Here is a 113,276-nt window from a genome sequence, read left to right as displayed (position 1 = left end):
TTCTCCTGGTGGTGGGCTGTCCGACAGCCCGCGTTGACATTGGGCAAACTGTAAAAGCGCCCGCCCCGGGGATAAACGGTCAACTGCAGCCATCACTATTTGTAGAATCCAAACAATCCCAATTCTCTTCGAGCAGCCATGGACAGATTCGACGCAATGACCGCGTTTGCGCGCGTGGTGGAAACCGGCAGCTTCACCAAGGCCGCCGAAACCCTGCACATGAGCAAGACGAGCGTGACGCAGCTGGTCCAGCAGCTTGAGGCACGCCTGCGGGTGCGCCTGTTGAACCGCACCACGCGCAAGGTCAATGTCACGGCCGATGGCGCGGCGTACTACGAGCGCGTGATCAAACTGCTGGCCGACATGGACGATGCCGAAACCAGCCTGTCCAGCGCCGCGGAAGCGCCGCGCGGCCGGCTGCGCGTGGACGTGCCCAGTCCGCTGGCGCGCATGGTGCTCGTGCCCGCCTTGCCGGACTTTCACGCGCGCTATCCCGACATCCAGCTCGACATGGGCGTCAGCGATCGCATCGTCGACCTGATCGGCGAAAACATCGATTGTGTCGTGCGGGGCGGCGAGCTGACCGACCAGTCCCTGATGGCCCGCCGCATTGGCGACCTGCAACTGGGTGTCTACGCCGCGCCCTCGTACCTGAAGCTGGCCGGCAAGCCCGCGCACCCGCGCGAGCTCGAAGACACACACCACCGCATCGTGGGTTTTCTATGGCAACGCACCGGGCGCGCGCTGCCTTATGCCATGCGGCGCGGCAAGGAGGTCGTCAATGTGCACGGCCGCTACGTTCTGGCGGTGGACGATGGCAATGCCTACCTGGCGGCGGGACTTGCCGGCATGGGCGTGATGTGGCTGCCGGACTACATGTCCGCGCCGCACCTGGCCAAAGGCGAGCTGGTCCCGGTCTTCGAGGACTGGCGCCTGGACCCGATGCCGATGTACGTGGCGTTCCCGCCCAACCGCCACGTCAGCGCCAAGCTGCGCGCCTTCATCGACTGGATCGTCGAGGTGGTGGGCGCGTATTCGCCCGCGGGCCGCACTTAGCGCGACGCCACTACCGCGCGGCCGCGCCTATTTCCTGGCAAGCTCGCCCGCCAGTTCCAGCGCCCGCGCCAGAAACGCCGACGCATCGTCCTTGCGATAGCTGACGATCACGGGCGACACGAAGGCATCGGCCTCGATGCGCACGTGGGCCACATCCTGGCGCTGCAGGCGCTGCACGGAGGCGGGCACCACAGTCACCCCCAAGCCCGCCGCGACCAGTCCGATCGCGGTCTGCAGTTCGTTGGCCTCTTGCACCACCTGCAGCGAGTAGCCGGCCGCGCGAAACAGGCCCAGCACATGATCCGCGTAGTTCGGGCGCGGACGCGCCGGATACAGCACGAAAGGCTCGCGCGCCAGGCGGCTGACCGCCACGCTGCCCTGGCCTGCCAGCGGATGATGCAAGGGCACCGCGGCCATCAGGGGCTCGGTCATCAGCACGCGCCGCTCGATCGCGGGGTCGTCGAGCAGGATGCGGCCAATGCCCAGATCGATTCGCCCTGCCTTCAGCGCCTCGAGCTGCGGCAACGTGTTCATTTCCATCAGGCCCACTTCGACCCGCTCATCCGCGCCGCGCAGCAGCCGGATCAATTCCGGCACGAAACCGTAAAGCGTCGACGGCACGAAGCCGATACCGAACCAGCGCCGCTCGGTCTGGCCCAACCGGCGCGTGCCTTCCAGCACTTCGTCCAGCCGGGCGGTCAGCAGGCGCGATTGCTCCAGCAGGAAACGGCCCGCCTCGGTCAGGCGCAGCGCCCGCGTCGTGCGCTCGAACAGCTGCACGCCCAGCTCTTCCTCCAGCTGCTTGATCTGGCGGCTGAGCGGCGGCTGCGCAATGTGCAGCCGCGAGGCTGCCAGCGTGAAACTGCCTGCGTCGGCCACCGCCTGGAAGTACCGCAAATGCCTGAGTTCCATGGCGATTAAGACCCTGGAGGTATGAATTGAAACCCATATAGTCTTGGACACTTGAAAAAAAGGCAAGCGATACTGCGCCCATCGGGCAGGCACCGTCGATCAGAGTATTAATCGCGCGCGGACCTCGCCACCAATAAATCAAGAGTCACGGAGACAACCATGCGCATGCGCCATGTATTCAGACCCTTTGCCCGCGCATTGCTGGCCGCCTCGCTGCTGGCCGGCGCAACCGCCGCGCACGCCGATGCCTATCCGGATCACCCGGTGAAGTGGATCGTGCCTTTCCCGCCCGGCGGCGCGATGGACAGCATCGCACGCACGCTGGGCGAATCGATGGGCAAGCAGCTGAACACGTCCTTCATTGTCGAGAACCGCGCCGGCGCGGGCGGCAACATTGGCGCGGCGGCCGTGGCGCGCGCCAAGCCCGACGGCTACACCATCCTGATCGTCGCCAACGGCATGGCCGTCAATCCGGCGCTGTACCAGGACCTGAACTACGACCCCATCAAGGACTTCGCGCCCATCTCGCTGCTGGCGGTCGTGCCCAATGTGCTGGTGACCAATCCAGCGCGTACCGGCGCGACCAGTGTCGCGGACGTGATCGCTAAGGCCAAGGCGCAGCCCAAGCACTACACATACGCCTCCGCGGGCGTTGGCACCTCCATTCACCTGGCCGGAGAGATGTTCGTGTCGATGACCGGGGTGGACATGCTGCACGTGCCTTACAAGGGCAGCGGCCCCGCCGTCGCCGACCTGCTGGGCGGCCAGGTGGATTACATGTTCGACAGCATCACGTCCGCCAAGCCCCACATCGCGAGCGGCAAGCTGCGCGCGCTGGGCGTCACCACCACCAAGCGGTCGGCTGCCCTGCCCGACGTGCCGACGATGCAGGAGGCCGGCGTGCCCGGTTATGAGCTGATGCCCTGGTTCGCTGCCTTTGCGCCCGCCGGCACGCCGCCGGAAGCGGTAGCCAAGCTGAATGACGCCATGCGCGCCGCGCTGGCCGATCCCAAGGTGAAGGCGACGCTGGATTCAATTGGCGCCGAGTCGATCGGCAGCACGCCGGACGCGCTGCGCGACCACCTGGCAAAGGAAACGGCGCAGTGGAAGGATCTGGTCAAGGAACGCGGCATCAAGATCAATTGACCGCAGGCCGCGGCGCCGCCGTAGGGATGGGGTATCGTTGACAGCTCCCCTCCCTGCGAAGGATGCATCATGGCCCTCAAACATGCGGATCCCGGGCAAGTCATCGATCTCAAGCCCTATGGCGCCGCGCTAGCGCAAAAGCAGTCGATCGCGCTTTTCAAATCCGAAGACCTAGAGGTCATGCGCCTGGTACTGCTCGCCGGCAAGACCATGCCCTCGCATGACGTCGCCGGCGAGATCACGCTGCAGTGCCTGGAAGGCAGCATCGAGGTCACCGCCGAAGGCGCCACGCACGTCCTCTACCCCGGCCACCTGATGTACTTGCCGGGCCGCGCGCTGCACGCGCTGTTCGCGCTGGAAAACGCGTCGGTGCTGGTGACCGTGGCGCTCAAGCGCGCGTAGCGCATGCGGCCGGGGTGAGGCGCTGACCGGCTTTGCTCGATGCGCCCGGCCCTACTTCGCCGCGCGCCCCTTGACCGCCTTGCCCAGCACCTGAACGAAGGCGTCATTGAACGCGGGAATATCGTCCGGCTTGCGGCTGGACACCAGCACGCCGTCCACGACCACTTCCTCATCCACCCACTGCACGCCCGCATTGCGCAGGTCATCCTGCAGCGACGGCCAGCTGGTCATCTTGCGCCCCTTGACCACCCCGGCCGAGATCAGCAGCCAGGCGCCGTGGCAGATGACGGCCACGGGTTTGCCCGCTTTCATGCAGGCGCGCACCAGTTCCTGGGCCTTGGGCTGCATCCGGATCTCGTCGGCATTGACCACACCGCCGGGCAGCAGCAACGCGTCGAAGACGTCCGGCTCGGACGCAGCCTGCAGGAACGTGAGGTCCACGGGGAACTTGTCGCCGGGCTTGTCGTGGTGCATGCCCTGGATCGGGTCAGTGCGTGCCGACACCACCACGGTCCGGGCGCCTTCTTCGTGCAGACGGTCGCGCGGCCCCGTAAGTTCGACCTGCTCGAATCCGTCGACGGCCAGAATCGCGATGTTGATGTCTTGAAGTGTTGCCATGTTTGCTCCTGTGCGGGGCCTGCGAATACTGCGGCGCAGCGCAACGCGCACGCTCGGCAGGCCCAATAAATAAGATTTAAGGCCGCGCCGCTGCGACCGGCTTGGGCGCCTGCCCGGGCGTGATGCGCCAGATCGTGTTCGACAAGTCGTCGGCCACGATGAGCGCGCCCTTCGGATCGACCGTCACGCCCACCGGACGGCCGCGTGTCGTGCCGTCGTCGTCGCGAAAGCCCGCGACGAAATCAACGGGCGGCCCGGACGGGCGACCGTCCGTGAACGGCACGAAGACCACCTTGTAGCCCACCGGATCGGCGCGGTTCCAGCTGCCGTGCTCGCCGACGAACACACCGTTGGCAAACCGGTCGCCCATCGTCGCGGTCGAGAAGTCCACGCCCAGCGCCGCCACATGCGAACCCAGGCTGTAATCCGGCGCAATGGCCGATGCAACCTTGGCGGGATCCTGCGGCCGCACGCGTTCGTCCACGTTCTTGCCCCAATAGCTGTAAGGCCAGCCGTAGAACGCGCCTTCCTTGACGGTCGTGAGGTAGTCGGGCACCAGGTCCGGGCCCAACTCATCGCGTTCGTTGACGACGGCCCACAACTGGCCCGTGTCCGGCTGAATCGTGAGCGCGGTCGGATTGCGCAGGCCCGTGGCATAGGTCTTGTATTCGCCCGTGCTGGCGTTGATGCGCCAGATACGCGCCCGATCCACTTCGGCCGTCATGCCGCGTTCGGTGATATTGCTGTTCGAACCGATGCCCACGTACAGATACTGCCCGTCGGCGCTTGCCGTCAGCGCCTTGGTCCAGTGGTGGTTGATCTCGGCGGGCAGCGGCGTGACCGTTTCCGGCGGTCCGCTTGCCTTGGTCTGCCCCGGTTCGTATGCGAACCGCACCAGCGCGTCCTGATTGGCCACATACAGCTGGTTGCCGATGAGGGCCAGGCCGTAAGGCGCGTTAAGGTTTTCCGCAAAGACGGAGGCCTCGTAGGTGCCATCGCCCTTGGTGTCGCGCAGCAGCGTCAGCCGGTTGCCGCCCTTGACGGGACTGGTGCCCCGGGCCTTGATGATGCCCGCGATCACGTCCTTGGGTTTGAGGTCGGGGGCACTGCCGCCACGCCCCTCGGCGACCAGAATGTCGCCATTGGGCAGCACAAGAGTCTGACGCGGAATCTTCAGGTCCGTGGCGATGGCCGAGATCTTGTAGCCCTCGGGCACCGTCGGCACTTTGTCGCCCCATTTGGCGGGCTTGGCGATCACCATGTCCGGCAGCAGCCCCCGTTCGGGCTTGGGCAGATCGGGCGACGGTCCATACTGGCCTGCGGTCTGCGCGCCGCACACGCCCGCCACCACCAGCATCGCAACGCCGGCAAGCAATCTCGTCTTCTTCATAGCGGCCCCCGGATGTGCGGCGTGCGAAAGCCCAGCCAGAGGGCAACGAGGGCCAGCACCGCGCCCACGACAGACAGGATCAAACCGTTGGGCATGCTGGCCCACGCGTCGCGCGCATGAACGAACGCATTGAACAGCCCCACCAGCCAGGCTGCCAGCAGCACCACGGCATAGGGAACCACTCCGCGCGCCCGCTGCGTGGCCCTGAACAGGTCGACGATGGCAAACAGCAGCGCAACCGCCCCAAATATCAGCCCGCCAACGAGCAGCCAGGACGCGAAATTATTCCATTGGATGTGAAAAGTCTGCGCATACGCAGCGTCCGCGAGCGCCGCGCCAAGAAACAACGGGAACATCCCGGCAAGGAACACCGCGGGGAAGCGGCGCACGGTAAGGGCATACCGGTTTTCAATGAGTGTGGTCACGGGAATCGCCTCGTGGGTTGCGGGCACAGCCTGCTGCCCGTGGTGGGCGGCGCAGCAAGTGGCATGCCTGTACCTGAAACGGCGCGATCCTCGCCGGGGCTACCGCTTCGCGATCTGCGCCGGCGCATCCGGGCGCCAGCCGCCGCCAAGCGCCTTGTATGCCGCCACGGCTGCCCGCGCCGCTTCGGCTTGTGCCTGGGCCCGAGCGTCCGAAGCCTGCAGGAGCGAGGCATCCGCATACAGCACGTCGATCAGGCTGGCGGCGCCGCGCTTGTAGGCGGCGAACGACGACGCCCGCGCATGGGTCAGCGCGTCCTCGCCTCGGGTCAGCACCGTCGACTGCTCGGTGCGGTGGACCAGCGCGGAAAATGCATTCTCGACATCTTCCGTCGCCCGCAGGACCGCCAGGCGATATGCCGCCAGCGCCTCGGCCTCCTGACCCTTTGCCCCTTCGATCTGCGCATTGATGCGGCCAAAGTCGAAGAGCCGCCAGCGCAGTCCCAGCACGCCCGCAGACTGGCTTGCTCCAGCGGAAAACAGATTGCCGCTCGATACGGTCGTAGCGCTGCCCAGCAAGCCACCCAACGAGAACTTCGGGTAGAACTCGGAGATGGCTTCACCGATCCGCGCATTGGAGGCCGCCAGACGGCGTTCCGCCGCGATCAGATCCGGCCGGCGTTGCAGCAGATCCGCGGGGGAACCCATGCCCTCAATGCGGGGCGCAGGGGGTATCGGCGCGTGCGCCGCCAGTTCCTCGCGGTGGGTTCCGGGAACCGCTCCCAGCATGACGTCCAGCGCGTTCATGGCCGCATCGAGCCCCGTCTGCAGGACCGGAATGGTGGCCTGCACTTGCGACAGCGCGCCATCCGCCTGGCGCACCTGATATTCGGCCGCCAGCCCTCGTTCATGCAGCAGCCCAACCTTGGCGACAAGATCCTGCTGCGTCTTGACCTGCCGCTGCGCGATGTCCAGCCGCGCCTGCAGGCTGCGAATGGCGATGTAGGTGTCCGCGGTTTGCGCCGCCACGGCAAGCCGCGTGGCGATCGCCGCCGCATCCGTGGCCTGCAGTTCAGCGATGGCCGCCTCACGGCCACGCCGCAGGCCGCCGAACAGGTCGATTTCCCAGCTTGCCTCCAGGTTGGCTTCGTATTGGTTCCCCCACCGGTCGTACCCCGGCATGGCGCTGGCAACTTGTCCCAGCGGGGCCTCCACCGACTGGTGCAACCGCGCAGCCGTGCCGCGCACCGAGGCGGACGGCAACAAGGCCGCGTTGGCCGCACCCAGCCCCGCGCGGGCTTGCGTGACGCGCGCCGCGGCCTGCGCCAGGTCCAGGTTCTGCGCGATGGCCAACGACACGTAACGCGCAAGCAGCGGGTCGTCGAACTGGCGCCACCACGCATCCAGGCCTTGCACGGGCCCCGGTCCGGCCTGCCTGTCCGGCGCCTGCGTGTAGTGGCCGGGAAGCGGCGCTTCGGGGCGTTGGTAATCAGGACCTGCCGCGCACCCGGCCAGCAAGCTGGCGCAGAGCAGGACAAGAGAATGGCGGGCATGCATGGGAGTCCTCGGAGCTGTCAATTTCGGGTGACTATAATACGATTTAGTCACTCGTTGTCAACAAAATTGCCTCGGGTTAAGCTCCTCGCATGACGAAAGCAACATCCCCCGCCCTTCAGCCGCGCGGCCCCTCGGATCACGACGTCCGCGATCAGATCGTCCAAGCCGCCACCGAATATTTCGGCCTTTACGGTTTCGACAAGACGACCGTGTCGGATCTGGCCAAGGCCATTGGCTTCTCCAAGGCCTACATCTACAAGTTCTTCGACTCCAAACAGGCGATCGGCGAGGTCATTTGCGCCAACCGCCTGAACGCGATCATGGTCGCCGTGGACACCGCTGTCGCCGACGCGCGTTCCGCGCCGGACCGGCTGCGGCGCATGTTCACGGCGTTGGTGGAAGCCGGCAGCCAGCTCTTCTTCCAGGACAGCAAGCTCTACGACATTGCGCGAACGTCGGCCAGCGAGTCGTGGCCTTCGGCACAGGCCTACGAAGCGCATATCAAGGGCCTCATCCTGCAAGTAATCCGCGAAGGTCGCGAGACGGGTGACTTCGAGCGCAAGACGCCCCTGGATGAAACGGCCGATGCGATCTATCTCGTCATGCGGCCGTACATCAACCCCCTGCTCCTTCAGCACAACCTGGCGAACGGGGCGCAGGCCACGGTGCAATTGTCGAACCTGATCCTGCGAAGTCTGGCGCCATAAATTATATTTGTGACCATTGACCTTTTTGGTCACTTGTTTAGAATGGGGACCTTCTTTGTGAGGATGGTCTTCCATGGTTCGGCGTCAGCTTGTCCCGTTTGCCTTCTGCCTAGTGCCTCTCGCTCTTGCGGCATGCGTCGATACTTCCCCGCCAGATCCCCGCGTCGGTCCCCCGCTCGTCAGAGTGGGCGTGGCGCAAAACGCCTCCGCGTCAGCGCGCTCTTTTTCGGGCGTCGTGGCGGCGCGCATTCAAAGCGACCTGGGGTTCCGCGTGTCGGGCAAGGTCCTGGAGCGATTGGTCGACACGGGTCAGCCCGTCACCCGCGGCCAGGCGCTCATGCGGTTGGATCCTGAGGATCTTGGCCTGCAAGCCCGGGCGCAGCGTGAAGCCGTGGCGGCTGCGCGGGCCCGCGCCAGACAGGCCACCGACGACGAGGCCCGCTATCGCGGCCTGGTGGCGGAAGGCGCCGTGTCGGCGTCCGCGTATGCGCAGATCAAAGCCGCAGCCGATACCGCTCGTGCGGAGTTGAAGGCGGCCGAGGCCCGTGCCGACGTTGCAAAGAACGCGTCGAGCTACGCCGTGCTGCTGGCCGATGCCGACGGGGTTGTCGTGGACACCCTGGCCGAACCCGGACAGGTGGTGGCCGCCGGGCAGTCCGTCGTGCGGCTGGCGCGCGCCGGCCAGCGGGAGGCCGTTGTGCAACTGCCCGAGACATTACGGCCAGCCGTGGGTTCTGCGGCCCAGGCGGTGTTGTACGGCGACCGTCAGTCTCCTGCCCCGGCCACACTGCGGCAATTGTCCGATGCCGCGGACCGCGTCACACGCACGTTCGAGGCCAGGTATAGGTTGGAAGGCGCGCTGGCCCACGCGCCACTGGGCGCCACCGTCACAATCGACATCCCGCAATCGCAGGATGACGCGCCGATGTTGCAGGTGCCGATCGGCGCCGTGTTCGATGACGGTGGCGGTCCGGGCGTCTGGCTCGTGGACGGCGCGCCCGCCCAGGTGGCGCGCCGTCCCGTTCAGGTGCACAGCCTGAGTGACGATGTGGCGCGTGTCGCCGGCGACCTCAAGGCCGGGGATCGCGTCGTGTCGCTGGGCGCGCATCTGCTGCATGAAGGCGAGCAGGTCAGGCTCGGCGATCCGGACGCCACCGGCGTCGTGGGAGCGCGTTGATGAGCGATGGCCGCTTCAACCTCTCCGCGATCGCCGTGCGCGAGCGCTCGATCACGCTGTTTCTGATTCTTCTCGTCTCCGTCGCCGGGATCCTGGCGTTTTTCCAGTTGGGCCGTGCCGAAGATCCGCCTTTCACCATCAAGCAGATGACCGTCGTCACCGCGTGGCCGGGCGCGACCGCGCAGGAAATGCAGGATCAGGTTGCCGAACCGCTGGAAAAGCGGCTGCAGGAACTGCGGTGGTATGACCGGACCGAGACCTTCACGCGGCCGGGCCTGGCGTTCACCATGGTGTCGCTGCTGGACAGCACGCCCCCCAAAGCCGTGCAGGAAGAGTTCTATCAGGCGCGCAAGAAGCTCGCCGACGAAGCCAAGCGCCTGCCGCCCGGCGTCATCGGCCCCATCGTCAACGACGAGTATGCCGACGTCACGTTCGCGCTTTATGCCCTCAAGGCAAAGGGCGAGCCCCAGCGCCTGCTGGTGCGCGACGCCGAGGCGCTACGCCAGCAGTTGCTTCACGTGCCGGGCGTCAAGAAGGTGAACATCATCGGCGAACAGCCCGAGCGCATCTTCGTGTCGTTCTCCCACGACCGCCTGGCCACGCTCGGCGTCGATCCGCAAGCCATTTTTGCCGCGCTCAACGCACAGAACGTGCTTACGCCTGCCGGGTCCATCGAAACCAAGGGGCCTCAGGTGTTCCTGCGCGTGGACGGCGCATTCGACAGCCTGGACAAGATCCGCCAGACGCCCATCGTTGCCCAGGGACGCACGCTGAAGCTGGCCGACGTGGCGACCGTGGAACGCGGCTATGAAGACCCGGCAACCTTTCTGGTGCGCAACAACGGCGAACCGGCGCTGATCTTGGGCGTCGTCATGCGTGACGAATGGAATGGGCTGGACCTGGGCAGCGCACTCGAAAAGGAAGTCGGCAAGATCAATGCCGCATTGCCACTAGGCATGAGCCTGACCAAAGTCACCGACCAGGCGGTCAACATCGGCGCGGCCGTGGATGAGTTCATGGTCAAGTTCTTTGTCGCGCTGCTGGTCGTGATGCTGGTGTGCTTTATCAGCATGGGGTGGCGCGTGGGCGTCGTGGTGGCGGCCGCCGTGCCCCTGACCCTGGCGGCGGTATTCGTCATCATGGCGGCCTCCGGCAAGAACTTCGACCGCATCACGCTCGGCTCATTGATCCTGGCCTTGGGCCTGCTGGTGGATGACGCCATCATCGCCATCGAAATGATGGTGGTCAAGATGGAGGAAGGCTACAGCCGTATCGCGGCGTCGGCCTATGCGTGGAGCCACACCGCCGCCCCCATGCTGTCGGGCACGCTGGTCACGGCGGTCGGTTTCATGCCGAACGGCTTCGCGCGCTCGACCGCGGGCGAGTACACCAGCAACATGTTCTGGATCGTGGGCATTGCGCTGATTGCGTCGTGGGTGGTGGCGGTGGTCTTCACGCCTTACCTGGGCGTGAAGATGCTGCCGGACATCAAGAAGATCGAAGGCGGCCACCACGCCATCTACGACACCCGCCATTACAACCGGTTCCGGCGTCTGCTCCGGCGCGTCATTGGCCGCAAATGGCTGGTGGCGGGCACGGTGGTCGCGGTCTTTGCGCTGGCCGTGGTTGGCATGGGACTGGTCAACAAGCAGTTCTTTCCCACTTCAGACCGTCCCGAGGTGCTCGTCGAAGTGCAAATGCCTTACGGCACGTCCATCGAACAGACAAGCCAGGCCACCGCAGCAGTCGAAGCGTGGCTTGCCACGCAGCCGGAGGCCCGGATTGTCACCGCGTACATCGGCCAAGGCGCCCCGCGCTTCTTTCTCGCCATGTCGCCCGAGCTGCCCGACCCATCATTCGCCAAGATCGTCATCCTGACGGGAAACGACAAGGAACGTGAATCCCTCAAGTTCCGGCTTCGCCAGGCCATCGCGGACGGCCTGGCGCCGCAGGCGCAGGTTCGTGTCACGCAGATCGTGTTCGGCCCGCCCTCTCCGTTCCCGGTCGCCTATCGCGTCATGGGTCCCGACGCCGACACCTTGCGCGCGATCGCCGCACGCGTCCAGTCCATCATGCGAGCCGATCCCATGATGCGCACCGTGAACACCGATTGGGGCGCACGCGTTCCCGCACTGCATTTCACGCTGGATCAGGACCGGCTTCAAGCGGTGGGGCTGAGCTCCAGTTCGGTGGCGCTGCAGCTGCAATTTCTGCTCAGTGGCGTGCCCCTGACGAATGTTCGCGAAGACATCCGCTCGGTGGAAGTGGTGGGGCGAGCGGCAGGCGATGTCCGTCTGGACCCCGCCAAGATCGCCGGCCTGACACTCGCCGGGGCCGACGGCCAACGCGTGCCGCTGTCGCAGGTTGGCACGGTACAAGTCCGCATGGAGGATCCCATCATGCGGCGCCGCGACCGCACGCCCACCATTACGGTGCGCGGCGACATCGCGGAAGGGCTTCAGCCGCCTGACGTTTCAAACGCGATCCTCAAACAGCTGCAACCGGTCATCAACGAATTGCCCGCGGGCTATCGCATCGAACAGGCCGGTTCCATCGAGGAATCCGCCAAGGCAAACGCTGCCCTGCTGCCGCTGTTTCCCCTGATGATTGCCGCGACCTTGCTCATCATCATCCTGCAGGTGAGATCCATCGCCGCCATGGTGATGGTGTTTGCGACAAGCCCGCTTGGCCTGATCGGTGTCGTGCCGACCTTGCTTCTGTTCCAGCAGCCCTTCGGCATCAATGCGCTGGTCGGGCTGATCGCACTGTCCGGCATTCTGATGCGCAACACGCTGATACTGATCGGCCAGATCCACCAGAATGAACAGGAAGGCCTTGCGCCCTTCGACGCGGTGGTCGAGGCAACGGTGCAGCGAGCGCGGCCGGTCATCCTGACCGCGCTGGCCGCGATACTGGCTTTCATCCCGTTGACGCACTCGGTGTTCTGGGGAACGCTGGCCTACACGCTGATCGGTGGCACGTTCGCAGGCACGATCATCACGCTGGTGTTCCTGCCGGCCATGTATGCAATCTGGTTCAAGATCCGTCCGGCCGGCGAGCAGGCTACCCCTGAACCCATGGCTTCCCGGGTAATGACCGGTTGATTCACGCCGCATCCGGCGTGGCAACCGCCCGCCGGGGGCTTCACCACGAGGGGTTTCGCATGTACAGGAATCAACAGACGGGCTGGGCGGCCCAGCACAAGGCTGCACTCGATCGGCTTGTCGCAGGCGGAGGCAAGCCGGATATCGCCCGTCCGGATCAGATCGCCGGCATGAACGGATTGCAGATCCTGCATGCCATGATGGCCGGGGAGCTGCCCTACCCGCCCATGAACGACACGATGAACATGACGCTGGCGGAGGCGGACTCGGGCTGGGCCGTGTTTATCGGCCTGCCCGAGCTGCGGCATTGCAACCCGTTCGGCACCATCCATGGCGGCTGGTTTTCGGCCCTGCTGGATTCCGCGCTGGGTTGTGCGATCCAGAGCGCGCTTGCGCAGGGCCGCACTTACACGACGGTCGAACTCAGCGTCAACATCGTGCGCGCGGCATCGCCATCCACCGGTCCGCTTCGCGCCGCGGCCACACTGGTGCACAACGGCAAACAGATCGCGACGGCGCAGGCTCGCGTGGAGGACGAAAACGGCAAGCTGTACGCGCACGCCACCACCACGTGCGTGGTGTTCGACCGGCGCGAATAGCTTGCGGGAGTGTCTGCCCGGCTGCCACCTGGCAAGCATTGACGGCGCGGCGACGCGTCCCTGCGACAGAACGCCGCACACGATTCCATTCGGTCAGAATGCGTGAAGTTCTGTAATAGAATCCCGCCCATGCCTACTCACCGGGACTCTGCGCAAAAGCCCCGCGGCCTGCCTTGGCGGTTTCTCGTCTGCCTGGCAATGGCCGCTTTCGTGCTGCGCGCCCTGATCCCGAGCGGCTTCATGGCGGCGCCGTCCACGACGTCGCTGATGCTCTCGTTGTGCGAAGCCGGTGGCGCGATCAGCGTGACCTTCGACCTGCCGGCAGAGCCGAAGTCCAAGCATGCGGCAAGCGATGCCTGCGCCTTTGGCGCGCTGGCGGCGCATGCGATTCTGCCGGAGACGGGTCTTGCGCCCGTGCTGACGGCGCAAGCCGCCTACGCAGCCCCAGAAACTCCCGTCCACCGCGCGGCGCCGCCCCTGCCCGCGCTGGGGCCGCCCCTCGGTTCACGCGCCCCGCCTTCCCTGTCTTCCTGATCCGCCGCGCCCGCGCCTAGCGCCGGGCCCGGCCGCGCCTTGCCGACCGGCTTTTCCGCGGTCGGCAGATCTTGTCGAAGACATCGAAGAAGAGGGATCCTCTTGACCATCGCTCGTTCGCACGCGTGCCTCGGCACGTCCCTGCTCCTGGCCGCCTTCAACGCCGCCGCCCAAACCTCCCCCGCTACCCTCGCCCCCATCACCGTGGTGGGCGGCGCCGAAACCGCCCTGACGACCGAAGCCTCCACGGGCTCCAATCTGGGCCTGACGCCCATGCAGACGCCGGCCAGCGTCGATATCATTTCGCGGGAACAGATCGAGTCCCGCGGCGATGCCAGCGTGATCGAGGCCATCACCCGCGCGCCGGGCTTTTCGGCCGCGCCTCATCCGGGCAACGGCAACAGCGCCTTGTCGGTGCGCGGCTTCACCGACAGCACGTCGGTCATGCGCCTGTACGACGGGCTGCGCCAGTACGGCGGCGTCGGCCTGACGTTTCCGTTCGATACGTGGTCGGTCGAGCGCATCGAGGTGCTGCGCGGGCCCGCGTCCGTAATCTATGGCGACGGCGCGATTGGCGGCGTCGTCAACGTGATCCCCAAGCGTCCGACGCGCGGGCCCATCCAGAACGAAGTGCAGGCCACGATCGGCACCCAGGACACGGCGCGGCTGGGCCTGGGCAGCGGCGGCGCGCTCAGCGATACGTTGTCGTATCGCCTGGACGTCAGCGGCAACTACACGGACGGTTATGTGGACCGGGGCCAGGCGAGCGATGCCACGTTCTCCGGCGCGCTGCGGTGGGACGCGACGCCGGACCTGAACATGACGCTCAGCTACGCCTACGGCTACCAGCGCCCGATGCGGTATTTCGGCACGCCGCTCATCAACGGCGAGCAGGACGACGCGGTGCGCAAGCAGAACTACAACGTGTCCGACAGCTTCATGCGCTTTCGCGATCAGTGGACGCAACTGGACACCGTCTGGACGCCCAACGACGCGACCACGGTGCGAGCTCGCCTGTACCACGTGCAAAGCGACCGCGACTGGCGCAATGCCGAGCGGTACGTGTACAACCCCGCAACGCGCCTCATCGACCGCTCGGACAACACGCAGATCACGCACGACCAGAGCCAGACCGGCCTGACGACCAGCGCCGTGTTCAAGGGCCAACTGGCCGGCCTGGACAACACGGTGTCCGTGGGCTTTGACGTCAACCACGCCACGTTCAAGCACATCAACAACACGTACACCGGCAGTTCGGGCCCCGTGGATCCCTATGATCCGGCACATGGCCACTACCAGAGCAACGTGCCGTTCATTCCGCGCTATCGCAACGAGGCCGACCAGTTTGCGCTCTTCGTGGAAGACCGCCTCGCGCTGACGAGCAAGTGGTCTCTCATCGGCGGGCTGCGCTACGACCATGCGAAAGTGACGCGCGACGATCTGGTCACCGGCCAACGCACCCTGTCCAGTACGTATGCCGACGTGGGTTGGCGCGTGGGCACCGTGTACGACCTGACGCCGGATCTGGCTGTCTACGCACAGTACGCGGAAGCGGCCGATCCGGTCAGCGGCCTGTTGATGCTAAGCCCGGCCAACGCGGGGTTCGACATGTCGCGCGGCAAGCAGATCGAAATCGGCTTGAAACAGAATTTCCTGGACGGCCGCGGCGAGTGGACGCTGGCGGCCTACGAGATCCGCAAGACGAACCTGTTGTCGCGTGACGCCGACGATCCCAGCCTGCGCGTGCAGGTGGGCGAGCAGTCGTCGCGGGGCGTGGAAGCGTCCCTGTCGCTGGCGCTGGCGCCCGGCTGGACGATCGATGCCAATGCCACCGCGCTGCGCGCCAAGTACGACGACTTCTCCGAGTCGGTCGGCGGCGCGGCCGTGTCGCGCGCGGGCAATGTGCCGCCCAACGTGCCGCAACGCCTGGCAAACCTGTGGCTGAGCTGGAACTTCCAGCCGGGCTGGACGGCAATGGGCGGGCTGCGGTATGTCGGCAAACGTTATGCGGACAGCGCCAACACCATTGAGTTGCCGTCCTATACGACCACCGACCTCGCGCTGCGCTGGGACGTCAACAAGGACACTGCCATCACGGCCCGGGGTTTCAACGTCTTTGACCGCGCGTACTTCACCACCGCGTACTACACCAATACGCAGTGGTTCTACGGGCCCAGCCGCCGGTTCGAGCTGACGTTGAACCACCGGTTCTGAAGGGCGCGACCATGGATGCCAAGGCGCGTCTGCGCAGGCTGACCTACCTGGCCCACCGCTGGCTGGGCGTGGCCGGCTGCCTGCTGATGTTTGGGTGGTTTCTCAGCGGGATTGTCATGCTGTATGTCGCCTACCCCAAGTTGACGCCTGAAGAGCGTTTCGCCCGCCTGCCCGTGCTGGCATTGGACGCTTACCGTATGCCCGACGCGGCGCATGCCGCGCCCGGCCCCGCCGTGCTGACGTCGGTGCGCGGCGAGGCGACGTTCATCCTGCCGACCCCGGATGGTCCGCGCGCATGGTCCGCGTCGACAGGCAATTTTGACGGGACGGTGACGGCGGACATGGCGGTGGCCGCCGCCCGCGCATTCTGGCCGGCGGGCGCCGCGCGCCATGCGGGCCTGGTCGACGAGGACCGCTGGACGCATTCGCGCGGGCTGGACCGCCATCGCCCGCTGCATAAGGTAAGCATGTCGGGGAAAGTGGACGGCACGCTGTATGTCTCTTCGGCGACGGGCGAAGTCGTCCTGGACGCGCCCCTTGCGCAGCAGCGCTGGAACTACGTGGGCGCGTGGCTGCATTGGCTGTACATGGCGCGCGACCGCTCCGTCGATCCGGTCTGGAGCTGGACGGTGATTGTGCTGTCCGCCCTGTGCACCGTGCTGGCGATCAGCGGCGTGGTGGTCGGCGTGTGGCGCTGGCGCTTTCGCGGCCGCTACAAGTCCGGCGCACGCACGCCGTACCGCGAGGTCTGGATGCGCTGGCACCACATCACGGGCCTCGTCTTCAGCGCGTTCGTGTGCACATGGATCTTCAGCGGACTCATGTCGATGAATCCCGGCGGGATTTTCTCCGCGCCCCACGCAGGGCCCGACAGGCAAGCCATGACGGGCGTGCAGGCAGGCACGGCGGTAGGCACGGCGGTAGGCACGGCGGTAGGCACCGCAAACATGGCGCCGTTGCCGGTGCTGCAAGCGCTGCATGACGCGGGCTTTCAAGCTGTCCAGCTCGAATGGCGGTGGATGGCCGGGCACCCCTACGTGCTGGCGCGCGACGCATCGGCTGACAGCCGAATCATCCGCCGGCAGGACAACGCGCTCATCGTGCAGGCAGCCTGGCAGCCGCAAGCCGTCATCGATGCCGCCCGCGCGCTGTTTCCCGGCGTGCCAATGCAGGCGCAGGTGCTTGCCCACTACGATGCGTACTACTACGCCCGCCACGCCGAAGCCATGAACGGCGGCGCGCCGCGTGGCCTGCCCGTGCTGCAATTGGACTTCGATAACGTAGCGGGGGATCGCGTTTACGTAGACTTGCGCACCGGCGAACCCGCGCTCAGCCTGTCGCGCGCGCAGCGCGCCGGACGGTGGCTCTTTTACTTCCTGCACAGCTGGGACACGCCCGCCTTGTTGAATGCCGGCGTGGGCCGCGACCTGGCAATCATTCTATTGAGCCTGGGCGGCCTGGTTATATCCGTCACCGGCATCGTGGTGGGCGTGCGGCGGCTAAGAAACACGGTCCGTGGGAGCGGCGCGCGCTGACCTCACGGCCCGACCCAGCAGGCCATGTGCAAGCGATGCGGGCAGACGGGCCATATTGGCGCACCGTGCGTCAATCCGAATGCGGCTGCGGCGGGGTGTCCATCGTCGCGTCGACCTCGGAGATCGTCTCGCCCGGATATGCGGCACGCGCCGCGGCCGCGGCGGCATCGCGCGTCGGATAAGCGCCCGCATCCTCCTGGACGCCCAGCAACGCAATGCCCCGGAAGCCCCAATGACCATCCGCGCGTTGAAAGACTTCCACGATCATTGCGCTTCCTCTTCGCCGCCGGGCGCGGGACGATTGCCGCTCCCGCCGGTCGGCGCCCCGCTGCGCGCCTCGGCTTCCTCCTGGGCAACAGCCTGATCGAAGCCCGGCTGGTCATGGCTGCGCGCACGCGGCGGATGGTCGATATCGGGCACGCGTTCCGGCGTGGTGGCGGGACCGGACGGGCGCAGCGCGCCCGCGTTGACATCGGGCTGGCCCGGAATGGAATCACGAGCGCTGCCGGATTTGGATTGAGTCATGGACGGCTCCTGTGCATCAAGGGTAGTGAACGGGCGAGCAAGTGCTGTTCCTGACCGGCATGCGGCGGTGGCTGCGTGAACAGCCGGCCCCAGCGGGCCGCTCAAGGCCCGCCGGGCAACGTGCGTAGAAACGCGGCAATGTCTCGGGCGTCCTGTTCGCTGACCCCGAGGTCGGGCATCGCCGTGCCGGGCTTGACGGCGGCAGGGTCGCGCAACCAGCGCTCCATGTTCTCCGGCGTGTTGGGCAGGACACCCGCGATATACGCCCGCTCGCCCATCTGGTCCAGCGCCGGTCCTACATAGTTCCATGCCCCCGGCACGCCCGGAATCGCGTGGCACGTGACGCAAAGATACTGCTGAAGCGCGATGCGGCCCGCCATGACGTTTGCCTCCCGGACCGGAGGCTGCGCCGATGCACGCGGCGCGGCGGCCGATTGTGCGGCCCCGTCCCGCTGGTAGTCCTGGGCAGACATCGCGGGCAAGACGCGCAAAAATGCCACCACGTCCCAGATCTCGTCGTCGGTCAGCCGGTACTGCCACGCCGGCATGCCGGTCATCTTGATGCCTTGGCGGGTCAGCCAGAAGATCTCTGCCGCGGTACGGGTGCGTGCAGACCCCACAAGCGCGGCGGGCGCCGGATTCAAGCCCAGCGCGTACGGTTGCGGCGCGATGCCGGGCCCGCCGTGGCACTGGGCGCAATTGGCGCGATAAAGGCGCGAGCCATTCTGGATGCGCGCGGGCACGTCCAGATCGGGCGCCGTGATGTCCGCCGATCGCATCTTCACGGCCCGCGTCAGCGCGACGTCCAGTAGATGGTGCACCGGCGTGGTGTGCGGCGACGTGGCGGTCACGTCGTACGCGCCGAAATACACCACCGCGCCACCCAGCACGCCCGCAACGGCGGCAGCGCCCGCAAGCGTCAGTGAGACGGTTCGCTTCCAACGCTTCATGGCGCCCTCGCGTTGCCGCGGCCGGCATCTCGCAGCAGATAGGCCGCGATCGCTTCAGCGTCCGCCTGGCGCAGGCCCGTGTCGGGCATGGCCGTCCTGGGATTGACGGCGGGCGGGTCCATCAGCCAGCGCACCATGTTCTGTGGGGTGTTGGGCAACAGCCCGGCAATGTAAGCTTGCCGCGCCATGTCGCCCAGCGGCGGGCCAACGCGAGACGCCGGGCCGCTGACGCCCGGTACCGTATGACAGGCCGTGCAGCCGCGTTCGGCGATCAGCCGCCGCCCCCGGTCGGCGTCGGCCCCGCCCAGCAGCCCGTCCGCCGCACCCGGGGAAAAGAGCGGTGCCTGCCCATCCTGACAGGCGACCAGCGCAAGACTCGCCAGCAACGCGGGCAAGATGCGGTTGGGTCGGGCAATCCGGCGCAAGGCGGTCTCCTGATTCGCGCGGAACCACGCTAAACGCGCACCCGCCAGCAAACCGCGTGCCCAGTGCCCGCATGCGCACCCGGGAATGGAAAGTGCTGACCCCGCCCATCGCGGGGCCGGCGGTATCCACCCACCGGGCCACCGCCGCGACGGTCTGCCGGCTCCCGGCGGGGATCATCCACTACAAGCGCATGGCGAAACTCCTTCTCATCCTGATCGCCGGATTGCCGACCGCCGCATGGGCGCAGCCCAGCGGCGAAGACGCCGCGCGGATCGCCGACATCGGCTGGGTGCTCTACGTGGGCGCGACGGCGATCTTCGTGGGGGTGGCCGCACTGATCGCGCTGTCGATGTTTGGCCCGGCGCCGCTGCGCCACAGGATTTCGCGTCCTGCCCTTATCGTGGGCGCGGGCATCGTGTTTCCGGTCGTGGCGCTGACCGCGTTGCTGGTCTACGTGTTGACGCCATCACCGACCGCGGCACGCGAGGCCGCGTACGCGGCGCGCATCGAGGTGACGGGTGAGCTGTGGTGGTGGCGCGTGCGCTATCTGGACGCGCAAGGCGGGCTGCTCTTCGAGACGGCTAACGAGATCCGCATTCCGGCCGGCAAGCCGGTGCAATTCCTGCTCAAGTCGGGCAATGTGATCCACAGCTTCTGGATCCCTGAGCTGGGCGGGAAGCTCGACATGATCCCTGGACGCGTGAACACGATGCGCGCGCTGGCGCGCACGCCCGGCACGTTTCGCGGCCATTGCGCCGAGTATTGCGGCGCACAACACGCCCAGATGCGGTTCGACGTGCAGGCGGTGGACGCCGCGGCGTTCGACGCGTGGGTGCGGGCGCAACGCCAGCCTGCCCGGGCCGCCGAACCGGCGCTGCGGCAAGGCGAGCGGCTATTCATCCAGGCCTGCGCGCAATGCCACACCGTGCGCGGCACGGCGGCTGGCGGAATGCTGGGACCGGACCTCACCCATGTAGGCAGCCGCCCTACCCTGGCGGCCGGCATCCTGCCCAACAACGCGGGCGCGATGGGCGGCTGGATCGCCGGCAGCCAGCAGATCAAGCCCGGCAATGCCATGCCGTCCTTTGACCGATGGCCGGGCGAGGACCTGCGCGCCGTGGCCAGCTACCTGGAAAGCCTGAAGTGACGCCCCCAACCACCCCGCCTCCGCTTCCCAACGCGCTGCCGCGGCCAGCGGACGAATTCGCGCAGCTCGAGCACGCCTGGAAGCGGCCAACGGGATGGCGGTCGCTGACGGTCGTCAACAACACGTCCATCGGCCTGCTGTACATCGGCACCGCGTTGCTTTTTTTCATCCTGGCCGGCGTGCTGGGGCTGATGATGCGCACGCAACTGGCCGCGCCCGACAGCAACCTGATCGGTCACGCGCTATACAACCAGCTTTTCACCATGCACGGCACGGTGATGATGTTTCTCTTCGCGGTGCCCGCGGTGGAAGCCGTTGCGGTGCTGCTGCTGCCCAACATGCTGGGCGCGCGCGACCTGCCGTTTCCCAGGTTGTCAGCCTACGCCTACTGGGCCTATGCCATTGGCGGACTGGTTTTCTTCTGCAGCATCTTCGTGGGGCTGGCGCCCGATGGCGGCTGGTTCATGTACCCGCCGCTGACCAGCGCGCAATACTCGCCCGCCGTAAACGCCGACCTGTGGCTGCTGGGCATTGGCTTCATCGAGATCTCCGCCATCGCCGGCGCGATCGAGCTTGCCGTGGGCATCCTGCGCACGCGCGCCCCGGGCATGACGCTGGACAAGATTCCTGTGTTCGCCTGGGTCATGCTGGTGTTCTGCGGCATGGTGATCGTCGCCTTTCCGGCCGTGATCGTCGCCACCACGCTGCTCGAACTGGAACGCGCCTTCGACATGCCGTTCTTCATCACCGGACGCGGCGGCGATCCGCTGCTCTGGCAGCATCTGTTCTGGTTCTTTGGCCATCCCGAGGTCTACATCATCTTCCTGCCCGCCGCCGGCATGGTGTCGATGATGATTCCCGCGATGACGGGCACGCCGCTGGTGGGCTACCGGCTGGTGGTGCTGGCGGTCATCTCGACGGGGTTTCTGAGCTTTGGCCTGTGGGTGCATCATATGTTCGCCACCGGGATCCCGCAGTTGTCGCTCAGCTTCGCGTCGGCCGCGAGCATGGCGGTGTCGGTGCCGACCGCGATACAGATATTTGCCTGGATCGCGACCCTTGCCGCGGCGGTGCGGTTAAGGCCGCTCAAGACGCCGATGCTGTACATCCTGGGGTTCTTCTTCGTGTTCGTCATCGGCGGCCTGACCGGCGTCATGGTCGCCGTGATCCCGTTCGACCTGCAGGCGCACGACACCTACTTCGTCGTGGCGCATCTGCATTACGTGCTGTTCGGCGGCATGGTGTTTCCGCTGTTCGCGGCCTTCTATTACTGGACACCGTTCATCAGCAAGCGGCCCCTGTCCGAGCGGCTGGGCCGCTGGGGTTTCTGGCTGATGTTCGTGGGCTTTAACGTGGCCTTCTTCCCGATGCACTTCACCGGCCTGGCCGGCATGCCGCGCCGGGTGTACACCTATGCCGAAAGCCAGGGGCTTGGCCCGCTCAACCTGCTCTCGACCGCGGGCGCGTACCTGATCGCCGCAGGCGTGCTGGTGTTCCTGATCGACCTGGCGCGCAATTTCCGGCCGACCATCGACAACAACGCGGGGAACGTCTGGCGCGCGGGCACCTTGGAATGGCTGCCCAGCGGCAGCTACGGGCTGCGCAGCGTGCCTGCCGTAACCAGCCGCGAGCCGCTGTGGGACCAACCGGGCCTGGCGCAGCAGGTGGACGACGGCCAGCATTATCTGCCCAACGCACCCGCCGGCCTGCGAACCACGCTCGTGACCAGCGCCCTGGAGGCCCGGCCCGACTATGTGCTGCCGCTGCCCGGCCCCGCGTGGTCGCCCCTGCTGGCGGCCGTGGGCACGGCCGGCTTCTTCCTGCTGCTGACCTTCAAGCTGCTGCCGCTGGCGGCGGCGTTTGGCGTGCTGGCCGTTGTCTCGCTATGGCGCTGGCTGTGGGACGCGGACACCGGCCCCGACCACCCGCCGGTGGACATTGGCGGCGGCCTGCGGCTGCCCATGATGTGCTCGGGCAGCGCGTCGCATGCGTCGTGGGCGATGGTGCTGCTGCTGATCGTGTGCGCCAGCATCTTCGGTTCGTTGATGTTCAGCTACCTGTTCCTGTGGACCACGAACCCGCAGGCCTGGCCCGATCCCGGCGACTTGCCCTCTCCGGTCCGGCCAATGCTGTCGGCCATGATGCTGCTTGCGGCCGCCGCCCTTGCCCTGGCCGCCGGGCGGATGATGACGCAGAACCGCCAAACGGCGCTGCGCGGCTGCGTGGCCGGGGCCGCGCTGTTGCTGGCCGCCGCGCCGGCGCTTGATCTGGTCACGCATTGGCAGGCCGGCCTTCGGCCGCAGGCCAGCGCCTACACCGCAGCCACCTACGCAGTCGCGGGCCTGCAGGCGTTTTTTGGCGGCCTGGCTGTGGTGATGGCCGCCTTTACCGTGGCGCGGTCGATCGCGGGGCGGCTGCGCCCCACGCGCCGCGCCGCGCTCGACGCCACGCGGGCGATGTTGCTATACGCCGCGGCGCAAGGGCTCATCGCATTGGCGCTGCTGCACGCCTTTACGCGGCTGACGGGATGACCATGAAAACGCGCTTTTCGGTCGAACTGCTGTACCTCATCGCCGGCCCGCTGATATGGCTGGCGCACTTCCTCTCCATCTACATCGTGAACGCGCTGGCCTGCGCCCGGTCGGTATTGACCGGGTTGTGGCTGGGCCTGCCCATGTCGTCATGGATCATCATTGCGGGCAGCGCCGCGGCGTTGACGGCGATGGCGGTGGCTGCCTGGCGCCAGCGGGCGCGGGTGCGGGCCCGGAACGCGCCGCCGTTTCACGCCTGGCTTGCCGCCACGCTATGTGGCCTGTCCGCGGTGGCGGTCGTGTGGGAAACGCTGCCGGTTTTCCTGCTGCCGGCATGTCAGTAGCAAGGCACGCCGGTCGCCCCTGCGGCAACGCTATTCCGCCCATTCCGGGTCGCCGGTAAACACCACCGTCAACCAGCGATCCGGGCTGTCGGCGCCCAGCGCGTTGCCGATCTCGTCGCGCAGACTGTCCCATGCCGCGACGGTGCGCGCGGGCATATCGGGCGGTACGATGAAATACAGTTCGATTTCCTGCGAGCGCCCCACCTTGGCGACATACGCGCGATAGGACGCGAAGCGATAGCGTTCCACGAACGCCTGCGCCACCGAGTCCACGTGCTGTTTCAGGTCAGCGGGCGTGACCAGCAGCATCTCGGACAACGCCTGGCGGATGACCGACAGCGGCAAGGGGATGATCACCGCGCACACGACCGCCAGCACGGCCGGGTCGATATAGGGCGAAATCCACTCGTACCGGGTGCCCTGCACGCCGTATCCAATGCAAAAGGCCACCAGCAGCGCGGCCGTGATGCTGGCCGACATGATCCAGCCCTTCAGGTCCATGTGCAGGAATGCCGAGCGGATCCGGCGATTGGCGCGCGCCTCGGCCAGCGCAATCGCCACACAGGCGGTCAGGGTCAGCACGGCATAGATCAGCGCCAGGCCGAACTCCAGCTCGCGGCCTCCCTTGAGCAGACTGCTCACCGCGTTGATGAGGGCGTAGACGGCCACCCCGCTTAGCAGTATCCCGTTCAGCGCCAGCACCATGGGCTCCAGATGCCAGAAGCCCATCGTGAAGCGCTCGCGAAGCTTGCGCGGCAGCCCGCGGGCCGTGGCGTACGACGTGATCAGCCGCACCACCACCAACGACAGCGCGCTCATGCTGGCGTCCACCAGCGAATAAACGCCGTCGAACACGATGGAGAACGAACCGGAAGCCACCCCGAAACCGATGCCGATGACGGCGATGCAAAGCGTGACCGCAATCGAGATCCGCAACACGCCCTGCTCCGTGCGCAGGTCGAACAATGCCGTGCCTGAGGTCATGGTTCCTCCGAGGGGACTGCCGTGGCGCTCACGATAACCGTATTGCCCCCGATTAGGGGGACAACGACGCCATGATGGGATACCCCTGGGCCACGAAGGCCTTTTGCCACAACCTACTTAACGTAGGTTACGATTAGTAGGTTAATCCCTTGCGAACAGGACTTTCACCATGCACGCCCTCATCGTCGTTGCCCATCCCGACCCCGCGTCCCTCACGCACGCCATTGCCGATCATGTCGCCCAAGGCGTTGCGGATGCAGGTCCCCAACATTCCTACGAGCGCGCGGATCTAGCAGCGGAAGGCTTCGATCCCCGGTTCTCCCAAGCCGACGCCGCCCTGCACCTGACCCAATCCAACCCGCCCGCTGACGTAGCCGCCGAACACGCGCGCATCGATCGCGCCGACGCGCTGGTGCTGGTGTATCCCGTGCATTGGTGGTCGTTTCCCGCGCTGCTCAAGGGATGGATCGACCGCGTGTTCACTAACGGCTGGGCCTACGATGCCAATCCCGACGGCAAGGTCATCAAGCGGCTGCAACGCCTGCAGGTGCACCTGATCGCGAGCGGCGGCGCGGATATGCGCACCTATGCCCGTCACGGCTACTTCGGCGCGATGAAGACCCAGATCGATCACGGAATCTTCGGCTATTGCGGCGCGCGCGTGGCAACATCCGACTTGCTGGTGGCGTCCGACGCCGGCTATCCCGAAGCGCACCTGGCCACCGCCCGGGCCATCGGCCAACGCATCTTTGCCCCGCAACCCTGAAACCGACCTCGATAGCCGCCCTGATGACGTCCCACCCTGCCCCTCCTCCCCGCCGCCGGCTGTCCAAGGACGCGCGGCAACGCCAGCTCCTAGAGGTGTCCTGGGCGCTGATCCGCGATGAAGGCACGGACGCCCTGACCCTGGGCCGGCTTGCCGAGAAAGCGGGCATTTCAAAGCCCGTCGTCTACGACCACTTCGGCACCCGCAACGGGTTGCTGGCGGCGCTTTACCAGGATTTCGACCTGCGCCAGACCGCGATCATCGACAGCGCCATCGCCGCCAGCAAGCCGACCCTCGCCGGCAAGGCAGACGCCATCGCCACGCAGTATGTGGAATGCGTGTCGGTGCAGGGGCGCGAGATTCCCGGGGTGCTCGCGGCGCTGAACGGCTCGCCGGAACTGGCCGCCGTCAAACGGCAGTATCAGCACGCCTTCATCACGAAATGCCAGGCCATCCTCGCCCCGTTCGCCGGCCGGCAAGGCGTGTCCCTGGCCGGCATGTGGGGCATGCTCGGCGCGGCCGACGCGCTCTCGCAAGCTGCCGTTGCGGGCGAAATCACCCAGCAAGCCGCGCGAGCCGAGTTGTTCCGGATCATCGTGGACCTGGTCAAACGCGCTCCCGCCAGCTAGCGTCCCGATCCGGCCTTACTTTGTTGCGACGATCACGTGCGCCTGGATCCGGCCCGTGATCGGGCCCGCGCCGTAGCGGTCGGCCAACGCCTCAGCCGCCCGTTCCGTGGCCAGCTGCATGAGGCCCGCGTCGCGCGCTTCGATCTCGTTGCGCAGCGGCGTGCCCTGGCAGTAGGCGGTGGCCGCCTCCAATGGCCCCGCCGCGTGGCTGACGTCCGCACGGGTGTCCACCCGAATATCGTCAAAGCCTGCGCGGCGAAGGTCGTCGCGGATCTTTTCCACGTCGTGGTAGCCGTGCGGCGTGCGCGCCAGAAAGCGTGGCGGGTCCTGCGGAAACACGGCCGCCATCGCGCGCGTCACGTCGTCGGCGAAGTCATTTTCCTCGATGCGGTCCCACACGCTGAAGACGAAGCGCCCCCCAGACTTCAGCACCCGGCGCGCTTCGGCAAAGCCTGCGGCCCGGTCCGAGAAGAACATGACGCCGAACTGGCAGCACACCACGTCAAACGACGCGCAGTCGAACGGCAGATCCAGCGCATCCGCCCAGCGCCATTGCACCGCGCAACCGGCACCCTGCCGGGCGGCCGCGTAATCGAGCATCGGTTGATTCAGGTCGGTCGCCACATAACGCGCCCCGGGGTCCAGCAGAGGCGCAAGCGCCCGCGTCACCGCCCCGGTGCCTGCCGCGGTCTCCAGCACGGCCTGAGGCGCAAACCCCGCGACCAGCGCCGCCATGTGGCCGGCGTAACCCTGGAAGATCAGCGGCACCATGAGCGTGTCGTAAAGCGCCGGAATCGATCCCGCAAACACCTTGTCGAAGTCGGCCATGATGCGGCTCCTTTAACACGTTGCCGTTGCCCGGCATCCGCTCAACGAGAGTCGAGCAAGGATGCACAGACGCCCACCAAGTCGTCGAAGCGATGCAGGAGAACGTCCGGCGCGAGTTCGGCTGCGGGAATTTCGGAGTAACCGAAGTCGACCAGCACCAGCGGCGTTCCTGCCCCTCGAGCTGCGCCCGCGTCGGTGTCGGCATCCCCGACCATAACCGTGCGCGCCAGATCGCCCGACACCGCCTGCACGGCCTCGATCAAATGCGCTGGATTGGGTTTGGCGGCTGACACCGCGTCAATGCCCACGACCCCGTCGAACAGCCCGGCCATTCCCAACTTGGTCAGCAAGTTGCGTGACAGCCCTGTGGGTTTGTTGGTGCACACGACCAGAATCGCACCCGCCGTGCGAAGCCGTTTCAAGGCATCTATGGCGCCTGGAAATGGTTGGGTTTCATCGGCGATATGGTCGCTGTAATAGGCGATAAAGCCGCCAAACAGCGCGGCCGCGCGCGCCGCTGGTTCCGGTTCGCCCGCGGCCTCTAGGCCAAATTGCAACAGCCACCGCGCGCCGCGGCTGACGTGGGGACGCCCGCTTTCATAAGGCAAGGGCGGATAGCCATGCGCGATCAGCACGGCGTTCACCGCCCCGATCAGGTCGGGCGCCGACTCGACCAAGGTTCCGTCAAGGTCGAAGGCAATAGTGGCCCCTGCCAGGGCGCTGAGGTCGGTCATGGTGAAACCCTCTGATTGGGGTCTGGCGGCACGCCAGACCCCACAAACTCTAGCTTAGCGCCGACCCGCCTCGCCTACACTAGCCGCGCGCCCTCACTCCACCGACGCGCCCGACTTCTTCACGACTTCCGCCCAGCGCGGAATCTCGGTCGCCATCAGGTCGCGCAGCTGATCGGGCGTGCTGCCCACCAGCTCCATGCCCATGGTCTTGCCCAGCTTTTCCTGCACGTCGGGCTCTTTCAGGATCAGGGCGATCTCGGCGGCGAGCTTGTCCAGGATGGGCTTGGGCGTGCCCTTGGGCGCGTAAACCGCCTGCCAGGACGCCATCTGGAAGCCGGGCACGCCCGCTTCCTGCATGGTCGGCACTTCGGGCGCGAGCGCAATGCGGTCCTTGGTGGTGACGGCCAGCAGCTTGAGCTTGCCGGTCTGCAGGAGCGGCAGCGCCGCCGTCATCTGGTCGAACATGAAGGTCACCGCACCGGACGATACGTCCACCATCGCGGGCGGCGTGCCCTTGTAGGGCACGTGCGTGAGGGGCACGCCGATCATGCCGGAAAAGAGCTCGCCGGCCAGGTGCGTCGAGGTGCCCGCCCCCGAGGACGCGAACGTGCGTTTGGTGGGGTCGCGCTTGAGCAGCGCGATCAGCTCGGCCACCGAATTGACGCCCAGGTTCGGATCCACCAGCAACACGTTGGGCAGGAACGCGATCAGCGACACCGGCTCGAAGTCCTTGACTGGGTCGTACTTCAAGTTCTTGTAGAGGCTGGCGTTGATGGCGTGCGTGCTGATCGTGCCGCCAAACAAGGTGTAGCCGTCGGGCGGCGCCTTGGCCACGTAGGTGGCGCCGATGCCGCCCGCGGCGCCCGGTTTGTTCTCGACGATGACGTTCTGATGCAGGCGGTCGCCCAGCTTCTGCGCCAGTACCCGGCCGACCACGTCGGTCGAGCCGCCCACGGTAAACGGGACGACGTAGGAAATCGGCTTTTGCGTGGGCCAGTCGGCGGCGCTGGCGGGCAAGGCCAGCGTGCCAAGGACGGCGCCGGCCAGTAGCGCGGCAAGCGCGCCGCGTCGTTGCGTATTCATCATGTGTCTCCTGCCTTGTTTTATAGGTATGCGTATGGGGGTGCCGGCAGCGCCGGCGGCAAGGCTCAGCGGCCTTGTTCTTTGCGCCAGGCGGCGAACTTGTCCTTGGTGCCCGGGTCGGTCGGGGGATACAGGCCAAGAATGGAGGCGCCGCTTTGCACCTGACTGGTCACGAAGTCCTCGAAGGCCGTCATTTCCACGGCTTCGATGGCGATCTCGTCGGCCAGGTGCGCAGGAATGACCACCACGCCCTCTCGATCGCCCACGACGATGTCGCCCGGCCACACCGCCACGTCGCCGCAGCCGATGGGCGCGTTGATGTCCAGCGCCTGGTGCAAGGTCAGATTGGTGGGCGCGGACGGACGCTGGTGATAGGCGGGAAAGCCCATCTCGGCGATTTCGGGCGAGTCGCGAAAGCCCCCGTCCGTCACCACGCCCGCCACGCCGCGCTTCATCAGCCGGGTGACCAGGATGGAGCCCGCGGACGCGGCGCGCGCGTCCTTGCGGCTGTCGATGACGAAGACGGCGCCTTCCGGGCAGGTCTCGACCGCGGCGCGCTGCGGATGCGCGCGATCCTCGAAGACCTTGATGGTGTTCAGGTCTTCGCGGGCCGGGATGTAGCGCAGCGTGAAAGCCGGGCCCACCATGTTGGGCAGATTGGCGTTCAGCGGCCGCACGTCCTGGATGAACTGATTGCGCAGGCCGCGCTTGAAGAGCGCCGTGCACAGCGTGGCGGTACTGACGCCGGCCAGCCTGGCGCGGGTTTCGGGATTCATTTGGGACACGATGGCTCCGGGAGTTTGGGGCGGATGTTGGGTGATGAAGGGAATCAGAAGATCGCGGGCTCGGGCACGGGCGCGCCGAATTCCGTTTCCAGGAAATCGAAGTCGCAGCCGTCGTTGGCCTGCAGGATGTGCCGGGAGTACATCCAGCCGTAGCCACGCTCGTAGCGCTTGGGCGGCGGCGTCCAGGCGGCGCGGCGCGCAGCCAGCTCCTCGTCGCTGATGTTCAGGTTGATGCTGCGCGCGGGCACGTCCACGGTGATCGTGTCGCCCGTCTTCACCAGCGCCAAGGGCCCGCCGATGTAGCTTTCCGGCGCGACGTGCAGGATGCAGGCGCCGTAGCTGGTGCCGCTCATGCGCGCATCGGACAGGCGCAGCATGTCGCGCACGCCCTGCTTGACCAGCTTGGTCGGGATGGGCAGCATGCCCCATTCAGGCATGCCCGGACCGCCCTGCGGGCCGGCATTGCGCAGGATCATGATGTGGTCCGCGGTCACGTCCAGGTTTTCGTCCTCCACGGCGGCCTTCATGCTGGGATAGTCGTCAAACACCAGCGCCGGGCCCGTGTGACGCAGGTATTGCGGCGCGCACGCGCTGGGCTTGATGACGCAGCCGTCCGGCGCGATGTTGCCGCGCAGCACGGCCAGCGCACCCTCGTCGTAGATCGCCTCGTCCAGCTTGCGGATCACGTCGTCGTTGTAGACCTCGGCGCCCGCGATGTTTTCGCCCAGCGTCTTGCCCGTGACCGTCATGGCCGACAGGTCCAGGTGATCATCCTGCAGCCGGGTCATCAGCGCGGGCAGCCCGCCCGCGTAATAGAAATCTTCCATCAGGTAGGTGTCGCCGCTGGGCCGGATGTTGGCGATGACCGGCACCTTGCGGCTGGCCGCATCGAAGTCGTCCAGTCCCACCGCGCAGCCCGCACGGCGCGACATGGCGACCAGGTGAACGATGGCATTGGTGGAACAGCCCATCGCCATGGCGACATTGATGGCGTTCTTGAACGAGGCCACGCTCAGGATGCGTTGCGGCGTCAGGTCGTCCCAGACCATCTCGACCACGCGCCGGCCGCATTCGGCCGACATGCGCATGTGGTTCACGTCCGCCGCCGGGATCGACGAGGCGCCAGGCAGCGTCATGCCGATGGCTTCGGCGATGGCGGTCATGGTGCTGGCCGTGCCCATCGTCATGCAGGTGCCGTAGCTGCGCGCAATGCCGCCTTCCACTTCCGTCCATTGTTCCTGCGTGATCTTGCCGGCGCGGCGTTCGTCCCAGAGTTTCCAGGCATCCGATCCGGATCCCAGGATCTTGCCCTTCCAATTGCCGCGCAGCATGGGGCCCGCAGGCACGTAGACGCATGGCAGGCCGGCGCTGATGGCGCCCATGATGAGGCCCGGCGTCGTCTTGTCGCAGCCGCCCATCAGCACCGCGCCGTCCACTGGGTGGCTGCGCAGCAATTCCTCGGTCTCCATCGCCAGGAAGTTGCGATACAGCATGGTGGTGGGCTTGACGAAGGATTCGGACACCGAAATGGCGGGCAACTCCACCGGAAAGCCGCCGGCCTGGAACACGCCGCGTTTGACGTCTTCGACGCGCTGCTTGAAATGGCTGTGACAGGGATTCAGGTCGGACCAGGTGTTGATGATGGCGATGACCGGGCGTCCGGCCCAATCGTCCGGGCCGTAGCCCATCTGCATCATGCGGGAGCGGTGGCCGAATGAACGCAGGTCGTCCTTGGCCATCCAGGCGGCGCTGCGCAAGCTTTCGTAGGTGCGTTTCATGGGAGATACGAGGGATGCGGAAGTCGGAGTGAAGGCATTTAAACACTAATACATTAGTGCGTCAGCTAGGTGAAAACCCGCTACACTGCGACATTCGTTATCAGCCTTTCCCCACGCGGGACACGGACACGCTTACCTGATGCAAAGCCAAAAGCTCAGACTGGATCGCTCCCGCCATGCGGCCCCCCAGGTTTTCGACCATCTGCGGCGCCAGATCATCTCGCTGGAGCTCGCGCCCGGCGCGCCGCTGTCGCGAGTCACGCTGGCGGACTGCTACGGACTGAGCCAGACGCCCATCCGCGACGCGCTCATGCGCCTAGCCGAGGAAGCGCTGGTCGAAATCTATCCGCAGCACACCACGGTGGTCAGCCGGATCGACATCGCCGCCGCGCGCCAGGCGCATTTCCTGCGCCGCTCGCTGGAGCTGGAAATCGTCCACCTGCTGGCCCAGCGGGCCGACCCGCTGCTGCTCCAGCGCCTGCAGTCCTCCATCGACCTGCAGCGCGCCGCCCATGCCAGCGGGCAATACCAGCAGTTCATCAACGCGGACCAGGTATTTCACCGCGACATGCACGAAGCCGCCGGCGTGGCCAGCCTGTGGGAGATGGCGCAGCGCTACAGCGGCCATCTGGACCGGTTGCGCCGGCTGCATCTGCCCGAAACCGGCAAGGCCGAACGCATCCTGGACGATCATCAGCGCCTGCTGGATGCGATCGCCGCGCAGGACCCGGCGCGGGCGCAGCAGGTGCTGCGCGAGCACCTGTCCGGCACGCTCAGCCAGGTCGCGGAAATCTGCAAGCGCTATCCCGAGTACGTGGTGGCCGACTAACCGCCGGCGCGGGACCCGCGTTTCGACTCAGTCCAGCGGATAGCGCTGGATGACGGTCTTGCCGCCGCGCTCGGCAAGCGTCAACAGCGCGTCGCCCGTCTGGTCCAGGCCCAGCAGCCCGCGTTCCTGCGCATGCGACAACTGGAACGGCCGCCAGGAGCGGCCCTTGTCGCGGCTGTAGAAGTAGGTCTTGGTGTAGTCGGCGCCCGAGAACAGATGCTCGGCATAGGTCTTGATGACCCACGCATTGCGGCCGAACCACGCCTGCCCGATCCAGGACGAGGCGCCGCGCACATTGGGCGACCGCGACCGCTTCACCCAGGCCATCCCCGACTTGTCCAACTGGTAGATGCTGTCGCCCTCGGTCTCGAACACGGGCTGGTCACGCGTCAAAAGCGCATGGGCATCCTGCGACGGAACCCGAGGCACCTCCGGGGTAATGCGGAACGCCGGCGAGGCGCCCTCTTGGAATTGCACCTCGAAGCGCCGCGTTTCGATCAGTTGGGGCGCCTCCTGGCCTTCGGGACGCACCCGCGTGCGCCAGCTCCAGCCCACCGCGCGCGTCTCGTCCAGCGGATACAACGACCAGCCATAGCCAAGCTGCTCGACGCCGTAGGCCTTGCGGTCCCGCTCCGCCGTCTCGGCAAACTTGCGTTCGAAGGCGGCCGAATCCGGCCAAACCTGTTCCTTGAGCCGGGTCGCCGCCCACCGCTTGGCGCCGTCGCAGCTATAGAGCAGGCGCACGCCCGTCTCATGGTGCTCCAGCGCAATCGCCAGCTGGTCGGTCAGAAAGGCGGTGTGCTGCTGCGGCACGCCCAGCGTCACGTCGGGATCATAGGTCCAGGTCGCGCCCAGGTCGTCCGAACGCAGGGTGTCCCAGGCGGGCGGCTGATCGCCTTCGCCCGAACTGCGCAGCGTGCTGGTGATGAGGTAGAGAGGCTGGCCGCCCGGCGCGCCGATCAGGGTCACGCCGGTATCGCCGCTGATGGAGCCCAGCAGCTCGAACACACCCGTGCCGTGGCCCCCATAAATGAGGTTGCGGGCGTCGGTGGTGGTGCGGCCGGTCTGCAGCATGGTCAGGGCCAGATCGCCCTGGCCGTGGGCCAGCGTGGTGATCGCGCCGGCCTGCGCCAGCCGGATCCGCTGCTTCTGAAGGCGTTCCTTCAGGGCCGGAACCTGCGTATCCAGCACGGGCGCCTGCGCCAGGCCCTCGATGTCCTTGGCCGTGACCAGAAGTTGGCCGGTCAGCAATTGGCGCTCGCCGAAACGCTGGATGGCAACCCGCGAGTATGACGCCAGCGCGGGCCCGTTCAGCTCTCCCACGAACTCGCTGCGCGGCAGCGGATCGCCCATTGGGATGATCTGATAGATGCCCCGGGCCAGCACGGCGGCGGAGATGACCGCAAGGCCGGCGGCCACGAGTCTGATGGTCTTGGGTCCAGGCATGCTGGGCATAATGCCAGCCCCCCCGCGCCGCCAGCCATTTATCGAACGGACGAAACTATAGCGCGTTGCGCCCGGTTCTCTATACTGGCGTAACGCATGCTCACGTCTTGCCGGACGCGCGCCCCTGCCCCGACACCACGGAACCGCCCATGACCGCAAGGCCTCCCTCTGCCCTATTCGCCCTGGCCCTGTTTGTCGCGGCTAGCGGCAGCCCGATCGCGCACGGCGCCGCCGCCAACGATCCGGCATGGGTGCCGGTCGACCCGCAGGCGATGCCGGGGGTGTTCTACGACAGCCATTCGATCCGCGCCGTGTCGGAGAATCCGGCTGTCCGGGCAGTGACCGTGGGCTGGTTCTACGCCCAGCCCCGGATTTCCGAGGCCAACGGGCAGCCCTACGGCTCGGTCACCCAGCCGGTGACGATGAACTGCAGCGCCAACACGTATACGGTCACCGAGGTCTTGCACCACGCGGGCAACGACGCCACCGGGGCGATCGTCGAATCGATTCCGGTGGCGGGCATTCGCAATGCCCCCGTCACGCGCGACCCGGTGCAGCGCCGGCTGCGCGACCTGGTCTGCGCGGCCAACGGAAAAAGCGCGCGGAAATAGCGCGCTTTTCCTGTCGAAACCGCCCGGGGTCAGACCTGCGCCAGCGCCTGGTCCAGGTCGGCGATCAGGTCGTCGATGTGCTCGATCCCGATGGACAGGCGCACGGTTTCCTCGCGCACGCCGGCCTTTTTCAGTTCCTCGGCATTGAGCTGGCGGTGCGTGGTGGACGCCGGATGCGTCGCCAGCGACTTGGAATCGCCAATGTTGACCAGTCGCGTGAACAGCTGCAACGCATCCTGGAAGCGCGCGCCGGCCTCGCGGCCGCCCTTCACGCCAAACGTGAAAAGCCCCGGCACCTTGCCGCCCAGGTACTTCTTGGCGAGCGCATGGTCGGGATGGTCCGGCAGGCCCGCGTAGTTCACCCATTCCACCTTTGAATGCTCGCGCAGGTAGCTGGCGACCTTGACCGCGTTCTCCACGATGCGGTCCACGCGCAGGGCCAGGGTCTCGATCCCCTGCAGGATCTGGAACGAGTTGAACGGCGAGATCGCGGCGCCGGTGTTGCGCAGCGGCACCACCCGGGCGCGGCCGATGTACGCGGCCGGGCCGAAGGCCTCGGTGTACACCACCCCGTGGTAGCTCACATCCGGCTCGTTCAGACGCTTGAAACGCGCCTTGTGCTCGGCCCACGGAAACTTGCCCGAGTCGATGATGGCGCCGCCCAAGCTGGTGCCGTGTCCGCCCAGATACTTGGTCAGCGACTGCACCACGATGTCGGCGCCATGCTCGATGGGACGCAGCAGGTACGGCGACGGCACGGTGTTGTCGACAATCAGCGGCAGGCCGTGGCGATGCGCCAGCTCGGCCAGCGCGGCGATGTCGGTGATGTTGCCCAGGGGGTTGCCAACCGATTCCGCGAAGATGGCCTTCGTGCGGTCGTCGATCTGCGCCTCGAAGGCGGCCAGGTCGGACGGATCGGCAAAGCGCGTGATGATGCCGTACTGCGGCAGCGTGTGCGCAAACAGGTTGTAGGTGCCGCCATACAGCGTGCTGGACGACACGATGTTGTCGCCGGCTTCGGCAATGGTCAGGATCGCGTAGGTGACGGCGGCCTGGCCCGAGGCCAGCGCCAGCGCGGCGATGCCGCCTTCCAGGGCCGCCACGCGCTGCTCCAGCACGTCGGTGGTCGGATTCATGATGCGGGTGTAGATGTTGCCCGCGACCTTCAGGTCGAAGAGGTCCGCGCCGTGCTGCGTGTCGTCGAACGCGTAGGCTACCGTCTGGTAGATGGGCACGGCCACCGCGCGCGTGGTCGGATCGGGCCGGTAGCCGCCGTGGACAGCCACGGTTTCCAGGCGCCAGTTGGGCTTCTTCGCTTCAGTCATCAGTCTCTCCGGTAAATGCGTGATTGAAAATTCAGATCAGGCCGCAAATGCGCGCGCGGCGCGCAGAATGCGTTCGATGTCTTCATGGTTGTTGTAAGCGCCGACAGACAGGCGCACGTAACCATACTCCACGACGCTTGCCACGACACCCGCCCGCGTCAAGTGCGCTAGCGCGGCCGCGGGATCGGCCACGCGCAGCGCCGTCGTCGTGCTGCGCGCGTCATCGCCCGGTGGCGACACGACCTGCGCCCCAAGGCTTCGCAGTCCATCGCTCAGCGCCTGCGACAGCTCGAGCACCCACGGCTCGATGCGCTCGGGCCGGGCCAGTTCGATCAGATCCAGCGCTCCCGCCCAGCCCGCAAGGCCGGGATAGTTCAGGTTTCCGGTTTCCAGCCGGCGCGCATCCGTCGCGTCAGATACCGCCACCTGCCATTGCAGGCCGGACTTGTCCAGCGTGGTCACGCCGGACGGGCCGACGTAGCGCGGATCCAGTGCCGCCAGCAGCCGCGGCGACACGTGCAGCAGCCCTACCCCCAGCGGTCCCAACATGCCCTTGTGCGCGCCGCACGCAAACGCATCGACGTGCCAGTCGTCAACCTGGGCGCGCAGCAGGCCCGCACCCTGGATGCCGTCGACCACCAGCCAGATGCCGCGTTCGGCGCAGCGGCGTCCCAGCTCCCGGATGTCCGTTCGTAGTCCGGTGCCGTACTGCACCCAGGACACCGCAATCAAACGCGTGCGGGCGTCGACGTGCTGCCACAGGTCATCCACGGTGAAACGATGCGCGCGCGCCTGCGCCACACGCACCTGCACGCCGCACCGGCGCAGATTCAGCCATGGCAAGGCGTTCGACGGATGCTCCTGGTCGTCGACGATGAGGTTGTCGCCTTCCTGCCAGGCCAGTCCTTGCGCGACCGTGTTCAACCCCTCGGTGGTGTTCTTGGTAAAAGCCAGACGACGCGCGTCGCCGCCGATCAGCCGCGCCAGCCGCACACGCAACGCGTCGGCATCGCGCAGCCATCGCGGCTTGTCGCTGCGGGCGTGCGTGATGCTGTCGAAGAAGCCAGCCACCGCGTCCGACACCCGCGGCGACAACGGGCTGGTATACGCAATGTTGGCGTATGCCTTGTCGCGCGTGATGGGAAACCACTGTCTGAATTCGTCCTGCCAAGCCATGCGCAACCTTCGTCGCCGGACCACCCGGCATGCGGGCATTCTAGGTATCTGGCGCGCATTCGGATAAGGCTTAGTTTTCATATTGATATGCGTATTAAGTCGCTCGGCAAGCCACGCCCCGCCCATAGAATTCGTGCCTCTCTTGCACACAACAACCTTGGGAACAGCATGCGTTTGATTCATCTATTCAAGGCCGCGGGCGTGGCCGCCGCGATGACGCTTGCGGGCACATCGCAAGCCGGCACGGTGGACACCATCAAGAAGCGCGGTGAATTGGTCTGCGGCGTCAGCCAGGGCTCGGCAGGCTTGTCGATCGCGGACAAGCAAGGCCGCTGGACCGGCCTTGACGCGGACCTGTGCCGCGCGCTGGCGGCCGCCGTGCTGGGCGATCCGGAAAAGACCCGCTTCGTGCCGCTGAGTTCGCAGCAGCGCTTTCCGGCCCTGCAGTCCGGCGAGATCGACGTGCTGAACCGCAACACCACAATCACCTCGGGCCGCGACGCCGGGCTGGGCATCGTGTCCGCCGGCATCGTGTTCTACGACGGACAGGGCTTTTTGGTGCCGCGCAAATTGGGCGTCAAGAGCGCCACCGAACTGGAAGGCGCGCAGGTTTGCGTGCAGCCCGGCACGGTGAACGAACAAAACCTGGTCGACTACTTCAAGAAGAACAAACTCACCTATCGGCCCGTCGTTATCGAGAATCTGGTCGAGCTTGAACAGGCCTTCTATGCAGGACGCTGCGACGTCTACCTGTCGGATGCGTCCACGCTGGCCGCCAGCCGCGCGGCGCGCGCCAGCCAGCCGGACGACTTCATCATCCTGCCCGAGCGCATCAACAAATCACCGCTCGGCCCCTTCGTACGCCAGGACGACCCGAACTGGGCCGCCATCGTGCGCTGGACGGTCAACGCGCTGGTCGCCGCCGAGGAGTTGGGCATCACCGCCCAGAACGCCGACAGCCAGGCACAAAGCAGCGACGCGCAGGTGCGGCGCCTGCTGGGCGCGGATCCCGGCATTGGCAAGAGCTTCGGCCTGGACGAAACCTGGGCACGAAACGCCATCAAAGCCGTGGGCAATTATGGCCAGGTGTGGGACCGCAACCTGGGCGCAGCCACGCCGCTCAAACTAGAGCGTGGCCTGAATGCGCAGTGGAACAAGGGCGGCCTGCTGTATTCGCCACCGTTCCAGTGACGCTTGTCGCTTGATGCCTATCGCGCGATGCATATCGCGTGACGCAAATCGTTTGATGCGCGTTGCTTGATGCACATCGCTTGATGCGCACTTCATGATGATTCGCGGGCGGGCCGCCGGGTCCGCCCTTCTTGTTATTTCTTCTGCCGCACGACCCGCCATGACCGCCACCACGTTCCCCTTCCCGTTGACTGCGCCGTGGCGCCGCTGGCTGCCTGCGTTGGCGTGGGTTTTGGGACTGGGCGCAATGGCCGCCATGCTGGTGCTGCACATCGAATCGGTGCAGGCCGCGCGCGGTATCCAGGGCGGGTTCGGCTTCCTGCTTCAGCCGGCGGGATTCCGCATCTCGGAAAGCCTGCTCAATGTCAGGCCCGAAGATCCTTACTGGATGTCGCTTGCGGCGGGACTGGTCAATACGCTGACCGTCGCCTTCGTGGCAATACCGCTGGCGACCGTCCTGGGCGCGGGCCTGGGATTCATGGGGTTGTCGTCCAACCCGCTGGCGGCGCGCGTCGCCGCCCTTGTCATTGCCCCCTTGCGAAATACGCCCGTGCTGTTGCAGCTCTTCGTCTGGTATGGGTTGCTGCTGCGCCTGCCTGACTTGCGGCAAGCATGGTCGCCGCTGCCTTCCGTGCTGCTGTCCAATCGCGGCTTGGCCTTGCCCGCGCTGCATGGCTGGCTGTCTTATGCGGGCGTGGCATTGGCCGCGCTGGCGCTGGGGTGGCGAGCTCGCCGCCGGTGGACCCATGCTGCGTTCACCGCCGCGTTGACTGCAATATTGACCGCCGCCGGAATCGCGTGGGCACTATTGCCGCCCATGCAGGTCGACCTTCCCGTCAAACGCGGACTCGGCTTGCAGGGCGGCTGGCAACCCAGCATCGAGTTCGCCGCCTTGACCATCGGCCTCGTGGTCTTTCACGCCGCCTACATCGCCGACATCGTGCGCGGCGCGGTACGCGCAGTTCCCATTGGCCTGGTCGAAGCCGGCCAGGCCATGGGCCTCACGCCCTACAAGGTGCTCCGGCTGGTGATCGCGCCCTACGCCACGCGCGTCGCGCTGCCGCCGTATGCCAACCAATGCCTGGCGCTCGTCAAGAACAGCACGCTCGCCATCGCAATCGGCTACCAGGAGCTGATGGCCGTCATCAACACGGCCATCACGCAAACCGGACTGGCGCTGGAAGGCATTGCGCTCGCCATGGCCATTTACCTGACGTTGGCGGTCTGCCTGGGCGGCGGGCTCTCCGCCTGGAATGCGCGCAATACCCGACACGGCCCGGGCGACACGCACGGGGTGCGCCTGGGTGACCGGGCATTCTGGGATGGCGCTGGGGGCAAGGCCAGGACGCTTCGACGCAAAGCGATGTCGGCCGTTCTGACATTGCTGCTGGCCACCGTGGCCTGGTTACTGATCGACTGGGCAGTGCTACGCGCCGTGTGGTGGGGCGATCCGGCGACCTGCGCAAAGGCGGCAGGCGCCTGCTGGGCCGCCGTGGGCGAAAACCTGCCGCTGTTGTTCTACGGCACCATGTCCGAAGCGCACCGGGGGCCGGCGCTGACCGCGTGCCTGGCGCTTTTGGCCGCCATTGCCGTCTTCCTGGGCGCACGTCGCGTGCCGGCGGGCCTACGCATTGCCCTATTGACTGCACTATCAAACATTACCGTGGCAGCCCTGACGGGCTGGCCGTGGGGCGGCGACCTCATTGGCCCGCAACGCTGGGGCGGACTGCTCGTCACGTTGATCCTGGCGATAGCAGCGCTGGTTACGGCCGTGCCGCTCGCCTTCGCGCTCGCCCTGCTTCGCCGGTCGGGCAGCCCGGCCGGTTCACTGGCCGCCTCCGTTCTGATCGAAGCGGTACGCGGTGTGCCGCTGGTGACCCAGCTGCTGTTCGCGTCCTTTGTGTTGCCCATGCTGCTGGGTGGTGGCGTGTCGAAGTTCAGCATGGCGCTGGCCGCGCTGACCCTGCATACCGCTTGTGTGCTGGCCGAAGTGCTGCGCGGCGCGCTGCAGGCAATTCCGCCCGGCCAGATGATGGCTGCGCGCGCCTTGGGCATGCGGCCCGCGCTGGCCTATGCGTGCGTGATCTGGCCACAGGCCCGCCGCATCGCCTCGCCCGCCGCGCTGGGCGTGTTTGTGGGCGCGGTCAAGGACACGTCGCTGGTCAGCATTATTGGGGTGTTTGACGTGTTGGGCGCGGCCAAGGCAGTCGTGGCGGGCACCGACTGGCGCCCATATCACGTCGAGGTTTATCTGGCCGTGGCGCTGCTGTATCTGGCCGCCAGCCTGGCGCTATCGCGCGTGGCACGCCGCATGGAAGGCCGGCGTGCTTGAACAGCGGGGAGATCAGCCGCCTGCCCCACCCGCCATGCCGCTGTTTGCGGCAGTCATGCGTTGCAGCCACGCTGGCCGGGGCGCCGCGTCCAGCCAGTTCTTGACGATCAACCCCAGTTCGGTGTCGCCGGAGATACGCAGGCGGCGCTGGAAGAACAAGGTGTCGGCATCGGTTTCCTCGCGCATGAGCGCCAGGAAGTCCGCCAGCTTCGCGCCCAGTTCAAGCTCCGCGGCGCCGGTGGACCCGCGGTTCCAGAGGGGCCGGAATGCACCATCGCGCACGACAAAGCTGCTGCGCAGACCCAGGTCTTCGACGGTGATGGCAAAGCTGCGGCCGTTCAGTTCCGCGGGTGGCTCAAGCCACTTGAGCCGGCGCGCCAGCTCAAGCCCCGCCACGAAATGCAGCGACACAAACGGGCCTGGCACGCGGCGGCCCAGCTTGGCGAACACAGGCGGCAAATTCAGGGCGGCGCTCATGCGACGGCCTCCTCGAGGCCGATGCCGGCCTTGCCGTAGTAGTAACCGTTGCAGCGGCCGATGCCCGCGGGTGGCGACACCGGCTCGGGCTTGGCGCCTTGCCGCATCGCGTCCAGCGCGGCGATGGCCTCAAGCGTGCCCGCCGATTGCGGGCTGACGCGCAGCACATCGACGCCCATTCCCGCCAGTTCCGGCGCTTCGGCCAACAGGTCCAGGCAGGCGGCCGATTGAACCTGGATGCCGTTGATGCCCAGGAACTCGCGCGATTCGCGCGTGCGCATGTCCAGGCCATCGGGATGCTCGATGCAGCGAAAGCCGCAATCGTCCTTTTTCAGGCGGAAGTGGCGGGCCGTGAAGCAGCGCGCGGAGAACGCCAGCGCCATCCTGCCCCACACCATCACTTCGGCCTGCATACCAGCGGGACGCTCTTGCAGCAGGCGCTCGAGCGTGGTGCCGTCCATTTCAAGCGGCGCGACGAAGCGCACAGCGCCGCGATTGGCCAGCCAGGCCAGCGTGCCCCCGTGGTAGGCGTTGATGTGCGGACCGGCGACAAAGCCACGGCCGCTCAGGTGGCGCACCGCGCCCAACTCGCCTGCCTCGACCATGAAATCCTGCTGGTCGCAAAGCTTCTTCAAGGCGCTGGCCTCGGCGCCCGTCTCGATCAAGGTGCGGCCAGACAGCACCACCGTCTTGCCCACTGCGCGCAAGTCGCGCGCCAGTTCAAGCCAATCGTCGGCGCGCAGTTCGTGACGCCGGCTACAGACGGTCTCGCCCACGTAGATGATGTCCGCAGGACTTTCGGCCAGCGCGGCGTAGAAATCCATGGTGCGTTGGCGCGGCCAGTAGTACAGCAAGGGGCCGACAGAAATCTGAAATGGGATGGGGGTCATTTCCATGGACGTTCGAAAGCGCCTTGTGTGACTTGGGAACCCTCGGCATGGCGCGCCAGCATGGCGTTCCACTCGGGGCGCGGAGAAAAGCGCGATGCGTCCGCATGCACGCTGTCCAGCGCGGCGCGCAGCGTGGACACCACCTGCGTGACATAGGCCGGGCTGCGCTGGCGCCCTTCGATCTTGATGGCCGATACGCCCATCTCCGCCAGCTTGGGCAACAGGCCGATGGCGTTCAGGCTGGTGGGTTCTTCGAGGGCGTGGTCGGCTTGTCCGTCCACTTCGAAGCGCCCCTTGCACAACGTGGGATACGCGGCGGGCTCGCCCGGTTCGTAGCGGTCGATGAGGATGCCCGACAGGCGCGCGTCCATGCGGCCGTCTTCTTCGACCCAGCGCACCGCGTGCGCGGGCGAACAGACACCCTTGTTGTTGGGGGAATCGCCGGTGGCGTACGACGACAAGAGGCAGCGGCCCTCGGCCATGACGCACAGGCTGCCGAAGCCGAAGACCTCGACTTCGACGCTGACGTTGGCGCAGATGCGGGCAATCTCCGTCAGCGTCAGGACGCGCGGCAGGACCACACGGCGGATGCCGAACTGCTCTTTCATGAGTTCAATGGCGTCCGCGTGGGTGGCCGAGCCCTGCACCGACAGATGCAGCCGCAGGTCCGGATAGCGGTCGCTAGCATAGGCCAGCAGTCCCGGGTCGGCCATGATGACGGCGTCGGCGCCCAGGTCGTGGGCGGCATCGACGGCGGCCTGCCATTCGGCCATGCGGCCTGCCTGCACAAAGGTGTTGATGGCAAAGAGCACATGCCGGTTGTGGCGATGCGCCAGTTCGACGCCGGCGCGGATGTCGGCTTCGGTGAAATTGAGCCCGGCGAAATTGCGGGCGTTCGTGGCGTTCTTGAGCCCGAGATAGACGGTGTCGGCGCCCGCTTCGATCGCCGCTTTCAAGGCGGCCAGACTGCCTGCCGGGGCCACGAGCTCTATGGGAGAGGTTCGAGTTTGCATGACGGCCAGTCTATGGGCCGCCCGTCCCCCGGGCCTTGTCGAAAATCAAACGGCGTGGCGCGCGCGGCGCCTTTTTGTGCGGCCTATTCCTCGGTGTACAGGCCGCGCTCCACGGCATAGACAGCGACCTGCACACGGCTCGTCAGGTTGAGCTTCTTCAGCACGTTCTGCACATGGATCTTCACGGTGCTTTCGCTCACGTCCAGTTCGCGCGCGATGACCTTGTTGCTGGCCCCGCGCGCCAGCCATTGCACGATCTGGGTTTCACGCGCGGTAAGACGATGGCGCTCGGCCGAGCCGGGCGGCGGCGGCGTCTGGCTGGCCTGGCCGCGGAACTGTTCGACGAGCTTGGCCGTCATGCTGTCGGCAATGACGGCTTCGCCGTTGGCGGCGCGGCGGATGGCGGACACCAGCGCGTCCGCGTCGATGTTCTTGACGAGATAGCCGCGAGCGCCGTCGCGCAGCGCCTGGCCCAGCTCGTCGGCCTCTTCCGAGACGGTCAGGATGATGACCGCGCAATTGGGCAGGTCCTGCGTCAGCAGCTGCAGTGTTTCCAGACCCGACAGGCCGGGCAGGTTCAGGTCAAGCAGCACGACGTCGGGCTTGAGCTCCTTGGCGCGTTTTATGCCTTCGACGCCGTCGCCCGCCTCGGCCACGACCTCGAAGTCGGGTTGGCGCTGCAACAGCAGGCGGACACCGGAGCGGAACAGGGTGTGGTCGTCGATGAGCAGGATGCGGATGGTCATGATGGGCAAGGATGTCAGGCTGCCTGGCGTTCGGCGCCAGGCAAGGTGAGCGCCACGCGCGTGCCGGCGCCGGGCTGCGATTCGAGTTTTATCACGGCGCGCATGCGGGCGGCGCGCTCGCGCATGATGTGCAGGCCGACATGGGATTCGCCCCGTTCGGCGACGTCGGCCGGGTCGTAGCCCTGGCCGTCGTCCGAAATCAGCAAGGTGAAATCCCGGCCGTTCTCAACGGCGATCCGCACGCGGCTGGCTTCCGAGTGCTTGCGCACATTGGACAGCGCTTCCTGCAGGATGAACAGCACCTGCAACTGCTGCTCCGGCTGCAGCGGCGCGCCCTCGCCCTGGGTAAACGTCAGGTCGGTCTCGATGGCGGTCTGGCGGCGAAAACGCGAAACCGTGTCCTCGATGGCGGCTTGCAGGTCGCCCTGCGACAACTTGCTGCGGAAGTTGGTCAACAGTTCGCGCACGTCCTGGTAGCTTTCGTCCACGCCGGTGCGCAAGAGCGGCAGGATCTCGCTGACTTCTTCTTCGTCGCCGCGCTTGATGGCGGCATCGAGCATCTGCAATTGCAGGTTCAGGAAATTCAGGCCTTGGGCAAGGCTGTCGTGCAGGCCCTGCGCCACCAGCCCGCGCTCCTGCACGACTGCCAATTGGCGCGCCTGCGCGCTAAGGCGCCGGTTGTCCAGCGCAACGCCCAGGTGCTGGCCCAGCGTTTCCAGCAGTTGCGACTCGGACGCGGCCAGCCGGCGGTGGGTGCGGAAATGCAGCGAATACGAACCCAGCACTTCGTCGCGCGTCACGATACGGAACACCGCCACGCTGGCAAAGCCCTCGCGCTGGCAGTTCAGATCCAGCTCGGGTGGCGACTGGCGGAAGTCCTGGATGACGATCACGCCCGCCTTGCGCGTGGCGACACCGCAATAGCAGTCGTCGACCTTCATGCAGTGTTCGGACTCGACCAATTCTTCGGACAGGCCCACGGACACCACGAGGTTGAGTTTTTCGTTGTTGGGATCCAGCGCCCGGATGCTGCCTGCTTCGGCATCGAACTGCAGCATCACGCGGCGCAGGAAGCCATCGCACATGGCTTCGATTTCATTGGGCTGGTTCAGGAACGCCGCCATGTCGTACAGCGCCCCGATGTCGCGGTTCTGCGCGGCCAGCTGCGCCGTCTTCTGTTCCACCCGCTGCTCCAGGCTGGTGTACAGGTCCTGCAGTTCGTCCGCCATGCGGTTGTAGCCGCGGGCCAGCACGCCGAACTCGTCCTGGCTTTCGACCGGCAGTCGCGTGCTGAACTCGCGGTCGGCCATGCGCTGCAGGCCGTCGCGCAGGCGCAGCACCGGCGAAATGATCCACAGATACAGCAGGTAGATCATGGCAAGCGTGCCCGCGCTGGCAATTGCCGCCAACACGCCCTGCGACAGCCGCAGCGACGTGGTCTTGCCGGCGTTGTCCTGTTCGATCATCCGGACCAGCGTATCGGCGCGCGCCACGAATTCGGGCAGCGTTTCCAGGTAGCTTGATGCGTCCGGCTGGCCAATGGCGCGCAGCGCCGCAGGCTTCATGATGTCGCGCCAATACGCGGCCACGTCGTGCCATTGGGCGCGTATCGCGTTGTCGTTGGGAATGAACAGCGGCCGCGCGGGATTGCCCCGCGCCAGGCGCGCAATGGTGTCGTCCAGAATCGCAACTTGTTCGGTAGTGCGCACTTCGCGCCCGGCCTGCGGCCGCATCAGTTCGACGGCGACGCGATTGGCCCGCATCCGCAGGCTGCCGGTATCGTTGATGGCAGCGCCCGCGCCTTCCAGTTGCCAGGACAGCCACAGCGTCCAGCTCACCATGGACAGCACCACGACCAACGCCAGCAGCGAGCTTGCCACGATGCGCGTGGACAGCCGGTGCCGGGGCGACGGCAGCACGTCGGAGGGAGTGGCGGTATTCGAGGACTTCATGGGTGTCGGGGCGAAAAGCGCGGATCGGGTATCAGTGTAGTCGCTTCCCGCCCGCCTTCCGGCGCGATTGCGCGCGTTTTAGCCCCATGCGATCAGGCCAAACCGAGGGTGCGGCACAGAAAATCGGCAACTTGGGCGGGGTCGTTCAGGGGCAGGCAGGGCAAGGCGATCTCAAGCGGCGCATCCGTCACGACGGCCAGGAATGAAGGATCTTCGGTGTGCAGCGGCGGCTTGCCCAGCGCGGGGCGGTAGACCTCGATGCGCGGAATCGCGGCCTGCTTGAAGCCCTCGACCAGCACCAGATCGGCGGGCGACAAGCGCGCCAGTTGCGCCTCAAGCGTGGGTTCCGGCGTGTCGCGCAGTTCATGCACGATGGCATACCGGTATGGCGAGGCAATCATGACTTCCTGCGCGCCCGCAGTCCGAAAGCGCGCGCTGTCCTTGCCGGGGGGCTCCATCTGAAAATCATGATGGCTGTGCTTGATGACGTTCACCCGCAGGCCGCGCGCGCCAAGCAGCGGCAGCATGGCCTCGATCAGGGTGGTCTTGCCGCTGCCGGAGCGGCCGGCGATACCGAATACGGGAGTCATACGAGTGCGGGTTCCGTCAGCAAGGGACATACGATGGGCAAAAACGTGTCCGCCCGCGGGGAGTATGCCAGCAAAGCGCCCGCCACCAGGTCGAAATACCACCCATGCAGGGACAGGCTTCCCGCGTCGACCGCCCGCCGCACGAACGGCAGGTCCTCCAGGTTGCGCAGCGAGATCAGGATGGAAGCCTGTTCGCACGCGCGCCGGCGCTCTTCCTTGGTGGCGTCCGGCATCTGCCGCAGCACCTGCTCGCGCGCGGGTTCGGCGATGTCCATCCAGCGCCCAAGATAGTCGGTCTCGCCGTCGCGGCGGATGCCGCGCTCCATCAGTGCGCGGATTCCGCCGCACTGGGCGTGTCCCAGCACGATGATGCGGCTGACCTGCAATTGTTCGACGGCAAACTGGATTGCCGCCAGGACGCCTTGAAGGCCGCGGTCCTTGCTGCACGGGGGCACCAGATTGGCCACATTGCGCACGGTAAAGATGTCGCCGGGATCACAACCGAGCAGCATGGCCGGGTCCACGCGGGAATCGCAACAGCCGATCAGCAATGTGCTGGGATGCTGGCCGTCGCGCAGGTTGCGATACAGCGACGGCGCGTCTTCGTAGTACTGCTGCTGAAAGCGCTGGAAGCCGCCAACCAGTCGTTCAAGATCCTGCATGTCAGCCTCCCGTTTGCGACATGAAGCGCACGATGCGTTCGGGCCGGGCATTGAATTCGTGGCGCTCCGGCTTGGCGGCGATGCCCGCCCGGATGGCCTGAACAAGGTCAGCGTCGCTGGCGCCCGCGCGCAGCAACCGTCCGAGCGGCACCTGGTCTTCCTGACCCAGACAAAGATACAAGGTGCCGTCCACGCCCAACCGCACGCGATTGCAGGTGGCGCAGAAATGACGCGACATGGGGGTGATGACGCCCAGCACGGGCGCGCCCTGCCCGCTGGTCCAGTAGCGCGCCGGGCCGTTGCGCGATTCGGCCAGCGACGGCACCAGCCCGGCATCGGCGGCCAGGCGCGCGCCCATTGCGTTCAGGTCGGTGTGCGTAAAGCCGCGGCCGCACTCGCCCATCGGCATCGGCTCGATCAGCCTCAGCACGAAGCCCTGCTCCACCGCATAGGACAGCAGGCGGCGCACTTCGGATTCCGGCGTGGCCGCATGCACCACGCTGTTGAGCTTGATGGGGGAAAAGCCCGCCTGCCGCGCGGCCGACAATCCGGCCAGCACGGCGCCCAGGCAATCGCGCCCGGTGATCTGCGAGAACGCTGCCGCGTCCAGCGTGTCCAGGCTGATGTTCAGACGGTCCACCCCCGCTGCCCGCAGCGACTGCGCATGGCGCGATAGCTGCGTGGCGTTGGTGGACACGGACAGGTCGCGCAGCCCGGGCATGGCGGCGATGGTGGCGGCCAGCCCGGCAACACCCTTGCGCAGCAGCGGCTCGCCGCCCGTAAGCCTGACCTTGGCCACGCCCAGGCTCACGAACAGTCCGACCAGCCGGGCCATTTCGTCGTGGGTCATCCAGTTGGCCGGCGTTTCGAAACCCTTGAAATCCTTGGGCAGGCAATAGCTGCACCGCAGGTCGCAACGATCGGTGACCGAAACGCGCAGATAGTCGATGCGGCGGCCGAAGCCGTCCGCCAGGGCAGCGGGGGCTGGCTCGTCCATCATGCGGCGCTCCCGGCGAAGACCCGCTCGGGTTCGCCGTCGTCCAGATCGATGCCCGAGATCTTGGCACGATCGACCAGCAGCTTGGTGTATTGCCGCCAGGCGGTATCGCGGCTCATGGACGTGAGCGCCGTGGCAATCTGCTTGGCCACGTGTTCGTAGGGCAAGAGCCGCCCTTCGACACGTCGAACCACGCGCACGATGTGCAGGCCGTGCCGCGTCTGCAGCAACTGCGGCAGCAACCCGCCCGAAGGCAGCGCGAACACCGCGCGTTCGAATTCCGGCACGGTGTCGCCGCGCCCCAGTTGACCCAGGTTGCCGCCGACGGCCGCGGACGGGCAATTGGATTGTTCGCGGGCCACCTCGGCGAACCGCGACGGGTCGGCCAGCAGCTCGGCCAGCACCACGTTGGCATGCGCCTTCAGCATGTCCAGGTTCACGTCGGGCGTGACCTGGAACAGGATGTGGTCGGCCTCGACCAGTTCGCCCACCATGAAGCGTTCGGTGTGCATCTGGTAGAAGCGCCGGCAAGCGGCGTCGTCGGCTTCGGGCGCCGGGGCCTGACTGGCGAGCAAGGCGCCGATGGCGCTTTCCTCGTCGGACACATCCAGGCCCTGCCGGCCGGCCTCGTCCAGCAGGACGCGCCGCAGCACCAGGGCCGTGACGGCCTCGCGCATGGGATTGCCGGCTTCTGCGTGCAAGGGCAGTTCACGTTCCAGATCCGCGTCGTTCAATTCGACGCCGTTGACGATGACAGGCATGTTCGGCTCCTAAGACGGGAATCAGCGCGGACGGACCAGTTGCCAGGCGCGGCCCAGGTAGCCCACCGACGCGAAACCGCTCCAGACGTGCACCAGACGGGTGAACGGGAAGATCACGAAAAGCGTGAGGCCCATGAAGAGGTGCGCCTTGAACAGCAGCGGCACGCCGGCGAGGTAGCTGGCGGCGTCGCCCTGGAACGTGACGATGTGCTGCGCCCAGGTCATCAGGTGCACCATCATTTCGCCGTCCATGTGGCCAGCCGACAGCACGATCGTGGACAGCCCCAGCAGCAGCGTCACCAGGATCCACAGCAGCAGGATCTTGTCGCCCGGCCGCGTGGCGTGGGCGATGCGGGGGTCGGTCAGGCGGCGGTGGATCAGGATCAAGAGGCCGATCAGGCACAGCCCGCCCATCACGCCGCCCGCCACCATCGCAACCATCTGCTTGAGCGAGTGCGAAACGCCCAGCGTGTCCCACACGATGACGGGGGTAAGCAGGCCGACCAGATGCCCGAAGAACAGGCCCAGGATGCCGATGTGGAACAGGATGTTCCCCAGCCGCAACTGGCCGCGATGCAGCAGTTGCGAGCTGTCGGATTTCCAGGTGTATTGCTCGCGCTCAAAACGCGCCAGGCTGCCGAGCAGAAAGATCGTCAGTGCGATGTACGGATAGATGCCGAAAAGAAACTGATTCAGGGAGTTCATGATGCGTCGTCCTGGGCATTAATGAGTCGCGGCGGAACGGGGATGGAAGTGCACGGTCTGCACCCCGCCTCCCGCAAACGGCCGCAGCAGCGGTTCCACGCCGTCGGGGCCGGCCCCGAAGGCCTCCATCGCCTCGTCCATGTCGCGCACCGGCGCCTCGGTCTGCACGCGCGGAATCACGCGGGACTGGGCGCGCAGCACGGCAAAGACGCAGGCGTAGGAGCTTTCGCTTTTGGCCAGGCGCGCGCCGATGGCCGCCAGCACGTGGATGGCTTCGTCCAGCAGCTCCTGGGCCGTGTCGGGATCGATGACTCCCAGGAATTCCAGGAACAGCGGCACGTGGTCCGGCAGTTCCGACACCATCGGCTCGAAGCCGTGCGCGCGGTAGGTTTCCAGCAGGTCCACCATCGCCTGGCCACGGTCGCGGCTTTCTCCGTGGACGTGCTCGAACAGGTGCAGCGAGTGCGAGCGGTTGCGGTCAAAGGTGGCGACGTAGTTCTCTTGCAGGGGAATCAGGTCGTTCGAGGCCAGGTAGCTGACCAGGGGTTGCAGGGTTTCCTCGGCGTCCGGATAGGCCGCCAGGGCCTCTTCCAGTTCGCCCAGGTAGTCCAGCAGCTCCGGCTCGGGATAGCACAGCATGGCGGAAAGCAGTCGGTACAGGCTCATGGTGTTCTCCTTTCCTCAGGCCGAAACGGCCTTCTTGCGCGACTTGGGCATTTCGATGAAGATCTCGCTGCCCTGCGGCTTGCGGCCGAACAGGGTGCCTTCCGACACGCCGCCCGAGCAGCCGTTGCCAAAGGTGAAGCCGCAGCTTCCCTTCTCGTTGAAGCTGTCTTCGACCACTTCCTTGTGGCTGCTGGGCACGACGAAGCGGTCTTCGTAGTTGGCGATGGCCATGATGCGGTACATGTCCTGCACCGTTTCCTCGGTCAGGCCGACCTGATCCAGCAGGGCCGTGTCGCGTTCGCCGTGGACGGTCTCGGACCGCTTGAACGCGCGCATTGCCAGCATGCGTTCCAGGGCTTGCAGCACCGGCGCTTCCTTGCCGGCGGTCAGCAGGTTGGCCAGGTAGCGCACGGGGATGCGCAGCGTCGACACGTCGGGGATCATGCCGCTCTTGCCCACGGTGCGCTGGGGCATCTTGCCGGACTCGGCGGCCGTCTGGATGGGCGACAGCGGCGGGATGTACCAGACCATCGGCAGCGTGCGGTATTCGGGGTGCAGCGGGAAGGCCACCTTCCATTCGACGGCCATCTTGTAGACGGGCGAATTGCGCGCGGCTTCCAGCCACGATTCCGGGATGCCCTGCTCGCGCGCCGCGGCAATCACTTCGGGTGAATGCGGGTCCAGGAACAGGTCGAGCTGCGACTGATACAGATCCTGCTCGTTCGCGGTGGCGGCGGCATTTTCGATCTGGTCGGCGTCATACAGCAGCACGCCCAGGTAGCGGATGCGGCCCACGCAGGTTTCCGAGCACACGGTCGGCTGGCCGGCCTCGATGCGCGGATAGCAGAACGTGCACTTCTCGGCCTTGCCGCTGTTCCAGTTGTAGTAGATCTTCTTGTACGGGCAGCCCGAGATGCACATGCGCCATCCGCGGCACTTGTCCTGATCGACCAGGACGATGCCGTCGTCTTCGCGCTTGTAGATGGAACCGGACGGGCAGCTGGCGACACAGGCCGGATTCAGGCAGTGTTCGCACAGGCGCGGCAGGTACATCATGAAGGTGTTCTCGAACGTCGAGTACATCTCTTTCTGAACGCCTTCGAAGAGCGCGTCGCGGCTGCGCGAGCTGAATTCGCCGCCCAGGTCGTCTTCCCAGTTCGGGCCCCAATGGATCTTGTCCATCTTCTTGCCCGTCAGCACCGACACCGGACGCGCGGTGGGCGGCGTCTGCGACAGCGGCGCGTTCTTCAGGTGCTCGTAGTCGTAGGTGAACGGCTCGTAGTAGTCGTCGATGGCGGGCAGGTTCGGGTTGGCGAACAGGTTGGCCAGGATGCGCAGTTTGCCGCCTTGGCGCGGTTCCAGCTTGCCGGCGGCCGTGCGGCTCCAGCCGCCCTTCCACTTTTCCTGGTTTTCCCATTCCTTCGGATAGCCGATGCCGGGCTTGGTTTCAACGTTGTTGAACCATGCGTACTCGACACCGTCGCGGCTGGTCCAGACGTTCTTGCAGGTGACCGAGCAAGTGTGGCAGCCAATGCACTTGTCCAGGTTCAGCACCATGCCGATTTGGGCGCGTATCCTCATGATTGCTTCTCTTCTTGTTGCAGTTCTTCGACGAGCGGGCCTTCCAGCCAGTCCACCTTCTTCATCTTGCGCACGACCACGAACTCGTCGCGGTTGGCGCCCACGGTGCCGTAGTAGTTGAAACCGTAGGCCTGCTGCGCGTATCCGCCGATCATGTGCGTGGGCTTGAGCACCGTGCGCGTGACCGAGTTATGGATGCCGCCGCGCTTGCCGCTGGTTTCAGCGCCCGGCACGTTCACGATCTTTTCCTGTGCGTGGTACATCAGGCACATGCCAACCGGCACGCGCTGGCTCACCACCACCCGGGCGGTCAGCGTGCCGTTCACGTTGAACACTTCCACCCAGTCGTTGTCGACCAGTCCGGCCTGCTTGGCCTCGGCTTCGGACACCCACACGTGGGGGCCGCCGCGGCTGAGGGTCAGCATGCGCAGGTTGTCCGAGTACGTGCTGTGGATGCCCCACTTCTGGTGCGGCGTGATCCAGTTCAGGACCAGTTCCTTTTCGCCATTCGGGTACTTGCCCAGCATGGGCGCAACCGTCTTGGTGTCGATGGCGGGCTTGTACACGCAGGAGCCTTCGCCAAAGTCCAGCATCCAGCGGTGATCCTGGTAGAACTGCTGGCGGCCGGTCAGGGTGCGCCATGGGATCAGTTCATGGACGTTGGTATAGCCGGCGTTGTAGCTGACCTCTTCGCTTTCCAGACCGGACCAGGTAGGCGCCGAAATGATCTTGCGCGGCTGCGCCTGGATGTCGCGGAAGCGGATCTTGTCGTGTTCGCGTCCGACCGCCAGGTGCGTGTGGTCGCGTCCGGTGATTTTGCCCAGCGCTTCCCAAGCCTTGACCGACACATGGCCGTTGGTCTCGGGTGCGAAGGTCAGGATCATCTCGGCCGCGTCGATCGCCGTATCCAGGCGCGGACGGCCCTGGCTGACGCCGGTTTCGGTGACGCTGTCGTTGATGCCGGCCAGCTCGTGGACCTCGTGCTGGGTGTTCCAGTTGATGCCCTTGCCGCCGTTGCCCAGCTTGTCCAGCAGCGGACCCACCGACGTGAACTTGCGGTAAATATCGTTGTAGTCGCGCTCGACCACCGTCATGGACGGCGCCGTCTTGCCCGGAATCAGGTCGCATTCGCCGAGCTTCCAGTCCTTGGGTTCGAAGGCCTGGCCCAGTTCTCCCGGGGTGTCGTGCATCAGCGGGGTCAGCACCAGGTCGCGGCGCTTGCCCAGGTACGGGCCGCCGATTTCGCTGAACTTCTTGGCCAGCAGCTTGTAGATTTCCCAGTCGGTCTTGCTTTCCCAGAGCGGCTGCACGGCTTCGCTGAGCGGGTGGATGAAGGGGTGCATGTCGGACGTGTTGAGGTCGTCCTTTTCGTACCAGGTGGCGGTGGGCAGCACGATGTCGCCGTACAGGCACGTGGTGCTCATGCGGAAGTCCAGCACGGTTAGCAGGTCGAGCTTGCCTTCGGCGGCGTCGTCCTCAAAGGTGACTTCGGACGGCTTGATGGCGTCGGCTTCGTCGCCGAACACGGCGTTCTGGGTGCCCAGGAGGTACTTCAGGAAGTACTCGTGGCCCTTGCCGCTGGAGCCCAGAATGTTGGAGCGCCACACGAACATGTTGCGCGGGAAGTTGGCGGGATCGTCCGGGTTTTCGCAGGACATGCGCAGCTCGCCCGACTTCATCTGTTCGACGGCGTGTGCGACGGGATCCTTGCCCAGGCTGTCGGCCTGCGCCACGACGTCCAGCGGATTGGTGCGAAGCTGCGGCGCGGACGGCAGCCAGCCCATGCGCTCGGCGCGGGCGTTCAGGTCGATCATGCTGAGTTCGCTGTACTTGGCGCGGTCGGCGGTGGGGCCGAGCACTTCCTGCACGTTCAGCTTTTCATGGCGCCATTGGCTGGTGTGGGCGTAGAAGAACGAGGTGCCGTTCATCTGGCGCGGCGGGCGCACCCAGTCGGCGGCAAACGCCAGCGGGGCCCAGCCGAACTGCGGGCGCAGCTTTTCCTGGCCCACGTAGTGCGCCCAGCCGCCGCCGCTCTTGCCGACGCAACCGCACATCATCAGCATGTTGATGATGCCGCGGTAGATCATGTCCATGTGGTACCAGTGGTTCAGACCGGCGCCGACGATGACCATGGACTTGCCTTCGGTGTCGTGCGCGTTCTGGGCGAACTCGCGCGCCACCTGGATGACCTGCGCGCGCGGCACGCTGGTGTGCTTTTCCTGCCAGGCGGGCGTGTAGGGAACGTCGTCATCGTAAGAGGACGCGACGTTGCCGCCGCCCAGGCCGCGGTCCAGGCCGTAGTTGGCCATCTGCAGGTCATACACGGTGGCGACCAGCGCATCGGTGCCGTCAGCCAGGCGGATGCGGCGGGCGGGCACGTTGCGCACCAGCAGCTCGTCGTGTTCGCTGCCGAAGTACGGGAAGCCCACGCCGACCACTTCGTCGGACTTGTCCAGAAGGCTGAGCGTGGGGAGGATTTCGCGGCCCGAGCCGCCATCCTTGGATTCCAGGTTCCAGCGGCCGACCTTTTCGCCGCCGTTGACGGCGCCCTCGCCCCAGCGAAAGCCGATGCTGCCGTTGGGCGCCACCAGATCGCCGGTGGACTCGTCCAGCACCAGCGTCTTCCAGTCGGGGTTGTTCTGTTCGCCAAGCGCGTTGTCCAGCTGCGAGGCGCGCAGGAAGTGGTCAGGGGCGTAGAAGCCGTCGCGTTCCTTGAGCTGCACCAGCATCGGCATGTCGGTGTAGCGGCGCACGTAGTCCGTGAAGTAGGCCGACTTGCCGGACAGGTGGAATTCTTTGAGGATGACGTGGCCCATGGCCATGGCGAGCGCGGCGTCGGTGCCCTGCTTGGGCGCCAGCCAGATGTCGCCGAACTTGACCATTTCGCCGAAGTCGCTGGACACGGCCACGGTCTTGGTGCCCTTGTAGCGGACTTCGGTGTAGAAGTGCGCGTCCGGGGTGCGGGTCTGCGGCACGTTCGAGCCCCAGACCATCAGGTAGGTGGAGTTGTACCAGTCGGCCGATTCGGGCACGTCGGTCTGTTCGCCCCAGATCTGGGGGCTGGCGGGGGGGAGATCGCAGTACCAGTCGTAGAAGCTGAGGCAGGCGCCGCCCAAAAGGCTAAGGTAGCGGGCGCCGGCGGCGTAGCTGACCATCGACATGGCGGGAATCGGCGAGAACCCGATCACACGGTCCGGGCCGTACTTCTTGATGGTGAGCGCGTTGGCCGCGGCAATGATCTCCGTGGCGGTGTCCCAATCGGCGCGGACGAAGCCGCCCAGGCCGCGCACCGACTTGTAGCGCTTGGCGCGCTTGGGATCCTGGCTGATCCATTCCCAGGCCGCGATCGGGTCCATCGTCTTGCGGGCTTCGCGCCACATTTCGATCAGGCGGCCGCGAATCATGGGGTACTTCACGCGCTGCGCCGAATACACATACCAGCTGTACGACGCGCCACGAGGACAGCCGCGGGGCTCGTGGTTGGGCAGGTCGGGACGGGTGCGGGGGTAGTCGGTCTGCTGGGTTTCCCAGGTGATCAGGCCGTTCTTGACATACACCTTCCAGGAGCAGGAGCCGGTGCAGTTCACGCCGTGGGTGGAACGCACCACCTTGTCGTGCTGCCAGCGGGCGCGGTAGGCGTTCTCCCACTTGCGGTCCTCGTTGACGGTTTCGCCGTGACCGTTCGCGAAGGTGGACTTCACCCGCGACATGAACTTCAACCGGTCCAGAAAATGACTCATTGTGTTTCTCCAAGAACGCCGGCCTGGCCGGCGCGTACTGCGATCAATGCTGATGAAACAACTTTAGGGCTGGGCTGTCTGGCCGACCATTCGCCGGTGGCACAACCCGGGTTCGGCAGAGTGACTAGTTACCCGGGTAGGCCGAACTAGTCGGGCCGCAAGGCCGCCAGGGCCCGGCCACGCAACGTGTGCGCGGCCGAGCCCCGGCGAACGCTCCTTAGCACGGAATGGGCGCGTTGCGGCGTGCGTAGTACCACCACGTGATCAGCATGCAGGTGGCATAGAAGCCGATGAAGCAGAACAGCGCGGTCTGGACGCTGCCCGTCATTTCGAGCGACGTGCCGAAGCTGCGCGGGATGAAAAAGCCGCCGTAGGCCCCGATGGCGCCGGAAAAGCCCAGCACCGCGGCCGATTCCTTGGCCGCCTCCGACATGGCCTGCTTTTGCGCGGCCGGACCCTTGCCCTGCGCCGCCTGCGTGCGTTCGCGCAGGAAGATCACCGGAATCATGCGGAACGTGGAACCGTTGCCCAGGCCGGTCAGCGCGAAGAGCACGATGAACATGGCCAAGAAGCCGTTGAAGTCGCCCAGGCGGCCCTCACCCGGCAGGAACGTCACGACGCCAGCCACCGCGGCGATCATGGCCGCGAAGGTGAAGAGCGTGACCCGGGCGCCGCCCAGCTTGTCGGAGATCCAGCCGCCCACGGGACGCGTCAGCGATCCGACCAGCGGCCCCAGGAAGGCGTATGCCATGGGATTGACGGTGGGAAACAGCGTCTTGGTCAGCATGGCGAAGCCCGCCGAGAATCCGATGAACGACCCGAACGTGCCCACGTACAGCCAGCACATCAGCCAGTTGTGCTTGCGCTTGAAGATGACCGCCTGGTCGGCGAACGAGGCGCGCGCATCGGCGATGTCGTTCATGCCGAACCATGCGGCGATGGACGCCAGCGCGATGGGGATCACCCAGATGAAGCCCGCGTTCTGCAGCCACAGATTCTGCTGCGCGCCATTGGCGTTGATGACTTGAGGTTCGCCGCCGGCAACGCCGAAGACGCCCATGGTGATGACGACCGGCACGACGAACTGCACCAGCGACACACCCAGGTTGCCGATGCCGGCGTTCAGGCCCGTTGCCAGCCCCTTCTTTTCCTTGGGAAAGAAAAAGCTGATGTTGGCCATGCTGGAGCTGAAGTTGCCGCCGCCCAGGCCGCACAGCAGGGCCAGCACCAGAAGGGTCGGAAACGAGGTGGTGGGATCGCGCAGCGCGAAACCCATGCCCAGCGCCGGAATCAGCAGCGAGGCGGTGGAGATGGCCGTCCATTTGCGCCCGCCGAAGACGGGCACGAGGAACGAGTAGAAGATGCGCAGCGTCGCGCCCGACAGCGCGGGCAGCGCCGTCAGCCAGAAGAGCTGGTTCTTGGACAGCATGAAGCCGGCGCGGTCAAGGTTGACGACGACCACGCTCCAGAGCATCCAGATGCTGAACGCCAGCATCAGCGCCGGGATCGAGATCCACAGATTGCGGTTGGCGACGCGCGCGCCCGTCTGTTTCCAGAAACCGGGATTATCCGGCTCCCAGCGCGCAAGGACTTGAGTGGACATGAGCTTCTCTCAGGATGGTGGGTGGGTCAGGCGGCTTGCTGCCGGGCGATGGCCGCGCTTTCGGGCCGGAAACTGAAGTGCATGAAGATCAGCGAGACGCAGACCGTGCCGTACAGCAGCATGAAGGCGCTGGAGCGGATGCCGGTCAGGTCGAGCAGGACGCCGAACATGATGGGAAGCACGAAGCCGCCCAGGCCGCCAGCCAGTCCGACGATGCCGGACACGGCGCCGATGTTGTCGCTGAATTCATCGGAGATGAACTTGAAGACCGAGGCCTTGCCGATTGCCATGGCGATGCCGACGACGAACAGCAGGATGGTGAAGGTGACCGGGCCGAGCGCGATGCCGAAGGAACGCGGGCCGCCGGCGGTCATGACGGTGAATTCGGTTTGCGGATAGCTCAGGAGGAAGAACGCAACCCAGCACACCCACATCACCCACCACGTGGTCTTGTAGGCGCCGTAGCGGTCGGAGATCCAGCCGCCGACGGCGCGCAGCACGCCGCCGGGCAACGAGAAGCACGCGGCCAGCAGCGCGGCCAGCTTCATGTCGAAGCCGTATTCGCCGATGTAGTACTTGGTCATCCACAGGGCCAGCGCCACATAGCCGCCGAACACGACTGAGTAATACTGGCAGTAGCGCCACACACGCGGATCCTTCAGCATGGCGAACTGGGCCGACAACGAGGCGCCGCCCGCGACGCGGTGAGACGGATCGGACGACGAGAACATCCAGAACAGGATGGCGGTGACCAGCAGCGCCACGGCGTAGACCTGCGGCACGATGACCCAGGCGCCGCCGGCAGCCGCGATGAGCGCGGGGGCCACGAACTTGGTGATGGCCGAGCCCGAGTTGCCGGCGCCGAAGACGCCCATGGCCAGGCCTTGCTTGTTGCGCGGGAACCAGCGGGCCACATAGGGCGTGCCCACGGAGAACGAGCCGCCGGTCAGGCCGACGAACAGCGCCAGCACCAGGAACTGCCAATACTCCGTGGCGTAGGACAGCAGCCAGATCGGCACCACCGCCAGCAGCATCAGCACGAAGAACACGGGACGGCCGCCGTAGCGATCGGTCCAGATGCCGAGCGGCACGCGCACGAGGGAGCCGGTCAGGACCGGCATGGCGGCCAGCAGGCCGAATTGCGTTTCGGACAGGCCGAGCTGCGCCTTGATTGGGATCCCCAGCACGGCAAAGATCATCCACACCGCAAAACAGATGGTGAAGGCAAACGTGCTGGATATCAGGACCCGCATCGGCGCACCCGCCGAGGATTGATGTGCTGCCATGGTTAGTCTCGCTTTTTGCTGACAAATACGTATGTCGGTAGCCTAAGCAGCCCTCCCAGTTGCAGCCATTCCCCAGCCGACCAAAGGGCTATTTCCGAAGTGCCTAGTCATGCGGGTGTTCCGGACAGCCTTGCGCTGGATCAAGTGCCCGGATCGCGTCCCGATGCGGCCAGATGTAATATGTATTTCAAATACACGTTCAAAACCGCAACGGCGCGCGCCCGCGCGCACGGGCCACACCATGACCACCCTGCTTTCCATCGACGAACCCGCAAAGAAGCCGCGCCCCGCCCCGCCCGAGTGGGGCGCGTTCACTGAAATGGGTTTCCGCCCGCTGTATCTGGCGGGCTGCTTTTGGGCGCTCTGCTCGGTGTTGCTATGGGTGCACGCCCCAGCGCGGCTGACCGGCGTGCTCGGCGGCATGTTCTGGCATGCGCATGAAATGCTGTGGGGCTTCGTGGCCACGATCGCCGTGGGCTTCCTGCTGACGGCGGGCGCCAACTGGACGGGCAAGAACCCCCTGAAAGGCAATCCGCTTGCCGCGCTGTGCGGGCTGTGGATCGTGGCGCGCGTGGGGTATCTGGTCCCCGGGCGCACCGCCTTCGTCGTCGCGGCGGCGGCGGACCTGCTGTTTTTCCTGTGGGCGGCCGGGGCACTGGGACGCGCCGTCGTGGTCACCCGGAACCAGCGCAACCATGGCGTCCCGTTCCTTCTGCTGGCGCTGGGCGCAACCAACGGGCTGTACCTGTGGGCGACGGTCCAGGGTGACTACGTGACGCTGATGCGCTATTTCAATGCCGGGCTGCTGTCGATGGCCGTGCTGACCTTGCTGATCGCCCGGCGGGTCATGCCCTTCTTCGCCAAGCGCGCCGTTGCGGGCCTGGACATTCCTTCCCATACCAAGAGCGGTCATTGGCAGCTTGGCTTTGGCGTCGTCGCCATCGCCTGCCTGCTGGCCGGCGTGCAGCAGGCCGCCGGGCTGGCGCTTGCGGCAAGCGGCGCGATTGCTCTGGTGCAGTGGGTGTCCTGGAAGCCGTGGGCCGTGCGGCGCGTGCCGCTCCTGTGGATTCTCTATGCGGGGTATCTGGGTCTGGGCATCGGCCTGCTGGTGGGCGCGGCGCAACTGGCGGGCATTGTGGTCCGGCAGGCTTGGCCCGCGCACGTCATCGGCGTGGCCGGGTTCTCGGTGTTGATTTTGGGCATGGTGACCCGCACCGCACTCGGCCATCTGGGCCGGCCGCTGCATACGGACCGCAGCATGGTCCTGAGCTACGCGCTGATGATCCTGGCGGCGTTGCTGCGGTTGGCGGCCCTGCTGCCGACCGCTGCGACGCTGGGTCTGCTGCATGCGTCGGCCACCGCCTGGGCGCTGGCGCTGGGACTGTACCTGTGGCGGTTCTTCCCAATGATGATCCGCCCGCGCGCGGACGCGGCGGCCAAGCAGGCGGCGCCCGTCATGCGGGTGATGCCGGTGTCGCGGCCCAAGGGTTGAGGCTTCACGACCGGCCTTCGCGGCGCTCCATCGCGGCAACTTCACGCCGCATGGCCTTGAGCCAAGCCTTGAGCAGCGATTCGTCCGAGAACTGCATGACCTCGTGTTCAAGTTCCTGGATGTACTCCTGGATGTCCTTGATGTCGTCATCCAGCTCTTGCATCACCGTTTCCGGATCGAAGGTGGCGAACGGGTCCAGCTCATAGCGCAGCGTGAAGCCTTCCTCGGCAAACTGAACCTGGGTAAGGATCTCGTCGAGCTGCGCGGCCAGCACCGCATTGGCTGCTTCCAGCTGATCGTCGGGGATGTCGGCGGCGGCCTGCACGCTGGCGCGCAGGTTGGGATCCTGGGCGGCCTGGGCCAGCCGCTCCCGCTCGGCCGCTTGCAATGCGTCCCAGGCGGCGGCGTTCGTCACCGTCGGCATGCGGACCACGCGAGCGTATTCCAGTAGCTCTTCCGCGTCTTCGTCGTCGTACTGATCCTGGATGACCTGCAGCAACTGCATGGGCGACATCGAGTCCAGGTCGGCAACGTCCAGGTCCAGCGCATCGGCCAGTTCTTGCCGCGCGCTTTCGGTCAGTTCGGCAAGATTGGCGTCGTAATCGGCCCCGCGATGTTTCTTGTAGAGCGTCTTGAGGCGCGCGGTGTCGCAACCGGCCGGTAGCGCCGACTTGGCCGACAGCACCAGCAGTTCTTCCGAGAACTCCGTGACCAGCTCGGACACGAACTCGCGTTCGGCCTTGGACAGACCCATTTCCTTGTAGGCGTGGTCAAAGCACAGCACCAGTTTGTAGCGCAGCTGATTGAGCTTGTCTTCGAGCGGCCGCAGCGTCTCGGTGTATTTGTGGTGGTAATCCGCCTCGATCGACTGCCATTGCGCCAGCCGGGCCCGTTCGGCCGTCAGTCGTTCCTGCAGGCGTTCGCATAATTCACGCGGACTTTCGAGGGATTTTTCGCTCATGGACCCACTCCTGTTGCAAACCGGGGTATTGAAAACAGCCGCCACTCTAAACGATACGCGCAAACCCTTCTCGAATATCGGCGTCAATAACGCTAATCATTATTATTAATATAGAATCTCGGCTGTCCGCTATCCCCTTGCCTGGCAGCCCTGATGTCCCTGCGCTTCCTTGCGGGCCCCACCCCCTCACGCAAACGCCTGATCCTGATCGCGGCCGCCCTGGCGCTGGCCCTGCTGATTGGTGCGGCGTTTTGGCTGGCGGGCAACAAAGGCCCGGCCGCTCCGCCTCCCCCGAACTACGGGAAGCTTCCCGTCGCGGTGAGCGTCGCCGCAGCGCGTGTCGGTCCGCTGCAGCGCGACCTGCACGCGCTGGGCACCATCACGCCGTTGGCGCGGGTGACCGTGCGCAGCCAGGTCGATGGCGAACTGGTCAAGCTGCACTACCGGGAAGGCCAGGCCGTCACGCAAGGCAAGTTGCTGGCCGAGATCGATCCACGTCCGTACCAGGCCGCGCTGGCACTGGCCGAGGGCGAACTGGCGCAGACGCAGGCGCTGCTGGACAACGCCGAAGCGGACCTGCGGCGCTATCGCAGGCTGGCGCGGCAGGAGGCGGTGGCGGGCCAGCAGCTCGATACCGCCGAGGCCCAGGTGCGAGCCTACGCCGCGCGGCGTCAACGAAACCAGGCGCAAGTCGCAGATGCCCAGCGCTTGCTCGATCACACGCGTATCGTGGCGCCGCATGCCGGCCGCGTGGGATTGCGGCGCGTCGACGCCGGCAACCACGTCCGCGCGACGGACGCGGAGGGCTTGACCACCGTGGTTCAGATGGCCCCCATCTCGGCCCTTTTCAGCATCCCGGAAACGCGCTTGGCTCTTTTGCGGCAGGCGCAGGCGAAGACCGCCGTGCTGCGCGTGCAGGCCTGGGATGCCGACGACCGCCGCTTGCTTGCCGAAGGCACGCTTGAGGCGCTGGACAACCGCATCCAGGCCGCCAGCGGCACGGTGCGGCTGCGCGCCCGTTTCGACAATGCCGACGAATCGCTATTTCCCAATCAGTTCGTGAACATCCGGCTGGCCGTGGTGCAGGAAGATGACGTGGTGACCATTCCGGCCGCGGCCGTGCAATACGGTTCGCAAGGCGCGTTCGTGTTCGTCATCGGCGACGACAACCGCGCCACCCGCCGGGTGCTGACGCTGGGCCCGGCCAACGCCGGCCGCATCGTGGTGCTGACGGGCCTGGCCGCGAACGAGCGCGTGGTCGTCGAAGGCGTGGACCGCCTGCACGACGGACGCGACGTGCAGATCGTCGACCCGCCCGGCCACGACGAGGAGTCCGCATGAGCCTGTCACGCCCATTCATCCTGCGTCCGGTCGCGACGTCGTTCCTGATGATTGCCCTGCTGCTGTCGGGCATCCTGGCCTGGCGCATGCTGCCCGTGGCCGCGTTGCCGCAGGTGGACTACCCGATCATCCAGGTGACCACGCAGTATCCGGGCGCCAGCCCCAATGTGACCGCGCGCGCGGTCACCGCGCCGCTGGAGCGGCGCTTTGGGCAGATACCGGGACTGAAGCAGATGTCGTCCACCAGCGGCAGCGGCATCTCGGTCATCACGTTGCAGTTCGCGCTGGACGTGCCGCTGGGCGTGGCCGAACAGGAAGTGCAGGCCGCCATCAGCGCCAGCGATTCGCTGCTGCCGGGCGATCTGCCCACCCCGCCCGTGTACCGCAAGGTCAACCCCGCCGACGTGCCGATCCTGACGCTGGCCGTCACGTCGAATTCACTGCCCCTGCCCAAGGTCTACGATCTGGTGGACACGCGCATGACGCAACGGCTGTCGCAGTTGTCGGGCGTGGGCATGGTCAGTCTGGCCGGCGGGCAGCGTCCGGCCGTGCGCGTGCAGGTCAATCCGATGGCGCTGGCCGCGCGCGGCCTGAAGCTGTCGGACGTGCAGGAGGCGATCGCCAAGGCCAATTCCAATCAGCCCAAGGGCAGCTTCGACGGCCCCGTGCGGTCCGTCATCATGGACGCCAATGACCAGTTGCAGAGCGCGCAGGAGTACCGCGACCTGATCGTCGCCTGGAAGAACGGCGCGCCCGTGCGGCTGGGCCAGATCGCGACGGTGGAGGACGGCGCCGAGGACCGCTACCTGGCGGCGTGGGTCGACAGGCAGCCCGCCGTGCTGGTGAACATCCAGCGACAGCCCGGCGCCAACGTCATAGCGGTGGCCGACCAGGTCAAGGCATTGCTGCCCCAATTGACCGCCAGCCTGCCCGCCGCCGTGGAGGTGCGCATCCTGACCGACCGCACCGAAAGCATCCGCGCGTCCGTGCGCGGCGTGCAGTGGGAACTGGGGTTCGCGGTGGGGCTGGTAGTGCTGGTGACGTTCCTGTTTCTGCGCAACCTGCCCGCCACGCTGATCCCCAGCCTGGCCGTGCCGCTGTCGCTGATCGGGACCTTCGGGTTCATGTATCTGGCCGGCTTTTCCACCAACAACCTCACGCTGATGGCGCTGACGATCGGCGCGGGCTTCGTGGTGGACGACGCCATCGTCATGCTGGAGAACATCGCACGCTACCGGGAACAGGGGCACAGCCCGATGGCGGCTGCGCTCAAGGGCGCGGGGCAGATCGGCTTCACGCTCGTTTCGCTGACGCTGTCGCTGATCGCGGTGCTGATCCCGCTGCTGTTCATGGAAGACGTGGTGGGCCGGCTGTTCCGCGAATTTGCCATCACGCTGGCCGTTGCCATCCTGATATCGCTGGCCGTATCGCTGACCCTCACGCCCATGATGTGCGCCCGGCTGCTGCCGCCGCACGCGCCGTCCAAGCCTGGACTGCTGGATCGCCTGCAGGCGCGCTATGCAGGCTGGTTGGACGTGACGCTGCGTCATCAGCGGCTGACGCTGCTGGTGATGCTGGCGACCGTGGCGCTCACCGGGCTCTTGTATTTCGCAGTGCCGAAGAGTTTCTTCCCGGCGCAGGACGGCGGGGTGCTGCAAGGCGTGACGCAGTCGTCGCAAAGCACCTCGTTCGACGCCATGTCGCGCCGCCAGCAGGCGGTGGCGCAAAGCCTGCTCGCGGATCCCGACGTCGCCACGCTGTCCTCCTTCATCGGCATCGACGGCATGAACGCCACGCTGAACACGGGGCGGCTTCTGATCAACCTGAAACCCTGGAACGAGCGCACCGCTCCGCTGGCGGACATCATGGCGCGGCTGGACGCGCGGGCGCGCGACGTGCACGGCATCTCGCTCTATCTGCAGCCTGTGCAGGAATTGAACATCGAGGATCGCGTCAGCCGAGGCCAGTATCAGTTCAGCCTGACCTCGCCGGATGGCGCGCTGCTGTCGCGCTGGTCCCGCGCGCTCATGGAGCGCCTGGCGCAAGCGCCCGAACTGGCCGACGTTTCGTCCGACCTGCAGGGCGACGGCCGCCAGGCCTATCTGGAGGTCTCGCGCGACGCCGCCGCGCGTCTGGGCCTCACGATGGACGATGTGGCGCAAGCCTTGTACAGCGCATTCGGCCAGCGTCAGGTCGCCACGCTCTTTACGCAGTCGAACCAATATCGCGTCGTGCTGGAAGTTGACCGCAAGATGGCGGCCAGCCCCGAAGCGCTGGAACGCATCCATCTGCAAACGGACGCCGGCCAGCCCATCCCCTTGTCTGCGCTGGCCACCGTCAGCGAGCGCGCCGTCCCGCTGGCGGTCAATCACCTGTCGCAGTTCCCCGCAGTGAACCTGTCTTTCAACCTGCCGCCCGGCGGATCCCTGGGCCAGGCCATCGCCGCCATCGAGTCGGCGCGCCAGGAGATCGGCATGCCCGAGAGCGTCGAGCTGCGGCTGCAGGGCGCGGCTTCCGCCTTTGAGGCGTCGCTGTCGAACACGTTGTGGTTGATGCTGGCCGCGGTGGTGACCATGTACCTGGTGCTGGGCATGCTGTACGAAAGCGCCATCCACCCGGTCACCATCCTGTCCACCCTGCCCTCGGCCACCGTGGGTGCGCTGTTGGCGCTGCTGTTGACCGGCCGGCCGTTGGACCTGATCGCGGTCATCGGCATCATCCTCTTGATCGGGTTGGTCAAGAAGAACGGCATCATGATGGTCGACTTTGCGCTGGAGGCCGAGCGCACGCGCGGCCTGGCGCCGCAGGCCGCCATCCGCGAGGCCGCGCTGCTGCGCCTGCGTCCCATCCTGATGACGACGCTGGCCGCGCTGTTTGGCGCGCTGCCGCTGATGCTGGCGACGGGTTCGGGCGCTGAATTGCGCCAGCCGCTGGGCTGGGTCATGGTTGGCGGACTGCTGGTCAGCCAGGTGCTGACGCTGTTCACCACGCCTGCCGTCTACCTGTTCTTTCACCGTCTGGGCCACCGGCGCGCTCAAGCCGCGCCCGCGCCCAACGCCGAAGGCCCGGCGAAATGATCCGCGCGTTGCTGCACCGTCCGGTCGCCTGCATTTTCCTGGCGCTGGCGCTGACGCTGCTGGGCGCCGTGGCATGGCGGCTCTTGCCGGTGGCGCCGCTGCCGCAGGTCGACTTTCCGACCATCGAAGTGCGAGCCGACCTGCCCGGCGCCAGTCCCGAAAGCATGGCCAGCACGGTCGCGGCGCCGCTGGAGCGGGCGCTCGGCAGCATCGCCGGTGTCAGTTCCATGAGCTCGTCCAGCAATCAGGGCGCAACGCGCGTGCAGTTGCAGTTCGATTTGGACCGCGACATCGACGAGGCCGCGCGCGACGTGCAGGCCGCAATCAACGCCGCGCGGGCCGAACTGCCCTCGGGCATGCCGGGCAATCCCAGCTACCGCAAGGTCAATCCGTCGCAGGCGCCCATCATGGCGCTGGCCCTCAGTTCCGCCACCCGGCCCGCGGGCCAGCTCTACGACCTGGGTTCGACCGTGCTGGCGCAAAAGCTCTCGCAGATCAGCGGCGTGGGCGAAGTCACGATGGGCGGCAGCTCGCTGCCCGCCGTGCGGGTCCAGGTGAACCCCAACGCGCTGGCGCACTACGGCGTGGCCCTGGACGACGTGCGCGAGGCCATCTCCAACGCGGCGCCGATGGGTCCGCAAGGCCAACTGGATTCAGCCGCGCGGCGCTGGGAGGTCGGCGCCCCCGAGCAGCCGCGCCGCGCCCAGGACTACGACAGCCTGATCGTGCGCTACCAGGACGGCGCGGTGATCCGGCTGTCGCAGGTGGCTCGCGTCAGCGATTCGGTCGAGAACCGCTACAGCAGCGGCTTTCACAATCGCAATCCGGCCGTGGTGCTGACCATCAGCCGCCAGCCCGGCTCCAACATCATCGAAACCATCGACGCCATCAACCAGGCGCTGCCGGGCCTGCGCCAGCTGATGCCCGCCGACGTGGACCTGACGGTGGCGCTGGACCGCTCGCCCGGCATCAAGGCGACGCTGCGCGAAGCCCACATCACCCTGGCGCTGGCCGCCGGGCTGGTCATCCTGGTGGTGTGGCTGTTCCTGGGCAACGCGCGCGCCGCCGCGATTCCCAGCGTGGCCATTCCCGTCTGCCTGATCGCCACCTTTGCCGTCATGTACGCGTGGGGCTTTTCGCTGAACAACCTGTCGCTGATGGCGCTGATCGTGGCGGCCGGCCTGGTCGTGGACGACGCCATCGTCGTGCTGGAGAACATTTCGCGCCACCTGGAGCGCGGGCTGACGCCGGTCAAGGCCGCCCTGCGTGGGGTGCGGGAAGTGGGATTCACCTTGGTGGCGATGACGGTCGCGCTGAGCGTGGTCTTCGTGTCGATCCTCTTCATGGGCGGGCTGGTGGAACGGCTGTTCCGCGAGTTCTCGATCACGCTGGTGGCCGCAACTGTGATTTCGCTGGTTGTCTCGGTGGCCATCATCCCGGCGCTATGCGCGCGGTGGCTGCAGTCCGTCAGCCCCGCCGCGGCCAAGCCGTCGCGCATGCAGGCCGTGTTTGCCCGCCTGCACGACTGGTATGGCGTGACGCTGGCGCGCGTGCTTGGCCATGCACGCCTGACATTGCTGCTGCTGGCCGGCGTCGTGGGGCTGAACGTCTACCTGTACGTGCAGGCGCCGAAGGGCTTTTTGCCCGTGCAGGACACCAGCCAGCTCATGGGCTTCGTGCGGGGCGACGACGGGTTTTCCTTCCAGGTGATGCAACCGAAGATCGACCAGTACCGGCAACTGGTTCTGAAGCACCCCGCCGTCGAGGACGTCATCGGCTACAACGGCGGCGGCCTGGGCATCAGCAATTCGCTGTTCCTCATCCGCTTGAAGCCTGCCGCCGAACGCAACGAGTCCTCGACCGAAGTCATCAACTGGATGCGCACCCACGCCCCTGCGGTGCCGGGCGGCATGTTCTTTCTGAACGTGGACCAGGACCTGCGCATGCACGGCGGCTTCGGCAATTCCGGCGACCACGAGCTGGCCATCATGGCCAGCGACGTGCCCGCGCTGCGCGAATGGTCGCGCAAGATTTCCAAGGCCATGCAAGAGATCCCCGAGCTGCGCGACGTCGACGCCCAGGGCGACGGCGCCACGCAGCAGGTGGTGATCGACATCGACCGCAGCGCGGCGCAGCGACTGGGCGTGGACATGGAGACCATCAGCAGCGTGCTGAGCAATTCGTTCAGCCAGCGCCAGGTCGCCACGCTGTACGACGCCATGAACCAGTACCGCGTCGTGCTGGAACTGGACCCCCGCTACACCGAGGATCCCGAGGTTCTGGAACGGGTGCACGTGGTGGCCGCTGACGGCAACCGCGTGCCGCTGACCGCGTTCGCCACCTACGACAATGGCCTGGTCAACGACCGCGTCTTTCACGACGGGCTGTTCGCCGCCGTGTGGGTCGGGTTCTCGCTGGCGCCTGGCGTGTCGCTGGAACAAGGCCTGGCCGCCATCGACGCGGCCACGGCAAAGCTGATGGTGCCTTCGCACATCCAGACCCGGCTGGGCGGCGATGCGCGCAACTTCCAGCAGAGCCTGCAGGACCAGCCCTGGCTGATCCTGGGCGTCTTGGTCGCCATCTATCTGGTGCTGGGCATCCTGTATGAAAGCCCGCTGCATCCGCTGACGATCCTGTCCACCCTGCCCTCAGCGGGCGTCGGCGCCCTGCTGGCGCTGCGGCTGGCGGGCATCGAGTTCACCCTCATTGCGCTGCTGGGGCTGTTCCTTCTGGTGGGCATTGTCATGAAGAACGCCATCCTGATGATCGACTTTGCCCTCAGCCTGGAGCGGCGCGAAAACCTGACGCCCGAACAGGCCATCCACCGCGCCGCCATGCTGCGCTTGCGGCCCATCGTCATGACCAATCTGGCGGGCCTGCTGGGCGCCCTGCCCCTGGTGCTGGGCATGGGCGAAGGGTCGGAACTGCGCCGCCCGCTCGGCGTGGCGATCGTCGGCGGACTGATGATCAGCCAGTTCCTGACGCTGTACACCACCCCGATCGTCTATCTGGCGCTGGAACGCCTGCGCCGGCTGGCCTGGCGAAAGCGCCACACGGCCTGACCGCGCATCCTGCAGGCCCGCCATCTTCCCGCTAGCCGGAAAATAAAAAGCTCAATAGAATCGTTTGGCACGCTGACGAAAGCCGCCTGATCCGGCCCCGGTGCACATTTGCGCCCCCGGAATGCGGCTTTCCGCCGGCGATGCCGGCGCGCACGCCTGACTAAGCGTCGCTGCCGGGCTTTCCGGCGTTCGCGGTGCGGGGCCCCAAAAGCGCCGACACCGGAACTCGCAGTTTGGCCTCTGACAGACATGGTGCCCAATGTGGCCGATGACTTGTTCGAATGGACTGCTGCTGATGGGCATGCTCAGCCTCGGCGGATGCGTGCAGGTGGGGCCCGACTTTGCGCCGCAGCGCGTCGACTGGTCCAGCCAGTGGGACACGCCGGCGCTGCGGCAGGCCACCGAATCCGGCGCCCAGCCGGATGCGCGGCAATGGTGGCGCATCTTCAACGACCCCGTTCTTGAATCCCTGATCGCCCAAGCGGACGCGAACAATCCGGGCGTGCAGGTGGCCGGCCTGCAGATCATGGAAGCGCGCGCCCAGCTGGGCATCGCGCGCAGCGGCCTGTTTCCGCAGTCCCAGGTTGTGGGCGCGGACGCGCTGTACCAGCATCGCGCGTCGCGCTCGGCCGAGGGCAATCCCCGCCCCAGCAGTTTCTGGCAATACAGCGCGGGCTTCAACATCGGCTGGGAGCTGGACTTCTGGGGCCGGTTTTCCCGCGCCATCGAGTCCGCCGACGCGGCCTACTTCGCCGCCGAAGCCAATCGCGAAGACGTGCTGGTGCTGCTGCACGCGCAGGTCGCCGAAAGCTATTACGCGCTGCGCACGGCCGAGGCGCGGCTGCGCATTGCCCGCGACAATGCGGAGATCCAGAAGCGCAGCTACGAGATCACCGAACGCCTGTTCAAAAGCGGCGAGACCGACGAACTGGATCTGCAGCAGGCCCGCACGCAATACCTGGGCACGCTCAGCACCATCCCGGAATTCGAAAGCCAGATCGCGCGCACGCGCAATGCGCTGGCGGTGCTGGTCGGCAAGCCTCCTGGTCCGATGCCCGAATTGCCCGACCTGGCGTCCAAAGAGGCCGTGATTCCGCTGATCGACAAAGCTGTCCTGCAGGACGTGCCCGCAAACCTGCTGCTGCGGCGCCCGGACATTCGCGCCGCCGAACTGCGGATCGCGGCGCAGTCCGCGCAGGTGGGCGTGGCCAAGGCGGAGCTCTACCCCTCGCTGACGCTGCTGGGCAGCATTGTCTGGACCGCCACGTCGCTGGCCGGCACGTCGGGCGGCGCGGCGCTGCTTGCCGGTCCCAGCCTGACCTGGAATGTGTTCGACCACGGCCGGATCACCAATACCGTGCGACTGCAGGACGCGCGGCTCCAACAGCTCATCGTCGTCTACCAGGACGCCGTGCGCCAAGCGGCGCGCGAAGCCGACGACGCGGCCACGGGGCTCATCAAGGCGCTGGAGCGGGACGGCATTCTTTATGACTCGGCGCTTGCCGCCAAGCGTTCGCTGACGCTGGCCAATGCGCTGTACCGCGAGGGCTATTCCGATTTCCAGCGGGTACTGGACGCCCAGCGCGCGCTCGCGACCCAGCAGGACACCTATCTGGTGAACCGGGGCAACGCCGTGAGCGACCTGATCGCGCTGTACAAGGCGGTGGGCGGCGGCTGGTATAGCGGCCAGCCGGTAATCGATCCGGCCACACGGGACCAGATGCAGCAACGCACCAATTGGGGCGACCTGCTGACCGAAGCCGGGCGCCCCGCCCCGGCCTCCGCGATTTCCAAGACCACGAGGCGATCCGATGACTAATCCCCGGTCCGGGCCGCCATCGAGCAGCCCAGCCAGCCCCGCGCCCGCAGCCAGCCCCCCGCCGCCCGCCGCGCCGCCGCCCGCGCCGGATCCCGCCCGCAAAGGTATCCGGTGGGTCGTCGTGGTGATCGTCCTTAGCCTGGTCTGGTATCTGCTGGCGGACCGCTATACGCCCTACACGCAGCAGGCGCGGGTAGAGGCCTTCGTGGTCCCGGTGGCGTCCGAAGTGGCGGGCAGGGTGACCCAGGTTCGCGTGCGCAACAACCAGGACGTCCAGGCGGGCGCCGTGCTTTTCGACGTCGACGCCGAGCAGTACCGCATCGCCTTGGACCGCGCGCGGGCCGACCTGGACGCCACGCGCCGCCAGATCGGCGCCAGCACCGCCGGCATCGATTCGGCGCAAGCGTCATTGCGCGCGGCGCAAGCCAACGAGGTCCGCGCGCGCCAGGACAGCACCCGCCTTGAGCGCCTGTACAGCGACGACCGGGGCACGGTCTCGCTGCGCCGCCTGGAGATCGCGCGGGCCAACCTGGCGCAGGCGGTCAGCCAGGTTGCGGCCGCGCGCGCCGAGGTGCAGCGGGCGCGCGAACAGGAAGGCGGCAGCGAAGAAGACAACGCCAAGCTGCGCAGCGCCGCCGCCGCCGTCGCAAAGGCCGAACTGGACCTTGCCAACACGCAGGTGCGCGCGCCCGCGGCCGGCCTGGTCACCGACCTGCGCACCGATGTGGGCCAGTTCGCGGCGGCGGGCAAGCCCGTCATGACGCTCATCGCCATCCATGACGTGTGGATCAACGCGGAAATGACCGAGAACAATCTGGGACATGTCGACCCCGGCACGCCGGTGGCGATCATCCTGGACGCGCTGCCCGGCCGGATCTTCGAGGGCCGCGTGCGCAGCGTGGGCTATGGCGTAAGCGTTGGCACGCCCACGCAGCCCGGCAGCCTGCCCACGGTGCAGAACAGCCGCGACTGGCTGCGTCCGGCGCAGCGCTTCCCGGTGGCCATCGATCTCGATCCCGGGCAGCTCCCCTCCCGGCGCGGCATTCGCGTGGGCGGACAGGCGGAAGTGATGGCATTTCCCCAGCCGGGCAATCCGCTCAATCCGCTGGGGCGCCTGTATTTGCGGCTGATGAGCTGGCTTTCCTATGCGTACTGACGACCGCCCCGCTACTCGCGACCCGCGCGGCCAGCGCGCCCTGCGACTGGGCGTGGGGACGGCGCTATGCCTGGCGATCAGTTTCGGGCTGGACATGCCGATCCCGATGGTCGCGCCCGTGCTGGGCGTCTTCCTGCTGGCGCAGACGAACCGGCCGCTGTCCCTGAAGGCCGGCGTGGGCCTGGCGCTGGTAGCGGCGTTCACCACGGGCACGGGGCTCGTGCTCATCCCGTTGCTGCGCTATTACCCGGCCGCCGGCGTCCTGATCGTCGGCCTGTGCCTGTTCTTCGCGTTCCGCCACGGGCTACGCGGCGGCAACAACCTGGTGTCGACGTTTCTCATCATCGGCCTGACCATGATTTCGGCGGCGGGCACCTTCGACTTCGGTCTGGCCGTGACGGTGATCGAGGCGCTGGTCAAAGGCCTGCTGCTCGCGGCGCTGATGCTGGGCGTCTGCCACGCGCTGTTCCCGGATCCGCCCGGCCTTCCGGCCTCGCCGCCCCCGCCCGTGCTATCTGCCGGCGAGGCCAACCGCATGGCCCTGCGCGCGGCCCTGGTGGTGCTGCCGGCTTTCCTGTTGGCGATGACCGATCCGCTGGGCTACATGCCCATCATCCTGAAGGCGGTCAGCCTGGGAAGGCAGAGCTGCGTCACGGCAGCGCACGGCGCGGCGCGCGAAATACTCGGTTCCACCCTGCTGGCCGGCGTGCTTGCCGTGGCGTTCTGGATCGGACTCAGGCCGTTTCCCAGCCTGTGGATGTACTTCCTTTGGATGCTGCTGTTCGCGCTGGTGATCGCCCGCAAGCTGTATCGGCTAAGCCCCACACCGCACGCCCCGAGCTTCTGGTTGAACACCCTGATCACGCTCATCATCCTGCTTGGCCAGTCGGTCCAGGACAGCTTTGCGGGCAATGATGTCTACACGGCCTTCGCCATTCGCATGGGTCTGTTCATCGCGGTCACGCTGTATGCGTGCCTGATGCTGCAGTTGCTTGAACCCCGGCCGCGCGGACCGGGATTTTTCGCACGCCATCCGTTCTCACGCCTTAAAAGGAGTCCGCCATGAGTGTCCAAGACATGCCTACCCCCCCTGCGCCAGCGATGGGCTGGCGCTTCAAGTGCGGAATCGCCCTCTTCATCCTGGCCTTCGCGCTCTGGTTCCTTATCCCCATTGGCGCCGCGATGGACATCCCGGGATCACGCATCGCGGCGTTGACGGGCGCCATCTTCATCGCCAACAAGGTGCTGCTCATCACCTGCATCGCCGTCATGGGCAAAGAGGGATTCCAGCAGCTCAAGGCCATCATCGGCGGTCACGCGAAGAAACTGGCGCCCGTGCAGAAGGTGGGACCGGTGCGCCATGCGATCGGCATGGTGATGTTCATCCTGCCGCTGCTGACCTCGATGCTCGAACCTTATGTCGACCAGATCTGGCCCGGCCTGCGCCCCCGGATATGGCAGGCGCAACTGCTGGGCGACGTCATGCTGGTGGCCAGCTTCTTCGTTCTGGGCGGCGATTTCTGGAACAAGCTGCGGGCGTTGTTCGTGCGGTCGGTCTAGCTCACGCGTCGCCCTTGTCCGCATCCGGCGCGCGGGGCGTGGCGGTGAGCCGCTGCGCCATGAACTCCAGGAACTCCTTGGCCAGCGGCGGCAAGGTGCGCCCCTGCAGCGTCACCGCCTGAATGCTGCGCTGGCGCATCTCGGGGTTGCTGAAGGGCACCGCGGCCAGCGCAGCCCCCTGCGGGTCGCCCATCAGCGTCAGGTAGCCCGTCAGCGCCACGATGCGGCTGCCCGGCAGCATGGGCAGGAAGGCCGCCGAATTGTTCGATACGTAGGCCGGCTCGATGTGCAGCCCGGCATTGGCGCACGCGTTGTCGAACAACTGCCGGACGGTCGTGCCGGTATCGCCCACCGACACCGGCACCTCCGCCAGGTCTCGAAGGCTGACCGTGCGGCGGCTGGCAAGCGGATGCCGCCGGCACATCACCGCGTACACCGGGGCCCGGGTCAGCAGCTCGGTCTTGAGCCGATCGTCCTGCGCCACCGTGTAATGCAGCGCGATCTGGGACAGTCCCTCCAGAATCCGGCGAATGACCTCTTCCGGCCGATCCACCTGCAGATGAAAGCGCGCCTCGGGCCGCATCTGCTTGAAGTCGGCCATGCACATCGGCATGAAACGGTGCGCGAAGCCCTCGCTGCAGGCCAGCCGGATGGTGACGTCGCCCAGCGCACTGCGCCGCCGGATCTCGGTGGTGACGCGTTCCGCCTCCAGGGCGGCGGCCCGGGCGTAGGCGGCCAGTTGCAAGCCTGCCTCGCTGAGCTCCATGCCGCGCGCCTGACGCTCGAACAGCACGATGCCCAAGCTGTCCTCCAGCTTGGCGATCTGCCGGCTCACGGCGGACGCCGCCACGTGCAGGGCCGCCGCCGCGCCCGCGATCGATCCGCAGCGCGCGACTTCCAGGAAATATCTGAGGCCTAGGGAAATCATGGCGGGCTCCTGAAGGCATGCCATTTAAGCAACGCAAAAGTGCGAAATATCTAATTGTGGCACGTTAAGAAGCGCAATAAATTTGTGCTTCCACCCCCCCGTACCGAGAACCGCCATGACCCGCGAACAAGCCATTCTCCACGCCGTACAAGCGTATGACAGCGGCGTCCTTCTGGACACCCTGGCGCGCCGGGTCGCATTTGCGACCGAAAGCGAAGTGCCCACGCAGGCCGCGGCGCAGCATGCCTACCTGAAGGACGAACTGGTTCCGCGCCTGTCGGCACTGGGCTTTTCCTGTGAGGTGCACGCGAATCCGGCCGGGGTGGACCTGCCGATCCTGGTCGCTCGCCGCATCGAAGCGGCCGAATTGCCCACGGTCCTCATGTACGGCCACGGCGACGTGGTGCGGGGCAACGCCGCCAAATGGGAATCCGGCCGCGACCCCTGGCAGCTCAAGGTCGAAGGCGACCGCTGGTACGGGCGCGGCACGGCCGACAACAAGGGTCAGCATTCGATCAACCTTGAAGCGCTGTCCCGCGTCATTGATGCGCGCGGCGGCGCGCTCGGTTTCAATACCATCTGGCTCATCGAAACCGGCGAGGAAGCCGGCTCGCCGGGCCTGTCCGACTTCTGCAAGACGCACCGCAATCTCCTGGCCGCCGACGTCTTCATCGCCAGCGACGGACCGCGCCTGAACGCCGCCCGGCCCACGCTGTTCATGGGCTCGCGCGGCGCGATCAATTTCGAACTCAGGGTGCGGTCACGGGACCGCGGCTACCACTCCGGCAACTGGGGCGGACTGCTCGCCAATCCGGCCATCCGCCTGTCGCACGCCATCAGCTCGCTCGTGGACGCCAACGGGCGCATCGCCGTCCCCGGGCTGCGTCCCCCGCCCATCCCCGCCGCGGTCGCCCAGGCCCTGGCCGACCTTGAAGTCGGCGGCGGGCAAGACGATCCGGCCATCAACACGTGGTGGGGCGAACCCGGCCTGACCTCCCCTGAAAAGGTGTTCGGCTGGAACAGCCTGGACGTGCTGACCTTCGGCGCGGGCGACCCGGCCAAGCCCGTGAACGCCATCCCCCCCGAAGCCGTGGCCTGGTGCCAGTTGCGCTTCGTGGTGGGCACCGACTGGCGCGGCCTGCAGGATCACGTGGTCGATCATCTGCGCCAGCGCGGCTTTGACGACGTGGACGTGCGCATCGGCATGCAGGCCGGGGCAACGCGCCTGTCGCCAGACACCCCGTGGGTACGCTGGGCCGCCGCCTCGCTGGAACACACCACCGGCAAGCGCCCGGCGCTCCTGCCCAACCTGGGCGGCTCCCTGCCCAACGACATCTTTGCCGACCAGCTTGGCCTGCCCACCCTGTGGGTCCCGCATTCCTACCCCGCCTGCGCGCAGCACGCGCCCAACGAGCATCTGCTGGGCAGCGTCGCCCGGGAAGGCCTGGCCATCATGGCCGGCCTGTTCTGGGACCTGGGATCCCAGGGCGCCGACGTCCTCGAACAAGCCTGCGCCCAATCGTCCACTTACGCCTGACAAGACCGAGCCCCGCCATGACCGCCAGATTTCGCACCGCCCTGTTGGCGTTGACCCTTGCCGCCACCGCCGCCCACGCCCAAGACGCCCACGCGGCCTATCCGGACCAGGCCATCAAGATCGTTGTCCCCTTCACACCCGGCGGCGCCACCGATGCGGTGGCGCGCCTGCTTGCCACCAAGCTGTCGGGAAAGTTCGGCCAGCCCGTCATCGTTGAAAACCGCCCCGGTGCGTCGACCCTCATCGGCGCCGAAGCGGTCGCCCGCGCCAAGCCGGACGGCTACACGTTGATGCTGTCGGGCAGCACAACCTACAGCGTCCTGCCGGCACTCAAGCCCGCATTGCCCTACGATCCCGTGCGCAGCTTCGAGCACGTGGGCATCGTCGCGATGGCCCCTGTCGTGCTGCTGGCGCAGAATTCGCTGCCCGCGGCCACGCCTCACGAGGCGGCCGAACTCGCGCGCCAGCAGACTGCCAAGGGCGGCCTGATGTACGGCACGTTCGGACCGGGATCCGCCCCCCACCTCACGGGCGAAATGTTCGCCCAGGCAGCCGGCGCCAAAATGGTGCCGGTTCCCTACAAGGGAAGCGCGCAGCTCATCACCGCGCTGATCGGCGGCGAGATCGCCCTGGCCGTGGACACGGTGTCGGCGTCGGCGGCCCAGGCGCGCGCCGGCAAGGTCCGCGCGCTGGCCGTCACCGGCGATCAGCGCATGCCGCAATTGCCGGACGTGCCGACCTTCGCGGAAGCCGGCATGGCGGATGTGTCGTTCGTGGGCTGGTACGGCCTGGTCGCGCCGGCCCAGACGCCGTCCACCGTCATGCACACGCTGAACCGGGCCATGACGGAAATCATGCACGACGAACAAGTGCGCAAGAGCGTATCGGACCTGTCGCTCAATCCCGTCTTCCTGCCCGGACAGGCCTTCAGGGACCAGATCACGATCGAGATCGCCAGATTCAGCGCCGTCGCCCAGCGCGCAGGCATTACGCTTGAGTGACCGCAACACGGGACGCCCACCGGCGTCCCGCCTGCTTTGCGTGCCGCGCCGTCAGTCCGGCACCATGCTGCTGATCTTGGATCCTTCCAGCCCCATCCCCGCCATCAAGCCCTGCTCGCCAAACGGCACCGCGTACACGTCCTGCGTCAGGGTCGTGGTCGAGATGCTGGCAGCATAGCCCTGGTCGACCACGACCAGGCTCGGGCCCGCGCCCAGCGCCCAGCCGTCGCTCTGGTTCAGATACGCCAGCGCGGGCTCGTTCATGAAGAACAGCGCGTACGAGAACTGTTGCGCGCCCGCCTGCAGTCCGAACGACAGCGCCGAGATCGAATAAAAGCCCTCGACCTGACCGCGCCGGATCAAGGCGCCCGAGCCGCGCTCGCCACCCACCAGGAAACCGCCCTTGATGATGTTGGGAAACACCAGCACCGCAACAGCCTTGTCGCCCAGTTGGCGGATGCGCGGGTCCTGCGTGTAAAGCTGCTCCAGCGCCGCCGTTGCGTCGGCGCTTATCTCCGCCGCCGACGCCGCCCGCGCGGACGGAGAGACGCTGATCAGGGCGGAAAAAGACAAAAGGCTGGCACAAAGCCAGCCAACGAATTTCACAGGCAACACGGACGCTCGGTTCATACGGCCTCCCCGGTTAGACAGGGCGAGCGCCCGATGCGCTCGCCCGACCTGCCGGCTCAGTATTCGAGAGGCGTCCCGCAGGTGTCAATGGTCCTTGCTTACCCGTGCTGCCGCGCCCCTCATACCTTGGGCGGCGTCGTCTCCCGTTCCGGATGGCGATGTTTGCCCAAGGCGGCAATGAACGCTTGCGGATCCTCGCCGCCCAGCAGCAGTCCGCCATCGTTCGGATCGGGGTCGATGCCCGCCGCGGCGTACACCTGAACGCCGTCGCCGACACCCATCAGCGTCTTGCCGTGGCGATAGGCATCGCGCAGGAACTCCAGGGCCCGTCCGTCGGCCGCCAGGCGTTGCACGGCGTCGGCGCCACCGACAACCACCGCGCCGTCAAACACCACGGACGGATGGTTGTCCAGCGACGCATCCGCATCGAACGCGCCGCCCTCGCTCGTCTGCATCGGACCAATGCGCTGGCCCACCAGCCGCACGACGGCGCCTGCCTGCATGAGCGCGTCTGCCACGGCGGACAGCGCCTTGCCGTCGACGCCTTCCGCCGCCAGGATGGCGACCTTGCGCGTCGCCACGCCGCCGTCGCCAGGGCGGGCGGTCAGCGACAGCGAGGGCGACACCTGCACTTCGGACTTGGGCGGATTCTTCGTCGCGCGCGGCAAGGGATCCGGCAAGGGCATGCCGATTTCATCGGCCACGCCCTGCGCCAGTTCGTCCGACACATTGCGCAGGGAAGCGACCATGCGCTCGCGGATCTGAGGCACGGTCACCTTGCTGAGCTCGAACGCGAAGGCGTCGATGATGTGCTTGCGTTCCCAGGCGGTCTGGCTGTCGTAGAACAGCGTGGCCTGGTTGTAGTGCTCGGCAAATTTTTCCGGATGTCCGCGCAGTTCGTCGCTTGTCACCGGCTCCGGAAACGACACGAACCCGTCCATTCCCGCCTGGAATGGACAGCCGCCGGCAAGGGAATTGGGCTCATAGGACACGCGGCCGCGATGAATGGTCTGGCGATGCATGCCGTCGCGCTGGTTGTTGTGCACCGGCGCCAGCGGCGCGTTGATGGGGATCTCGTGGAAGTTCGGGCCGCCCAGGCGCGAGATCTGCGTGTCGACGTAGGAATGGATGCGGCCAGCCAGCAGCGGGTCATTCGTGAAGTCCACGCCGGGGACCACGTGCGCGGCGCAGAAGGCCACCTGCTCGGTCTCGGCAAAAAAGTTGTCGGGGTTGCGATCCAGCACCATGCGGCCGATGGGCACGACCGGCACCAGTTCCTCGGGCACGATCTTGGTGGCGTCCAGCACGTCGAAGCTGAAGCCTTCGGCCTGGTCTTCCGTGAAGACCTGCACGCCCAGCTCCCATTGCGGACCATGACCCGCGTCGATGGCTTCCCAGAGGTCGCGGCGATGATAGTCGGGGTCTGCGCCCGACACCTTGACCGCCTCGTTCCACACTTGCGAATGCGTTCCCAGGATGGGATTCCAGTGGAATTTCACCAGGCGCGATTCACCCTGCGCGTTGACGAACCGGAACGTGTGCACGCCAAAGCCCTGCATCATGCGGTAGCTGCGCGGGATCGCGCGGTCCGACATCACCCACATCAGCATGTGGGTGGACTCGGGCATGAGCGACACGAAGTCCCAGAAGGTATCGTGCGCGGACGCGGCCTGCGGCATGCCATGGTGCGGCTCGGGCTTGACCGCGTGGACCAGGTCCGGGAATTTCATCGCATCCTGGATGAAGAACACCGGCATGTTGTTGCCCACCAGGTCCCAGTTGCCCTCGTCGGTATAGAACTTGACGGCAAAGCCGCGCACGTCGCGCGCCGTGTCCTTGGACCCGCGCTCGCCCGCCACCGTCGAAAAGCGCACGAACACCGGCGTGCGCTTGCCGGCCTCGGCAAACAGCGACGCGGCGGTCAGGTCGGTCAGCGGCTTGTAGCACTCGAAGTAGCCGTGGGCCGCAGAGCCGCGGGCGTGCACGATGCGCTCGGGAATCCGCTCATGGTCGAAGTGCGTGATCTTCTCGCGAAGGATGAAATCCTTCAGCAGCGCCGGCCCGCGCAGGCCAGCCTTCAGCGAATGCTGGTTGTCGCTGACGCGCACGCCCTGGTTGGTGGTCAGTTCCTGGCCGCCGCCGTCCGCGCGCACGCGCGGCAGTTGCCCGTCGACACGATTCACGCCCGGGGTCGCGGCGTCGCCGGTCTTGTCCGACACTTCCTTTTCGGACAGCGAGCTTGCGCCGACGGCGGGGTCCACGGCGCCCACGTGCGCGCCGGCATACGGGCAACGCGCGGCCTGCTCGCCGTACTCGGCTTCCTTGTTGGTGTTATGGGGCATGGCGCCCACGGTGGCGCCCACCGCTGCCGCGCGCTTGAGCGCGGGGTGGCTCGGCTTGCCGGCCGGACCGCTTGCGGGACCGCTGTCGGTGTTCATGTAGGCGGTATCCAGTGCACCGCCCTGGCCGGCCTTGGCTGGCTTTTTGCTTGCCATGAGTCTTTCTCCTTAATGGGTCAGCATCGAGTCGCGCGCCTGTTCGGCGCGGGATGCGCCAATGGCGGTCTCGACCTTCTTTACTTCTTCGGGCGGCGGCAGCACGGCGGGGAAGCCGAGCGACTCGATCCACAATTCGCGCGACCAGCCCTGCGTGTGATAGAGGTGGTGGTCCTCGTCGGTAGCCACCGCGTCGTAGGCCTGCTTCAGGACCTTGGCCTGCTCGCCCGACTGCTGCTCGGCAATCAACCCGATCAGCGACCAATTGGCGTGGTCCTTGGTTTCGGCCAGCACCACGCATTCGGTGGCTACGAGCTGCGCAGCTTCGGGATCGCCGGCCGAAATGGCCATCTTCATGGCCTTCACCAACGATTCGCCCAAGTGCCGCACCACGTCGCGGCCCGGCGACTTGGCCTGCGGGTCGAGCTTCAGTTGCTCGAAGACGGTCAGCAGCACGCGGCGATGCGTGCGCGTTTCTTCCAGATAGCCCAGCCATTCCTTCTTCAGGTCTTCATTGATGGCACACGACACCGCGGTCTCGTAGATGGCGAGGCCGCCAATTTCGGTTTCCAGGGCCTGGTACAGCAGTTCCTTGATCTGATCGGCGTTTCCGGCTTTGCGCTTCATGGTTGGGCTCCTTGTGGTAGGTCATCAACGATCCGCACGCGGCGATCGTTCCGGATGGAGGCGCGAATTCAGCAATTGCCGTTCCTGCGTTGGCAAAGCGCCTGCAAACGCCGCGCAGACGGGCCTTGCGGGGCGTCGCGGGGGCCGGCCGATCCGCATACGCTCCGCATCGCCCGGAAGAAAATACAAAGCCCCGCGCGCCGGATGCGCCGCCGATTCCCGTAGAATCAGGGTCGTTACCCATCAAAGCGCTAGCGCGCCGCGCCCTCACGCAGGGTCGGCAACTTGCGCAAGACGTGCAGCCGCATGACCCTGAATGACCTCTGCGCCATCGCGATGGCCTTGCTGCTGACTTACGCCGGCATGGCTTGTCTGGCCCTGGCCACCCCCCGTCACTACCACCAGGTCTGGACGCGCAATCCCCGCGCGGCCCACACGCGCGTGCTGCGCGGCGCTGGCGCGCTGCTGATGGGCCTGGCGATCCTGCCTTGCGTCGGACTGTGGGGCGATGCGCTGGGCATGATGGTGTGGCTGGGCTGGCTCTGCGCGGGCGCGCTGCTGTGGTTTGGCAAACTGTCCTGGACGCCACGGCCTGCCGCAGGCGCCGCCGCCCTGGCGGTGGCGATATCCCTGGTGGGCGTCGGCATCGGGTTTTGACGGCGTTTTACTGAGCACCTGGCCGCGGCCCATCGCCGCATTGCGCAATTTCGCAGACCATTTTGCCTGTTTGACGCCGGTCAATCTGCGCCCAGATGCCGACCATTCAGCACCATATGTGGTGGTAGAGTTTTCGAACTCCACTACATATGGTGCCAACAATGGAAATCCAACACATCCTCAAGCGCGACGGCCGCGTCGTTGCATTCGATAGCGAGAAGATCGCGCAAGCCATGGCGGCGGCGGGCCAAAGCACCGGGGAGTTGGACCTGCAAGGCGCACGCGCCCTGACCGGTACCGTCATCGCAAAGCTGGACGGCAATGTCTGCCCCGGCGTCGAAACCATCCAGAACCGCGTCGAGGAAGCCCTGGTCCAGGCGGGCCACTGGCGCACCGCGCGCGCCTACATCGTCCACCGCGAGCAGCACGCCCGCCTGCGTTCCCTGCGCCACACGCTGGTCGACGTCGAAAGCGCCATGGAAGAGTATCTGGAACAGCGCGACTGGCGCGTGAATGCCAACGCCAACCAGGGATACAGCCTGGGCGGCCTGATCCTGAACGTGGCCGGCAAGGTCACCGCCAACTACTGGCTGTCCAACGTCTTCACGCCCGAAGCCGGCCACGCCCACCGCGAAGGCGACATTCACATCCACGACCTGGACATGCTCAGCGGTTACTGCGCCGGCTGGTCGCTGCGCCAGTTGCTGACCGAAGGCTTCAACGGCATCCCGGGCAAGGTCGAATCCACGCCCCCGAAGCATATGTCGGCCGCCATCGGCCAGATCGTCAACTTCCTGGGCACGCTGCAGAACGAATGGGCCGGTGCGCAGGCATTCAGTTCGTTCGACACCTACATGGCGCCCTTCATCCGCCGCGACGCGATGACCTACGCGGACGTCAAGCAATCCATCCAGGAACTGATCTTCAACCTGAACGTGCCCAGCCGCTGGGGCACACAGACGCCGTTCACCAACCTGACCTTCGACTGGACCTGCCCGGCCGACCTGAAGGACCAGATCCCGTACGTGGGCGGCGAGGAAATGCCGTTCTCCTACGGCGACCTGCAAGCCGAAATGGACATGATCAACCGCGCCTACATCGAGGTCATGATGGCCGGCGACGCGAAGGGCCGCGTGTTCACGTTCCCCATCCCCACCTACAACATCACGCCGGATTTCGACTGGGACCACCCGAACACCGAGCGCCTCTTTGAAATGACGGCGCGCTATGGGCTGCCCTACTTCCAGAACTTCCTGAATTCCGACCTCGAGCCGCACATGGTGCGCTCCATGTGCTGCCGCCTGCAGCTCGACCTGCGCGAACTCTTGAAGCGCGGCAACGGGCTCTTCGGCTCGGCCGAGCAGACCGGGTCGGTCGGCGTGGTGACCGTGAACTGCGCCCGCCTGGGCCATACGTGCCGCGGCGACGAGGCACGCCTGATGGAGCGCCTGGACTATCTGCTGGCGCTGGGCCGCGATGTCCTGGAAACCAAGCGCAAGGTGGTGCAGCGCTACATCGACCAGGGGCTCTACCCCTACACCCGCCGCTACCTGGGCACGTTGCGCAACCACTTCAGCACGTTGGGCGTGAACGGCATCAACGAAATGATCCGCAACTTCACCGACGACGCCGAAGACGTGACCACGCCCGCCGGCCACGCCTTTGCCGTGCGCCTGCTGGATCGCGTGCGCCAGCGCATGACCGAATTCCAGGAAGAAACCGGCCATCTCTACAACCTGGAGGCCACCCCGGCCGAAGGCACCACATACCGATTTGCCCGCGAAGACCGCAAGCGCTATCCCGGCATCCTGCAAGCGGGCACGGACGCGCAGCCTTACTATACCAACTCCAGCCAGTTGCCGGTGGGCTACACGGACGATCCCTTCCACGCGCTGGAACTGCAGGAAACGCTGCAAAGCAAGTACACGGGCGGCACGGTGCTGCACCTGTACATGAACGAAGCCGTGTCCACCGCCGAGGCCTGCAAACAGCTCGTGCGCCGCGCGCTCACCAACTTCCGCCTGCCCTACATCACCGTCACGCCCACGTTCTCGATCTGCCCGAATCACGGTTACCTGGCCGGGCACCACGAGTTCTGCCCCAAGTGCGACGCGGAGCTGCTGGCCAAGCAATCGGCCTGCTGCACCCCGGCGTAGCGTTTCCGGACCCGGACCGGCGCGTGGCCTCCCGGCGCGCGCTGTCCTTCACCCGCCGGGCATGCGTCCGGCATTCACTCCCGAGGAAATCTCATGCAAACCTTGACCGCCCCCGCTGCCACGTCCGCTCCCGCCGTCCAACTGGACGACAGCCAGCGCGTGCGCTGCGAAGTCTGGACCCGGGTGATGGGCTACCACCGCCCGGTTTCTTCCTTCAACACCGGCAAACAGGGCGAATTCAATGAGCGCCGCTTCTTCGTCGAACGCAGTGCCTGAAGACGGCTCGCCCGTGGGCGCTTCGCAGGCCGGCGGCGCCGGCCGGCCCGCCAGCCAGGCCGTGCGCCTGCTGACAGACCGGCCAGCCTATGCCTCGCCGCCCCAGCCCGTCATCCAGCCCCTGCCCCGGCACTCGCCCGCGGTCGGGGGGCTGGTCCCCTTTTCCACCGTGGACTGGCCGGGCCAGCTGGCGGCGGTCGTCTTCATCTCGGGGTGTCCGTGGCGGTGCCACTATTGCCACAACACCGAGCTGCAGACGCGCGCCGCCCGTTATGACTGGCGTGAAGTCCGCGCCTTCCTTGAAACCCGCAAGGGCCTCCTGGATGCGGTCGTGTTCTCCGGCGGCGAGCCCTTGAGCGAACCGCGCCTGCCCGCCATGATCCGCGACATCAAACGCATGGGCTACCGCGTGGGCCTGCACACCGCAGGCATCTATCCGTTGCGGCTGGCCGACGTGCTGCGCCATCTGGACTGGGTGGGCATGGATATCAAGGCGGACGCCAAGGGCTATGACGACATCACGGGCCGTCGCGACTCGCAGCGCCCGGCGCTTGCGTGCCTGACGCAGTTGCTATCGGCAGGCACGGACTTCGAATGCCGCATCACCTGGCATCCGGACTGGCTGGACGAACCGCGCCTGATGACGCTGGCGCGCGAACTCTCGCGCCGCGGCGTGCGCCAGTTTGCGGTGCAGGCGGCACGCGCCGCGCCCGGCGCCCCGGTCGCGCGCGCGCTCAGCAACCAGGCGCAGGCCGAGCTGCGGCAAACCTTCGAGGAATTTGCCTATCGCTGAGCCAGGTGCGCGGCCAGGGTGGCATGAAACCGCGGCGACACCACGGCGCCTACATTGCAGCGTGACCACGGCGACACCGCCTTGGGGTCCACGCTGAACACGCGGCCCGGCGCCATGATGACCTTTTCGGGCATCAGCGCCTCGGCCAGCGTCAGCGAGTCCGGCACGCCCGGAAACGCCACCCACAGGTATAGCGAGCTGGTTGGCCGCGTAAACACGTGGGCGCCCAGCGCGTCCAGCACCTGCAAGGCCTGTCCGGTCGCTGCTTCCAGCCGTTGACGCAGCCGCACCAGATGCCGCTCGTAATGGCCCTCGCGCAGCATCACGTCCACCATGCGTTCGCAGTATTCGGAACTGCTGACATGCACCAGCGCCTTCAGGTCGGCCAGATCGCTGGCCAGTGCCGCATTGCAGGCGATGAAGCCCACGCGCAGCGCCGCCGAGAATGACTTGGAGAAGCTGCCGATGTACAGCGTGCGCTCAAGCTGATCCAGCGCCGACAGCCGGACGGAGGACGTGGGCTTGAAGTCCGCCAGCGGATCGTTCTCGACCACCATCAGGTTGTAGCGCTCTGCCAACTGCAGGATCTTGTAGGCCTTGGCCGGCGACATGTCCGAGCCTGTCGGGTTGTGCGCGATCGATTGCGTGAAGAAAAGCCGCGGCTTTTCGCGCTGCAGCAATGCTTCCAACGCCACCACGTCCGGCCCGTCGGGCAAGCGCGGCACACCCACCATCCGCACCCCGGCCAGCTTCAGCTTGCCAAAGAGCGGGTAGTAGCCTGGGTCATCCACCAGCGCCGTCGACCCTGGCGGCAGGAAGTACCGGATCACCAGGTCCATGGCCTCGTTGGCGCCATGCGTAAGCACCAGTTGCGACGGCGCGGCGTTGATGCCCACATCGCCCAGCTTGCGCACCAGGCTTTCGCGCAGCGGCGCGTAGCCGAAACGGCTGCCATAGCGGAATAACGCCCCGAGCCCCGTGCGCACCACCTTCTGGTGGTAGCGGTCCATGCGCATGTCCGCCAGCCACTCCACCGGCGGAAATCCATCTCCCACGGCAACCGCGTCCGGCTGGGTCTTGAGCTGCTCGCGCATGAGCCACACGATATCCATCGCCCGGCTCAGTTGCCCCGGTTCCTCGTCCGCCGCGGGGCGCGCATGGTCGACGTCCAGCACGTAAAAGCCAGAGCCGCGCCGCGGCTCCACCAGCCCGCGCGCCACCAGCATTTCAAATGCCACGACGACCGTGTTCTTGGCATAGCGGTGCAATTGCGCCAGCTCGCGCAAAGACGGCAACTTGTCGCCGGCGCGATAGACGCCGTCTGCGATCTGCTGGCCGATCAGGTTGGCCAGGCTTTCGGCGATGGGCGCCGGGCGCTGCGGCCTGCCAGGCGGATTGGCGTCTGCCACGTTGGGATCCCCATGAATGCGTTGCCGAAAATTGGTGCAGTGCAATGGTACTGTTTGCCCAAACTGTACCTCTGAATAGCGGTACAGTTTACCTAGAATCGGGCCACTCGATTCTTATACGGAGACACGCCATCGTGGCCGATTCACGCCTGCCCAACTTCCGGGCCCTCACGCCCGCCCAACGCCTCGCTGCCATTGCCGACGCCGCCTCGCTTACGGCAGAAGAGCGCCGCCTGCTCGCCGAGCCCGGCGCCCTGGGCCTTGCCCGCGCCGACGGCATGATCGAAAACGTGCTGGGCACTTTCGAGCTGCCGCTGGGCGTGGCGGGCAACTTCCAGGTCAATGGCCGCGACGTGCTGGTGCCGATGGCGGTGGAAGAACCGTCCGTCGTGGCTGCCGCGTCGTTCATGGCCAAGCTGGCGCGCGAGTGCGGCGGCTTCGAGACATCCAGCACCCGGCCCCTCATGCGTGCGCAGGTGCAGGTGCTTGGTCTGACCGACCCGCATGGCGCGCGCCTGGCCTTGCTGCGCGAGCGGGAGCGCATCCTGACGCTGGCCAACAGCCGCGACAAGGTGCTGATCGAACTGGGCGGCGGCTGCCAGGACATCGAAGTGCACGTCTTTCCCGACACGCCGCGCGGCCCGATGATCGTGATGCATCTGATCGTCGACGTGCGCGATGCCATGGGCGCCAACACCGTCAACACCATGGCCGAGGCCGTGGCGCCGCTGGTCGAGGAGATCGTAGGCGGGTCGGTGCGGCTGCGCATCCTGTCCAACCTGGCCGACCTGCGGTTGGCCCGCGCCCGCGTGCGTCTGACCCCGCAGACGCTGGACACCAAGGAGCGCAGCGGGGCCGAGATCATCGAGGGCGTGCTGGATGCCTACACGTTCGCCGCCATCGACCCTTACCGCGCCGCCACGCACAACAAGGGCATCATGAACGGGATCGACCCGGTGATCGTGGCCACGGGCAATGACTGGCGCGCGGTCGAGGCCGGCGCGCACGCCTACGCCAGCCGCTCGGGCCGCTACACGTCGCTGACGCACTGGGAAAAGGACACCTCCGGCGCCCTGGTCGGCACCATCGAAATGCCCATGCCCGTGGGCCTGGTGGGCGGCGCCACCAAGACCCATCCGCTGGCGCGCCTTGCACTGAAGATCATGGACGTGCGCTCGGCGCAGGAGCTGGGCGAAGTCGCCGTCGCGGTCGGCCTGGCGCAGAATCTGGGCGCGCTGCGCGCGCTTGCCACTGAAGGCATCCAGCGCGGCCACATGGCGCTGCATGCCCGCAACATTGCCCTGGTGGCGGGCGCAACCGGCGCGGAGATCGACGAGGTCGCCAAGCGCATGGCGGCGGAAAAGGATGTCCGCACCGATCGCGCGCTGGCCTTGCTGGAGGAACTGCGCGCAGCCCGATAACCCGCAAGGCAGGTATCCGAGACGGCGCCGGCCCCCAACGCGCGCCGTCCGATAAACACAGGAGAGAGACATGAAACAAAGCCTCCCGGCGCCCTCCACGCGCCTGGCTGAAGTCTGGAGCGACACCGTGGATCTCAGGCATCTGGCCTGGGCCATCGGCATCGGCATCACGATCAGCGTGGCGGGCTTCTTTACCGCCAGCCGCTGGTTGCGCGGCATGGTCGCCTCGCCCGAGCTGGCGCACGCCTACGCCATGCTGGCCGGGCTGGCGGGCTGCGTGCTGGCCGGCGTGATCTGCGCACGGCTGTTTCCGCCCAAGCGCGAGGTCATCGAGCGCAGCGCCACGCACGATCCCGCCTGGCGCGCCGAAGTGCTGGCCGAACTGGCCGAGCAGCCGGGCGGCCTGGGCACGCTGGCGGACCTGCCCGAGCCGGTCGTGCGCGAACTGAAGGAACTGGATCTATACGACCTGTTCGCACAGCCGGCGGCCACGGCCGCCTCTGGCGCCCCTGATGGCGTCAACGATGGCATCACAGACAGCGCCGCCAATGCCGCCGCCGCGCGGCGCGGCGCCGCCAAGGAGGCACTGGCATGAGCGACCCCGCACTGCTTGAACAAATCATGGTGGCTGCCGGCATGGGCCTGTTGGGCGCGGTGGTGTTCGCCGCCATCGGCCTGGTGTCCGGCACCGACGAAACCACCACGCTGGCCCCGCTGACCCTCCTGGTGGTGCTGCTGGGCGTGCCGCCTGCCGGCGTCTTCACGTTTTTCCTGGCGGGCGCGGTGGCCAAGCACATGACGCACGCCGTGCCCACCGCGCTCTTGGGCATCCCGGGCGACACGCTGGCCACGCCATTGCTGCAGGATGCAAACATGCTGCGCAAACTGGGCGTGCCGCACATTGCGCTGCGCAAGATGGTGTCCGGCGCCATCGTGGCGGCCTTTGTCGCGGTGCCGCTGGCGGTGCTGTTTGCCGTGCTGCTTGCGCCGTTCGGCGCCGCCATCACCAAGTCGGCCCCCTGGATCTTCCTGGCGGCCGCATTGCTGATCGCGTATTTTTCCGCGGGACGCTGGGCCGCCGTGGCGCTGCTGGTGCCGTTCGTCATGGTCATCATTGCGCTGCAAAGCCTGACGGCAAAATACGGCGTCAAGCTGAGCATCAGCTATTTCCTGGGCATTGCGATCGGCCCGCTGATCGCCGACCTGTTCACTGTCCTCTCGCCGCAAGGCCGCGGCAAGATGATGCGCGACAAGGTGCGCACGTTCTCGCTGGCGCCCGATGTGAAGGGCTGGTCGGGCTACTTCCCGAACCCGTTGAAGGTCATGGACCGCGTGCAGACGCGCTGGACGCTTGCCACCGCGGCCGTCTCCAGCGCCACGTTCGTGTTCAGTCCGGTCGCCATGACGGTCGTGCTGGGCGAACTGGTGGGCTCGCGCGTCAAGCACGCCTATCACCGCCTGACCACGGTGCTCAGCGCGCGCAACGGCGTGACCGAAGCCACCTACATTGCCGAGGCCCTGATTCCGCTGATCGCGTTCGGGCTGCCCCTGAGCCCCGTGGCCGCGGGACCGGCGGCGCCGCTCTTTAACGCGCCGCCTCGCTTTACGGTGGATGCGGCAACGGGCCAGACGCACAACCTGCACAACCTGCTGAACCACTGGGAATTCCTGGGCTACGGCATGCTGGCGGTGCTGCTGGCGGCGGTCGTGTCCTACCCCTTCGCCATGAACTTCGCGCGCCGCGCCGCGCTGTTCGTCTCGCGCCGTGTCAGCCACGAAGCCATCATCGCCACGTTCGTGGGACTGATCATCGTGATCAGCGTCTGGGAAGGCCAATTCCTGGGCCTGCTCGTCATCCTGACCATGGGCCTCATCGGCGGCCTGCTGTCGCGCCTGTTCGGTTTCAACACCGGCGTGCAGTTCATGGGGTACTACACCGCCGTGCTCTCGGTGCCGGCGATCGTCAAGCTGCTGGGATAAAGCGTGACGGATGGGCGGGCATTTAGCCCCGCCCATTGCCGCGCCACTTGATCCTTCGCAAGGCGGCGCTCCCCACCTTGCTCTAGCCTCTGGTCTCTTGACCAGAGGAAAGACTCATATCATGACGTGGTTCAAATCACTCACCCTCGCCGGACGCGAGTTGCTGCCCATCGTGCAGGGCGGCATGGGCGTTGGCGTATCCGCCCATCGCCTGGCCGGCGCGGTTGCCAGCCAGAACGCCGTGGGCACCATTGCCAGCGTCGATTTGCGCCATCACCACGCCGATCTCGTGGAAAAAACCGAAAAATGCAATGACCGCGACACGATCGACACGGCCAACCGCGAAGCCCTCCATCGTGAAGTGCGCGCCGCGCTGGATACGGCGCAAGGCCGCGGCCTGGTGGCGGTGAACGTCATGAAGGCCGTGCGCGACCACCCCGCGCTGGTGCGCCAGGCCTGCGAAAGCGGCGCCGAGGCCATCGTCATGGGCGCCGGCCTGCCGCTGGACCTGCCCGAAATGACCGCCGACTTCCCCAAAGTGGCGCTCGTGCCCATTCTGTCCGAGGCTCGCGGCGTCGCCGCCGTCCTGAAGAAATGGATGAAAAAGGGGCGCCTGGCCGACGCGGTCGTCATCGAACACCCCGGATATGCGGGCGGCCACCTGGGCGCGGCCCGGCTCGACGACCTGCACAGCGAACGATTCGATTTCAAGAAGGTGCTGGCCGAATGTCACGCCCTCTTCAGTGAATTGCAGTTGGGCCGCGATGCGCCCCGCCTGATCGTCGCGGGCGGCGTCGGCAGCCACGAACAGGTCCGGCACTGGCTCAGCAACGGCGCCGACGGCGTGCAGGTCGGCACCGCGTTCGCCGTCACCCACGAAGGCGACGCCCACGAAAACTTCAAGCGCGTGCTAATCGACGCCGATCCCACCCAACTGGCGGAATTCACCAGCGTGGCCGGCCTGCCGGCCCGCGCGGTCGCCACGCCGTGGCTCACGCGCTACCTGCGCCAGGAAGGCACGCTTCAGGCCAACACCCGCGCCGATCCGCGCCGCTGCAGCCAGCGCATGGACTGCCTGACGCAATGCGGCCTGCGCGACGGCATCGCCAAGTTCGGCCAGTTCTGCATCGACCTGAAACTTGCGGCCGCCATGCGCGGCGAAGTCAGCCGCGGCCTGTTCTTCCGCGGCGCATCCAAGCTGCCGTTCGGCAGCGCAATGCGCTCGGTGCGCGAGCTGATGGATTACCTGCTGCACGGCGAAATGCCCGCCGCGGCCTAAGGCCTCAGCAACCCTCAGATGATCTCCGGCAGGCGCCGCAGATCATCGATCACTTCAAAGGCGCCCTCGTCCAGCAACCGCTGCCGCTGCTGCGGCCCGTTGTGCGAGGCGCCGACGAATCCCACCGCCCGCATGCGCGCCGCCCGGGCGGCGCGTACACCTGGCACGCTGTCCTCGACCACGACGCAGTCCAGCACCGCGGCCCGCATCTGCCGCGCTGCATACAGGAATATGTCGGGCGCTGGCTTGCCCTTGGCGACCTGCGCCGTGCTGAACACGTGGGGCGCAAACATCTCCCACAGACCCACCATCTTCAATGCCGCCTCAAGCTTGGCGGGCATGCTGCTGGACGCCACGCACAGGTCCAGGCCGCGTTCGCGCAAGACCTTCAAGGTTTCATGCACGTGCGGCAGCGCGCGCAGCTCGGTGCGGAACGAGCGCTCCAGCCGGTCGGCATACTGCCCGGCAAATTCGTCGGGCAGCGAGCAGGCGTTTTCGGCCTGCAACGTGCGCCACATGTCCGCATCGGGAATGCCGGCGAAGCGTTGCGCGGCCTCTTCAGGCGTGATCGCGATGCCGTGTTCGGCCAGCGCGCGGGACTGGGCGCGCGCGGCAATGATTTCGCTGTCGATCAGGACGCCGTCGCAATCGAAGATCACCAGGCGTGGAGCGGACGTGTGCATGCAACCTCCATCGTGTCGTGCGCTCCATGATAGGCCGGCCGGGTTACCGCGCCGACCTGGCCGGATGACCTGCGCCTGGCGGCGCAAGCAGGCGAGGCCCCGCGCGCACGTGCCGGCCAGCGCGCGTCAAAGACGGACGCCTTTCACGCGCCGCAGACGCCAGGCAACCGCCACGCCCGCCAGACCCGCGGCCGCGACGACGAACGAGGCGGGCGTCCAGCCAAAGCGGTCGATCGCACCGCCCACGGCCACCGGTCCAATCACCTGCCCCAGGTTGCTGCCCTGCATGACCAGTCCCACGGATGCGGCGGTCAGCGCCGGACGCGGGGCGACCAGCGGCGCGGTGCCCAGCAGCGTGGCCGGGATCAGTCCGCCCACGGCCGAGAACAGCACGCACAGCAGAAAGGTGGTCATGGCGGGCAGCGCCGATCCGAAGATCAGGAGCGCCACGGCCGCCATCACCGAACTGGCCAGCGCGATCAATGTGGACCGGCGCCATCCGCGAGCCAGCAGCACGCCTGCGCCCAGGTTGCCCACCACATTGGCCGCGCTGGCGATGGCGCTGTACAGGCCGGCTTTGGCAAGCGTCAGCCCCAATTGCTCCATCAGCAGCACCGGCAGGAATGTGAACAGCGCGAAGAACATCAGGCTGTAGAGCGTGAAGGACAGTGCCAGCAGCACCGGGCCGGCCGCGCCCATGGTGTCGGCGGTGTCCTGGCGCAGCCCCTGCCAGGACAGGCTGGCACCCCGGGGCGTGGGCGGCGCGAGCACGGCGATGCTGACCAGCGCCACGCCGGCGGCAATGCCCGCGCACCACCAATAGGCATGCCAATCGTCAAACGCCTGCGAGGCAAGCATGGCAATCGCCATCCCGGCCGGCATGTAGCAGCTCCAGAGCGCGAAGGCGAAGTCGCGCCTGCCGCCCGCGAAGATGCGCTGCAACGCCGCGGGGCCGGCTACCGTGACGAGCAGGAAACCCAGTCCCTCGACGATCCGCGACCCGAGCAGCAGGCCGTACGTCGGCGCCAGGGCACCGGCCGCGGTGCCGGCGGCCGTGGCCGCCAGGCCCAGTATCAGCATGCGCCGCGCGCCAAAACGTGCAATCACGCCGCCCGCGGCGATGCCGCCCACCATGCCCAGCACCGAGAACACCGCCGTCAATGTGCCGATGGAGGCCAGATCCAGTCCCATGTCCTTGCGCAGGAGCGGCGCGGCAATGATGACCTTACCCACCTGCAACGCCGCCACGACGCCCGCGCCGACGATGGCCAGCACCGCGCCCCAACGTTGTCCCGCTGCGCGGCTGTCTGCCGCCACCCCATCAACCTTGTCCATCCTGCCCTCGTTTTTGCCGGAATTCCGGCATCATGCCGCGCAAACCCGATCCCGCGAAGTGATAACCTTTTGACGTTTTTGATCGAAGAAATAGATCAATATGATTGATGCCCTGACCCTGGACCAACTGCGCGTATTCGCCGCCGTGGCGGACACGGGCAGCTTTCGTGCGGCCGCGCGGCGCCTGTCCCGGGTGCAATCCGCCGTCAGCCACGCCATCGCCAACATGGAAGCGCAACTGGGCGTGCCGCTATTCGATCGCGCCGGCCATCGTCCCGTCATGACGCCGCAGGGGCAGGCCCTGCTTGCCAACGCGCGCGACATCCTCTTGCGGGTCGATGCGATGCGCGCCCGCGCCCAGGGGCTCGGCGAAGGCGTGGAACTGGAACTGTCGCTGGTCATCGATACGCTCTTTCCCATCGAACAGGCGGGCGCGGCGCTCAACCGGATGCGCGCCGCCTATCCCTCGGTGTCGCTGCGCGTGTCGGTGCTGCCGCTGGGCGGCCCGGTAGAGGCGCTGCTGGCCGGCACGCACACGCTGGGCATTCTGGCCGGCGAACATTTCAGGCATCCGCGCATCGCCGTGCAGGCATTGGGCGCCGTACAGATGGTGGCCGTCGTCGGCGCCTCGCACCCCTTGGCGCAGAACGCGCGCGCCGGGCAGGCGCTTGCGGCGGCGGATCTGGCGGATCACTTGCAGATCGTGCAATCCGATCCGTCGCCCCTGTCCGAAGGACGCGACTTCGCCGTCCTGTCGCCGCAGACATGCCGCGTCAGCGGACAGGACACCAAGCATGCGCTGATCCTGTCCGGACTCGGCTGGGGCCGCCTGCCGCTTTGGCAGGTGGCCCGCGATCTGGCCGCAGGCCGTCTGCTGCGCGTGCCCGCCGCCAGCCTGGGCCGCGACAGCCAGATCGCCATGGAAACCTACCTTGCGCACCGCATCGACCGGCCGCTGGGGCCGGCCGCGCGCGCGCTGGCGGCGGCGCTGCAAGCCGGCGCTCAACCCTGAGCCTTGGGAGGTTGGGCGTAGCTCACGCCCATGCCTGCACGCACGTCGTTCTGAATGCCATACGGCGCAATGGGATAGCGCAGGCCGTTGGCCGACAACGCCTTCATACCTTCTATGGCAATGGGCAGATAGCGCGGCGGCAGGGCCATGAGCATTTCTTCATCGGGCACCCCGCCATATCTGCGCTCGGCAAAACAGGGCAGCGACAGGCTGGGTTCGCCCGTGGCGAGCGCCCTGCCCCAGGAATCCGCACAGGCTGTCTCGCCCACGACGCTCCAGTCAAAGCGCCGGTAGTTTTTCCATTGCAGGCCGTTGATCAGGATGATCATCTGGCCCGGCGTGGCATACACCAGACAGATGTCGGGCGGGTCCAGGCGTCCGGATGCCAGCGGCGACACCACCATCGCCCGGTACTTGCCGGCCGGCACACAGGACAGGGCCTCCTGGCGCGCCCGAGCGTCCGCTTCGGTCGCGTGCCAGACGCCCACGTATTCCTTGCCCTGCTTCCATGCCTCGTCCTGCGGGCCCAGCCCGATGACGGCGCGGCATTGCGCGCCGACCAGATCGTCCCCCGTGATGCCCACCGTCCAGCCCAGCCGCGCGGCCATGCCCACGATCTGGTCCGTGGTGTGGGTGGCCTGGGGCCGGCGCAGGCCTTTCACGCCTGCCATGTCCGCCTCGTGCTCGTACAGCTTCATGCCGATGACCATGGTCTTCAGGCGCAGCAGCCGGTTCAGGTCGTCGACCAGCGCCGCCCAATCGAGCGGGGGTTCCTGTCTTGTCTCTTCCATGTTCGTCCTTGGGACTGTTGTACGCGGTCTGGCCGGCCGTCCGCCGGGGCTGCCGCACGCGGCTAAGACTACAACGCGTCAGGCGAACCCGTCGATGCCCCGCATCAGCGCCGCCGCCATCCGGGGTTGGCGCAATTGGTCCAGCCACCAGCGCAGCGCGCGTCCATCGTGATCGCTGCGCCACGCCAGGTACAGCAGGTTCGGTTCGCGCGGGGTTTCCGTGGCCATTTCCACGAGTTCGCCTCGCGCCAGGAGCGATGCCGCGCGGTGCCGCGGCACCCAGCCCACCCCCAGTCCGGCGCGCTGCGCCAGGATCTTGGCCCGCATGCTGGGCACCGCCAGCGTGGCCTGCCCGCCCACCCCGCCGTAGCCGCGAGCCGCCGCGCCGCGCGCCGTGTCGGCGACGACGACGGCACGATGCTGCTGGATCTGGTCCTGGCGCAGCGGCGCCTTGGCGCGCGCAAGCGGATGGCGCGGCGACACGGCGAACAGCCACTCCATTTCGCCCAGCGCCGCCCACTGCAGGTTCGGCATGGTTTGCGGTTCGTTGGTGGCACCCACGATCAGGTCCGCGCGGCCCTCGCGCAGCGCCTCCCACGTGCCGCCCAGCACCTCGTGCGTGAACCGCAGCCGCACGCCCGAGTCCAGCTTGTCGAATGCCTGGATGAGCGGCGCCATGAGCTCGAATTCCAGGATTTCGTCGCTGACGATGCGCAGCCGGTCCTCCCATCCGCTGGCGACCTGCCGCACCCGCTGCGTCAGCCGGCTGACGTCCTGGGCCAGCCGCCCGGCTTCGTCGGCCAGCAACTGCCCCGCGGGCGTGAGTTGCATCCGGTAGCCCCGGCGGTCGAACAACAGGGCGTCAAAGCGCTCCTCAAGCTGGCGGGCGGCGTGCGACACCGACGACGGGGCCTTGCCCAGCTTCGCGGCTGCCCGGGACAGGCTGCCGCTGTCGCGGATGGCTTCCAGCAGCGCCAGTTCATTCGGGCTCAACATGTGCGATTCCTTCGAACGTGTTTATGCGCCAGATCGTACGACAAAGCACCGGGCAAGGCGCAACATGGCTACACCTCATCCCCACTTCCCAAGGAATCCATCATGAACCGTTTTGAACAAAAGACCGTCCTGGTCACCGGCGGCACCAGCGGCATCGGCCTTGCGGCCGCCCAAGCCTTTGCCGCCGAAGGCGCCCGCGTCATCGTCACCGGCCGCGACGCCGCCGCCCTGGAAAAGACCCGCGCCGCTTTGGGCGCAAACGCGCTGGCCATCCAGAACACGGCCGGCGCGCCCGGCGCGGCTGCCGCGTTGGCGGGCGCCCTGGCATCGGCAGGCGTGCGCCTGGATGCGGTCTTCGTTAACGCGGGCATCGCCAAGTTCGCGACGCTGACCGACGCCACGGAAGATCTCTGGGATCAGACGTTCAATACCAACGTCAAGGGCGTCTACTTCCAGCTCCAGGCGCTGGACCCCTTGCTCAACACGGGCGCGTCGATCGTGCTAAACGGGTCCATCAACGCCCACATCGGCATGCCGGCATCGTCGATCTACGCCGCCAGCAAGGCCGCGCTGATCTCCCTGGCCAAGACGCTGTCGGCCGAATGGCTGCCGCGCGGCATCCGGGTCAACGTCGTCAGCCCCGGGCCGGTCGCCACCCCCATCTACAACAAGCTGGGGCTGGATCCCGCCACGCTGGAAAAGACCGCCGCCAGCATCCAGGCGCAGGTGCCGCTGGGCCGCTTCGGCACGCCGCAGGAGATCGCTGCGACCGTGCTGCACCTGGCCGCGCGCGAGTCGGCCTTCATCGTGGGCACGGAGATCATCGCGGACGGCGGCATGAGCCAGCTGTAAGCCAGACGGCCGGGGCGATGGCCGCGTGGTGCCAGGGGCCGCGAGACGGACGTTTATGTCCTTCTGCGTCTAGACACAGAATCTCTGGCCTATCATTCTGACCCTTTGAAATTATTACGGCAGACCCCCATGACCGACATCACCACGCCCTTCGACGTCCAGGCCTTCATCGCCCAAAGCATGGCAGGCATGCAGGCCGCCACCACGGCGCATTGCGCGACCTGGCATCTGGATGAGGCCGAGCAGTGGTCGGTGGACATGGACAGTGGGCTGATCGTATTCCAGCTTCCGGGTGGCGTCGTTGCCACCGCGCCGGTGCAGATCGTGGGCACGTCCAACAGCAAGGATGGCAGTTTTCTGTGGGGCTGGGACCACCCGTCCGTGCCCGCCGAGCTGGCCGAGCACGCGCAACTGGCGCTGGCCTTCGGGCGCGCGCATGGGCTGCAAGCCTACACCACGCGCAAGGTCGATTGCGACGACTCCCTGGCCTGGGAGTTCGCCGCCGTCGCAATGCGTCTGGGCGAAGCCTCCGGCACGTATCGCGCGCAGGCATCGGATACCGCGCAGGTGTGGATGACGTTCGGCCAGGTGTCGCTGTCGGCGGCGTCCGGGCAGTAAAAATCAAGGTGTCAGACACCGTATCGCCCCCTACCGGTACAGCACCGTCGGCAGCCACATGCCGATTCCCGGGAACATGTACAACAGGAAGATGGCGACGACCTGGATTCCCATGAACGGCATCATGCCCAGGAAGATCTGGTTCAGCGTCACGTGCGGCGGTGACACGCCCTTCAGGTAGAAGGCCGACATGGCCACCGGTGGCGACAGGAACGCGGTCTGCAGGTTCAACGCCACGAGCAGGCCGAAGAACAGCGGGTCGATGCCGAACGTATTGAGCAGCGGCACGAAGATCGGCATGAAGATCACGATGATCTCGGTCCATTCCAGCGGCCAGCCGAGCAGGAAGATGATGATCTGCGCCAGCAGCAGGAACTGGATCGGCGTCAATCCCAGGGACAACACCCATTCCTCGATGATGCGCTGTCCGCCCAAAAGGGCGAACGCCGCCGAGAAGATGGACGATCCCACAAACAGCCAGCAGACCATGGCGCTGGTCTTGGCCGTCAGGAACACCGATTCGCGCAGCACCGGCAGGTTCAACCGGCGATAGGCCAACGCCAGCAAGGCCCCGCCCATCGCGCCCATCGCGGCGGCCTCGCTGGGGGTGGCCAGGCCGAAGCCGATCGACCCCAGCACGGCCGCGATCATGACCGCCAGCGGGAAGAACGAGCCCATCAGCATCTTGAAGATTTCCAGCCGAGCCCACGTCAGCGCGGCGTAGAACACCGCCAGAATCACCGCGCATATGCCCGCAAAGATCCAGAAGCCCGTGGGCGCAGCGATCCGGGGTTCGGCCTCGGCGGCCGCGCCGGATTGCGCGGGTGCTGCGGCGCCGGCTGGCGGTTGGGCGGCGGGCGTGCCGGGCGGCTCGCTCAGGCCGGACGCCGCGGGCGCGCTGCCAGGGGGTTCGGCCAGCTCGTTGGAAGGCGGTTCGGCCAGGTCGTTCGAGGGCGGCTCGGCCAGCCCATCGACGGGCGGCTCGCTCAGCCCCGAGCCGGAATCGAAGTCGCTGGAGCCCAGGCGCAATTCAGCGGGAATCTCGTAGACCTCGGGCGGCTTGGTCAGTGCGTGGTGCACCACCGCCAGCATCAGCACGGTGACGACCAGCGGCGTCAACGCCATGGCCATGTTGCGCGTCAGGTACCCGAACGACACCGCGCTGTTGCGCCGGCCCTTGAACATCGCGGCCAGCATGCCGGACACGGCGCGCGTGTAAGGCCCGGCCGCCAGCGCCGCCGTCCCGGGCGGCAGCGGCACGCCGCGTTCGTTCTCAGGCAGCGGCGGCGCCATGTCGGGCCGCAGCTTGGCCACGATGATGACGTAGACCATGTACAGGATGGCCAGCATGATGCCGGGAAACAGCGCGCCCGCATACAGCTGCACCACCGACACGCCCGTGGTCGCGCCGTACACGATCAGCATCACCGACGGCGGCAGCAGGATGCCCAGGCACCCGCCCGCCGTGATGGAACCGGCCGTCAGGCGCACGCTGTAGCCGGCCTTGAGCATCGCCGGCATCGCCAGCAGCCCCATCAGCGTGACCACCGCCCCGACAATCCCCGTGGCCGTCGCGAAGATGGCGCAGGTGGCAAGCGTTGCGACCGCCAGCGCGCCCGGCAGCCGCGCCAGCGCCAGGTGCATCGACCGGAAGAGCTTTTCAATGAGGTTGGCGCGCTCGACCAGATAGCCCATGAACACGAAGAGCGGGATCGAGATCAGCGAGTCGTTGGTCATGGTGGCGTACGTGCGCTGCACCATCAGATCCAGCGTCTGGCCCAGGGACCGCCCCGGGTCCGAACTCTGCATGTAGTACGCCAGGAACGTGAACAGCACGCCCATGCCCATCAACGTGAACGCGGTCGGAAATCCCAGCATGATCGCCACCACGATCAGGGCCAGCATCAGCAGCCCGATATGACCGGTGGTGAGGTTGTCCCACGGCGTGAGGAACGCGATCATCAGGAGCACCAGCGCGATGCACGACAGGCCAAACCACAAAGCCTTGTGGACTTTCATCGCTTCGACTCCCCGGGTGTGACGTAACGATCGAGCTGGGCGATGTCTTCGTCCTTCACGTGCACCATCTCCTTGAGCTTGTCGACGTCCACTTCCTCGACGTCCTCTTCGCGCGACGGCCAGTCGCCTTGCTTCAGGCACAGGATGCAGCGCATGACCTCGGCCACGCCCTGCAGCAGCAGGACCGCGCCGGCGGCGGGAATGAAGGCCTTGAAGGGATAGATGGGCGGCCCGTTGGCCATCAGCGACGAATGTTCGCGGATGGCGATGGAATAGCCGGCGTAATACCAGCCGGCCCACACCAGGGCGATCACGCCGGGAAAGAAGAAGACGATGAACAGCAGCAGGTCCAGGCCGGCCTGCACGCGGGGCGGCAGAAAGCCATACAGGATGTCGCCGCGCACATGCCCGTTCTTGGCCAGCGTGTAGGCGCCCGCCATCATGAACAGGATGCCGTAATACATCATCTGCAGGTCGAAGGCCCAGGCGCTGGGCTGGTTCAGGATGTAGCGTGCGGCAACTTCCCAGCACACGTGCAGCGTCAGCACCACGATCAGCCAGGCAAACGTCTTGCCCACCAGGGTGGAGATGCTGTCTATGAAACGTACGATTCGGATCATCGAAGGTCCTGGAGTCGGGCCCGCTAACGCAACGGCTATCCTGCCGCTGACGCGCACGGACCCTGGACACGCATGGCGAGGCGCCGCGCGCCGGCACGGCGGCGCGCGTTGCCTGCGTGAAACCGCGTCAGGCTGGCTTGGTGCTACGCGAGAAGTAGTGGTTGTAAGCCATGCGGTAATTGACCGTGGTGTCGCCGTGCCAGCGCCCCACCCGCTCGGCGAACGCGCGCTGCGAATCCAGGACCTTCTTGAAGAGCGGGTTCTCGGCCGACCGCTTGGCGATCATCTCGTCCCAGATCTTGAGCTGCTGCTGCAGGATCGCGTCCGGCGTCTTGTAGAACTTGACGTTGTGATCCTTCTGCAGCTTGATGTAGTCCTGCGAGTAGCGGTTCGCCGCCTTCCAGGACATGTCCGCGCTGGAGGCCTGCGCGGCATAGCTCAGGATGTGCTTCAGGTGTTCCGGCAAGGCGTCGTACTTTGCCTTGTTGAACAGCACCTCGAACTGTTCGGCGCTTTGGTGAAAGCTCTGCAGCATGCAGATCTTGGACACGTCCTGAAAACCCAGCGCCAAGTCCGACGAGGCATTGTTGAATTCCGCCCCATCCAGCAGCCCCCGGTCCAGCGCCGGCACGATTTCACCGCCCGGCAGCGCGTTCACGGCCGCGCCCATCGCCGTGTACATGTCGATGGCCAGGCCCACGGTGCGGAACTTCACGCCCTTGACGTCCTCGACCTTCGTGACAGGCCGCTTGAACCATCCGAACGGCTGGGTCGGCATCGGTCCGTACATCAGCGACTGCACGTTCACGCCCATGGCCTTCTGAATCTCGACCAACAGCTCCTTGCCGCCGCCGTATTCGTGCCACGCCAGCAGCATGTTGGCATCCATCCCGAACGACGGACCCGACCCCCACAGCGCCACGGCCGTGTTCTTGCCGTACCAGTACGCCACCACGCCGTGGCCGCCGTCCAGCGTGCCCGCCGAAACCGCGTCCAGCAGATCGAACGCCTTGACCACGGCGCCCGCGGGCAGCACTTCGATCTTCAACTGGCCGCCGGCCATCTCGTTGACCTTGTTGGCGTAGTCGCGGGCGAATTCGTGGAAGATGTCGGTCGCGGGCCAGGTGCTCTGGAACCGGAAGGAAATGGGTGCGTTCTGCGCCTTGGTGATGGCGGGAAATCCTAGCGCCACAGCGCCGGCGGCGGCGGCGCCGGAGATGAACTTGCGGCGGCGGGGCTTTGTAACGTGTTGCATGGCTTGTTGTCTCCTGGGGTGGACTACATGGACCAGCGTGTAGTTACTACGGCTGCAAGGGTGCGGCGCGAACGGCCTGCGATGGGCTTTCGTCTGCCGTCTGATGCGTCTGATGCGCAACTTTGGAGTGATTAAACCTTCCTGACAAACGGCTGACAATCAGCTTTTAGTCAGGAATAACCCTAGAAGACGGACTAGGCCGTAATAGCGAAAGGCCAGCAAACCGCGTGTTGCGGCGTGCTGGCCTTGTTGCTGACCAGGCGCGGGCCCGTGCGAGGCCCGCAGCGTGATGACGGTGCGCTACACCGCCGACACCGACCCCGCCTCACCGCCGCCATCGAGCAGCGGCGGGGCCGTCACGATCGACGTCAGCGCCGGTTCCGCCGGGCGCAGCGCGGCCAGGTCGGGGCGCGGACGACGCAGCGCGTCCGTGCCCGCGAAGGCCTGCTCCATTGCCTGCGCCGCGGCCAGCACCTGAAGGTCGCCACGGAAGCGGCCCACGATCTGCAGGCCGAACGGCATGCCGTTCGCATCGCGCCCGCAAGGCAAGGTAAGCGCCGGGTGCGTGGTCAGCGTGACGACATAGGTCAGTGCCAGCCAGCGGTAATAGTTCTGCTGGGCGACGCCGTTGATCTTGTCCGCGTACAACTGCGTCCACGGGAAGGGCGACACGGGCGTCGTGGGCGAAAGGATGAGGTCGTAATCGTCGTAAGCGCGTTGAAAACGCTTGATCAGGCGTGTCTGCTCGGCCTGCGCCCATGCGCAGTCCTTCAAGCTCATCGCCGCGCCCATCTCGAAGTTGGCGCGGGTGTTGGGGCCCAGGCTGGACGGATCCTTCTCGTACGCGTCGCGCATGCCGGCGACGAAGGCCTCGGCACGCAGCACGTCAAAGCATCGATGGGCCTCACCGACATCCAGGTCGATCGGATCGCAGGCCGCGAACAGATGACGCATGGCCGCGATCTTTTCGCGGAAGGTGGCGCGGATGCCGTCGTCCACGTCGCACGCGCCGAAGTCTTCCGTGTAGGCCACACGCAGCGAGCCGAGGTCGGCGATGCCGGGGTTCAAAAATTGCAGCGGGTCCAGCGGATAGCTGAGCGGATCGCCAGCGTGCGGGCCGGCGGAGGCCGCCATCTGCAGGCAGGCGTCAGCCACGGTGCGGCCCATCGGTCCCACCACCGAGATCGGCGTCCAGCCCAGCGGTTTGCGCACGCTGGGCACGATGCCCGGGGATGGCCGGAATCCGACCACGCCGCACTTGGACGCGGGAATGCGCAGCGAGCCGCCCGTGTCCGAGCCCGTGCAGACCGGCAGCATGTCGCTGGCCAGGGCGGCGGCCGAACCGCCCGACGAACCGCCCGCATTCAGGTTGGGATTGAAGGGGTTGCCGGTAGCGCCCCACACCGTGTTGCGCGAGTTGGCGCCCGCGCCCATCTCGGGCACGTTGGTCTTGGCGGCGACGATGGCCCCGGCGCGGCGCAGGCGCGCGACCAGTTCGATGTCCTCGTCCGGCACGTGGCCGCGATACAGAGGCGAACCGTAGGTGGTCAGCACGCCGGCCGTGGGCTCCAGATCCTTCACCCCCATCGGCAAACCGTGCAGGAGGCCCAACGGCTCGCCCGCCATCACCGCGCGCTCGGCCGCGCGGGCCTCCGCCCTCGCCCGCTCAAAGGCGGTGGCGGTGACGGCATTGATGTACGGGTTCACGGCCTGGATGCGCGCGATGCACGCTTCCAGCAGTTCCACCGGCGAAAGCTGGCGGGCGCCGATCATGCGCCGCAATTCAACGGCGGTCAGCGATACCAGGGAGTCGTCCAAAGCCATCGTCGTCTTCCTTCAGTCGATCTTGATGTTGGCCCGTTGCGCGACTTCGCGCATGATGGGCAGTTCCTTCTGGATCAGCGCCTCGCCTTCCGCGGCGCTGGCGAAGGCGGCCTCAAAGCCTTGCGCCTCCAGGCTCTTGACCACTTCGGGCGATTCCACCGTGGCCTTGAGCGCCTGCTCCAGACGCGTCTTCACGTCGGCGGGCAATCCGCGCGGCGCGGCGACCATCAGCCACGTGTCCATCGCGACCGAGGGATAGCCTTGTTCGGCGAACGTGGGCACGTCGGGCAGGAAGGCCGAACGCTTGGGACTGGACACCGCCAGCACGCGGACCTTGCCCTGTTTGCTTTGCGGCAACGCTGCAGCCACGGTGTCGACCGAGAAAGGAATCTGGCCGCCGATCAAGTCGGTCATCGCGGGCGCGCTGCCCTTGTACGGCACGTGCGTCATTTTCAGATTGGCGGCGGAGATGAACGCCTCGCCCACGAAATGCGCGGTCGTGCCCGTGCCGAACGAGCCGTACGGCGGCTGGTCATGCGCGGGATTCTTCACGTACGCGACGAACTCCTTCAGGTCCTTGACCGGCACCTTGGGGTTGGCCAGGAGGGCCAGGCCGGTGCGGCCGACGATGCCGATGGGCTCGAAACTCTTGACCGGGTCATACGGCAGGTTGGCCTGGATGGCCGGATTGACCGTGAAGGTCGTGCCCGAGCTCACCAGCAGCGTATAGCCGTCGGGCGCGGCCTTGGCCACGTAGCTGGCGCCGATCACCGTGCCCGCGCCGGCGCGGTTTTCCACCACGACCGTGCGTCCCAGTTCCTGTCCCAGCTTCTGGGCCACCACGCGGCCTAGCACGTCCGTGGCGCCCCCCGGCGGAAACGGGACGATCATCGTGAGCGGACGCGAGGGGTAGGCGTCCTGGGCCACGGCGGGCGCGGCCGCGCCGAGGGTGCTGGCAAAAGCGAGACTGACTGCAAGAAACGAGGTTTTCATGGCGGTGCTCGATGGTAGGTGGTGGAGATGCGGCGCGTCTGCCGGCGCCTAGTTGCCGGCCGTGAGCGAACGCCCACGGCTCAGGAATCGGTCATATTCTTCGTCGGGCACGAACAGCCCGCCCGTCGTCCAGGCAAGATGCGTGGCCTGCGGCAGGTGCGCCTGCAGGCCCTGCGCCCGCAGCCACGCCCGGCCGGCATCGGTGCCGCACAGATGGCGGGGGCCGCTGAACCCCGCGGCGGCGGACGGTTCGATGCGCAGGCCTTCGCTGTCCTTCAGGCGCGCCAGGTCCGCGTACAAGGTGTCGTCTTCCACGGTGTAGACCCCGCGCAATTGCGCGCCCACGGCCGCGTAGGCCAGTTCGGAGGCCGTCGGCACCGCCAGGCCGTCGGCCTCGGTCACGTTGGTCAGACCCACGTCGTACACCGACGCGGACGCCGGCGCGCCCGGCAGTTCGCCGCGGCCCGCCATCATTCGCACCAAAAAGCACGGCGACTGCACCGGCTCGGCAAAGAAGCAATGCACGTGGGGGCCGAAAAGCTGCGTCAGGCCGAACGCGATGCCGCCCGGCGCCCCGCCCACGCCGCAAGGCAGGTAGACAAAGAGCGGATGCTCGGCATCCACCCGCACGCCGGCTTCGCCCAATTGCAAGCGCAGGTGCAGCGCGGCGGCGGCGTAGCCCATGAACAGGGACGCCGACCGCTCGTCGTCCACGAAATAACCGAACGGATCCACTTCGACCTGCGCCCGGCCCGCGGCCACGGCCTTTTCGTAGTCGCCCGCGTGCTCGACGACCTCGACCCCGCGCGCGCGCAGCCGCGCCTTTTTCCATTCCTTCGCGTCGGCCGACATATGCACCGCCGAACGGAAACCCAGCGCCGACGCGATCACGCCGATCGACAAGCCCAGGTTGCCCGTGGACCCCACGGCGACCTGATAACGGCCGAACACGGCGCGGGCCTCGGGGCCGGCCAGCTTGCGGTAGTCGTCGCCTTGGCGCAGTACACCCTCACGCATGGCCAAGGATTCGGCAAATTCCAGCACCTCGTGGATCCCGCCCCGCGCCTTGATCGACCCGGCCACCGGCAGCGCGTGGTCTGCCTTGATCCACAACCGGCCCGCGTCCTGCGGCAGGCCCATGGCCGCCTGCATGGCGGCGGCGGGCAACAGCGGCGACTCGATCACGCCGCCCGTTGCGGCCAGCTCGGGAAACAATTCCGCCAAGAGCGGCGCAAACCGCGCAAAGCGCTCTTGCGCGGACAGCACCTGGTCCATCAGGAAGTGCGCGCCCGGCCCAGCAGCCGCACGCGTTTCAGGGCCGGTCCACAGCACCGGCTTTGCTTGACGGAGCGAATCCAGAACGGGGGATTTGGAGGGAGCGTCGGATTGAAACATGGCTGTGCTAGCGAATGAGAGCGCAAGGAATGCCCACATCCTAGAGGCGGCCGACGCTTTGCAGCAATATCAATGGTTAGAATTCTTCTTTGCGCTTTCCGCAAACCTTGGATCCGACCATGAACCCTCGCGTCCTGCAGGAGATTTCCCTGCGCTATTTCCTGGAAGTCGTGCGCACCGGCTCGGTCAGCGAAGCCGCCGCCCGCCTGGATGTCGCTCCGTCGGCCGTCAGCCGGCAGATTGCCCGCGTCGAACGCGAACTGGGCACGCTGCTGTTCGAGCGCCGCGCGCGCGGCATGGTCCCGAACGCCGCCGGCGAACTGCTGGCCGCGCACGCCAAGCGCATGCAGCAGGACGTGGAGCGCGTGGCGGGCGACATCCTGGCGCTGCGCGGGCTGCGCCAGGGTCATGTGCGCATCGTCAGCACCGAGGGCTATGCGTCGGAATTCGTCCCGGCCGCCATCGCGGCGTTCCGGCAGCACTACGCCGGTATCCGGTTCTCGCTGGATGTCTGCTCGCAGCAGGAGATTCCCCAGCGCATCCGGGACGGCTCGGCGGACATCGGCGTCACGCTCAGCCTGACGTCGCAGCGCGATATCCGGGTGGAAGCGCGCGTGCCCGCGCCGGTGCGCGCGATCCTTTCGGCCGGCCATCCGCTGGCCGACCGCCGCGAGTTGGCGCTGGCGCAATTGATGGCGTATCCGCTTGCGCTGCCCACGCCCGATTCCACGCTGCGCCAGCTGATCGACATCAGCTGCAGCCGCCAGCAGTTGCACTGCGAGCCGGCGTTCACCAGCCGCAGCATCGACGCGCTGGTGGGTTTTGCCAGCGCGGGCGGCGGGGTCGCCTTCTGCGGCGAACTGGCGATCCGCAACCGTCTGGCGTGGGGAAAAATCGTCGCCGTGCCCCTGCGCGACCGCGAGATGAACGAGCGCCACTTCGAGGTGCAGACGCTGGCCGGGCGCATCATGCCGGAAGCCGCCAAGGCCTTCATTGCCAGCATTGCCGAGGCTGCGCGGGCGGCGTCGGGGCCGATCGGCCCCGCCTAGGCGCGCCTGCGATCAGTACTGGTAGCGCATCGTCAGCATCGCGCTGCGGCCAGCGGCCCACGCGCCCTGGCTGTAGAAGCCGATCTGGCTGTAGTACTTGCGGTCGAACACGTTGTTCACGTTCAGTTGCGCCGACAGATTGCGGTTGAAACGGTAGCGCGCCATGAGGTTGGTCACGGCATAGCTGCCCTGCCCCACGCGCTCGTCGCCGTTGGGGCCGCTGGCGATGGTGTAAACGTGGCTTTGCCAGTTCACGCCCCCGCCCACCGTCAGGCGGTTCCAGTCACCCGGCAGTTGGTAGGTCGTGAAGACGCGCACCAGGCTGCGCGGCTGGTCGGTCTGGATCGCGTTGCCGTCGCCATCGCGCGCGGTCCAGTGCGACCACCCGGCCGCCACGTTCCAGCCCGGCGTCACTTCGCCCGACAGTTCCAGGTCGAACCCGCGGCTGCGCGTGCCTTGCGCCGCCGTGTACGCCTGGTTGGTCGTGCCCGGCACCATCTGACCGGGATCCGCCTGCGCCACGTTGTCCTGGTCGATCTGGAAGACGGCGGCGCTGGCATTCAAGCGGCCGTCCAGCCATTCGCCCTTGATGCCGGCTTCATACGACTTGCCTTCCAGCGGGTCCAGCCAGTTGCCGTTGCGATCCTGGTAGGTCTGCGGATTGAAGATGCCTGTGTAGCTGACGTACGCCGTGTAGGTGTCATTGATGTCGTACAGCAGGCCGGCGTATGGCGTGAAGTCGTTCTTGTCGAATTCGGTGCGCCCTTCGCCGCCAAACCCGACCGAATTGGTCTTCCAGGTGCTGTAGCGGCCGCCCACGATCAGCTTGAGCGGGTCGGCCAGGTTCAGGCGCAGCGCGCCGTACCAGCCGGTCTGCGTGGTGGTGTAGCGGTTGGCAATGATCGAATCGTTCCAGCCGGGTTCAGGATACGAGCCGTCCCAGTCCAGGAAATTGCCCACGGCGGCAGCGCCGATGGCAGACCGGTAGTTGAAGTCGCCCTTCTGCCGGTTGAAGCTTGCACCCACCACGGCCTCGTGGCGGCGGCCAAACAGCGTGAACGGGCCGTTTGCCTTCAGGTCCAGCGCGTTCTGCTTGCGATCGCCCAGATACCAGGCCGGCGAGGCGCCCATGCCCAGTCCGGTTTCCCGGTCCGGCCAGCCGTGCAGGTACAAGAGCTTGCCGTCCATTTCATTCTTGGAATACGAGCCCACGGCCTGCACGCGCCAGTCGTTGTCGAAGCGGTGCTCCAGGCTGGCAAACGCGCCCTGCGTGGTGCTGCCCCACGAGGACCAGCGCGCGCCGGTGTTCAGCGACCGGCGCCAATCGGTGCGCCCGCCGTCCGCGTACCAGAGCGGAAAGCCGCCCCACGTGCTGCCCTTTGGCTCGTTGTCCTGGTAGTTGTAGCCCACGCTGAGCGTCGTGCGCGAGGTCAGGTCGGCGTCCACCACGCCGTAGAAAACCTTCTTCTTGTTCTGGTAGTAGTCCAGGAACGAATGGTTGTCCTGGTACGCCGCCACGATGCGGCCGCGCACGCTGCCCTCGGCATTGAGCGGCGTGGACAGGTCAGCCGTGGCGCGATAGGTGTCCCACGTGCCCACGCCCGCGCTCAGGTCCGCCTTGAACTCGCGGCTGTCGGCGTGCTTGCGCACCAGGTTGATCGAGGCCGACGGATTGCCCGCGCCCGTCATCAGGCCCGTGGCGCCGCGCACGACTTCCACGCGGTCGTAGATGATCGGGTCGACGGACGACTCGCCCGCTGCATAGCCCACGTCGAACGCCGTGGGCACGCCGTCGTACATGTAGTTGGTGATGCTGAAGCCGCGCGAATTGAAGGTGTAGCGCTCGCTATCGAAGTTCTGCACCGAAATGCCGGGCGTGCTGGCCATCACGTCCGCCAGCGACCGCATGTCCTCGTCGTCCATGCGCTGGCGCGTCATGACGGTGACCGACTGCGGCGTCTCGCGCAGCGACAGCGACAGCCCGGTGCTGGCCGCCGTGGCGCGCGGCGTGTAGGAACCGGTTCCCTCGGTCGTGTTCGCGTTGGCGGTGTCGCCCACCACCTGCACCGACGGCATCGTGGCGACAGCGGCCTCCTGCGCGACCGCGCCTGCCGAGGCCAACGCCAGAAAAACCATCGCCGACGTGCGGCGCAGCACAAAACGAGGGTGAACAAGGGGGCCGCGCGCGACGCGTCTCTGATCTTGCATTGTGGCTTCCTACCGAATTGGAATAAGGGCGACAAATCGGCACGAAGTTTAAATGCAAATGCTTCTCATATCCACTAATGTTGTATTTTCCCCATTGTCCGGGGTCAAGCGGAGGCTTTTCCTGGCCGCTGCACCGCGCGCACCTTGCCGCTCTCGCCGCCCCCGCAGTAGAACGTGCCGCCACCGTCGGCTTCCAGGCCCGACACGCCGACACCCGCCGGCATCTCCACCGCCTCCAGGACTTCGCCGGTGCGCGGTTCGAGGCGCCGCAACTCGCTTTCTTCCGCTTCCCAGGTGCCGTGCCACAGCTCGCCATCCACCCACGTCACGCCCGTGACGTAGCGGTTGGAATCAATCGTGCGCAGCACCTTGCCTGTGCCGGGATCGACCTGGTGAATCTTGCGGTCGCGGTAGGCGCCGACCCACAGACTGCCTTCGGCCCACGCCATGCCGGACACGCAGTCGCCGCCGGGCGCGGGGATCGTGGACAGGATTTCCCCGCTCGAGGGGTCCACCTTCTGGATGTGGCCGTCGGCAATCTGATAGAGATAGGTGCCGTCGAAGGCCGTGCCCGCGTTGGCCGTTATGTCGAGCGCGCGGGAGGTCTGTCCGGTCACGGGGTCCATGGCGACGAGGCGGTCGCCCGTGGCGAACCATACCTGTTCGCCGTCGAACGTCAGTCCGTGGACAGCGTCGACGCCGGGGAACGGACCATATTCACGCAGGATCTTGGCTTGCGATCGTTTCATGTCGGCTTCCTTTTGTAGGGGTCCGTTCATGCTAATGGCCCGGCAGAATCACCGGAAGTAACAAGCTTGTCGTGAATCCCGGCACGGGCGGCAGCATCCAGCGCCGCGCGCGCCCCTGGCCGAAGGCCTGCACCTTGCCGGCCGCGGCCAGCGTCTCAAGCGCGCGCTGCACGGTGCGCTGGCTGGACCCGATGACCAGCGCCAGCGCCGAACTCGACCAGCCCTCGCCGTCGGCCAGAAAGGCGAGCAGCGCGCCCGCCTCCGGATCCGATTCCTCGCCCGCGGGCGCCAGCAGCGCCACGTCGCTCGCCACACGGGGCTTGAGCGCGTAGCCGTGCCGGGTGGCCTGCACGCCGGCCAGTGGGCCGATCACGGCACGCAGACGGCCCATTTCGACACGCAGGCGCGCGCGGTGCGTGTCGTCGAAATAGCGCGTGCGAAAGGCCTGGGCGATGAGCGCCTCACGCGTCGCCTCGCCGGGCCAGTTTTGCGCCAGCGCCCGCAACAGCGCAAACAGCACGGGGCGGCCGGCCAGCGCGATGGTCCCATGCGCTGCGCGCACGGCGTGCCGGCAGGCATCCACGACCAGCGCCCCGGACGCGAGTAACGCCTCGACCTCGTCCAGCGACAGGTTTCTTTCGCCGTCGGGTGCGATGCGCCGCGCCGCCGGCGCGTCCAGCGCCCGTTCGGCGTGTTCCACTTCCGCCATCAGCGCCGGGATTCTTGCCTGGCCGGCGCACTGCGCCGCGCGCGTGAGTGCGGCCCGGCCTGCCGCAGCCTGCTGGCGCCGGATGGCGATGCCCGCGACGATGAGTTCATGAATGGCCCGCGACGCCCACGGCAACGCGGCCACGTCCAATCCGGCAAGCGTGCGCTCGGCTTCGTCAAGACGCCCCAGCAGCAACTGGCGGCGGGCCGCCAGGTGACCGGCATGCGCGGCATTGACCACATCGCCGTGCGCCTGCAGCGTGGCGCGCGCGGCATCCAGCGCTTTCTCGCCATTGCCCAGGTCACGCGAAGCCAGCGCGATTTCGGCCCCGGCGACGACGCAGCGGGCCCGCGCCACGGCCTGCCGCGGCCCAAAAGCATGGGCGGCGCCTTGCAGCAAGCTACGCGCGCGCGCCAGATCGCCCAGCTGCGCCATGGCGATGCCGCGCAAGGCCAGCGCGGGCGCGTCGCTGCGCAGCGCCACGTGGTTCAACGCGCCCAGCGGGTCGCCCGCCGCCAGCGCGCGCGCCGCGGCCGAGATCAGAAAGTCCATGGAAAGTGCGCCACGCCTTGCCCCATTGTTCTTGCCAGGACACAAATCTACACCGGCGCGCCGCGCGGTTATTGCGGGGACGACACCGGCATGGGGGAGCCGCCGGGCGAAATCAGGAGCGGATAGGGGTTGAGCGCCCCGCCCCCGGCATAGATGCCGTAGTGCAAATGCGGCGGCGTGCCTTTGGCGTTGCCCGTATTGCCGACAAAGCCCAGTACGTCGCCCGGCGCAACGAGCTGGCCGCGGCGGATATCCGCATAGCCGTCCAGGTGCGCGTAATAGTGCATCTGCCGGCCCGGCCCCATCACCCAGACCACCTGGCCGCCCAGCGTGTTCTCGCCGATCCGCGTGACCACGCCTTCGGTTGCCGACAGCACCGGCGTGCCGCGCTTGGCGAAGATGTCGATGCCCTGATGCGAGCGCCCGCCCGACCGCGCGGCGCCCCAGGTGTCGGCCAGCCGGCGGGGCGCGACGCCCTGCACGGGTACGGGCAACGACAGCGGCGCGTCCTGCCAGGAAAGCCGCGCCATGTGCCAGGGTGCGCGCGCCGCTTCGGGCAGGCGAGGCCAGGCCCAAACCGCCAAGGCGGCCAGCGCGGCAAGCATGAGGAGTCGTCGGGTAAATCGCCAGGGGGTGCGGGCATCCATGCAGGGTTCGACGGACGGGCGGGCCGAGGGTTCCTGCCCGCCGGGTCGCGACACAGTGTTGCGGAAGCGGCGACGCGCCGGCCATGATGCGACCCCATTTTGGGCTTTGTCCCCGGTCCGGGCGTCCCGACAGGCTCTCCGGGGCCGTCGCAGCGTGTAAACTCCCCCCTTTTTGACTCTGGTGGTATGTTGCAAGCCCCCCAGCGCACAGGTTTAAGCGGCCCGACGCTCATTCGCTTGCTGACTCGCCTGACGGACGCGGAAGTCCAGCAGTCCAGGCAGTCGCTATCCGACCATCTGAGCCAATGGCTTGGCTGGACGGACGCGATCGCCCTGTCGGCGGCGCTCAATACCGCTCCGCCCGTGATTGCGCCCGGCGCCCGCATGTTCAGCAGCGCCGAAGAACGCGAATGCGTGCGGGTGCGTACCACGCTTGCCGACGCCATCGCCAGCGACACGGCGGCCACGGCCGCCAAGCGGGTTGCCCCGGCACGGGCGCCCGCCAAGAAGCTGGCGGCCGTCCTGGCCGAAGATGAGTTCGATTATTCGAGTTTTCGCCAACGGTATCTGTCGTTGCAGCACACGATGGAAACCAGCATTGGCAACCTGCGCAGCCGGCTGCGCGGAATGGTAGCCGCCCGCAACGGGGAATGGACGCGTCTGGCCGTCGTGGACGCGATCATGGACCGCGCGCTGCTGCCCAAGGAGCGGGCCCTGCTGGGCGCAATCCCGAAACTGCTGCAGGCGCACTTCGACCGCCTGCGCAAGGCCGAGGAAGCGGCGCTGGCGCAGGCTGCGGAGCAGGCCCTGGCTGAACCGGGCGCGCCGGCCGATGCAGCGGCCAACGTGCAAGGCGATACCGAGGCGCCCGGCGTTGACGCCGCGCAGGCCGGGACGTCGCCGCCCGCCCTGGCCATTACCGCCGGCGCGTGGCTGGACACGTTCCGTGCCGACATGCGCGCCGTTCTGCTGGCCGAATTGGATGTTCGTTTACAACCGGTCGAAGGGCTGCTCGCCGCCCTTCGCACCAGCTAATTAGGACACTATGTCCAAGAATCTGATCAATATCGTGGTTTTCCTGGCCGGACTGGCCGTTGTGGGCTGGATCGGCGCGGGTTACGCGGGCACGAACCCGCTGGCGCTGGCCGTGACGCTGCTGATCGGCGTCTGTTACCTGGCGGGCGCGCTTGAACTGCTGCGCTACCAGCAGGCAACGTCGTCGCTGACGCGCGCCGTATCGGACCTGAACGAAGCGCCGGGCAGCCTCGGCGCCTGGCTGGACAAGCTTCCGGCCGGACTGCGCAACGCCGTGCGCCTGCGCATCGAAGGCGAGCGCGTGGGCCTGCCCGGCCCGTCGCTCACGCCATATCTGGTGGGCCTGCTGGTCCTTCTGGGCATGCTGGGCACTTTTCTTGGCATGGTCGTCACGCTGCGCGGCACTGGCCTTGCGCTTGAAAGCTCGACCGATCTGGCCGCGATCCGCGCGTCGCTGGCCGCCCCCGTCAAGGGTCTGGGCTTTGCCTTCGGCACCTCGATCGCCGGCGTTGCCGCGTCCGCCATGCTGGGCCTGTTGGCCGCGCTTTCTCGGCGCGACCGTGTCCACGCGGCGCAGCTTCTCGATACCAGGACCGCGACCACGCTGCGCGTGTACTCGCAAGGCTACCAGCGCGAAGAATCCTTCAAGCTGCTCCAGCGCCAGGCCGAGATCATGCAGCGGCAGGCCGAAGCCATGCCCGCCATCGTCGGCCAGCTGGAATCCATGATGAAGAGCATGGAACAGCAGAACCAGGCGCTGAACGAACGCCAGATCGCCAGCCAGACCGCCTTTCAGGGCAAGGCCGAAGCCGCCTACGCCCGGCTGGCGTCCGTCATGGAACAGTCCATGAAAGACAGCGTGGCGCAAAGCGCGCGCTCTGCCGGCGAGGCCCTGCAGCCTGTCGTGCAGGCCACGATGGACAGCCTGTCCCGCGAAACCGCCACCCTGCAGGACACCGTCGCCCAAGCCGTGCGCCAGCAGCTCGAAGGCCTGACGGCAGGCCTGCAAGCCGCAACGACGGACGTCGCGGGCATCTGGAGCCAGGCGGTCGCGGGTCAGCAACGCGCCAGCGAGGCCATGGCCCAAGACCTGCGCGCATCGCTCGACCGCTTTGCCCAGACCTTCGAACAACGCTCGGCCAGCCTGCTGGACAGCGTGTCGGCACGTCTGGAGGCGTCGTCGGGCGACATGTCGCAAGCCTGGACCGAAGCGCTGTCGCGCCAGCAGCAGGCCGGCGAAAAACTGGCCGGCGACAACCTGCAGGCGCTCACCGCCGCGGCCGCCAGCTTCGAGCAGCATTCGGCGTCGCTCTTGCGCACCCTGAACGCGTCGCACGCCGCGCTGCAAACCGACCTTGCCTCACGCGACCAGCAGCGTCTGGCCGCCTGGACCGAGACGCTGGGCGCGATGGGCGCCACGCTGCGTCAGGAATGGGAGCAGTCCGGCGCGCAGGCCGCCGTCCGCCAGCAGGAAATCAACGACACCCTGGCGCAGACCGTGCGCGACGTTGCCGAACAAGCCGCCGCGCAGGCGGCCCTGCTCGAAGGCGTGTCGGCCCGCATGGAGGCCGCCGCCAACGGCGTGTCGGACCAATGGACCCGCGCGCTTGCCCGCCAGGAAGAAGCCAGCAGCAAGCTGGCCGCCGGCAATCAGGCCGCGCTGGAAGCCGCCACGGCAGCATTTGAGCAACACGCCGCATCGCTCCTGCGCACGCTGGACCAGTCGCACACCGAATTGCAGGCCGCCCTGGCCGCCCGCGACGAAGAACGCCTTGCTGCGTGGAGCGGCACGCTGGGCGCCATGACCGCCAAGCTGGGCCAGGACTGGGAACAGGCCGGCGCGAACACCGTCGCCCGCCAGCAGGAAATCAACGACGCGCTCGCCCAGACCGCGCGCGGCATCGCCGGCCAGACCGAAGCGCAAGCCCGGCTGCTGCAAGACGTGTCGACCCGCCTGGAAACGGCGGCCGGCAGCGTCACGCAGGCCTGGACGGACGCCCAGACCCGCCAGGAAGACCTTGGCAAGCAACTGGCCGCCGACAACCAGCGCGCCCTCGAAACGGCGGCGGCCGCCTTCGGCCAGCATGCCGACGCGCTGCTGCGCACGCTGGACCAGTCGCACGCCGACCTGCAGGCCGCGCTGGCTTCGCGCGACGAAGAACGCCTGACCGCCTGGACCGGCTCGCTGACGGCGATGGCCGCCAAGCTGGGCGAAGAATGGGAACAGGCCGGCACGCAGGCCGCCCTGCGCCAGCTGGAAATCAGCGACGCGCTCAGCCAGACCGCCCGCGACATCACCGCCCAGACGCAGCAACAGGCCGCGCTTCTGGAAACCGTGTCGTCTCGCCTGGAGACGGCCGCCGGCGGCGTCACGCAAGCCTGGCTAGACGCGCAGACCCGCCAGGAAACCGTCGGCAAGCAACTGGCCGACGACAACCGCGACGCGCTGCAAACCGCGTCTGCCGCCTTCGGCGCGCATTCGGCCGAGCTGCTGCAGACGCTGGAACAATCGCACACCGCCCTGCAAGCGGCACTGGCCGCCAACGACGAGGAACGCCTGGCCGCCTGGACGGCCAAGCTGGCGGACATGGCCAATGCGCTGCGCACCGAATGGCAGCAGGCAGGCGCGCAGGCGGCCGGCCTGCAACAAGAGATCTGCGACACCCTCAGCCTCACTGCGCAGGACATCACCGCGCAAACACAGGCCCACGCCAGCGAAACCATCGCCGAGATCGGCCGTCTGGTCCAGGCCGCGTCCGAGGCGCCGCGCGCCGCCGCCGAAGTCATCGGCGAACTGCGCCAGAAGCTGTCGGAC

96 protein-coding genes (1 of these 96 only partly in view) are annotated in these 113,276 nt (G+C 66.8%); 43 read left to right on the top strand and 53 right to left on the bottom strand.

Going from position 1 to position 113,276, the window contains the following annotated elements; genetic code table 11:
- Nucleotides 1-138 precede the first annotated feature (138 nt).
- Nucleotides 139-1,056, top strand: a complete 918-nt coding sequence (locus ASD87_RS06065; protein ID WP_056318460.1) for a LysR family transcriptional regulator — start codon at nt 139-141, stop codon at nt 1,054-1,056.
- Nucleotides 1,057-1,083: 27 nt separating this feature from the next.
- On the opposite strand, the gene ASD87_RS06060 is transcribed toward ASD87_RS06065, so the two are convergent.
- The gene (locus tag ASD87_RS06060; protein WP_056318456.1) at nt 1,084-1,968 is read right to left on the bottom strand and encodes a LysR family transcriptional regulator; all 885 of its coding nucleotides are present in this window, start codon (nt 1,966-1,968) and stop codon (nt 1,084-1,086) included.
- A gap of 159 nt (nt 1,969-2,127) precedes the next feature.
- Here ASD87_RS06060 and ASD87_RS06055 point away from each other — a divergent pair, with 159 nt between their 5' ends.
- Together ASD87_RS06055 and ASD87_RS06050 are read left to right on the top strand one after the other, a co-directional pair.
- Nucleotides 2,128-3,114, top strand: coding sequence for a tripartite tricarboxylate transporter substrate binding protein (locus ASD87_RS06055; RefSeq protein WP_056318453.1), 987 nt, complete (start codon nt 2,128-2,130; stop codon nt 3,112-3,114).
- Between the two features lie 69 nt (nt 3,115-3,183).
- Nucleotides 3,184-3,516 (top strand): cupin domain-containing protein, encoded by a 333-nt coding sequence (locus tag ASD87_RS06050; RefSeq protein ID WP_056318450.1) that lies wholly within the window; start codon nt 3,184-3,186, stop codon nt 3,514-3,516.
- A 51-nt stretch (nt 3,517-3,567) separates the two neighbouring features.
- On the opposite strand, the gene ASD87_RS06045 is transcribed toward ASD87_RS06050, so the two are convergent.
- The 4 genes from ASD87_RS06045 to ASD87_RS06030 form a co-directional block, all read right to left on the bottom strand.
- Complete coding sequence (locus ASD87_RS06045) at nt 3,568-4,134, bottom strand: type 1 glutamine amidotransferase domain-containing protein (RefSeq protein WP_056318447.1); 567 nt, start codon at nt 4,132-4,134, stop codon at nt 3,568-3,570.
- Nucleotides 4,135-4,210: 76 nt separating this feature from the next.
- Nucleotides 4,211-5,524 carry a sorbosone dehydrogenase family protein gene (locus ASD87_RS06040; RefSeq protein ID WP_056318445.1) on the bottom strand — a complete coding sequence of 438 codons (1,314 nt, stop codon included), beginning with the start codon at nt 5,522-5,524 and terminating at the stop codon, nt 4,211-4,213.
- A complete protein-coding gene (locus ASD87_RS06035) occupies nt 5,521-5,949 on the bottom strand; it encodes a DUF2231 domain-containing protein (RefSeq protein WP_056318443.1) in 429 nt (142 codons plus the stop codon). The genes ASD87_RS06040 and ASD87_RS06035 overlap by 4 nt, the downstream gene beginning before the upstream one ends.
- A 99-nt stretch (nt 5,950-6,048) precedes the next feature.
- Complete coding sequence (locus tag ASD87_RS06030; RefSeq protein WP_056318440.1) at nt 6,049-7,503, bottom strand: efflux transporter outer membrane subunit; 1,455 nt, start codon at nt 7,501-7,503, stop codon at nt 6,049-6,051.
- An 89-nt stretch (nt 7,504-7,592) separates the two neighbouring features.
- On the opposite strand from ASD87_RS06030, the gene ASD87_RS06025 reads away from it, so the two are divergent.
- The 7 genes from ASD87_RS06025 (at nt 7,593) to ASD87_RS05995 (ending at nt 17,373) form a co-directional block, all read left to right on the top strand.
- Nucleotides 7,593-8,210, top strand: coding sequence for a TetR/AcrR family transcriptional regulator (locus tag ASD87_RS06025; protein WP_056318437.1), 618 nt, complete (start codon nt 7,593-7,595; stop codon nt 8,208-8,210).
- 73 nt (nt 8,211-8,283) lie between these two features.
- Nucleotides 8,284-9,387: an efflux RND transporter periplasmic adaptor subunit gene (locus ASD87_RS06020; protein WP_056318436.1), complete on the top strand. Its 1,104-nt coding sequence runs from the start codon at nt 8,284-8,286 to the stop codon at nt 9,385-9,387.
- The gene (locus ASD87_RS06015; RefSeq protein WP_056318434.1) at nt 9,387-12,491 is read left to right on the top strand and encodes an efflux RND transporter permease subunit; all 3,105 of its coding nucleotides are present in this window, start codon (nt 9,387-9,389) and stop codon (nt 12,489-12,491) included. Before ASD87_RS06020 ends, ASD87_RS06015 begins: the two co-directional genes overlap by 1 nt.
- Before the next feature lie 59 nt (nt 12,492-12,550).
- Entirely contained in the window at nt 12,551-13,090 is a 540-nt protein-coding gene (locus ASD87_RS06010; protein WP_056318431.1) for a PaaI family thioesterase, read from the top strand.
- 129 nt (nt 13,091-13,219) lie between these two features.
- Nucleotides 13,220-13,624, top strand: a complete 405-nt coding sequence (locus ASD87_RS06005) for a DUF2946 family protein (protein ID WP_142055052.1) — start codon at nt 13,220-13,222, stop codon at nt 13,622-13,624.
- Between the two features lie 102 nt (nt 13,625-13,726).
- The gene (locus tag ASD87_RS06000) at nt 13,727-15,838 is read left to right on the top strand and encodes a TonB-dependent siderophore receptor (protein WP_056318425.1); all 2,112 of its coding nucleotides are present in this window, start codon (nt 13,727-13,729) and stop codon (nt 15,836-15,838) included.
- A gap of 11 nt (nt 15,839-15,849) precedes the next feature.
- The gene (locus tag ASD87_RS05995) at nt 15,850-17,373 is read left to right on the top strand and encodes a PepSY domain-containing protein (protein ID WP_056318422.1); all 1,524 of its coding nucleotides are present in this window, start codon (nt 15,850-15,852) and stop codon (nt 17,371-17,373) included.
- 70 nt (nt 17,374-17,443) lie between these two features.
- On the opposite strand, the gene ASD87_RS05990 is transcribed toward ASD87_RS05995, so the two are convergent.
- From ASD87_RS05990 to ASD87_RS05975, 4 genes are all read right to left on the bottom strand, one after another.
- Nucleotides 17,444-17,641 (bottom strand): hypothetical protein, encoded by a 198-nt coding sequence (locus ASD87_RS05990; RefSeq protein WP_056318418.1) that lies wholly within the window; start codon nt 17,639-17,641, stop codon nt 17,444-17,446.
- The gene (locus ASD87_RS05985) at nt 17,638-17,898 is read right to left on the bottom strand and encodes a hypothetical protein (RefSeq protein WP_056318416.1); all 261 of its coding nucleotides are present in this window, start codon (nt 17,896-17,898) and stop codon (nt 17,638-17,640) included. Before ASD87_RS05985 ends, ASD87_RS05990 begins: the two co-directional genes overlap by 4 nt.
- Before the next feature lie 101 nt (nt 17,899-17,999).
- Complete coding sequence (locus ASD87_RS05980; protein ID WP_056318414.1) at nt 18,000-18,848, bottom strand: c-type cytochrome; 849 nt, start codon at nt 18,846-18,848, stop codon at nt 18,000-18,002.
- Nucleotides 18,845-19,273, bottom strand: coding sequence for a cytochrome c family protein (locus tag ASD87_RS05975; protein ID WP_056318411.1), 429 nt, complete (start codon nt 19,271-19,273; stop codon nt 18,845-18,847). The genes ASD87_RS05980 and ASD87_RS05975 overlap by 4 nt, the downstream gene beginning before the upstream one ends.
- Before the next feature lie 56 nt (nt 19,274-19,329).
- Between ASD87_RS05975 and ASD87_RS05970 the strand changes: the two genes are divergently transcribed.
- From ASD87_RS05970 to ASD87_RS05960, 3 genes are read left to right on the top strand one after another with little or no spacing between them, the layout of a single operon-like run.
- Nucleotides 19,330-20,421: a cytochrome c oxidase subunit II gene (locus tag ASD87_RS05970; protein WP_235512615.1), complete on the top strand. Its 1,092-nt coding sequence runs from the start codon at nt 19,330-19,332 to the stop codon at nt 20,419-20,421.
- The gene (locus tag ASD87_RS05965; protein ID WP_056318409.1) at nt 20,418-22,952 is read left to right on the top strand and encodes a cbb3-type cytochrome c oxidase subunit I; all 2,535 of its coding nucleotides are present in this window, start codon (nt 20,418-20,420) and stop codon (nt 22,950-22,952) included. Before ASD87_RS05970 ends, ASD87_RS05965 begins: the two co-directional genes overlap by 4 nt.
- A 2-nt stretch (nt 22,953-22,954) precedes the next feature.
- A complete protein-coding gene (locus ASD87_RS05960; RefSeq protein ID WP_156403381.1) occupies nt 22,955-23,296 on the top strand; it encodes a hypothetical protein in 342 nt (113 codons plus the stop codon).
- Between the two features lie 30 nt (nt 23,297-23,326).
- Here ASD87_RS05960 and ASD87_RS05955 read toward each other — a convergent pair whose 3' ends face one another.
- Entirely contained in the window at nt 23,327-24,280 is a 954-nt protein-coding gene (locus ASD87_RS05955; protein ID WP_056318405.1) for a cation diffusion facilitator family transporter, read from the bottom strand.
- A 169-nt stretch (nt 24,281-24,449) separates the two neighbouring features.
- Here ASD87_RS05955 and ASD87_RS05950 point away from each other — a divergent pair, with 169 nt between their 5' ends.
- Nucleotides 24,450-25,046: an NAD(P)H-dependent oxidoreductase gene (locus ASD87_RS05950; RefSeq protein ID WP_056318403.1), complete on the top strand. Its 597-nt coding sequence runs from the start codon at nt 24,450-24,452 to the stop codon at nt 25,044-25,046.
- Nucleotides 25,047-25,069: 23 nt separating this feature from the next.
- Complete coding sequence (locus ASD87_RS05945) at nt 25,070-25,675, top strand: TetR/AcrR family transcriptional regulator (RefSeq protein WP_056318400.1); 606 nt, start codon at nt 25,070-25,072, stop codon at nt 25,673-25,675.
- Nucleotides 25,676-25,690: 15 nt separating this feature from the next.
- Here the strand turns inward: ASD87_RS05945 and ASD87_RS05940 are convergent, their stop codons facing one another.
- The 5 genes from ASD87_RS05940 to araD all read right to left on the bottom strand — a co-directional run bounded on the left by ASD87_RS05940 (nt 25,691) and on the right by araD (nt 30,883).
- On the bottom strand, nt 25,691-26,503 hold the full coding sequence (locus ASD87_RS05940; protein ID WP_056318398.1) for a class I SAM-dependent methyltransferase: 813 nt from the start codon (nt 26,501-26,503) through the stop codon (nt 25,691-25,693).
- Nucleotides 26,504-26,544: 41 nt separating this feature from the next.
- Nucleotides 26,545-27,237 carry an HAD-IA family hydrolase gene (locus tag ASD87_RS05935; protein ID WP_056318395.1) on the bottom strand — a complete coding sequence of 231 codons (693 nt, stop codon included), beginning with the start codon at nt 27,235-27,237 and terminating at the stop codon, nt 26,545-26,547.
- Between the two features lie 93 nt (nt 27,238-27,330).
- A complete protein-coding gene (locus ASD87_RS05930) occupies nt 27,331-28,320 on the bottom strand; it encodes a tripartite tricarboxylate transporter substrate binding protein (protein WP_056318810.1) in 990 nt (329 codons plus the stop codon).
- A gap of 65 nt (nt 28,321-28,385) precedes the next feature.
- Complete coding sequence (locus ASD87_RS05925; protein WP_056318393.1) at nt 28,386-29,096, bottom strand: ribonuclease activity regulator RraA; 711 nt, start codon at nt 29,094-29,096, stop codon at nt 28,386-28,388.
- 53 nt (nt 29,097-29,149) lie between these two features.
- Nucleotides 29,150-30,883 carry an L-arabinonate dehydratase gene (araD, locus tag ASD87_RS05920; protein WP_056318391.1) on the bottom strand — a complete coding sequence of 578 codons (1,734 nt, stop codon included), beginning with the start codon at nt 30,881-30,883 and terminating at the stop codon, nt 29,150-29,152.
- A 139-nt stretch (nt 30,884-31,022) separates the two neighbouring features.
- Here araD and ASD87_RS05915 point away from each other — a divergent pair, with 139 nt between their 5' ends.
- Complete coding sequence (locus tag ASD87_RS05915; RefSeq protein WP_056318388.1) at nt 31,023-31,712, top strand: GntR family transcriptional regulator; 690 nt, start codon at nt 31,023-31,025, stop codon at nt 31,710-31,712.
- 27 nt (nt 31,713-31,739) lie between these two features.
- On the opposite strand, the gene ASD87_RS05910 is transcribed toward ASD87_RS05915, so the two are convergent.
- On the bottom strand, nt 31,740-33,158 hold the full coding sequence (locus ASD87_RS05910; RefSeq protein ID WP_056318809.1) for a hypothetical protein: 1,419 nt from the start codon (nt 33,156-33,158) through the stop codon (nt 31,740-31,742).
- Nucleotides 33,159-33,307: 149 nt separating this feature from the next.
- Here ASD87_RS05910 and ASD87_RS05905 point away from each other — a divergent pair, with 149 nt between their 5' ends.
- On the top strand, nt 33,308-33,769 hold the full coding sequence (locus ASD87_RS05905; RefSeq protein WP_235512614.1) for a surface-adhesin E family protein: 462 nt from the start codon (nt 33,308-33,310) through the stop codon (nt 33,767-33,769).
- 29 nt (nt 33,770-33,798) lie between these two features.
- Here the strand turns inward: ASD87_RS05905 and ASD87_RS05900 are convergent, their stop codons facing one another.
- Together ASD87_RS05900 and ASD87_RS05895 are read right to left on the bottom strand one after the other, a co-directional pair.
- On the bottom strand, nt 33,799-35,094 hold the full coding sequence (locus ASD87_RS05900) for an O-acetylhomoserine aminocarboxypropyltransferase/cysteine synthase family protein (RefSeq protein ID WP_056318386.1): 1,296 nt from the start codon (nt 35,092-35,094) through the stop codon (nt 33,799-33,801).
- A 36-nt stretch (nt 35,095-35,130) separates the two neighbouring features.
- Nucleotides 35,131-36,270: an aminotransferase class V-fold PLP-dependent enzyme gene (locus ASD87_RS05895; RefSeq protein ID WP_056318383.1), complete on the bottom strand. Its 1,140-nt coding sequence runs from the start codon at nt 36,268-36,270 to the stop codon at nt 35,131-35,133.
- 168 nt (nt 36,271-36,438) lie between these two features.
- Between ASD87_RS05895 and ASD87_RS05890 the strand changes: the two genes are divergently transcribed.
- Entirely contained in the window at nt 36,439-37,461 is a 1,023-nt protein-coding gene (locus ASD87_RS05890) for an amino acid ABC transporter substrate-binding protein (RefSeq protein WP_056318380.1), read from the top strand.
- 160 nt (nt 37,462-37,621) lie between these two features.
- Nucleotides 37,622-39,793: an ABC transporter permease subunit gene (locus tag ASD87_RS05885; protein WP_056318378.1), complete on the top strand. Its 2,172-nt coding sequence runs from the start codon at nt 37,622-37,624 to the stop codon at nt 39,791-39,793.
- 12 nt (nt 39,794-39,805) lie between these two features.
- On the opposite strand, the gene ASD87_RS05880 is transcribed toward ASD87_RS05885, so the two are convergent.
- The 15 genes from ASD87_RS05880 to ASD87_RS05810 form a co-directional block, all read right to left on the bottom strand.
- Nucleotides 39,806-40,270, bottom strand: coding sequence for an SCP2 domain-containing protein (locus ASD87_RS05880; protein WP_056318374.1), 465 nt, complete (start codon nt 40,268-40,270; stop codon nt 39,806-39,808).
- Nucleotides 40,267-41,160, bottom strand: coding sequence for a U32 family peptidase (locus ASD87_RS05875; RefSeq protein WP_235512626.1), 894 nt, complete (start codon nt 41,158-41,160; stop codon nt 40,267-40,269). Before ASD87_RS05875 ends, ASD87_RS05880 begins: the two co-directional genes overlap by 4 nt.
- The gene (locus tag ASD87_RS05870) at nt 41,157-42,173 is read right to left on the bottom strand and encodes a peptidase U32 family protein (RefSeq protein WP_056318371.1); all 1,017 of its coding nucleotides are present in this window, start codon (nt 42,171-42,173) and stop codon (nt 41,157-41,159) included. The genes ASD87_RS05875 and ASD87_RS05870 overlap by 4 nt, the downstream gene beginning before the upstream one ends.
- An 83-nt stretch (nt 42,174-42,256) precedes the next feature.
- Nucleotides 42,257-42,919 (bottom strand): response regulator transcription factor, encoded by a 663-nt coding sequence (locus ASD87_RS05865; protein WP_056318368.1) that lies wholly within the window; start codon nt 42,917-42,919, stop codon nt 42,257-42,259.
- Between the two features lie 14 nt (nt 42,920-42,933).
- A complete protein-coding gene (locus tag ASD87_RS05860) occupies nt 42,934-44,871 on the bottom strand; it encodes a type IV pili methyl-accepting chemotaxis transducer N-terminal domain-containing protein (protein WP_056318366.1) in 1,938 nt (645 codons plus the stop codon).
- Nucleotides 44,872-44,963: 92 nt separating this feature from the next.
- The gene (gene mobB, locus ASD87_RS05855) at nt 44,964-45,461 is read right to left on the bottom strand and encodes a molybdopterin-guanine dinucleotide biosynthesis protein B (RefSeq protein ID WP_056318363.1); all 498 of its coding nucleotides are present in this window, start codon (nt 45,459-45,461) and stop codon (nt 44,964-44,966) included.
- Nucleotides 45,458-46,123, bottom strand: a complete 666-nt coding sequence (locus tag ASD87_RS05850) for a carbonic anhydrase (protein ID WP_056318361.1) — start codon at nt 46,121-46,123, stop codon at nt 45,458-45,460. The genes mobB and ASD87_RS05850 overlap by 4 nt, the downstream gene beginning before the upstream one ends.
- Nucleotide 46,124: 1 nt before the next feature.
- The gene (gene moaA / locus ASD87_RS05845; RefSeq protein WP_056318358.1) at nt 46,125-47,123 is read right to left on the bottom strand and encodes a GTP 3',8-cyclase MoaA; all 999 of its coding nucleotides are present in this window, start codon (nt 47,121-47,123) and stop codon (nt 46,125-46,127) included.
- A complete protein-coding gene (locus tag ASD87_RS05840) occupies nt 47,120-47,881 on the bottom strand; it encodes a peptidylprolyl isomerase (protein ID WP_056318355.1) in 762 nt (253 codons plus the stop codon). Before ASD87_RS05840 ends, moaA begins: the two co-directional genes overlap by 4 nt.
- A gap of 21 nt (nt 47,882-47,902) precedes the next feature.
- Nucleotides 47,903-48,586 (bottom strand): respiratory nitrate reductase subunit gamma, encoded by a 684-nt coding sequence (gene narI / locus ASD87_RS05835; RefSeq protein ID WP_056318352.1) that lies wholly within the window; start codon nt 48,584-48,586, stop codon nt 47,903-47,905.
- An 18-nt stretch (nt 48,587-48,604) separates the two neighbouring features.
- Nucleotides 48,605-49,252, bottom strand: a complete 648-nt coding sequence (gene narJ / locus ASD87_RS05830; protein ID WP_056318347.1) for a nitrate reductase molybdenum cofactor assembly chaperone — start codon at nt 49,250-49,252, stop codon at nt 48,605-48,607.
- A gap of 15 nt (nt 49,253-49,267) precedes the next feature.
- Complete coding sequence (gene narH / locus ASD87_RS05825) at nt 49,268-50,833, bottom strand: nitrate reductase subunit beta (RefSeq protein WP_056318344.1); 1,566 nt, start codon at nt 50,831-50,833, stop codon at nt 49,268-49,270.
- Entirely contained in the window at nt 50,830-54,573 is a 3,744-nt protein-coding gene (locus ASD87_RS05820) for a nitrate reductase subunit alpha (RefSeq protein WP_056318342.1), read from the bottom strand. Before ASD87_RS05820 ends, narH begins: the two co-directional genes overlap by 4 nt.
- A 217-nt stretch (nt 54,574-54,790) precedes the next feature.
- The gene (locus tag ASD87_RS05815; protein ID WP_056318339.1) at nt 54,791-56,176 is read right to left on the bottom strand and encodes a NarK family nitrate/nitrite MFS transporter; all 1,386 of its coding nucleotides are present in this window, start codon (nt 56,174-56,176) and stop codon (nt 54,791-54,793) included.
- 26 nt (nt 56,177-56,202) lie between these two features.
- Nucleotides 56,203-57,462 carry a nitrate/nitrite transporter gene (locus ASD87_RS05810; RefSeq protein WP_056318336.1) on the bottom strand — a complete coding sequence of 420 codons (1,260 nt, stop codon included), beginning with the start codon at nt 57,460-57,462 and terminating at the stop codon, nt 56,203-56,205.
- 241 nt (nt 57,463-57,703) lie between these two features.
- Here ASD87_RS05810 and ASD87_RS05805 point away from each other — a divergent pair, with 241 nt between their 5' ends.
- Entirely contained in the window at nt 57,704-58,954 is a 1,251-nt protein-coding gene (locus ASD87_RS05805) for an NnrS family protein (protein WP_056318334.1), read from the top strand.
- A gap of 4 nt (nt 58,955-58,958) precedes the next feature.
- On the opposite strand, the gene ASD87_RS05800 is transcribed toward ASD87_RS05805, so the two are convergent.
- Nucleotides 58,959-59,915 carry a hypothetical protein gene (locus tag ASD87_RS05800; protein ID WP_056318333.1) on the bottom strand — a complete coding sequence of 319 codons (957 nt, stop codon included), beginning with the start codon at nt 59,913-59,915 and terminating at the stop codon, nt 58,959-58,961.
- Nucleotides 59,916-60,068: 153 nt separating this feature from the next.
- Here ASD87_RS05800 and ASD87_RS05795 point away from each other — a divergent pair, with 153 nt between their 5' ends.
- The 7 genes from ASD87_RS05795 (at nt 60,069) to ASD87_RS05765 (ending at nt 71,930) form a co-directional block, all read left to right on the top strand.
- A complete protein-coding gene (locus ASD87_RS05795) occupies nt 60,069-61,256 on the top strand; it encodes an efflux RND transporter periplasmic adaptor subunit (protein ID WP_056318332.1) in 1,188 nt (395 codons plus the stop codon).
- Entirely contained in the window at nt 61,253-64,333 is a 3,081-nt protein-coding gene (locus ASD87_RS05790) for a multidrug efflux RND transporter permease subunit (protein ID WP_056318329.1), read from the top strand. Before ASD87_RS05795 ends, ASD87_RS05790 begins: the two co-directional genes overlap by 4 nt.
- Complete coding sequence (locus ASD87_RS05785; RefSeq protein ID WP_056318326.1) at nt 64,330-67,395, top strand: efflux RND transporter permease subunit; 3,066 nt, start codon at nt 64,330-64,332, stop codon at nt 67,393-67,395. The genes ASD87_RS05790 and ASD87_RS05785 overlap by 4 nt, the downstream gene beginning before the upstream one ends.
- Nucleotides 67,396-67,654: 259 nt before the next feature.
- Nucleotides 67,655-69,214, top strand: coding sequence for an efflux transporter outer membrane subunit (locus ASD87_RS05780; protein WP_056318323.1), 1,560 nt, complete (start codon nt 67,655-67,657; stop codon nt 69,212-69,214).
- A complete protein-coding gene (locus tag ASD87_RS05775; protein WP_082586200.1) occupies nt 69,207-70,370 on the top strand; it encodes an HlyD family secretion protein in 1,164 nt (387 codons plus the stop codon). Before ASD87_RS05780 ends, ASD87_RS05775 begins: the two co-directional genes overlap by 8 nt.
- Nucleotides 70,360-71,436: a DUF2955 domain-containing protein gene (locus ASD87_RS05770; protein ID WP_056318320.1), complete on the top strand. Its 1,077-nt coding sequence runs from the start codon at nt 70,360-70,362 to the stop codon at nt 71,434-71,436. The genes ASD87_RS05775 and ASD87_RS05770 overlap by 11 nt, the downstream gene beginning before the upstream one ends.
- 11 nt (nt 71,437-71,447) lie before the next feature.
- Nucleotides 71,448-71,930 carry a transporter suffix domain-containing protein gene (locus ASD87_RS05765; RefSeq protein ID WP_128828234.1) on the top strand — a complete coding sequence of 161 codons (483 nt, stop codon included), beginning with the start codon at nt 71,448-71,450 and terminating at the stop codon, nt 71,928-71,930.
- 1 nt (nt 71,931) lies between these two features.
- On the opposite strand, the gene ASD87_RS05760 is transcribed toward ASD87_RS05765, so the two are convergent.
- Complete coding sequence (locus ASD87_RS05760) at nt 71,932-72,858, bottom strand: LysR family transcriptional regulator (RefSeq protein WP_056318314.1); 927 nt, start codon at nt 72,856-72,858, stop codon at nt 71,932-71,934.
- A 115-nt stretch (nt 72,859-72,973) separates the two neighbouring features.
- On the opposite strand from ASD87_RS05760, the gene ASD87_RS05755 reads away from it, so the two are divergent.
- The gene (locus ASD87_RS05755; protein ID WP_056318312.1) at nt 72,974-74,395 is read left to right on the top strand and encodes a M20 family metallopeptidase; all 1,422 of its coding nucleotides are present in this window, start codon (nt 72,974-72,976) and stop codon (nt 74,393-74,395) included.
- Between the two features lie 17 nt (nt 74,396-74,412).
- Complete coding sequence (locus tag ASD87_RS05750) at nt 74,413-75,396, top strand: tripartite tricarboxylate transporter substrate binding protein (protein WP_056318309.1); 984 nt, start codon at nt 74,413-74,415, stop codon at nt 75,394-75,396.
- Between the two features lie 51 nt (nt 75,397-75,447).
- Here ASD87_RS05750 and ASD87_RS05745 read toward each other — a convergent pair whose 3' ends face one another.
- The 3 genes from ASD87_RS05745 to ASD87_RS05735 all read right to left on the bottom strand — a co-directional run bounded on the left by ASD87_RS05745 (nt 75,448) and on the right by ASD87_RS05735 (nt 79,148).
- A complete protein-coding gene (locus ASD87_RS05745; protein ID WP_226846054.1) occupies nt 75,448-75,969 on the bottom strand; it encodes a YSC84-related protein in 522 nt (173 codons plus the stop codon).
- Nucleotides 75,970-76,145: 176 nt separating this feature from the next.
- On the bottom strand, nt 76,146-78,521 hold the full coding sequence (locus tag ASD87_RS05740) for a catalase (RefSeq protein WP_056318304.1): 2,376 nt from the start codon (nt 78,519-78,521) through the stop codon (nt 76,146-76,148).
- Nucleotides 78,522-78,533: 12 nt separating this feature from the next.
- Nucleotides 78,534-79,148: a hypothetical protein gene (locus tag ASD87_RS05735; RefSeq protein WP_056318301.1), complete on the bottom strand. Its 615-nt coding sequence runs from the start codon at nt 79,146-79,148 to the stop codon at nt 78,534-78,536.
- A 306-nt stretch (nt 79,149-79,454) separates the two neighbouring features.
- Here ASD87_RS05735 and ASD87_RS05730 point away from each other — a divergent pair, with 306 nt between their 5' ends.
- The 4 genes from ASD87_RS05730 (at nt 79,455) to ASD87_RS05715 (ending at nt 83,030) form a co-directional block, all read left to right on the top strand.
- A complete protein-coding gene (locus ASD87_RS05730) occupies nt 79,455-79,805 on the top strand; it encodes a DUF3325 domain-containing protein (RefSeq protein WP_056318298.1) in 351 nt (116 codons plus the stop codon).
- A 161-nt stretch (nt 79,806-79,966) separates the two neighbouring features.
- Nucleotides 79,967-81,961 carry a ribonucleoside triphosphate reductase gene (locus tag ASD87_RS05725; protein WP_056318295.1) on the top strand — a complete coding sequence of 665 codons (1,995 nt, stop codon included), beginning with the start codon at nt 79,967-79,969 and terminating at the stop codon, nt 81,959-81,961.
- A gap of 93 nt (nt 81,962-82,054) precedes the next feature.
- Nucleotides 82,055-82,237, top strand: coding sequence for an anaerobic ribonucleoside-triphosphate reductase (gene nrdD, locus ASD87_RS05720; protein ID WP_056318292.1), 183 nt, complete (start codon nt 82,055-82,057; stop codon nt 82,235-82,237).
- Nucleotides 82,203-83,030 (top strand): anaerobic ribonucleoside-triphosphate reductase activating protein, encoded by an 828-nt coding sequence (locus tag ASD87_RS05715; RefSeq protein WP_056318288.1) that lies wholly within the window; start codon nt 82,203-82,205, stop codon nt 83,028-83,030. Before nrdD ends, ASD87_RS05715 begins: the two co-directional genes overlap by 35 nt.
- On the opposite strand, the gene ASD87_RS05710 is transcribed toward ASD87_RS05715, so the two are convergent.
- Nucleotides 83,021-84,439 (bottom strand): PLP-dependent aminotransferase family protein, encoded by a 1,419-nt coding sequence (locus ASD87_RS05710; protein ID WP_056318801.1) that lies wholly within the window; start codon nt 84,437-84,439, stop codon nt 83,021-83,023. The two genes, ASD87_RS05715 and ASD87_RS05710, sit on opposite strands and share 10 nt — an antisense overlap.
- Before the next feature lie 131 nt (nt 84,440-84,570).
- Here ASD87_RS05710 and ASD87_RS05705 point away from each other — a divergent pair, with 131 nt between their 5' ends.
- The 4 genes from ASD87_RS05705 to ASD87_RS05690 all read left to right on the top strand — a co-directional run bounded on the left by ASD87_RS05705 (nt 84,571) and on the right by ASD87_RS05690 (nt 89,119).
- Nucleotides 84,571-85,860 (top strand): hydroxymethylglutaryl-CoA reductase, degradative, encoded by a 1,290-nt coding sequence (locus ASD87_RS05705; protein ID WP_056318800.1) that lies wholly within the window; start codon nt 84,571-84,573, stop codon nt 85,858-85,860.
- 70 nt (nt 85,861-85,930) lie between these two features.
- Complete coding sequence (locus ASD87_RS05700) at nt 85,931-86,455, top strand: hypothetical protein (protein ID WP_056318283.1); 525 nt, start codon at nt 85,931-85,933, stop codon at nt 86,453-86,455.
- Nucleotides 86,452-87,840 (top strand): tripartite tricarboxylate transporter permease, encoded by a 1,389-nt coding sequence (locus ASD87_RS05695; protein ID WP_056318279.1) that lies wholly within the window; start codon nt 86,452-86,454, stop codon nt 87,838-87,840. Before ASD87_RS05700 ends, ASD87_RS05695 begins: the two co-directional genes overlap by 4 nt.
- 121 nt (nt 87,841-87,961) lie before the next feature.
- The gene (locus ASD87_RS05690) at nt 87,962-89,119 is read left to right on the top strand and encodes a nitronate monooxygenase family protein (RefSeq protein ID WP_056318276.1); all 1,158 of its coding nucleotides are present in this window, start codon (nt 87,962-87,964) and stop codon (nt 89,117-89,119) included.
- Between the two features lie 14 nt (nt 89,120-89,133).
- On the opposite strand, the gene ASD87_RS05685 is transcribed toward ASD87_RS05690, so the two are convergent.
- Nucleotides 89,134-89,802, bottom strand: a complete 669-nt coding sequence (locus ASD87_RS05685) for an HAD family phosphatase (RefSeq protein WP_056318273.1) — start codon at nt 89,800-89,802, stop codon at nt 89,134-89,136.
- A 126-nt stretch (nt 89,803-89,928) separates the two neighbouring features.
- Complete coding sequence (locus tag ASD87_RS05680) at nt 89,929-91,137, bottom strand: CynX/NimT family MFS transporter (protein ID WP_056318270.1); 1,209 nt, start codon at nt 91,135-91,137, stop codon at nt 89,929-89,931.
- Between the two features lie 100 nt (nt 91,138-91,237).
- On the opposite strand from ASD87_RS05680, the gene ASD87_RS05675 reads away from it, so the two are divergent.
- A complete protein-coding gene (locus ASD87_RS05675; protein ID WP_056318267.1) occupies nt 91,238-92,149 on the top strand; it encodes a LysR family transcriptional regulator in 912 nt (303 codons plus the stop codon).
- Here the strand turns inward: ASD87_RS05675 and ASD87_RS05670 are convergent.
- Nucleotides 92,140-92,940 carry a DUF169 domain-containing protein gene (locus ASD87_RS05670; RefSeq protein WP_056318262.1) on the bottom strand — a complete coding sequence of 267 codons (801 nt, stop codon included), beginning with the start codon at nt 92,938-92,940 and terminating at the stop codon, nt 92,140-92,142. The genes ASD87_RS05675 and ASD87_RS05670 overlap by 10 nt on opposite strands.
- Before the next feature lie 78 nt (nt 92,941-93,018).
- A complete protein-coding gene (locus ASD87_RS05665; RefSeq protein ID WP_056318259.1) occupies nt 93,019-93,936 on the bottom strand; it encodes a LysR substrate-binding domain-containing protein in 918 nt (305 codons plus the stop codon).
- Between the two features lie 102 nt (nt 93,937-94,038).
- On the opposite strand from ASD87_RS05665, the gene ASD87_RS05660 reads away from it, so the two are divergent.
- Together ASD87_RS05660 and ASD87_RS05655 are read left to right on the top strand one after the other, a co-directional pair.
- A complete protein-coding gene (locus tag ASD87_RS05660) occupies nt 94,039-94,788 on the top strand; it encodes an SDR family oxidoreductase (RefSeq protein ID WP_056318256.1) in 750 nt (249 codons plus the stop codon).
- 129 nt (nt 94,789-94,917) lie between these two features.
- The gene (locus ASD87_RS05655; RefSeq protein WP_056318255.1) at nt 94,918-95,406 is read left to right on the top strand and encodes a DUF6882 domain-containing protein; all 489 of its coding nucleotides are present in this window, start codon (nt 94,918-94,920) and stop codon (nt 95,404-95,406) included.
- A 30-nt stretch (nt 95,407-95,436) separates the two neighbouring features.
- On the opposite strand, the gene ASD87_RS05650 is transcribed toward ASD87_RS05655, so the two are convergent.
- The 6 genes from ASD87_RS05650 to ASD87_RS05625 all read right to left on the bottom strand — a co-directional run bounded on the left by ASD87_RS05650 (nt 95,437) and on the right by ASD87_RS05625 (nt 103,512).
- A complete protein-coding gene (locus tag ASD87_RS05650; RefSeq protein ID WP_056318254.1) occupies nt 95,437-97,425 on the bottom strand; it encodes a TRAP transporter large permease subunit in 1,989 nt (662 codons plus the stop codon).
- Entirely contained in the window at nt 97,422-98,045 is a 624-nt protein-coding gene (locus tag ASD87_RS05645) for a TRAP transporter small permease subunit (RefSeq protein ID WP_056318251.1), read from the bottom strand. The genes ASD87_RS05650 and ASD87_RS05645 overlap by 4 nt, the downstream gene beginning before the upstream one ends.
- A gap of 127 nt (nt 98,046-98,172) precedes the next feature.
- Nucleotides 98,173-99,300: a TRAP transporter substrate-binding protein gene (locus ASD87_RS05640; protein ID WP_056318248.1), complete on the bottom strand. Its 1,128-nt coding sequence runs from the start codon at nt 99,298-99,300 to the stop codon at nt 98,173-98,175.
- Between the two features lie 300 nt (nt 99,301-99,600).
- Nucleotides 99,601-101,124, bottom strand: coding sequence for an amidase (locus tag ASD87_RS05635; RefSeq protein ID WP_056318247.1), 1,524 nt, complete (start codon nt 101,122-101,124; stop codon nt 99,601-99,603).
- A gap of 12 nt (nt 101,125-101,136) precedes the next feature.
- Nucleotides 101,137-102,117: a tripartite tricarboxylate transporter substrate binding protein gene (locus ASD87_RS05630; protein ID WP_056318244.1), complete on the bottom strand. Its 981-nt coding sequence runs from the start codon at nt 102,115-102,117 to the stop codon at nt 101,137-101,139.
- A gap of 48 nt (nt 102,118-102,165) precedes the next feature.
- Complete coding sequence (locus ASD87_RS05625) at nt 102,166-103,512, bottom strand: D-serine ammonia-lyase (RefSeq protein ID WP_056318241.1); 1,347 nt, start codon at nt 103,510-103,512, stop codon at nt 102,166-102,168.
- A 119-nt stretch (nt 103,513-103,631) separates the two neighbouring features.
- Between ASD87_RS05625 and ASD87_RS05620 the strand changes: the two genes are divergently transcribed.
- Nucleotides 103,632-104,561: a LysR family transcriptional regulator gene (locus ASD87_RS05620; protein WP_056318235.1), complete on the top strand. Its 930-nt coding sequence runs from the start codon at nt 103,632-103,634 to the stop codon at nt 104,559-104,561.
- 12 nt (nt 104,562-104,573) lie between these two features.
- Here ASD87_RS05620 and fhuE read toward each other — a convergent pair whose 3' ends face one another.
- The 4 genes from fhuE to ASD87_RS05600 all read right to left on the bottom strand — a co-directional run bounded on the left by fhuE (nt 104,574) and on the right by ASD87_RS05600 (nt 109,426).
- Entirely contained in the window at nt 104,574-106,769 is a 2,196-nt protein-coding gene (gene fhuE / locus ASD87_RS05615) for a ferric-rhodotorulic acid/ferric-coprogen receptor FhuE (RefSeq protein WP_056318232.1), read from the bottom strand.
- 104 nt (nt 106,770-106,873) lie between these two features.
- On the bottom strand, nt 106,874-107,518 hold the full coding sequence (locus ASD87_RS05610; protein ID WP_056318229.1) for a PQQ-binding-like beta-propeller repeat protein: 645 nt from the start codon (nt 107,516-107,518) through the stop codon (nt 106,874-106,876).
- 31 nt (nt 107,519-107,549) lie between these two features.
- Entirely contained in the window at nt 107,550-108,779 is a 1,230-nt protein-coding gene (locus ASD87_RS05605; RefSeq protein WP_056318226.1) for a hypothetical protein, read from the bottom strand.
- 68 nt (nt 108,780-108,847) lie between these two features.
- Nucleotides 108,848-109,426 carry a M23 family metallopeptidase gene (locus ASD87_RS05600; RefSeq protein ID WP_082586199.1) on the bottom strand — a complete coding sequence of 193 codons (579 nt, stop codon included), beginning with the start codon at nt 109,424-109,426 and terminating at the stop codon, nt 108,848-108,850.
- A 186-nt stretch (nt 109,427-109,612) separates the two neighbouring features.
- Here ASD87_RS05600 and ASD87_RS05595 point away from each other — a divergent pair, with 186 nt between their 5' ends.
- Entirely contained in the window at nt 109,613-110,461 is an 849-nt protein-coding gene (locus ASD87_RS05595; RefSeq protein ID WP_056318223.1) for a DUF3348 domain-containing protein, read from the top strand.
- A gap of 10 nt (nt 110,462-110,471) precedes the next feature.
- Nucleotides 110,472-113,276, top strand: the 5' portion of a protein-coding gene (locus tag ASD87_RS05590; RefSeq protein ID WP_056318221.1) for a DUF802 domain-containing protein. 492 nt of this gene lie beyond the right edge of the window; 2,805 of the gene's 3,297 nt are visible here — the first part of the coding sequence; it begins with the start codon at nt 110,472-110,474; the stop codon falls past the right edge of the window.

The sequence above is a fragment of the Achromobacter sp. Root170 genome (assembly GCF_001428165.1).
Lineage (GTDB): Bacteria > Pseudomonadota > Gammaproteobacteria > Burkholderiales > Burkholderiaceae_B > Achromobacter > Achromobacter mucicolens.
This window is presented reverse-complemented; position numbering and strand designations above follow the sequence as displayed.

What these genes read in the sequence shown, in the direction of transcription:
- ASD87_RS06065 (WP_056318460.1), top strand. Translation starts at nt 139, where the DNA reads ATGGACAGATTCGACGCAATGACCGCGTTTGCGCGCGTGGTGGAAACC.
- ASD87_RS06060 (WP_056318456.1), bottom strand. Translation starts at nt 1,968, where the DNA reads ATGGAACTCAGGCATTTGCGGTACTTCCAGGCGGTGGCCGACGCAGGC.
- ASD87_RS06055 (WP_056318453.1), top strand. Translation starts at nt 2,128, where the DNA reads ATGCGCATGCGCCATGTATTCAGACCCTTTGCCCGCGCATTGCTGGCC.
- ASD87_RS06050 (WP_056318450.1), top strand. Translation starts at nt 3,184, where the DNA reads ATGGCCCTCAAACATGCGGATCCCGGGCAAGTCATCGATCTCAAGCCC.
- ASD87_RS06045 (WP_056318447.1), bottom strand. Translation starts at nt 4,134, where the DNA reads ATGGCAACACTTCAAGACATCAACATCGCGATTCTGGCCGTCGACGGA.
- ASD87_RS06040 (WP_056318445.1), bottom strand. Translation starts at nt 5,524, where the DNA reads ATGAAGAAGACGAGATTGCTTGCCGGCGTTGCGATGCTGGTGGTGGCG.
- ASD87_RS06030 (WP_056318440.1), bottom strand. Translation starts at nt 7,503, where the DNA reads ATGCATGCCCGCCATTCTCTTGTCCTGCTCTGCGCCAGCTTGCTGGCC.
- ASD87_RS06025 (WP_056318437.1), top strand. Translation starts at nt 7,593, where the DNA reads ATGACGAAAGCAACATCCCCCGCCCTTCAGCCGCGCGGCCCCTCGGAT.
- ASD87_RS06020 (WP_056318436.1), top strand. Translation starts at nt 8,284, where the DNA reads ATGGTTCGGCGTCAGCTTGTCCCGTTTGCCTTCTGCCTAGTGCCTCTC.
- ASD87_RS06015 (WP_056318434.1), top strand. Translation starts at nt 9,387, where the DNA reads ATGAGCGATGGCCGCTTCAACCTCTCCGCGATCGCCGTGCGCGAGCGC.
- ASD87_RS06010 (WP_056318431.1), top strand. Translation starts at nt 12,551, where the DNA reads ATGTACAGGAATCAACAGACGGGCTGGGCGGCCCAGCACAAGGCTGCA.
- ASD87_RS06005 (WP_142055052.1), top strand. Translation starts at nt 13,220, where the DNA reads ATGCCTACTCACCGGGACTCTGCGCAAAAGCCCCGCGGCCTGCCTTGG.
- ASD87_RS05995 (WP_056318422.1), top strand. Translation starts at nt 15,850, where the DNA reads ATGGATGCCAAGGCGCGTCTGCGCAGGCTGACCTACCTGGCCCACCGC.
- ASD87_RS05990 (WP_056318418.1), bottom strand. Translation starts at nt 17,641, where the DNA reads ATGATCGTGGAAGTCTTTCAACGCGCGGATGGTCATTGGGGCTTCCGG.
- ASD87_RS05985 (WP_056318416.1), bottom strand. Translation starts at nt 17,898, where the DNA reads ATGACTCAATCCAAATCCGGCAGCGCTCGTGATTCCATTCCGGGCCAG.
- ASD87_RS05980 (WP_056318414.1), bottom strand. Translation starts at nt 18,848, where the DNA reads ATGAAGCGTTGGAAGCGAACCGTCTCACTGACGCTTGCGGGCGCTGCC.
- ASD87_RS05960 (WP_156403381.1), top strand. Translation starts at nt 22,955, where the DNA reads ATGAAAACGCGCTTTTCGGTCGAACTGCTGTACCTCATCGCCGGCCCG.
- ASD87_RS05955 (WP_056318405.1), bottom strand. Translation starts at nt 24,280, where the DNA reads ATGACCTCAGGCACGGCATTGTTCGACCTGCGCACGGAGCAGGGCGTG.
- ASD87_RS05950 (WP_056318403.1), top strand. Translation starts at nt 24,450, where the DNA reads ATGCACGCCCTCATCGTCGTTGCCCATCCCGACCCCGCGTCCCTCACG.
- ASD87_RS05945 (WP_056318400.1), top strand. Translation starts at nt 25,070, where the DNA reads ATGACGTCCCACCCTGCCCCTCCTCCCCGCCGCCGGCTGTCCAAGGAC.
- ASD87_RS05940 (WP_056318398.1), bottom strand. Translation starts at nt 26,503, where the DNA reads ATGGCCGACTTCGACAAGGTGTTTGCGGGATCGATTCCGGCGCTTTAC.
- ASD87_RS05935 (WP_056318395.1), bottom strand. Translation starts at nt 27,237, where the DNA reads ATGACCGACCTCAGCGCCCTGGCAGGGGCCACTATTGCCTTCGACCTT.
- ASD87_RS05930 (WP_056318810.1), bottom strand. Translation starts at nt 28,320, where the DNA reads ATGAATACGCAACGACGCGGCGCGCTTGCCGCGCTACTGGCCGGCGCC.
- ASD87_RS05925 (WP_056318393.1), bottom strand. Translation starts at nt 29,096, where the DNA reads ATGAATCCCGAAACCCGCGCCAGGCTGGCCGGCGTCAGTACCGCCACG.
- araD (WP_056318391.1), bottom strand. Translation starts at nt 30,883, where the DNA reads ATGAAACGCACCTACGAAAGCTTGCGCAGCGCCGCCTGGATGGCCAAG.
- ASD87_RS05915 (WP_056318388.1), top strand. Translation starts at nt 31,023, where the DNA reads ATGCAAAGCCAAAAGCTCAGACTGGATCGCTCCCGCCATGCGGCCCCC.
- ASD87_RS05910 (WP_056318809.1), bottom strand. Translation starts at nt 33,158, where the DNA reads ATGCCTGGACCCAAGACCATCAGACTCGTGGCCGCCGGCCTTGCGGTC.
- ASD87_RS05905 (WP_235512614.1), top strand. Translation starts at nt 33,308, where the DNA reads ATGACCGCAAGGCCTCCCTCTGCCCTATTCGCCCTGGCCCTGTTTGTC.
- ASD87_RS05900 (WP_056318386.1), bottom strand. Translation starts at nt 35,094, where the DNA reads ATGACTGAAGCGAAGAAGCCCAACTGGCGCCTGGAAACCGTGGCTGTC.
- ASD87_RS05895 (WP_056318383.1), bottom strand. Translation starts at nt 36,270, where the DNA reads ATGGCTTGGCAGGACGAATTCAGACAGTGGTTTCCCATCACGCGCGAC.
- ASD87_RS05890 (WP_056318380.1), top strand. Translation starts at nt 36,439, where the DNA reads ATGCGTTTGATTCATCTATTCAAGGCCGCGGGCGTGGCCGCCGCGATG.
- ASD87_RS05885 (WP_056318378.1), top strand. Translation starts at nt 37,622, where the DNA reads ATGACCGCCACCACGTTCCCCTTCCCGTTGACTGCGCCGTGGCGCCGC.
- ASD87_RS05880 (WP_056318374.1), bottom strand. Translation starts at nt 40,270, where the DNA reads ATGAGCGCCGCCCTGAATTTGCCGCCTGTGTTCGCCAAGCTGGGCCGC.
- ASD87_RS05875 (WP_235512626.1), bottom strand. Translation starts at nt 41,160, where the DNA reads ATGACCCCCATCCCATTTCAGATTTCTGTCGGCCCCTTGCTGTACTAC.
- ASD87_RS05870 (WP_056318371.1), bottom strand. Translation starts at nt 42,173, where the DNA reads ATGCAAACTCGAACCTCTCCCATAGAGCTCGTGGCCCCGGCAGGCAGT.
- ASD87_RS05865 (WP_056318368.1), bottom strand. Translation starts at nt 42,919, where the DNA reads ATGACCATCCGCATCCTGCTCATCGACGACCACACCCTGTTCCGCTCC.
- ASD87_RS05860 (WP_056318366.1), bottom strand. Translation starts at nt 44,871, where the DNA reads ATGAAGTCCTCGAATACCGCCACTCCCTCCGACGTGCTGCCGTCGCCC.
- mobB (WP_056318363.1), bottom strand. Translation starts at nt 45,461, where the DNA reads ATGACTCCCGTATTCGGTATCGCCGGCCGCTCCGGCAGCGGCAAGACC.
- ASD87_RS05850 (WP_056318361.1), bottom strand. Translation starts at nt 46,123, where the DNA reads ATGCAGGATCTTGAACGACTGGTTGGCGGCTTCCAGCGCTTTCAGCAG.
- moaA (WP_056318358.1), bottom strand. Translation starts at nt 47,123, where the DNA reads ATGATGGACGAGCCAGCCCCCGCTGCCCTGGCGGACGGCTTCGGCCGC.
- ASD87_RS05840 (WP_056318355.1), bottom strand. Translation starts at nt 47,881, where the DNA reads ATGCCTGTCATCGTCAACGGCGTCGAATTGAACGACGCGGATCTGGAA.
- narI (WP_056318352.1), bottom strand. Translation starts at nt 48,586, where the DNA reads ATGAACTCCCTGAATCAGTTTCTTTTCGGCATCTATCCGTACATCGCA.
- narJ (WP_056318347.1), bottom strand. Translation starts at nt 49,252, where the DNA reads ATGAGCCTGTACCGACTGCTTTCCGCCATGCTGTGCTATCCCGAGCCG.
- narH (WP_056318344.1), bottom strand. Translation starts at nt 50,833, where the DNA reads ATGAGGATACGCGCCCAAATCGGCATGGTGCTGAACCTGGACAAGTGC.
- ASD87_RS05820 (WP_056318342.1), bottom strand. Translation starts at nt 54,573, where the DNA reads ATGAGTCATTTTCTGGACCGGTTGAAGTTCATGTCGCGGGTGAAGTCC.
- ASD87_RS05815 (WP_056318339.1), bottom strand. Translation starts at nt 56,176, where the DNA reads ATGTCCACTCAAGTCCTTGCGCGCTGGGAGCCGGATAATCCCGGTTTC.
- ASD87_RS05810 (WP_056318336.1), bottom strand. Translation starts at nt 57,462, where the DNA reads ATGGCAGCACATCAATCCTCGGCGGGTGCGCCGATGCGGGTCCTGATA.
- ASD87_RS05805 (WP_056318334.1), top strand. Translation starts at nt 57,704, where the DNA reads ATGACCACCCTGCTTTCCATCGACGAACCCGCAAAGAAGCCGCGCCCC.
- ASD87_RS05800 (WP_056318333.1), bottom strand. Translation starts at nt 59,915, where the DNA reads ATGAGCGAAAAATCCCTCGAAAGTCCGCGTGAATTATGCGAACGCCTG.
- ASD87_RS05795 (WP_056318332.1), top strand. Translation starts at nt 60,069, where the DNA reads ATGTCCCTGCGCTTCCTTGCGGGCCCCACCCCCTCACGCAAACGCCTG.
- ASD87_RS05790 (WP_056318329.1), top strand. Translation starts at nt 61,253, where the DNA reads ATGAGCCTGTCACGCCCATTCATCCTGCGTCCGGTCGCGACGTCGTTC.
- ASD87_RS05785 (WP_056318326.1), top strand. Translation starts at nt 64,330, where the DNA reads ATGATCCGCGCGTTGCTGCACCGTCCGGTCGCCTGCATTTTCCTGGCG.
- ASD87_RS05780 (WP_056318323.1), top strand. Translation starts at nt 67,655, where the DNA reads ATGTGGCCGATGACTTGTTCGAATGGACTGCTGCTGATGGGCATGCTC.
- ASD87_RS05775 (WP_082586200.1), top strand. Translation starts at nt 69,207, where the DNA reads ATGACTAATCCCCGGTCCGGGCCGCCATCGAGCAGCCCAGCCAGCCCC.
- ASD87_RS05770 (WP_056318320.1), top strand. Translation starts at nt 70,360, where the DNA reads ATGCGTACTGACGACCGCCCCGCTACTCGCGACCCGCGCGGCCAGCGC.
- ASD87_RS05765 (WP_128828234.1), top strand. Translation starts at nt 71,448, where the DNA reads ATGCCTACCCCCCCTGCGCCAGCGATGGGCTGGCGCTTCAAGTGCGGA.
- ASD87_RS05760 (WP_056318314.1), bottom strand. Translation starts at nt 72,858, where the DNA reads ATGATTTCCCTAGGCCTCAGATATTTCCTGGAAGTCGCGCGCTGCGGA.
- ASD87_RS05755 (WP_056318312.1), top strand. Translation starts at nt 72,974, where the DNA reads ATGACCCGCGAACAAGCCATTCTCCACGCCGTACAAGCGTATGACAGC.
- ASD87_RS05750 (WP_056318309.1), top strand. Translation starts at nt 74,413, where the DNA reads ATGACCGCCAGATTTCGCACCGCCCTGTTGGCGTTGACCCTTGCCGCC.
- ASD87_RS05740 (WP_056318304.1), bottom strand. Translation starts at nt 78,521, where the DNA reads ATGGCAAGCAAAAAGCCAGCCAAGGCCGGCCAGGGCGGTGCACTGGAT.
- ASD87_RS05735 (WP_056318301.1), bottom strand. Translation starts at nt 79,148, where the DNA reads ATGAAGCGCAAAGCCGGAAACGCCGATCAGATCAAGGAACTGCTGTAC.
- ASD87_RS05730 (WP_056318298.1), top strand. Translation starts at nt 79,455, where the DNA reads ATGACCCTGAATGACCTCTGCGCCATCGCGATGGCCTTGCTGCTGACT.
- ASD87_RS05725 (WP_056318295.1), top strand. Translation starts at nt 79,967, where the DNA reads ATGGAAATCCAACACATCCTCAAGCGCGACGGCCGCGTCGTTGCATTC.
- nrdD (WP_056318292.1), top strand. Translation starts at nt 82,055, where the DNA reads ATGCAAACCTTGACCGCCCCCGCTGCCACGTCCGCTCCCGCCGTCCAA.
- ASD87_RS05715 (WP_056318288.1), top strand. Translation starts at nt 82,203, where the DNA reads ATGAGCGCCGCTTCTTCGTCGAACGCAGTGCCTGAAGACGGCTCGCCC.
- ASD87_RS05700 (WP_056318283.1), top strand. Translation starts at nt 85,931, where the DNA reads ATGAAACAAAGCCTCCCGGCGCCCTCCACGCGCCTGGCTGAAGTCTGG.
- ASD87_RS05695 (WP_056318279.1), top strand. Translation starts at nt 86,452, where the DNA reads ATGAGCGACCCCGCACTGCTTGAACAAATCATGGTGGCTGCCGGCATG.
- ASD87_RS05690 (WP_056318276.1), top strand. Translation starts at nt 87,962, where the DNA reads ATGACGTGGTTCAAATCACTCACCCTCGCCGGACGCGAGTTGCTGCCC.
- ASD87_RS05685 (WP_056318273.1), bottom strand. Translation starts at nt 89,802, where the DNA reads ATGCACACGTCCGCTCCACGCCTGGTGATCTTCGATTGCGACGGCGTC.
- ASD87_RS05680 (WP_056318270.1), bottom strand. Translation starts at nt 91,137, where the DNA reads ATGGACAAGGTTGATGGGGTGGCGGCAGACAGCCGCGCAGCGGGACAA.
- ASD87_RS05675 (WP_056318267.1), top strand. Translation starts at nt 91,238, where the DNA reads ATGATTGATGCCCTGACCCTGGACCAACTGCGCGTATTCGCCGCCGTG.
- ASD87_RS05670 (WP_056318262.1), bottom strand. Translation starts at nt 92,940, where the DNA reads ATGGAAGAGACAAGACAGGAACCCCCGCTCGATTGGGCGGCGCTGGTC.
- ASD87_RS05665 (WP_056318259.1), bottom strand. Translation starts at nt 93,936, where the DNA reads ATGTTGAGCCCGAATGAACTGGCGCTGCTGGAAGCCATCCGCGACAGC.
- ASD87_RS05660 (WP_056318256.1), top strand. Translation starts at nt 94,039, where the DNA reads ATGAACCGTTTTGAACAAAAGACCGTCCTGGTCACCGGCGGCACCAGC.
- ASD87_RS05655 (WP_056318255.1), top strand. Translation starts at nt 94,918, where the DNA reads ATGACCGACATCACCACGCCCTTCGACGTCCAGGCCTTCATCGCCCAA.
- ASD87_RS05650 (WP_056318254.1), bottom strand. Translation starts at nt 97,425, where the DNA reads ATGAAAGTCCACAAGGCTTTGTGGTTTGGCCTGTCGTGCATCGCGCTG.
- ASD87_RS05645 (WP_056318251.1), bottom strand. Translation starts at nt 98,045, where the DNA reads ATGATCCGAATCGTACGTTTCATAGACAGCATCTCCACCCTGGTGGGC.
- ASD87_RS05640 (WP_056318248.1), bottom strand. Translation starts at nt 99,300, where the DNA reads ATGCAACACGTTACAAAGCCCCGCCGCCGCAAGTTCATCTCCGGCGCC.
- ASD87_RS05635 (WP_056318247.1), bottom strand. Translation starts at nt 101,124, where the DNA reads ATGGCTTTGGACGACTCCCTGGTATCGCTGACCGCCGTTGAATTGCGG.
- ASD87_RS05630 (WP_056318244.1), bottom strand. Translation starts at nt 102,117, where the DNA reads ATGAAAACCTCGTTTCTTGCAGTCAGTCTCGCTTTTGCCAGCACCCTC.
- ASD87_RS05625 (WP_056318241.1), bottom strand. Translation starts at nt 103,512, where the DNA reads ATGTTTCAATCCGACGCTCCCTCCAAATCCCCCGTTCTGGATTCGCTC.
- ASD87_RS05620 (WP_056318235.1), top strand. Translation starts at nt 103,632, where the DNA reads ATGAACCCTCGCGTCCTGCAGGAGATTTCCCTGCGCTATTTCCTGGAA.
- fhuE (WP_056318232.1), bottom strand. Translation starts at nt 106,769, where the DNA reads ATGCAAGATCAGAGACGCGTCGCGCGCGGCCCCCTTGTTCACCCTCGT.
- ASD87_RS05610 (WP_056318229.1), bottom strand. Translation starts at nt 107,518, where the DNA reads ATGAAACGATCGCAAGCCAAGATCCTGCGTGAATATGGTCCGTTCCCC.
- ASD87_RS05605 (WP_056318226.1), bottom strand. Translation starts at nt 108,779, where the DNA reads ATGGACTTTCTGATCTCGGCCGCGGCGCGCGCGCTGGCGGCGGGCGAC.
- ASD87_RS05600 (WP_082586199.1), bottom strand. Translation starts at nt 109,426, where the DNA reads ATGGATGCCCGCACCCCCTGGCGATTTACCCGACGACTCCTCATGCTT.
- ASD87_RS05595 (WP_056318223.1), top strand. Translation starts at nt 109,613, where the DNA reads ATGTTGCAAGCCCCCCAGCGCACAGGTTTAAGCGGCCCGACGCTCATT.